Annotated in this window: 113 protein-coding genes and 1 pseudogene (2 of these 114 only partly in view); 52 read left to right on the top strand and 62 right to left on the bottom strand. The window is 64.0% G+C overall.

Annotation, left to right across the window (positions count from 1 at the left end; translation table 11 throughout):
• The 4 genes from SM755_RS11295 to hemB form a co-directional block, all read right to left on the bottom strand.
• On the bottom strand, window positions 1-495 hold the 5' portion of the coding sequence (locus SM755_RS11295) for a hypothetical protein (RefSeq protein ID WP_323172747.1). Its footprint begins 177 nt before the window's first position; only the first 495 of its 672 coding nucleotides appear in the window; the start codon lies at window positions 493-495; its stop codon lies beyond the left edge, outside the window.
• A gap of 60 nt (window positions 496-555) precedes the next feature.
• Window positions 556-1902 carry a glutamate-1-semialdehyde 2,1-aminomutase gene (locus SM755_RS11290; protein ID WP_323172746.1) on the bottom strand — a complete coding sequence of 449 codons (1347 nt, stop codon included), beginning with the start codon at window positions 1900-1902 and terminating at the stop codon, window positions 556-558.
• A 213-nt stretch (window positions 1903-2115) separates the two neighbouring features.
• The gene (locus tag SM755_RS11285; protein WP_323172745.1) at window positions 2116-3831 is read right to left on the bottom strand and encodes an ammonium transporter; all 1716 of its coding nucleotides are present in this window, start codon (window positions 3829-3831) and stop codon (window positions 2116-2118) included.
• 506 nt (window positions 3832-4337) lie between these two features.
• Complete coding sequence (gene hemB, locus SM755_RS11280; RefSeq protein ID WP_323172744.1) at window positions 4338-5342, bottom strand: porphobilinogen synthase; 1005 nt, start codon at window positions 5340-5342, stop codon at window positions 4338-4340.
• 113 nt (window positions 5343-5455) lie between these two features.
• Between hemB and SM755_RS11275 the strand changes: the two genes are divergently transcribed.
• On the top strand, window positions 5456-6982 hold the full coding sequence (locus SM755_RS11275) for a hypothetical protein (RefSeq protein ID WP_323172743.1): 1527 nt from the start codon (window positions 5456-5458) through the stop codon (window positions 6980-6982).
• Window positions 6983-7003: 21 nt separating this feature from the next.
• On the opposite strand, the pseudogene SM755_RS11270 reads toward SM755_RS11275, so the two are convergent.
• A pseudogene (locus SM755_RS11270) lies at window positions 7004-8142 on the bottom strand (asparaginase).
• Between the two features lie 311 nt (window positions 8143-8453).
• On the opposite strand from SM755_RS11270, the gene SM755_RS11265 reads away from it, so the two are divergent.
• From SM755_RS11265 to SM755_RS11250, 4 genes are all read left to right on the top strand, one after another.
• A complete protein-coding gene (locus SM755_RS11265) occupies window positions 8454-9629 on the top strand; it encodes an MFS transporter (protein ID WP_323172742.1) in 1176 nt (391 codons plus the stop codon).
• Between the two features lie 107 nt (window positions 9630-9736).
• Entirely contained in the window at window positions 9737-9889 is a 153-nt protein-coding gene (locus SM755_RS11260) for a hypothetical protein (RefSeq protein ID WP_006665313.1), read from the top strand.
• A gap of 81 nt (window positions 9890-9970) precedes the next feature.
• A complete protein-coding gene (locus SM755_RS11255; protein WP_323172741.1) occupies window positions 9971-10777 on the top strand; it encodes a helix-turn-helix domain-containing protein in 807 nt (268 codons plus the stop codon).
• A gap of 113 nt (window positions 10778-10890) precedes the next feature.
• Window positions 10891-11214 carry a ferredoxin family protein gene (locus tag SM755_RS11250; RefSeq protein WP_006665315.1) on the top strand — a complete coding sequence of 108 codons (324 nt, stop codon included), beginning with the start codon at window positions 10891-10893 and terminating at the stop codon, window positions 11212-11214.
• Between the two features lie 47 nt (window positions 11215-11261).
• Here the strand turns inward: SM755_RS11250 and SM755_RS11245 are convergent, their stop codons facing one another.
• Both SM755_RS11245 and SM755_RS11240 read right to left on the bottom strand, forming a co-directional pair.
• A complete protein-coding gene (locus SM755_RS11245) occupies window positions 11262-11426 on the bottom strand; it encodes a DUF6757 family protein (protein ID WP_006665316.1) in 165 nt (54 codons plus the stop codon).
• 59 nt (window positions 11427-11485) lie between these two features.
• Entirely contained in the window at window positions 11486-12286 is an 801-nt protein-coding gene (locus SM755_RS11240; protein WP_323172740.1) for a PHP domain-containing protein, read from the bottom strand.
• Window positions 12287-12438: 152 nt separating this feature from the next.
• On the opposite strand from SM755_RS11240, the gene SM755_RS11235 reads away from it, so the two are divergent.
• Complete coding sequence (locus SM755_RS11235) at window positions 12439-12726, top strand: DUF2795 domain-containing protein (RefSeq protein WP_323172739.1); 288 nt, start codon at window positions 12439-12441, stop codon at window positions 12724-12726.
• 163 nt (window positions 12727-12889) lie between these two features.
• Window positions 12890-13315, top strand: coding sequence for a universal stress protein (locus SM755_RS11230; RefSeq protein ID WP_323172738.1), 426 nt, complete (start codon window positions 12890-12892; stop codon window positions 13313-13315).
• A gap of 66 nt (window positions 13316-13381) precedes the next feature.
• Here the strand turns inward: SM755_RS11230 and SM755_RS11225 are convergent, their stop codons facing one another.
• Window positions 13382-14452 (bottom strand): potassium channel family protein, encoded by a 1071-nt coding sequence (locus tag SM755_RS11225; protein WP_323172737.1) that lies wholly within the window; start codon window positions 14450-14452, stop codon window positions 13382-13384.
• Between the two features lie 208 nt (window positions 14453-14660).
• The gene (locus tag SM755_RS11220) at window positions 14661-15221 is read right to left on the bottom strand and encodes a TATA-box-binding protein (RefSeq protein WP_005554970.1); all 561 of its coding nucleotides are present in this window, start codon (window positions 15219-15221) and stop codon (window positions 14661-14663) included.
• Window positions 15222-15389: 168 nt separating this feature from the next.
• On the opposite strand from SM755_RS11220, the gene SM755_RS11215 reads away from it, so the two are divergent.
• Window positions 15390-16460, top strand: a complete 1071-nt coding sequence (locus SM755_RS11215) for a TIGR01177 family methyltransferase (RefSeq protein WP_323172736.1) — start codon at window positions 15390-15392, stop codon at window positions 16458-16460.
• Window positions 16461-16902: 442 nt separating this feature from the next.
• On the opposite strand, the gene SM755_RS11210 is transcribed toward SM755_RS11215, so the two are convergent.
• From SM755_RS11210 to SM755_RS11200, 3 genes are all read right to left on the bottom strand, one after another.
• Window positions 16903-17340: an acyl-CoA thioesterase gene (locus SM755_RS11210; protein ID WP_323172735.1), complete on the bottom strand. Its 438-nt coding sequence runs from the start codon at window positions 17338-17340 to the stop codon at window positions 16903-16905.
• A gap of 194 nt (window positions 17341-17534) precedes the next feature.
• The gene (locus SM755_RS11205) at window positions 17535-18539 is read right to left on the bottom strand and encodes an AAA family ATPase (RefSeq protein WP_323172734.1); all 1005 of its coding nucleotides are present in this window, start codon (window positions 18537-18539) and stop codon (window positions 17535-17537) included.
• 39 nt (window positions 18540-18578) lie between these two features.
• The gene (locus SM755_RS11200; RefSeq protein ID WP_323172733.1) at window positions 18579-19691 is read right to left on the bottom strand and encodes a CARDB domain-containing protein; all 1113 of its coding nucleotides are present in this window, start codon (window positions 19689-19691) and stop codon (window positions 18579-18581) included.
• 162 nt (window positions 19692-19853) lie between these two features.
• Here SM755_RS11200 and rnz point away from each other — a divergent pair, with 162 nt between their 5' ends.
• Window positions 19854-20786, top strand: a complete 933-nt coding sequence (rnz, locus tag SM755_RS11195) for a ribonuclease Z (RefSeq protein WP_323172732.1) — start codon at window positions 19854-19856, stop codon at window positions 20784-20786.
• Between the two features lie 124 nt (window positions 20787-20910).
• The gene (locus tag SM755_RS11190) at window positions 20911-22884 is read left to right on the top strand and encodes a DUF460 domain-containing protein (RefSeq protein WP_323172731.1); all 1974 of its coding nucleotides are present in this window, start codon (window positions 20911-20913) and stop codon (window positions 22882-22884) included.
• 35 nt (window positions 22885-22919) lie between these two features.
• On the opposite strand, the gene SM755_RS11185 is transcribed toward SM755_RS11190, so the two are convergent.
• Window positions 22920-23132, bottom strand: a complete 213-nt coding sequence (locus tag SM755_RS11185) for a hypothetical protein (protein WP_323172730.1) — start codon at window positions 23130-23132, stop codon at window positions 22920-22922.
• A gap of 131 nt (window positions 23133-23263) precedes the next feature.
• Window positions 23264-23443, bottom strand: coding sequence for a hypothetical protein (locus SM755_RS11180; RefSeq protein ID WP_006827001.1), 180 nt, complete (start codon window positions 23441-23443; stop codon window positions 23264-23266).
• Window positions 23444-23558: 115 nt separating this feature from the next.
• On the opposite strand from SM755_RS11180, the gene eif1A reads away from it, so the two are divergent.
• On the top strand, window positions 23559-23849 hold the full coding sequence (gene eif1A / locus SM755_RS11175; protein ID WP_323172729.1) for a translation initiation factor eIF-1A: 291 nt from the start codon (window positions 23559-23561) through the stop codon (window positions 23847-23849).
• Between the two features lie 186 nt (window positions 23850-24035).
• Here eif1A and SM755_RS11170 read toward each other — a convergent pair whose 3' ends face one another.
• The 7 genes from SM755_RS11170 to SM755_RS11140 all read right to left on the bottom strand — a co-directional run bounded on the left by SM755_RS11170 (window position 24036) and on the right by SM755_RS11140 (window position 30446).
• Window positions 24036-24317 carry a hypothetical protein gene (locus tag SM755_RS11170; RefSeq protein ID WP_323172728.1) on the bottom strand — a complete coding sequence of 94 codons (282 nt, stop codon included), beginning with the start codon at window positions 24315-24317 and terminating at the stop codon, window positions 24036-24038.
• 595 nt (window positions 24318-24912) lie between these two features.
• Entirely contained in the window at window positions 24913-26025 is a 1113-nt protein-coding gene (locus SM755_RS11165; RefSeq protein WP_323172727.1) for an alanine--glyoxylate aminotransferase family protein, read from the bottom strand.
• A 176-nt stretch (window positions 26026-26201) separates the two neighbouring features.
• Window positions 26202-27260, bottom strand: a complete 1059-nt coding sequence (locus SM755_RS11160; RefSeq protein ID WP_323172726.1) for an EamA family transporter — start codon at window positions 27258-27260, stop codon at window positions 26202-26204.
• A gap of 176 nt (window positions 27261-27436) precedes the next feature.
• A complete protein-coding gene (locus SM755_RS11155; RefSeq protein WP_323172725.1) occupies window positions 27437-28018 on the bottom strand; it encodes a plastocyanin/azurin family copper-binding protein in 582 nt (193 codons plus the stop codon).
• A 396-nt stretch (window positions 28019-28414) separates the two neighbouring features.
• Complete coding sequence (locus tag SM755_RS11150) at window positions 28415-29509, bottom strand: aminopeptidase (protein WP_323172724.1); 1095 nt, start codon at window positions 29507-29509, stop codon at window positions 28415-28417.
• Window positions 29510-29572: 63 nt separating this feature from the next.
• Complete coding sequence (locus tag SM755_RS11145) at window positions 29573-29971, bottom strand: hypothetical protein (RefSeq protein WP_323172723.1); 399 nt, start codon at window positions 29969-29971, stop codon at window positions 29573-29575.
• Complete coding sequence (locus tag SM755_RS11140) at window positions 29961-30446, bottom strand: hypothetical protein (RefSeq protein ID WP_323172722.1); 486 nt, start codon at window positions 30444-30446, stop codon at window positions 29961-29963. The genes SM755_RS11145 and SM755_RS11140 overlap by 11 nt, the downstream gene beginning before the upstream one ends.
• Before the next feature lie 132 nt (window positions 30447-30578).
• On the opposite strand from SM755_RS11140, the gene SM755_RS11135 reads away from it, so the two are divergent.
• On the top strand, window positions 30579-31592 hold the full coding sequence (locus tag SM755_RS11135; protein ID WP_323172721.1) for a GntG family PLP-dependent aldolase: 1014 nt from the start codon (window positions 30579-30581) through the stop codon (window positions 31590-31592).
• A 38-nt stretch (window positions 31593-31630) separates the two neighbouring features.
• Here SM755_RS11135 and SM755_RS11130 read toward each other — a convergent pair whose 3' ends face one another.
• The 3 genes from SM755_RS11130 to speB form a co-directional block, all read right to left on the bottom strand.
• Window positions 31631-31756 (bottom strand): hypothetical protein, encoded by a 126-nt coding sequence (locus tag SM755_RS11130; RefSeq protein WP_006110933.1) that lies wholly within the window; start codon window positions 31754-31756, stop codon window positions 31631-31633.
• A gap of 69 nt (window positions 31757-31825) precedes the next feature.
• The gene (locus SM755_RS11125; protein ID WP_323172720.1) at window positions 31826-33010 is read right to left on the bottom strand and encodes a pyridoxal phosphate-dependent aminotransferase; all 1185 of its coding nucleotides are present in this window, start codon (window positions 33008-33010) and stop codon (window positions 31826-31828) included.
• 4 nt (window positions 33011-33014) lie between these two features.
• The gene (gene speB, locus SM755_RS11120; protein ID WP_323172719.1) at window positions 33015-34019 is read right to left on the bottom strand and encodes an agmatinase; all 1005 of its coding nucleotides are present in this window, start codon (window positions 34017-34019) and stop codon (window positions 33015-33017) included.
• Window positions 34020-34249: 230 nt separating this feature from the next.
• Between speB and SM755_RS11115 the strand changes: the two genes are divergently transcribed.
• On the top strand, window positions 34250-35293 hold the full coding sequence (locus SM755_RS11115; RefSeq protein WP_323172718.1) for an NrpR regulatory domain-containing protein: 1044 nt from the start codon (window positions 34250-34252) through the stop codon (window positions 35291-35293).
• Between the two features lie 106 nt (window positions 35294-35399).
• Here the strand turns inward: SM755_RS11115 and SM755_RS11110 are convergent, their stop codons facing one another.
• From SM755_RS11110 to SM755_RS11085, 6 genes are all read right to left on the bottom strand, one after another.
• Window positions 35400-36341 carry a nitrilase family protein gene (locus tag SM755_RS11110; protein WP_323172717.1) on the bottom strand — a complete coding sequence of 314 codons (942 nt, stop codon included), beginning with the start codon at window positions 36339-36341 and terminating at the stop codon, window positions 35400-35402.
• Window positions 36338-38323 carry an ABC transporter permease subunit gene (locus tag SM755_RS11105; protein ID WP_323172716.1) on the bottom strand — a complete coding sequence of 662 codons (1986 nt, stop codon included), beginning with the start codon at window positions 38321-38323 and terminating at the stop codon, window positions 36338-36340. The genes SM755_RS11110 and SM755_RS11105 overlap by 4 nt, the downstream gene beginning before the upstream one ends.
• A complete protein-coding gene (locus SM755_RS11100; RefSeq protein WP_323172715.1) occupies window positions 38324-39487 on the bottom strand; it encodes an ABC transporter ATP-binding protein in 1164 nt (387 codons plus the stop codon).
• A gap of 5 nt (window positions 39488-39492) precedes the next feature.
• Window positions 39493-40596 (bottom strand): substrate-binding domain-containing protein, encoded by a 1104-nt coding sequence (locus SM755_RS11095; RefSeq protein ID WP_323172714.1) that lies wholly within the window; start codon window positions 40594-40596, stop codon window positions 39493-39495.
• 211 nt (window positions 40597-40807) lie between these two features.
• The gene (locus tag SM755_RS11090) at window positions 40808-41815 is read right to left on the bottom strand and encodes an NrpR regulatory domain-containing protein (protein ID WP_323172713.1); all 1008 of its coding nucleotides are present in this window, start codon (window positions 41813-41815) and stop codon (window positions 40808-40810) included.
• A 6-nt stretch (window positions 41816-41821) separates the two neighbouring features.
• On the bottom strand, window positions 41822-43225 hold the full coding sequence (locus SM755_RS11085; protein ID WP_323172712.1) for an aspartate aminotransferase family protein: 1404 nt from the start codon (window positions 43223-43225) through the stop codon (window positions 41822-41824).
• Window positions 43226-43398: 173 nt separating this feature from the next.
• On the opposite strand from SM755_RS11085, the gene SM755_RS11080 reads away from it, so the two are divergent.
• Window positions 43399-44511, top strand: coding sequence for a class II histone deacetylase (locus tag SM755_RS11080; protein WP_323172711.1), 1113 nt, complete (start codon window positions 43399-43401; stop codon window positions 44509-44511).
• Window positions 44512-44868: 357 nt separating this feature from the next.
• On the opposite strand, the gene SM755_RS11075 is transcribed toward SM755_RS11080, so the two are convergent.
• Window positions 44869-45444, bottom strand: coding sequence for a metallophosphoesterase (locus SM755_RS11075; protein ID WP_323172710.1), 576 nt, complete (start codon window positions 45442-45444; stop codon window positions 44869-44871).
• 167 nt (window positions 45445-45611) lie between these two features.
• Between SM755_RS11075 and SM755_RS11070 the strand changes: the two genes are divergently transcribed.
• The gene (locus tag SM755_RS11070; protein ID WP_323172709.1) at window positions 45612-46556 is read left to right on the top strand and encodes a cation diffusion facilitator family transporter; all 945 of its coding nucleotides are present in this window, start codon (window positions 45612-45614) and stop codon (window positions 46554-46556) included.
• Window positions 46557-46564: 8 nt separating this feature from the next.
• Here SM755_RS11070 and SM755_RS11065 read toward each other — a convergent pair whose 3' ends face one another.
• A complete protein-coding gene (locus SM755_RS11065; protein WP_323172708.1) occupies window positions 46565-47194 on the bottom strand; it encodes a class I SAM-dependent methyltransferase in 630 nt (209 codons plus the stop codon).
• A 152-nt stretch (window positions 47195-47346) separates the two neighbouring features.
• On the opposite strand from SM755_RS11065, the gene SM755_RS11060 reads away from it, so the two are divergent.
• Window positions 47347-49548 carry an ATP-dependent DNA helicase gene (locus SM755_RS11060; RefSeq protein WP_323173220.1) on the top strand — a complete coding sequence of 734 codons (2202 nt, stop codon included), beginning with the start codon at window positions 47347-47349 and terminating at the stop codon, window positions 49546-49548.
• Between the two features lie 30 nt (window positions 49549-49578).
• Here SM755_RS11060 and SM755_RS11055 read toward each other — a convergent pair whose 3' ends face one another.
• The 6 genes from SM755_RS11055 to SM755_RS11030 form a co-directional block, all read right to left on the bottom strand.
• Complete coding sequence (locus SM755_RS11055; RefSeq protein ID WP_323172707.1) at window positions 49579-49947, bottom strand: hypothetical protein; 369 nt, start codon at window positions 49945-49947, stop codon at window positions 49579-49581.
• A gap of 68 nt (window positions 49948-50015) precedes the next feature.
• Window positions 50016-50357 (bottom strand): rhodanese-like domain-containing protein, encoded by a 342-nt coding sequence (locus SM755_RS11050; protein ID WP_323172706.1) that lies wholly within the window; start codon window positions 50355-50357, stop codon window positions 50016-50018.
• A gap of 18 nt (window positions 50358-50375) precedes the next feature.
• Window positions 50376-50669 (bottom strand): sulfurtransferase TusA family protein, encoded by a 294-nt coding sequence (locus tag SM755_RS11045; RefSeq protein ID WP_006665352.1) that lies wholly within the window; start codon window positions 50667-50669, stop codon window positions 50376-50378.
• Window positions 50670-50745: 76 nt separating this feature from the next.
• Entirely contained in the window at window positions 50746-51918 is a 1173-nt protein-coding gene (locus SM755_RS11040) for a YeeE/YedE family protein (RefSeq protein WP_323173219.1), read from the bottom strand.
• Between the two features lie 236 nt (window positions 51919-52154).
• Window positions 52155-52670, bottom strand: a complete 516-nt coding sequence (locus SM755_RS11035) for a 2'-5' RNA ligase family protein (protein WP_323172705.1) — start codon at window positions 52668-52670, stop codon at window positions 52155-52157.
• Window positions 52671-52809: 139 nt separating this feature from the next.
• Window positions 52810-52995 (bottom strand): hypothetical protein, encoded by a 186-nt coding sequence (locus SM755_RS11030; protein WP_006665355.1) that lies wholly within the window; start codon window positions 52993-52995, stop codon window positions 52810-52812.
• Window positions 52996-53309: 314 nt separating this feature from the next.
• Between SM755_RS11030 and SM755_RS11025 the strand changes: the two genes are divergently transcribed.
• The 12 genes from SM755_RS11025 (at window position 53310) to SM755_RS10970 (ending at window position 66220) form a co-directional block, all read left to right on the top strand.
• Window positions 53310-54389 carry a hypothetical protein gene (locus SM755_RS11025; RefSeq protein ID WP_323172704.1) on the top strand — a complete coding sequence of 360 codons (1080 nt, stop codon included), beginning with the start codon at window positions 53310-53312 and terminating at the stop codon, window positions 54387-54389.
• Window positions 54390-54775: 386 nt separating this feature from the next.
• Window positions 54776-56005, top strand: a complete 1230-nt coding sequence (locus tag SM755_RS11020; RefSeq protein WP_323172703.1) for an argininosuccinate synthase — start codon at window positions 54776-54778, stop codon at window positions 56003-56005.
• A 2-nt stretch (window positions 56006-56007) separates the two neighbouring features.
• Window positions 56008-57498, top strand: a complete 1491-nt coding sequence (argH, locus tag SM755_RS11015) for an argininosuccinate lyase (protein ID WP_323172702.1) — start codon at window positions 56008-56010, stop codon at window positions 57496-57498.
• A 195-nt stretch (window positions 57499-57693) separates the two neighbouring features.
• Window positions 57694-57858, top strand: a complete 165-nt coding sequence (gene lysW / locus SM755_RS11010; RefSeq protein WP_006110956.1) for a lysine biosynthesis protein LysW — start codon at window positions 57694-57696, stop codon at window positions 57856-57858.
• Complete coding sequence (gene lysX, locus SM755_RS11005; protein ID WP_323172701.1) at window positions 57855-58739, top strand: lysine biosynthesis protein LysX; 885 nt, start codon at window positions 57855-57857, stop codon at window positions 58737-58739. Before lysW ends, lysX begins: the two co-directional genes overlap by 4 nt.
• Complete coding sequence (gene argC / locus SM755_RS11000) at window positions 58739-59830, top strand: N-acetyl-gamma-glutamyl-phosphate reductase (protein ID WP_323172700.1); 1092 nt, start codon at window positions 58739-58741, stop codon at window positions 59828-59830. Before lysX ends, argC begins: the two co-directional genes overlap by 1 nt.
• Window position 59831: 1 nt before the next feature.
• Window positions 59832-60701, top strand: coding sequence for an acetylglutamate/acetylaminoadipate kinase (locus SM755_RS10995; protein WP_323172699.1), 870 nt, complete (start codon window positions 59832-59834; stop codon window positions 60699-60701).
• Window positions 60698-61846 (top strand): aminotransferase class III-fold pyridoxal phosphate-dependent enzyme, encoded by a 1149-nt coding sequence (locus SM755_RS10990; protein ID WP_323172698.1) that lies wholly within the window; start codon window positions 60698-60700, stop codon window positions 61844-61846. Before SM755_RS10995 ends, SM755_RS10990 begins: the two co-directional genes overlap by 4 nt.
• A complete protein-coding gene (locus SM755_RS10985) occupies window positions 61843-62949 on the top strand; it encodes a [LysW]-lysine hydrolase (RefSeq protein WP_323172697.1) in 1107 nt (368 codons plus the stop codon). The genes SM755_RS10990 and SM755_RS10985 overlap by 4 nt, the downstream gene beginning before the upstream one ends.
• Window positions 62949-63902: an ornithine carbamoyltransferase gene (gene argF, locus SM755_RS10980; RefSeq protein WP_323172696.1), complete on the top strand. Its 954-nt coding sequence runs from the start codon at window positions 62949-62951 to the stop codon at window positions 63900-63902. The genes SM755_RS10985 and argF overlap by 1 nt, the downstream gene beginning before the upstream one ends.
• Before the next feature lie 454 nt (window positions 63903-64356).
• Window positions 64357-65622, top strand: a complete 1266-nt coding sequence (gene thrC / locus SM755_RS10975; protein ID WP_323172695.1) for a threonine synthase — start codon at window positions 64357-64359, stop codon at window positions 65620-65622.
• A 112-nt stretch (window positions 65623-65734) separates the two neighbouring features.
• Window positions 65735-66220, top strand: a complete 486-nt coding sequence (locus SM755_RS10970) for a hypothetical protein (protein WP_323172694.1) — start codon at window positions 65735-65737, stop codon at window positions 66218-66220.
• An 11-nt stretch (window positions 66221-66231) separates the two neighbouring features.
• Here SM755_RS10970 and SM755_RS10965 read toward each other — a convergent pair whose 3' ends face one another.
• Together SM755_RS10965 and SM755_RS10960 are read right to left on the bottom strand one after the other, a co-directional pair.
• Window positions 66232-66966 (bottom strand): type 1 glutamine amidotransferase, encoded by a 735-nt coding sequence (locus SM755_RS10965; RefSeq protein ID WP_323172693.1) that lies wholly within the window; start codon window positions 66964-66966, stop codon window positions 66232-66234.
• A 191-nt stretch (window positions 66967-67157) separates the two neighbouring features.
• Complete coding sequence (locus SM755_RS10960) at window positions 67158-67613, bottom strand: hypothetical protein (protein WP_323172692.1); 456 nt, start codon at window positions 67611-67613, stop codon at window positions 67158-67160.
• A gap of 269 nt (window positions 67614-67882) precedes the next feature.
• Here SM755_RS10960 and SM755_RS10955 point away from each other — a divergent pair, with 269 nt between their 5' ends.
• Window positions 67883-68935 carry an A24 family peptidase C-terminal domain-containing protein gene (locus SM755_RS10955; protein ID WP_323172691.1) on the top strand — a complete coding sequence of 351 codons (1053 nt, stop codon included), beginning with the start codon at window positions 67883-67885 and terminating at the stop codon, window positions 68933-68935.
• A 12-nt stretch (window positions 68936-68947) separates the two neighbouring features.
• Here SM755_RS10955 and SM755_RS10950 read toward each other — a convergent pair whose 3' ends face one another.
• From SM755_RS10950 to SM755_RS10940, 3 genes are read right to left on the bottom strand one after another with little or no spacing between them, the layout of a single operon-like run.
• Window positions 68948-69220: a hypothetical protein gene (locus SM755_RS10950; RefSeq protein ID WP_323172690.1), complete on the bottom strand. Its 273-nt coding sequence runs from the start codon at window positions 69218-69220 to the stop codon at window positions 68948-68950.
• A 7-nt stretch (window positions 69221-69227) separates the two neighbouring features.
• Window positions 69228-69647: an HIT family protein gene (locus tag SM755_RS10945; protein WP_323172689.1), complete on the bottom strand. Its 420-nt coding sequence runs from the start codon at window positions 69645-69647 to the stop codon at window positions 69228-69230.
• A 46-nt stretch (window positions 69648-69693) separates the two neighbouring features.
• Window positions 69694-70410, bottom strand: coding sequence for a uracil-DNA glycosylase (locus tag SM755_RS10940; protein WP_323172688.1), 717 nt, complete (start codon window positions 70408-70410; stop codon window positions 69694-69696).
• A gap of 154 nt (window positions 70411-70564) precedes the next feature.
• On the opposite strand from SM755_RS10940, the gene SM755_RS10935 reads away from it, so the two are divergent.
• On the top strand, window positions 70565-70795 hold the full coding sequence (locus tag SM755_RS10935) for a hypothetical protein (protein ID WP_323172687.1): 231 nt from the start codon (window positions 70565-70567) through the stop codon (window positions 70793-70795).
• Window positions 70796-70887: 92 nt separating this feature from the next.
• Window positions 70888-74094, top strand: a complete 3207-nt coding sequence (gene ileS, locus SM755_RS10930) for an isoleucine--tRNA ligase (protein WP_323172686.1) — start codon at window positions 70888-70890, stop codon at window positions 74092-74094.
• Window positions 74095-74173: 79 nt separating this feature from the next.
• On the opposite strand, the gene SM755_RS10925 is transcribed toward ileS, so the two are convergent.
• Together SM755_RS10925 and SM755_RS10920 are read right to left on the bottom strand one after the other, a co-directional pair.
• Window positions 74174-75052, bottom strand: a complete 879-nt coding sequence (locus SM755_RS10925; RefSeq protein WP_323172685.1) for a ribose-phosphate diphosphokinase — start codon at window positions 75050-75052, stop codon at window positions 74174-74176.
• A 50-nt stretch (window positions 75053-75102) separates the two neighbouring features.
• Window positions 75103-75660 carry a hypothetical protein gene (locus SM755_RS10920; RefSeq protein ID WP_323172684.1) on the bottom strand — a complete coding sequence of 186 codons (558 nt, stop codon included), beginning with the start codon at window positions 75658-75660 and terminating at the stop codon, window positions 75103-75105.
• 171 nt (window positions 75661-75831) lie between these two features.
• On the opposite strand from SM755_RS10920, the gene SM755_RS10915 reads away from it, so the two are divergent.
• On the top strand, window positions 75832-76074 hold the full coding sequence (locus tag SM755_RS10915; RefSeq protein WP_323172683.1) for a PLDc N-terminal domain-containing protein: 243 nt from the start codon (window positions 75832-75834) through the stop codon (window positions 76072-76074).
• Here SM755_RS10915 and SM755_RS10910 read toward each other — a convergent pair.
• Entirely contained in the window at window positions 76071-77102 is a 1032-nt protein-coding gene (locus SM755_RS10910) for a hypothetical protein (protein ID WP_323172682.1), read from the bottom strand. The genes SM755_RS10915 and SM755_RS10910 overlap by 4 nt on opposite strands.
• Before the next feature lie 81 nt (window positions 77103-77183).
• Between SM755_RS10910 and glmM the strand changes: the two genes are divergently transcribed.
• Entirely contained in the window at window positions 77184-78548 is a 1365-nt protein-coding gene (glmM, locus tag SM755_RS10905) for a phosphoglucosamine mutase (protein WP_323172681.1), read from the top strand.
• A gap of 185 nt (window positions 78549-78733) precedes the next feature.
• Window positions 78734-80425 (top strand): hypothetical protein, encoded by a 1692-nt coding sequence (locus tag SM755_RS10900; protein WP_323172680.1) that lies wholly within the window; start codon window positions 78734-78736, stop codon window positions 80423-80425.
• 185 nt (window positions 80426-80610) lie between these two features.
• Here SM755_RS10900 and fer read toward each other — a convergent pair whose 3' ends face one another.
• Together fer and SM755_RS10890 are read right to left on the bottom strand one after the other, a co-directional pair.
• Window positions 80611-81000 (bottom strand): ferredoxin Fer, encoded by a 390-nt coding sequence (gene fer / locus SM755_RS10895; protein ID WP_006665383.1) that lies wholly within the window; start codon window positions 80998-81000, stop codon window positions 80611-80613.
• A gap of 552 nt (window positions 81001-81552) precedes the next feature.
• Window positions 81553-82776, bottom strand: a complete 1224-nt coding sequence (locus SM755_RS10890; protein ID WP_323172679.1) for an inorganic phosphate transporter — start codon at window positions 82774-82776, stop codon at window positions 81553-81555.
• A 274-nt stretch (window positions 82777-83050) separates the two neighbouring features.
• On the opposite strand from SM755_RS10890, the gene SM755_RS10885 reads away from it, so the two are divergent.
• The gene (locus SM755_RS10885) at window positions 83051-83578 is read left to right on the top strand and encodes a hypothetical protein (RefSeq protein WP_323172678.1); all 528 of its coding nucleotides are present in this window, start codon (window positions 83051-83053) and stop codon (window positions 83576-83578) included.
• 122 nt (window positions 83579-83700) lie between these two features.
• Here SM755_RS10885 and SM755_RS10880 read toward each other — a convergent pair whose 3' ends face one another.
• The 3 genes from SM755_RS10880 to SM755_RS10870 form a co-directional block, all read right to left on the bottom strand.
• A complete protein-coding gene (locus SM755_RS10880; protein ID WP_323172677.1) occupies window positions 83701-84126 on the bottom strand; it encodes a universal stress protein in 426 nt (141 codons plus the stop codon).
• A 193-nt stretch (window positions 84127-84319) separates the two neighbouring features.
• Window positions 84320-85483 (bottom strand): inorganic phosphate transporter, encoded by a 1164-nt coding sequence (locus tag SM755_RS10875; protein ID WP_323172676.1) that lies wholly within the window; start codon window positions 85481-85483, stop codon window positions 84320-84322.
• Window positions 85484-85629: 146 nt separating this feature from the next.
• Complete coding sequence (locus SM755_RS10870; protein ID WP_323172675.1) at window positions 85630-87534, bottom strand: SLC13 family permease; 1905 nt, start codon at window positions 87532-87534, stop codon at window positions 85630-85632.
• A 133-nt stretch (window positions 87535-87667) separates the two neighbouring features.
• Between SM755_RS10870 and hisA the strand changes: the two genes are divergently transcribed.
• Window positions 87668-88441, top strand: a complete 774-nt coding sequence (hisA, locus tag SM755_RS10865; RefSeq protein WP_323173218.1) for a 1-(5-phosphoribosyl)-5-[(5-phosphoribosylamino)methylideneamino]imidazole-4-carboxamide isomerase — start codon at window positions 87668-87670, stop codon at window positions 88439-88441.
• Between the two features lie 70 nt (window positions 88442-88511).
• Window positions 88512-89033, top strand: a complete 522-nt coding sequence (locus tag SM755_RS10860; RefSeq protein WP_323172674.1) for a GNAT family N-acetyltransferase — start codon at window positions 88512-88514, stop codon at window positions 89031-89033.
• A 9-nt stretch (window positions 89034-89042) separates the two neighbouring features.
• Here SM755_RS10860 and SM755_RS10855 read toward each other — a convergent pair whose 3' ends face one another.
• Together SM755_RS10855 and SM755_RS10850 are read right to left on the bottom strand one after the other, a co-directional pair.
• Complete coding sequence (locus tag SM755_RS10855) at window positions 89043-90569, bottom strand: TrkH family potassium uptake protein (RefSeq protein WP_323172673.1); 1527 nt, start codon at window positions 90567-90569, stop codon at window positions 89043-89045.
• A 186-nt stretch (window positions 90570-90755) separates the two neighbouring features.
• On the bottom strand, window positions 90756-91037 hold the full coding sequence (locus SM755_RS10850) for a hypothetical protein (RefSeq protein ID WP_006827063.1): 282 nt from the start codon (window positions 91035-91037) through the stop codon (window positions 90756-90758).
• Window positions 91038-91341: 304 nt separating this feature from the next.
• Between SM755_RS10850 and hisB the strand changes: the two genes are divergently transcribed.
• Entirely contained in the window at window positions 91342-91935 is a 594-nt protein-coding gene (gene hisB, locus SM755_RS10845; protein ID WP_323172672.1) for an imidazoleglycerol-phosphate dehydratase HisB, read from the top strand.
• Between the two features lie 39 nt (window positions 91936-91974).
• On the opposite strand, the gene SM755_RS10840 is transcribed toward hisB, so the two are convergent.
• Complete coding sequence (locus SM755_RS10840) at window positions 91975-92733, bottom strand: hypothetical protein (protein WP_323172671.1); 759 nt, start codon at window positions 92731-92733, stop codon at window positions 91975-91977.
• A gap of 196 nt (window positions 92734-92929) precedes the next feature.
• Between SM755_RS10840 and SM755_RS10835 the strand changes: the two genes are divergently transcribed.
• Both SM755_RS10835 and SM755_RS10830 read left to right on the top strand, forming a co-directional pair.
• On the top strand, window positions 92930-93433 hold the full coding sequence (locus SM755_RS10835) for a hypothetical protein (RefSeq protein ID WP_006110991.1): 504 nt from the start codon (window positions 92930-92932) through the stop codon (window positions 93431-93433).
• A gap of 77 nt (window positions 93434-93510) precedes the next feature.
• Window positions 93511-94125, top strand: coding sequence for a YigZ family protein (locus tag SM755_RS10830; RefSeq protein WP_323172670.1), 615 nt, complete (start codon window positions 93511-93513; stop codon window positions 94123-94125).
• A gap of 43 nt (window positions 94126-94168) precedes the next feature.
• Here SM755_RS10830 and SM755_RS10825 read toward each other — a convergent pair whose 3' ends face one another.
• Window positions 94169-95044, bottom strand: coding sequence for a hypothetical protein (locus SM755_RS10825; protein WP_323172669.1), 876 nt, complete (start codon window positions 95042-95044; stop codon window positions 94169-94171).
• A 50-nt stretch (window positions 95045-95094) separates the two neighbouring features.
• The gene (locus SM755_RS10820) at window positions 95095-95298 is read right to left on the bottom strand and encodes a hypothetical protein (protein ID WP_323172668.1); all 204 of its coding nucleotides are present in this window, start codon (window positions 95296-95298) and stop codon (window positions 95095-95097) included.
• 130 nt (window positions 95299-95428) lie between these two features.
• On the opposite strand from SM755_RS10820, the gene SM755_RS10815 reads away from it, so the two are divergent.
• The 4 genes from SM755_RS10815 (at window position 95429) to SM755_RS10800 (ending at window position 101149) form a co-directional block, all read left to right on the top strand.
• The gene (locus SM755_RS10815) at window positions 95429-96736 is read left to right on the top strand and encodes a dicarboxylate/amino acid:cation symporter (protein WP_323172667.1); all 1308 of its coding nucleotides are present in this window, start codon (window positions 95429-95431) and stop codon (window positions 96734-96736) included.
• Between the two features lie 256 nt (window positions 96737-96992).
• Window positions 96993-98360: an aminotransferase class III-fold pyridoxal phosphate-dependent enzyme gene (locus tag SM755_RS10810; RefSeq protein ID WP_323172666.1), complete on the top strand. Its 1368-nt coding sequence runs from the start codon at window positions 96993-96995 to the stop codon at window positions 98358-98360.
• A 184-nt stretch (window positions 98361-98544) separates the two neighbouring features.
• Entirely contained in the window at window positions 98545-100794 is a 2250-nt protein-coding gene (locus SM755_RS10805; protein WP_323172665.1) for a S9 family peptidase, read from the top strand.
• A 151-nt stretch (window positions 100795-100945) separates the two neighbouring features.
• A complete protein-coding gene (locus SM755_RS10800; protein WP_323172664.1) occupies window positions 100946-101149 on the top strand; it encodes a DUF2892 domain-containing protein in 204 nt (67 codons plus the stop codon).
• A 16-nt stretch (window positions 101150-101165) separates the two neighbouring features.
• Here the strand turns inward: SM755_RS10800 and SM755_RS10795 are convergent, their stop codons facing one another.
• Together SM755_RS10795 and upp are read right to left on the bottom strand one after the other, a co-directional pair.
• Window positions 101166-101567, bottom strand: coding sequence for a cupin domain-containing protein (locus SM755_RS10795; protein ID WP_323172663.1), 402 nt, complete (start codon window positions 101565-101567; stop codon window positions 101166-101168).
• A 50-nt stretch (window positions 101568-101617) separates the two neighbouring features.
• The gene (gene upp, locus SM755_RS10790; RefSeq protein ID WP_006827073.1) at window positions 101618-102295 is read right to left on the bottom strand and encodes a uracil phosphoribosyltransferase; all 678 of its coding nucleotides are present in this window, start codon (window positions 102293-102295) and stop codon (window positions 101618-101620) included.
• Between the two features lie 133 nt (window positions 102296-102428).
• On the opposite strand from upp, the gene SM755_RS10785 reads away from it, so the two are divergent.
• Together SM755_RS10785 and SM755_RS10780 are read left to right on the top strand one after the other, a co-directional pair.
• Window positions 102429-103151, top strand: coding sequence for a DUF5828 family protein (locus SM755_RS10785; RefSeq protein WP_323173217.1), 723 nt, complete (start codon window positions 102429-102431; stop codon window positions 103149-103151).
• An 82-nt stretch (window positions 103152-103233) separates the two neighbouring features.
• A complete protein-coding gene (locus tag SM755_RS10780) occupies window positions 103234-104421 on the top strand; it encodes an inorganic phosphate transporter (RefSeq protein ID WP_323172662.1) in 1188 nt (395 codons plus the stop codon).
• Between the two features lie 124 nt (window positions 104422-104545).
• Here the strand turns inward: SM755_RS10780 and SM755_RS10775 are convergent, their stop codons facing one another.
• On the bottom strand, window positions 104546-104731 hold the full coding sequence (locus SM755_RS10775; RefSeq protein ID WP_323172661.1) for a hypothetical protein: 186 nt from the start codon (window positions 104729-104731) through the stop codon (window positions 104546-104548).
• 261 nt (window positions 104732-104992) lie between these two features.
• On the opposite strand from SM755_RS10775, the gene SM755_RS10770 reads away from it, so the two are divergent.
• Entirely contained in the window at window positions 104993-105736 is a 744-nt protein-coding gene (locus tag SM755_RS10770; protein WP_323172660.1) for a hypothetical protein, read from the top strand.
• Between the two features lie 60 nt (window positions 105737-105796).
• Here the strand turns inward: SM755_RS10770 and SM755_RS10765 are convergent, their stop codons facing one another.
• Window positions 105797-107356: a hemolysin family protein gene (locus SM755_RS10765; RefSeq protein WP_323172659.1), complete on the bottom strand. Its 1560-nt coding sequence runs from the start codon at window positions 107354-107356 to the stop codon at window positions 105797-105799.
• A 112-nt stretch (window positions 107357-107468) separates the two neighbouring features.
• Between SM755_RS10765 and SM755_RS10760 the strand changes: the two genes are divergently transcribed.
• The 4 genes from SM755_RS10760 to SM755_RS10745 all read left to right on the top strand — a co-directional run bounded on the left by SM755_RS10760 (window position 107469) and on the right by SM755_RS10745 (window position 109499).
• The gene (locus tag SM755_RS10760; RefSeq protein ID WP_323172658.1) at window positions 107469-107774 is read left to right on the top strand and encodes a glutathione S-transferase N-terminal domain-containing protein; all 306 of its coding nucleotides are present in this window, start codon (window positions 107469-107471) and stop codon (window positions 107772-107774) included.
• Window positions 107774-108286, top strand: a complete 513-nt coding sequence (locus SM755_RS10755) for a redoxin domain-containing protein (RefSeq protein ID WP_323172657.1) — start codon at window positions 107774-107776, stop codon at window positions 108284-108286. The genes SM755_RS10760 and SM755_RS10755 overlap by 1 nt, the downstream gene beginning before the upstream one ends.
• A gap of 109 nt (window positions 108287-108395) precedes the next feature.
• Window positions 108396-108980, top strand: coding sequence for an L-threonylcarbamoyladenylate synthase (locus SM755_RS10750; protein ID WP_323172656.1), 585 nt, complete (start codon window positions 108396-108398; stop codon window positions 108978-108980).
• A 99-nt stretch (window positions 108981-109079) separates the two neighbouring features.
• A complete protein-coding gene (locus SM755_RS10745) occupies window positions 109080-109499 on the top strand; it encodes a DUF2391 domain-containing protein (RefSeq protein WP_323172655.1) in 420 nt (139 codons plus the stop codon).
• A 22-nt stretch (window positions 109500-109521) separates the two neighbouring features.
• Here the strand turns inward: SM755_RS10745 and SM755_RS10740 are convergent, their stop codons facing one another.
• Both SM755_RS10740 and SM755_RS10735 read right to left on the bottom strand, forming a co-directional pair.
• A complete protein-coding gene (locus SM755_RS10740) occupies window positions 109522-110205 on the bottom strand; it encodes a hypothetical protein (protein ID WP_006665413.1) in 684 nt (227 codons plus the stop codon).
• 100 nt (window positions 110206-110305) lie between these two features.
• Complete coding sequence (locus tag SM755_RS10735) at window positions 110306-110896, bottom strand: conditioned medium-induced protein 4 (protein ID WP_323172654.1); 591 nt, start codon at window positions 110894-110896, stop codon at window positions 110306-110308.
• 180 nt (window positions 110897-111076) lie between these two features.
• Here SM755_RS10735 and SM755_RS10730 point away from each other — a divergent pair, with 180 nt between their 5' ends.
• Window positions 111077-112717, top strand: the 5' portion of a protein-coding gene (locus tag SM755_RS10730) for a (Fe-S)-binding protein (protein WP_323172653.1). 612 nt of this gene lie beyond the right edge of the window; only the first 1641 of its 2253 coding nucleotides appear in the window; the start codon lies at window positions 111077-111079; its stop codon lies off the right edge, out of view.

Here is a 112717-nt window from a genome sequence, read left to right as displayed (position 1 = left end):
ACCGACGACGACCGTGCTCGCCAGCCCGATTGCAGCCGTGATCAGCCCCGGAATCGCGAGAACGTACGCGATGGCTGCGACGGCGGCTCCGAGGAGTGTCGCCACCAGCGAGCCCAGAACGAGGAGCCACCAGCCGGACCACCCCGGCGGCGTCCCGAAGTATCTGTGTCGCCGGGCCAGATAGACCACGCCCGCGACGGGGGCCCAGACGAGCGCGAAGAGCCCGTTGAGCCAGGGCCGGGGCCGCCAGTTGCCGCTCGCTTTCGGCCGCCGCCGAACGCGGCTCGCATCGCAGACGATCGCGACCGTAATTCCGATCGTGAGGACCGTATAGCCGGCGGTTCCGAGCAGGAACAGCACCTGATTGAGACCAGGAACCCCGAGTTCGAGGTCCTGTAGAACGCCGACGATACCGACCCCGGCGACGGGGGGAACGAGATACAGGAGGTGCTCCAGGATGCGCGCCCAGTCGCGGTCGGCTCGGGTCGTCGACACCTGCGATATCGAACCACGCCCCGCCCCATAACAGTTCGTCGTCGCGTCGCTGCGATCGACTTACAGCGCTTCCTTATACGCTTCGAGCGTGTCCTCGACGTCCGCCTCGATGTGCCCGTAGCTGACGAACTGACACTCGAACTGGTTCTGCGAGAGGAAGACGCCCTGCTCTTTCATCTGTCCCCAGAAGATGCGCCGCCAGCGGTCGGTCTCGGCGGCTTTCACGTCGCCCGCGTTCTTCGGACTGAACTCGTAGCGCGGGCAGTCGGGGTCCTGTCGGGAACCGGCCGGACACTGGCCGTCGAGTTCGTCTCGCCCCGGCCCTTCGCGGGTGAAGATGACTTTGAACATGCTGTCCGTGCCGGTGACGGTATAACTCGGGGCCTGGTCGGTGACGATGTCGGTGAGGCCGCTGCGAAGCTGTTCGCCCAGGTCGTTGACGTGTGCGTACACGTCGTTTTCGGCGGCGAACTGCAGCGTTTCGAGGCCGGCGGCCATCGTCACCGGGTGGCCGGAGAAGGTGCCGGCCTGGAAGACGTCGCCGGCGGGCGTGAAGTGCTCGATAATCTCGGCGCGGCCGCCGATCGCACCGACCGGGAAGCCGCCGCCGATGATCTTCCCGAAGGTGGTGAGATCTGGCGTGACGCCGAACTTACTCTGGGCACAGCCGAGGCCACCGACGCGGAAGCCGGTGATGACCTCGTCGAAGATGTGCAAGGCACCGTGCTCGGTCGTGATCTCGCGGACGAACTCGTGGTAGCCGTCTTCGGGGTAGACGATGCCGTGGTTGCCGAGGATCGGCTCGGTGAGAACGGCTGCGATGTCCTCGCCGTGTTCCTCGAAGACCTCGCGCATTGCGTCCTCGTCGTTGAACGGCACCGGGAGTGTGTGCTCGGCGAAGGCCTGCGGGATTCCCGCCGAAGAGGGAGCGCGGTCGTCGGCGTCGCCCTCGACAAGCGTCGACTCCTGGGCCCCGTGGTAGCCGCCCTGCATGACGACGATCTTGTTCCGGCCCGTATAGCCCCGCGCGAGTCGGACCGCAGAGGTCGTCGCCTCGGTTCCCGAGTTCACGAAGCGGATCTTCTCGACGCTCGGAACGTGGCGGACGACGAACTCGGCGAGGTCGACTTCGATTTCGGTGGGCGTGCCGTACATCGGGCCTTCGCTGGCTTTCTGCTGGATGCCGGCCTGGACGGATTCGGGGAGGTTGTGGCCGAGCAGCAGCGGGCCGAGACCCATGACCCAGTCGATGTAGCGGTTGCCGTCGGCGTCGATGACGTGGCCGCGGTCGCCTTTCTGGACGAAGAACGGATAGGGTTCGATCGCCGCACGAACGGCGGAGTTCACGCCGCCGGGCATCACGGAGAGCGCCCGGTCGTACAGCGCACGCGAGTTGTCGTCGGTCATGCGCGGGCCTAGGTAACGGAACGGCAAAGTAGTACCGAGGTTCGATTGACGGCTCCCGATTACGACGCCGTTGAACGATTGGTGAACGAAAACAGGCACCCCCGTGATGTCCTGGTCCCCGTGACATCTTGCCATCCGGAGACTGGCTGTCCGGTAGCCAGAGTGGTTCTGTCCTTCCCCCGAGTTCAGAACCAGGGCGTGTCGGTTGTCGGTTCAGACGGCGTCCGAACCGGTTTTGCCGGTGCGGATCTGGTAGGCGCTCTCGACGGGCGTCACGAAGATTTTCCCGTCGCCGGGTTCGCCGGTGTGTGCGCCTTCGCCGATCGCGTCGATGACGTCGTCGGCGGGGATGTCGGCGACGACGCACTCGATTTTGACCTTCTGGTGGAGGTCGACCGTGTACTCCTCGCCGCGCCACTGGCCCTTCTTTGCGGGCTGGGAGCCGCGACCGGAGACGTTGGTGACGGTCAGCGACGGTGCGCCCGCTTCGGCGAGCGCCTGTTTGACCTCGCCGAGGCGGTCGGGGCGGATGATCGCGGTGACCATCTTGATCTCGCCACCGTTTGGCTTGCCCCCGTCGGTCCGGATTTCTGGCTCAGCGTCGCCTGCACGCGCTGGGCTGCCGCCGTCGGTTCGAACGTCCGAGACGGTGCCGCTGCCGTCGGTGGCAACGTCCGGCTGGCCGAACTCGGGGTAGGTGTCGACGCCGTGTTCGGAGACGTCGAGGCCGTCGCGTTCGTGTTCGGGCGTGACGCGGGCCTGTCCGGCGGCTTTAAACACGAACCAGATCACGGCGGTCGCGGCGATCGTCCAGACGGCGATGATGGCGACGCCGGCGAACTGGGCGATGAACGCCTCGGTGCGGGTCGCGCCGAGATCCGCCATGTATCCCGACGTTGCGACGAGCGGGAACAGCAGCGTGCCGAGGACGCCCGCGGAGCCGTGAACGGGGAAGACCGCACAGACGTCGTCGATCTTCAGGTAGCCTTCGACGAATCCGAAGACGAGCGGGAGTTGCGCGCCGGCGAGACCGCCGACGAGGAACGCACCCCACCAGGTCGAGGCGTCCGGAATCGCGGTGATCCCGACCAGCCCGGCGAGCAGTCCGTTCGCAACGTATAGCGTGTCGACCTTCCCCGTCTTGAGCCACGCGACGAATCCCGCACCCATTGCGCCGCAGGCCATCGCGATCGTCGTCGTCATGGCGACGCGCCCGAGCTGCTCGCCGAGGAACGCGCCCTCCTCGGAGAAGATCGCCGACGTCCCGACGTTGAAGCCGTACCAGCCGAAGGCGAGGATCAACGTTCCGAGGACGGCGAACGTGAGTGAGTGACCGGGAATGACGTTTGCGGTGCCGTCACTGTTGTATCGGTCCATGCGCGGGCCGAGGATCCACGCGGCGGTGAGGCCGGCGATACCGCCCATGCCGTGGACGATCATCCCGCCTGCGAAGTCCGAGAACGGCGTGCCCGTGAGCGTCTCGATGTACCCGCCGGCCCAGGTGATCCCGGTGACGACCGGATAGATGACTGCGGCCAGCAGGAACGTGTAGGTGACGTACGCGCGGAGCTTCGCACGGCCGGCGACGGCTCCCGAGACGATGGTCGCCGCCGTCATCGCGAAGACGGCACCGTACAGCCAGTCGATCCACCCCGTCCCATCACCCGTGAACGCGGGCTCGAACCCTGCGCCGGCGACCGCGCTTTCGACGCCGATTCCGATGAGGAAAAACACCGTTACGCCGACGCTCCAGGTCAGCAAGTTCTTCGTCAACTGGTTTGCAACGTTCTTCGAGCGCACCTGCCCCGCCTCGAGCATGGCGAAGCCGGCGTGCATGAAGAAGATCAGGAACGTGACGACGAGAATCCACGTGTAGTTGATCGCCTCCATCAACGCACCGGGCTCGGTCTGGAGCACCATCGTCTCCATTATCCGCTCACCTCCACCTGCATACTACTATCCGGAATTTGTAGACATATGTCCACGCCCCATCCGATCGACTTCATGGTTATGTTCTTAATCACGTTTATCCTCGATGGACTGGCTCTATATAAGGATTAGCGTTGATACTTGTCCAAAAATCAGCGCATAATAGGAACAGCCGAACAAATCTAAAGGCAATTTAATGTGTATAAGGGTATTGGATTTTGTGCCTTTTTCGTTTCCCGGGTATCTATCCGGCGTTCGTGAACTCGAACTAACGGCGATCTGTAGCGTATCGTACCGAGGTGACGACAAAATGTGACACGACACCGCACGCGCGGCAGATGTTGCCGCCCGCTCGGCGAATGCGGACATCGGTTGGACGTTCGTCCGAATGGCGGTGTCTCACACTGGGTTTGCCGTCGACGCCCGTGCAGTACCGATCGAGTATCAGACCCAAATCCGACGATACGTCCGCAGCCGATGGAGTACCGGCCCGAAATGATCCCCGTTCAGCGCAGTTGTTCGGCGATGTCCTCGGCGAAGTAGGTAAGAATCAGATCCGCTCCGGCCCGCTTGATCGACAGCAGCGATTCGCGGGCGGTCTCCTCGAGATCGAGCCAGCCCTTCTCCGCCGCGGCGTGGAGCATCGCGTACTCCCCGGAGACGTTGTAGGCGGCAACCGGCTGCTCGAACTCGCGGCGAACGTCGGCGACGATGTCGAGGTACGGAAGCGCGGGTTTGACCAGTAGCACGTCCGCGCCCTGCTCGACGTCGAGTTCAACCTCGCGCATGGCTTCGCGGGCGTTGGCGGGGTCCATCTGGTAGTGGCGGCGGTCGCCGAAGGCAGGTGCCCCGTCGGCGGCGTCCCGAAACGGGCCGTAGAAGGCGCTTTCGTACTTCGCGGCGTAGCTCATGATCGGCACGTCGTCGAAGCCCTCGTCGTCGAGTTCATCTCGGATCGCGCCGACCATGCCGTCGGTCATGCTACTCGGCGCGACCATGTCTGCACCGGCCGCGGCGTGGGAGACGGCCGTTCGTCGGAGCGAGTCGAGTGTCGCGTCGTTGTCGACGGTCAACGACGGATCCTCGCGCGATCCAGTCTCGGTCTCACGGATACCGGGTTCGAGCGTTCCGCAGTGGCCGTGCTCGGTGTACTCGCACAGACACACGTCGGTGATGACGTAGGCGTCCGTCTCGGCGGTAATCCGTCGCGTCGCCTCCTGGACCACGCCGTCTTCGGCCCAGGCTCGCGTCCCCTTCGCATCCTTCGATTTCGGAATCCCGAACAGCATCACCGCCTCGACGCCGGTTTCGAGCACCTCCTCGACGCGAGCGACGCTGTCCTCGATCGGCACGCGCTCGTGGCCCGGCATCGACTCGATCGGCTGGCGCTCTTTCGTCGTCGCATCGACGAACACCGGCGCGATGAGATCCGTCGGCTCGAGGCTCGTCTCGCTGACGAGTTCGCGAACGCGATCCTGTCGCAGGCGTCGGGGGCGGTGAGTGAGATCCATATCGGCGCTAGTCACGGAACGGGCAAAAGCGGTGCGTTCGCGAGCGGTCCGGACGGTGAAAGACGGCTTTGAGCTATCCATATCTTTACGGCTATTCTCACGATAGTTGACGTATGTCCCGTTACCGCCGACGCTTCCTCCAGACACTCGCCGGTGGCAGCGTCCTGCTCGCCGGTTGCACTGAACTCGCCGCAGTCGGCGGTGATGCAGGTCGTTCGCCACCGCAGGGAGACGACACTTCCGATGGCAGTTCCGAGACGGACGAGTCCGACGAGCTAACCGAACAAGCCGACAGTAGAACCCTGGCAACGAACCCGACGGTCGTCGAGTTCGAGACGGCACCGCTAACTGCCGCGGTTACCGGTCGAGTGCGTACCGCTGACGGTCTCATGATGGCGCTCGATTTCGACGAGCCGGCAACCTCGTCGTCGCCGGCGACGCTCACGGCAATCATCGCGAATATGCGGTCCTATGAACAGACGTTCGAGCCGGATCGGCTGGTTGTTCTCGACGAGCCGGTAGCCAGTCGCTCGCCCGGTGACCGTGACGCGGTGTATCTCGCTCCAGCCGAAGCCCACCCACTCGCCGAAACGACGCCCGAGTACGACCGGGACGACGATGGCCGCTGGCGACTCACCAGCCCCAGCGGCGATTGGTTCCCCGAGACGATTACGCTCGAGGCCGACCAGCGCATCAGCGCTGAATACTACCTGCTCGGTCACCACCAGCCCGGAACACAACCCATCGAGGACCATCGCTATCGGTTCAATTACGGAGAGAACTCGTTCGAAATCGCCATTTGGCCGACTGAACAGCCGGGTCCGAACGGCGACTCGACGTTCGCCGGGACGACAGTCCCACCGCTTCCGGACCGAGACGACGTTCGATGGTTCCACGAGGCGACGCCCGAGACACCGGTATTTCTCGAGCCGAGTCGCGAGTTGGTCACGGCTCCGGCACGGATCGAGTTCAGCCTCGTCAATCACGCCCGCGAGCGACTGTCCGGAAATCCGTACCAGTGGCGGCTGTACAAGTTGGTTGACGGTGCGTGGCACCACATCGCGCCCTGGATGATTCCGCAACCGCTATCGCGGGTCACTCCGGGTGCTATCGACGACTCCGAACTCGTCGTCTACGCGGGTGAGCCGATCACGCACCAGGGTGAGCGGACGGTGGGCTTCCTCGGCGGTGGGCAGTATGCCTATACGGTCGGATATAGTGTCGACTCGGAAACTCACGCGGCACTCGTTGAACTCGATGCGCCCGATCTGCACGTCGATCCGGAGGCCGACGCGGTGGTCGACGATGCCCGCAGCGACGGGACGGAGCGGGTCGTCTGGCTGCCAAACTACGCGGACGCCCGTCGCCCGGCAACGGTTACCGTCAGTCGGGTCGGATCGCCGTCAGCCGGAGCAGCATCGACGGCCGACGCCCGCGTCATTTCTGAGCAGCTCCCCCGGCCGTCATTTCGAGCGTTTCGGAACTCACTGCCGCTGTTCGGGGACGATGTCGAACGAGTTCAGGTACGGACGGATCGCTCCACTGCGCTCCGCTGGTTCGACTTCGAAGCGGATACACCGCGCACGATCGCCTACGAGGGCGACCTGTTCGAAGCGACTGCATCGCTCGAGTCCACCTGAGAGACGAGCCAGTGTTGCGGCTCAATTGACCGACTCGATGCCGTCGAACGCGGCTGCGACCTGTTTTCGTAGCGCGTCCGTATTTGTTGTACTTGTATTTGTGTCCGCAGCTCCATCTGCATCCGTCTCCGCCGCCGACAGCACGAGTTCAGTTTTCACCCTGGCCTTCCACGGCGGAAGGTCGCCGCCGGAAATTGCACCGGCGTCGAGTAGCGTCCGCCCGCCGCCGGGGCCGCCGTACAGGCCGGCCGAACTCCCGGCGTGACAGCGGGAGGTGAGGACGACGGGGTAGCCGGCGTCGATCGCGGATTCGAGTGCGGCCCCGAGTTCGCCGGTCGCGTTGCCGAGTCCGGTGCCGGCGAGGACGAAGCCGTCGACGGTCCCGTCGTCGAGTGCGCGCTCGACCTGCGTGCCGTCGGCGCCCATCGCGTTCGTCCGAGTTCGACGCGCACGTCGGGGTCGATTCGCGCGCCGGTATCCGGAATCGCCGCGGCGTCGCTGTAGCTTCGCGGCTCGCGGAGCGTTCGCAGTCCGTTCGGCGTGCGCTCGGCGACCGGCCCCGCGGTGGGTGAGGCGAACGTTTCGAGCTTGCTCGTGTGGGATTTGCGGACCCAGCGGGCGGCGTGAACAGCGTCGTTGAACGCGAGATAGCTGCCGGATCGGAATCGGTCGTCGACGACCGTCTGAACGGCCGTGAGCAGATTTGCCGGACCGTCGGTGCCGGGCTGGTCGAACGGGCGCTGCGCGCCGGTGAACACGACCGGAACGTCGGCCGCCGAGACGAGGTCGAGGTAGTAGGCGGATTCGGCCATCGTGTCGGTGCCGTGGGTGACGACGACGCCGGTCACGCCGTCTTCTGCGGCGCGTTCGGCCGCATCGACGATCGCCGTCGCCTGCTCGGCGGTTATCTGGAATCCCGAGCGCTGACAGACCGTCTCGACGCTGACGGTCGCGTAGTCGGCCAGTTCGGGGACGCCGTCGACGAGTTCGTCGCCGGTACGGGTGGGCGTCTTTCCGCTCGTCTCGCTCTCGCCGGTGCTCGCGATGGTGCCGCCGGTGCTGAGGATTCTGACGTGCGGTCGGGTTTGTGACTGTGATTGTGATTTTACTTCTGACTGCGACCGTGACCGTGACCGCGACCGTGATCGTTCCGTCTCCATACCCCTCACCTCGCTCGCCATCGGGAAGGTTCTAGTCCAGCATGGGAGTGCCGTCGCGACGAACCACCCGTCTCACGTGGTGGGCGTCGTCACACCACTCCACGGCGGCGACTGCCGGGACCAGTATCCTCATCCGTACACGCCAGTGACGAACGGATGAACTCTCGGCGCGAGCGACCGGTCGGGACGCCGCGTTTCCGACCGCCGAGACACTACTCACCCCCGACGCGCTCGACAATGGCGACGACTCACCGACGACACGACCACGAGAGGCGACCGGCCGAATACGCGACGCGACGGCGAGATCACGAATGAGGCGCTGGCGGTACAGCGAAACCGTCCTCGCGCTGTCGACGCTCGCGTTCTTCGCGACGATGGTCGGCCGGCTGGCGATCAGCCCCGTCCTGCCGATGATCAAAGACGAGTTCGGCGTCTCGAACACGGTCGTCGGCATCGCGATGACGGGCATGTGGATGGCCTATTTCCTCTCGCAGTTCCCGAGCGGTATCTTCGCCGATCGGTATGGCGAGCGCCCGATCATCCTGATCGCCGTCGGCGGAACGGCGGTGACGAGTCTCTTCCTCGCGGTCGCCCCCGTTTTCGCCGTCTTTGTCTTCGGCACGGTCGCGCTCGGTGCCGTCGCCGGCCTCCACTACAGCGTCGCCACGACGTTGCTCACCCGGACCTACGACGAGATCGGGGCCGCGATCGGCATTCACAACAGCGGCGGTCCCGCCGCCGGACTCATCGCGCCGCCGATCGCCGGCTGGGTCGGCGTCACCTACGGCTGGCGGCCGGCCGTCGCCATCGCGGTTCCGGTCGCGATCCTGGTCTACGTGCTCTTCGCGCGATTCATCGAGCCGACCGCCCCCCGTCGACCCGACCAATCGATGCGCGACCGATTCGACCTCGGTGCCATGGCCGACCTCCTCTCGCGGCCGCAGATCGCGTTTCCGATCTGCCTCGCCATCGCCGCCGCGTTCGTCTGGCAGGCGACCTCCTCGTTTCTCCCCACGTTCCTCAGGCACCACCGGAACTACTCGACTGAACTCGCGAGCGTCGTCTTCGCCGGCTACTTCGTCGTCCAGGCGACGACGCAGGTCGGCGTCGGGGCGATTTCGGACCGCTACGGTCGCGATTTCGCCACGGCGGGCTGTATGCTCCTGGCGTCGGCCGGGTTCGCGCTGCTCGTCGTCGGTCCCGGCTTCACCGCCGTGGCCGTGGCCGTGCTCCTGATCGGCACCGGACTCGGTTGGGGGGCCGCCCTGCTGCCGCGGTTCATGGACGTGCTTTCGGACGCCGAACGCGGGGCCGGCTTCGGCCTCATCCGCACCGTCTACGGTTTCGTCGGCGCGCTCGGCTCGGTCGGCACCGGACTGGTAGCGGACCTCTTCAACTGGGGGGTTGCCTTCGGCGTGCTTGCGGGCCTGCTGGCGCTCGTGCTCTGTGCGCTCGTCGTCAACTGGGCGCTCTCGCTCGGATACTGACGCTGATGTCCGCCGCGTGTACGCTGTTGTTACGGCAGCAGTAACGACCGTCGTACTACTGCTAAAACGACAATCGGTTTATATTTCTTGCCGGCGAAACCCGCGTGATGACGGAATCAACGCGACAGAGAGGCGCAGCACGGTGTGAGGCCTGCGGCAAGGCACTCGCAGTCTGGGTAACCTCGACCCGCGAAATCTTCCCGATCGGCTCCGTCGACGGCTGTCCCTGCGGCGGGTCCTCGTTTCGGCTGCTCGGCTAACCGGATCGTTCTGCGGGCTCTTCTTGCGGACTCGTCCGCTGAAGGCCCGGGACTTTACTCGCTTCGAATCCTGTATCGCGTGTGTCCGCCGAGAAAGCCGAGGAAGCGATCAGCACGCTCGTTGAACTCGGGCTCACGGAGTACGAAGCGCGCTGTTTCGTCGCGCTCACGCGCCTTCCGAAAGGCACTGCCAAGGAGATCAGTCAGGTTGCAGACATCCCTCGATCGCGGGTATACGACACGATCGAACGACTCGATCGAAACGGATTGGTCGACGTTCAACAGACCGACCCCCGCGAGTACAAAGCCGTGTCCGTCGAAACGGCCTGTCGGCGGCTCCGAGAGGACTTCGATTCGCGGATCAGCGCCGCCGAGAACGCTCTCACGCAGGTCGAAGAGCCGGCGTCCCAGGAGGACGAGGGAATGTGGGCAATCTCCCAGCCCGAGCACGTCACCGATCGAATCGTCTCCTTCCTGGAGGAGGCCGCCGAGACGATCCACCTGGTCGTCGCCGACGCGTCGGTCGTCGACCGCCGAACTCGCAAGGGGCTGGTAGCGGCCGTCGATCGCGGCGTCGACGTTCACGTCGAGGTTCCAACTACGGACGACAGGGACGCCTTCGAGAGTTCGATTTCGACCGACGACATCGTCGTCGCGCCCGATCTGGAGACGACCGCTGCTGTCTACGACGAACGGCCGGGCCAACTCCTCGTCGTCGATGGTCGGTCGATAGTCGCAGTCGGGATCAAAGAGAGCGACCTTCCGGATGTCGTCCAGGAGACGGCGGTGTGGACCTACGGCAACGATCACGGCTTTGCGGCCTGGGTTCGAACGCTGCTCGACAACCGGCTCGAGCAGTACGCCGACGACCGGACGGATGGCGGATGAGGCCGAGCAAGAAATCCGAATCGTCAGTCCGGCGAACGGGCGGTCAACCGGTCACACCGCCGATACCGAGTCCGTGCTTTTAAGTACGCATCGGCCCTTTTCCTCTGCTAGCAATGGCCATCGATCCGCAGTTTCACGAAACCCGCGAGGAGGTCGACGACCACGAGGGCCACAGCGTCTGGGGTCCCGTCGACGAACCGGACGAACTCGGCATCCACGGGACACACGTCGCCGTCGACTTCGACCTCTGTATCGCCGACGGTGCCTGTCTCGAGGACTGTCCAGTCGATGTCTTCGAGTGGATCGACACGCCGGGTCATCCCGAAAGCGAGGAAAAAGCAGATCCCGCAAACGAGGCCCAGTGTATCGATTGTATGCTCTGCGTCGACGTCTGTCCGGTCGACGCGATCGATGTCGATGCCGGACGATCGGCCTGAATCGGCCACTACCAACCAGTCAACCAGTTAGACGCCTTCCCACGGCGTTACTCAGCGCGGTCCACGTCGACCTTCTCCTTTAAGTTCTCGAGGCCGTCGGCTTCGGCGAGTTCCTGTAACCGCTCGCGGAAGTGGTCCTCGCAGAGCCCGACTTTGAGGCCATCGGATTCGGCGGCGAAGGCGGCCTCGCGGTCACAGTAGTGGCAGTTCATACGGCTTCGTTGGAGACACGGAACATTGAACCCTCCGCTCCCGGCCAGGATTTACATTTTCACGCTGTCAGATTCAGCCGACTGAACTCGGCCTCGGAGAGCCCGGCGACGCCGAGCGTCTCTTCGTGGGCGTCGGTGCCGCCAGTCGCGAGGAGGTCGTACCGCTCGATGGCCCGCTCGACCGGCGTGCGATCCACCGATCGACCGTAGGGATACGCGAGTTCAACGGCGTCGAGTTCCGCGGCGTATTCCAGCGCGCCGTCCGGGTCGGGATAGCGAAGCGGGTGGGCGAGCGAGACGAGTTGTGCGGCGGCCGCGAGTATTCGGCGGCCCCCCTCGAACGACGGAACGTCGCGGGCGACGAAGCAGGGGCCGTCGTCGCCGATGAGGTGCTCGAAGGCGTCCTCGTAGTCGTAGTCGGTGTTCGGATTGGCGTCGACGGCGCGGGCGACGTGCGGGCGGCCGAAGCCGTCGGTGACGGTAACGTCGAGGTCGATATCGAGACGGTCTTCGACGCGGTCGACGATGGCCCGGCCGCGCTCGATGCGGTTCTCTTGGATACGAGCCGTCAGCGATTCGAGTTCAGCCGTGCGTTCGATACCGTAGGCTAAGAGATCGACGCGCTGGCCGCTTCCGTCGGTATCACCGGTCTCGTCGTCGAGTTCGACGCGGAGTTCGATGCCGTGGATGATGGTCACCCCGTCACGTTCCGAGAGGGGGGCATCGAACGGTTGGAGGCGGTCGTGATCCGTGACGGCGACGACCGAGACGTCCGCTCGACGGGCAGCCGCGGGGACGTCCGCCAGTTCGAGGCTGCCGTCGGAGCGGGTCGTGTGGACGTGCAGGTCGGCGTAGGGCATGGCTCATGCGAGCCGTCCCGGCGATAAAGACGTTTTCAGTGTCGGTTCGGTCGTGCGATGTCGACCCATTCTAGCTGTATTAGGTCTTGGGTGGCACTAGGAATCCATTATGGACAATGTTTATAATCATTGTTCACGGACAACTGGGTGTAATGCTTTCAAACGGCACCGCCGAGGTCATCAACGACCACGAGTACCCCGCGACGACCGAGGAACTGATCGAGGACTGTGGCGACCGCGTCCTCGAACTTCCGAACGGCTCCGAGACAGTCAGCGACGTACTCGCCCGCCTCGAGTCCGAAACCTTCGAATCGGCGGACGACGCTCATCTTGCCGTCTATTCGGCCATGAGCAACAAGGCCGTTGGCCGCGTCGGTTACAGCGACCGCGATCCGACGCCGGTCGGGAGTCCGTACTCGCCGGATGCCGTCTCGTTCTAGGGCTGCGGCACCCATCCGTTCGTTCGAGTTTTCGAAACCTTCGACAGCGCGTCCCTGATTCGGGCGACTGCAGTCTCTCCTCGTCCGGCCGATCGGCGTCTCGTCACCGGATTCGATCGCCGACGAACGGCAACGATTTAGCCACCGAGTGCTAACTAGACGCATGCCAGAACACGTCCTCGTTCCGATCGACCGGTCACAGCAATCCCGGTCGGCGCTCACGTTCGCCGTCGAGGAGTACCCGGACGCGACGATCACGCTCTTGCACGTCATCGACGTGGGTAACTTCTCCACGTACGGCACCGACGGAGCCATCTTCACGGACGAGTTCATCGATCAGCTCCGGGCGCACGGCACCGAACTGCTCGATGACGCCCGCAGCCAGGTTGCAGATCGCGACGTGACGATCGAGACCGAACTCGAGATCGGGACGCCGGCCCAGACGATTACCGAGTACATTTCGACGCACGATATCGACCACGTCGTCATGGGGAGCCACGGTCGACACGGCGTCAGCCGGGTGCTCCTCGGGAGCGTCGCCGAGACGGTGACGCGACGCTCGCCGGTCCCGGTGACGATCGTTCGGTGAGCCCGTTCCCGTTCCCGTTCGCGGCGGCGATCGGTCTCGAATATCTATCCCGATCGCCCCGTCCCATCACTTCGCCGGCGGCCACTCCCACGCATCGGCTCGAACGACGCCCAGTAGCTTTCGTCGACGCTCCGATAGCTCTTCGAGCGCGGCATCGAATTCCTCGTCGGAAACGGTCGGAACCCCCTCCTCGCGCAGCCGCTCGAGTTCGGGAGCGGGTGGCTCCTCCGCTGCGGGGTCGATAAATGCCGTGTCCAGCGTCTCGAGATAGCGATGGACGCTCGTGCGGGCGTCCTCGATCAGCGTCGGATTCGGCTGCTCTTCGTCGGGAATCCCGTGGCGAAAGAGCGTCAGCGAATCGTCCAGAATCGGGACGGCGACGGCGGAGGCCTGCGCGGCCTGGTCGCTGTGGTAGTAGTGCAAGATCGGGTAGGACTTGTGCTGCTCCGCAAGGAGGCTGAGTTGGGAGGCGAGCGATTCGAGCGGGAGATCGAGTCCGCTGAACGGGTTCTGCGCCTCGCTGGCTCGCCCACCATTCGGGTGGCGGCTGTCGATTTCGGAATCGTAATCGGAAGCGGCAGCGTCGCCGGTCCAACTCGTCCGCACGAACGCCTCGCTCCGCTCGCCCAGCCCGGTCACGTCGCTGGCGAACGCTCGTTTTTCCGAAACCGCACCGAGCACCGAGAGGACGTACGAGACGCCGAGCGTGACGAAGGCCATCCCCGTCGCCGTCGTGAACGAACTGACGAGTTCCCAGACTGAACTCGTCGGCGTGTAGTCGCCGTTCCCACTGGTGAACATCGTGTAGGCGACGTAGTAGAGCCGTCCGGCCCAGGTTGCGGGGTCGCCGGTCTGGCTGTCGACGAGGGCTGTCGTGCCGCCGGCAAAGAGGAGCGTCCAGCCGAGCCAGATGAGTCCGATCCACATCGCGAGGGTGAGCGCGAGGATGATCGGGCCGGCGAGGCTGAGCGCGCGGGGGTGGTCGCCGGTGGCACGTCGAAGGCCGTGCCAGACGCCGGTCGTGAGCCGACCGGACAGTGGGCCGGAACCCCCGTCGACCCAGAGCGTCGTCCAGAGTAAGTCGATGATGACGGCGGCCAGTACGATGATTCCGGCGAGGAGAAACGGCGGGTACATAGATTCGTCACACCACTACGAGATGGTGGACCGTCAACGATGGGCCAGCGACGGACGACAGCGGGCGATCGACAGTGAGGAGTGACAGAGTAAGGTGGAGTGATGAGACCGGTGAAAAACGAGGGATGGGCGACGAAACGAAAACGGGGGCGATAGCGGCAGCGTCGACACTCGAACCGTCGGCGTCGGAAACGAAAGTCGAGTCGCGTTACTCGAGCAGGCCGAGATCCTCGAGTCGGGAGACGATCTTGTCGACCGCGTGTTCGGCGTCTTTCGGCTTCTTGCCGCCGGTAATGACGAGCTTGCCCGAACCGAAAAGCAGTGCGACGACTTCGGGTTCATCGAGGCGGTAGACGAGACCGGGGAACTGCTCCGGTTCGTACTCGATGTTTTCGAGTCCTAGGCCGATTGCGATCGCGTTCAGGTTGAGGTTCCGTCCGAGGTCGGCCGAGGTGACGATGTTCTGGACGACGATCTCGGGGTCTTCGTTGACCTGAATCTGGAGTTCACGGAGCTTATCGAAGACGATACGAAGGCTCTCGTGGACGTCGTCGGTACTCTTTGCCCCGGTGCAGACGATCTTCCCCGAACGGAAGATCAGCGCTGCGGACTTCGGATTCTGCGTCCGGTAGACGAGCCCGGGAAACTGTTCTGGGTCGTAGTCGGCCCCCTCGAGGTCCATCGCGACGCTCTGGAGGTCGAGTTCCTGTCCGATGCCGGTCGACGCCACCACGTTTTCGATGTTGATGGTGTCCTTCGGATCCGTCATAAGTCGCTTAAAAAGACGTATTTAAGGTTTATAAAGCTTGGTACCGGCACCTGATATATCCGGTTCATTCAGTACGGGGCGGTCGTGACCGGTACTCGAGGCGAAGCCGACGCCGGCCGTGCCACTGAAAACGGTAGGCTCATACTCGGCCCGCGGTGACGACTCATCGTGTACTTCCTCGAGTTCGGCGGCGAGGACGACGCCTTTGCGGCCCGCGAGGCTCGTAGCGCCGCGAGCGACGTGCGACGGATCGCGCCCGGACTCGGTGTCGCGCGCGGCATCGCGTCCGAACGGGTCCGCGGACTGGCCTACACCCACCGCGCGAGCGAGTTACTGGGTCGAACCGACGCTGACCTCGAAAGCGCCCGCGCGCTGCTCGACGCGGCGACGCTCGATCGCGAGCCGCCGGGAACCGTCGCCGTCCGCGCGACGGACGTACACGGCTCGATCGGCATCAGCACTGCGCGCGCCGAACGTGAACTCGGGCAGGTATTGGTCGATCGCGGGTTCGACGTCGATCTCGACGACCCGGATCACCTCCTGCGAGCCGTGTTTTCGACCGCGTCCGCAGACGGGTCGACGGCGGGGGACGGTGACGGGGGGAAAGCGGCAGACTCAGACCGGAGCTCCGTCTGTGCCCTCGGTTGGCTCGCCGCCGAGAGCGTCCGCGACTTCGGCACTCGCGCCCCGACGGACAAGCCGTTCTTCCAGCCCGGCAGTATGGACCCGCTGCTCGCTCGCGCGGTCGCGAACATCGCCGGCGCGCGCCCCGGCCGCACTCTCTTGGATCCGATGTGTGGCACCGGCGGCGTCCTCGTGGAAGCCGGCCTCGTCGGCGCGGACGTGATCGGCACCGACGCGCAGGCGAAGATGGCCCAGGGCGCACGAGAGAACCTGACCGCCTTTCTCGATCGCGACGAGGCCTCGCCCATCGGCGTCGAGCGCGGCACCTGGCACGTCGGCCGCGGCGACGGCACGCGCCTGCCGCTCGCCGACGACGCCGTCGACAGCGTGATCTTCGACGCGCCCTACGGCCGCCAGTCGAAGATCGACACTCATCGACTCGAGGATCTCGTCGCCGGCGCGCTCGCCGAGGCCCGTCGCGTCGCCTCGCGGGCCGTCGTCGTCGCCGATCGATCCTGGGAGCAGGAAGCGCGGGACGCTGGCTGGGAACTCGAGGCGACTTTCGAGCGACGAGTTCACCGATCGTTGACGCGGTACGTGCTGGTGCTCCAATAGACTATCCAAATGCTCGCTGGGCGGCTATCGACACGACAGAAGCGGTGGCTCGTCGCCGGAGCCGTGCCCGTCATCTCCGGGGGTCCGATTATCGATGCTCTTCTCGCCGGCCGGCTTCCCGCACTCGAGCACCTTCTCACCGCTGGTGTGGTGACTATATCCTTTATGATATATCTCTGTTGGCCGTCGATCTCCGCCGACAATCGCGCGGCTGGGGTCACATTGCTTGTAGCCGGCCTCGGAATTGTGTGGGTGAGCAAGACCGGACTCGGAACGCGGCCAGGACGAAATGCGCTCGGTGGTGTCCTTCTCGTTCTCTACGGCGTGATGCTGCTCGTTCGTCCCGGGTTGTTCGAGCGCATAACCTCTTCTGAATCGTGATTGCCGTGGATTCGGGAGTCGCTCGTAGCCGAGCGTTTGGGCACGTGCAACGCCCCCTCCGTCAGTAATCCGCCGCGAGCGCTCGCTCGCGGAGTTGCTCGCCCTCGTCCGTTTCGACGCCGAGTTCAGGTACTGGGATGGGAGTCCCGTCGTCGTCGATCGCGACGAAGGTAAACGACGACTCGGTCGTCTTTTCTGTCTCGCCGGTTCGCGGATTCTCGCGCCAGGCCCGCAACGCGACGTGGACGCTCGTTCGCCCCGCATCGTAGACGTACGCTTCGACCAGCGCCGTGTCGCCGATCTGGACCGGCCGCTCGAACGAGAGACTGTCGACCCGCGCGGTGACGCAGGTTTCGCCGGCAAAGCGCATCGCCGCCATCCCGCCGACCTCGTCGAGCCACTTCATCAGATTACCGCCGTGGAGCGTGCCGTTGCTGTTTGCGTGGTTTGGCTGGACGGGAAAGCGATTCTGAATATGCGTTTCGCGAACCGTTGGCATACCGGCCCTTCGCCCGACGGGGTGAAGAAATTTGCTTCGATCGGCCGCCTCACGAGGCACCCTCGTCGCCCGGCGAGCACGAACTCGGGACGCGTTCGTTACGCTGTCGGCCATCATACGGACTGCTGTAAGTCATTTCCGGCGCAACCGCGCCCGTCCTGCGGTTAGCCGGTAAATCGTTACAGCAGACCGTATCAGGCGTCCCGCCCGAGTTCAGCCAGCAGGTGCGAGACGTGGATGCGATCGCTCGTGCCTTCGTGCATCTCGAACTCGATATCCGCGGCCAGGCGGTGTACCCGGGCCAGTTTCGCCCCTTGATAGCGCTTGCGTGCGAGTTCCAGAACGGAGTCGAGAACTTCCTCGCCGTCTAATCCCTCGTCGACGAGCAGGTCGTCCAGCGTCTTTCGCGCGTCGCTGAACTCGCCGGCTTCCGCGTCGTCGAGCATGGATTCGATCTCGTCGTCTAACCCGACTTCGCCGATCGTCTCGTAGGCCGCCTGCATCGTGAGTTCACCGTCGTCCTCGACGGTCGTCTGCGCCGCCAGAATGGCCTGCCGAAGGTTGCCGTCGGCGTAGCCGGCGACGAACTCGAGGCCGTCGTCGTCGTATTCGACGGCTTCGGCCTCGACGATACGTTCGAGGACGGTGACGATTTCGGCGGTCGTCGGCGAGCGAAAGGAGACGGGAAAACACCGCGACCGGATCGGCGGAATGAGCTTCGTCGGCTGGCGAGTCGCGACGATGAACTGCGTCGTTCGGTGGTGTTGTTCCATGATCCGGCGCAGGGCCTGCTGGAAGTCCTCGCGGACGTCCTCGGCGTTGTCGAGCAGGATCGTCTTGTACTCTCCCGAGACGGAGGCGTAGCTCGCGGATTCTTTGAGAACGCGATTGATCATGTCGCGTTTGGACATCGAGGAGCGGCCGACGAGGAACTGCGAGAATCGCGGGTCGTTCTTGATTTCGGTCTTTGTCCGACCGAAGAAGTCGGCGACGTTGATCTCGACCAGATCGTTGTCCGGGTCCGCATGCGCTTCGCGGGCGAGTGCGCGCGCCGCCGCAGTCTTACCGCTTCCGGGCGGCCCCTGCAACAGGAGGTTGATCGGCTCGTCGACGGCCCGCTCTAGGTACTCGCGGGCGTCGTCCTGTGGCAACTCGGCCAACTCGGGCGCGTACGTGTCGGTCCACAGCGGCGCGTCCATCGACGGGTGCTATGGTCGGAACGGGTAAGAATCGGTCGATTACTCCGCGTCAGTCGTCGGCCCGCCTGGTGTCGTTCCAATCGTGAACGTCGTCTCGATTCGATCGCCGTCCTCCTCGTACGGCGATGCCGATTCGGGTGTGTCGGGATCTCCCTCGTAGACGACGGCGGTGAGGTCGGTGTTCTCGTCGACAGAGACGTTTTCTGGGACCGAGATGCGGACCTCCTCGTGCTCGCCGGAGTCGAGTTCATCGCTCGTGGCGAGTATCTCGCCGCTGTCGTTTTCGACGGCGACGAATCCCTCGGCGGGCGTCGCGACATCGGTGATGATGCGGTCCGTGGTCGCGTTCGTCACCTCGATACCGGGATCGGTGTGGAACTCGAACTCGACGAGTTCGACTGTGCCGTCGCGGTTCGTTTGGACGCTGAGGGGGTGCTCGCCCGGCGGCGTGCCGCGGGTGTCGACCTCGAAGGTGAGTTCGGTTGTCTCGCCGCCGTCAAGATCGACGGACTGCCACTCGACGAGTTGGCCGTCGAGCCGAAGTTCGACGTTCTGTTGGGCGCGGATGTCGGTCGGATTCCGCACGGTGACGGTGACGTTCATCGTCTCGTTCGTCGTCGCGGTGTCCGGAACGTCGAGCGAGTCGATGACGAACGAATCGCCGAGCGCGTCGTCAGTCTCGTCTGCGGTGACCGTCGCGGTGGCGCTGACCGGATAGCCGGCGTCGAGATATGGACGGTCTTCCTCGCCGTCGCTCTCCCCGTAGGTGTACGTTTCGTCGTCGTCGGTATCCTGATGGACCGTCGCGGTGAGTCGCCCGAGCAGTTCGCGGTCGGCATCGTCGGCTAGTTCGACCGTGACGTTCTCGTGGGTGCCCGCTTCGAGCGGTTCGGAGACCGCGATCGATTCCGACCCGTCACTGTTGGCGGTAATGACGACGAACCCGCCGTCAGACAGGCTCACCTCGTCGATCGTGACCGCCGTTCCGTTGCCCTGTTGATCCGTGAACTCGATCGATGCCTCGGGGTCTTCCTCGATCCCGAAGAGGGTGGGTGCCTGCCCGACGACGATTCCGGCGGCCAGGACGATCATGATCGCGATCAGGATGGCGACGACGCGTTTGATAGTACCGAAAGTCGATCTCGAACTCATTGGGTTGGGGGTGGATAGCGACCGGGGATACGGACTCGAATGACGTAAAACGCGCCGTCCGTTCACGGGTTTCGAGTCACTTCGAACCGATCTGCGTCGGGTTGTCGCGCCGGGTCACGATTCGAAGCCGGTTTAGCCGCGGCCCGCCCAACACCCTACCAGATGCCACTACGCGTGACGTTTCTGGGGACGGCCGGCGCGATTCCGACGACCGAACGGAATCCGAGCAGTATCCACGTCTCCCGCAAGGGTGAGGAACTGCTGTTCGACGCCGGTGAGGGAACCCAGCGACAGATGATGCGCTTTGGAACCGGGTTTTCCGTCTCGCAGCTGTTCGTCACGCACCTCCACGGCGATCACGTCCTCGGAATTCCGGGACTCCTCCAGACGATGGCCTTCAACGACCGCGAAAAACCCCTGGCGATTCACACTCCTCACGGGACGCGCCGCCAGCTCAAGGGACTGGTCAACGCCCTCAACAATCGCCCCTCGTTTCCGGTGCGTATCAGTGAAGTCGGCGATGGCGACGTCGCCTACCGCGCCGACGAGTTCGAGATCCGAGCCTTCGGTACCGACCACGACACGAACTCGGTCGGCTACGCGCTCGTCGAGGACGACCGTAAAGGCCGCTTCGACCGCGAACGCGCCGAAGAACTGGGTGTCCCCGCCGGCCCGATGTTCTCGCGACTCCACGAGGGTGAGACGGTCGAACTCGAGGACGGCACCGTCGTCAAATCCGAGCAGGTCGTCGGCGAGCCCCGACCCGGTCGCACGATCGTCTACACGGGCGATACGCGTCCCACCGCGGCGACGGTCGAGGTCGCGGACGAGCCCGACCTGCTGATCCACGACGCCACGTTCGCCGCGGACCGCGCGGACCGCGCCGCCAAAACCGCCCACTCGACGGCGCGCCAGGCAGCCGAACTCGCGAGTCGCGCCGGTGCGGACCGACTCGCGCTCATGCACCTCTCCTCGCGTTACGCAGGCCATACCGGCGACCACCTCGCGGAGGCACGCGAGGTGTTCGACGGCGAGGTGTTCGTTCCCGCTGATGGAGATGAACTCGAGATTCCGTACCCAAACGCGCCCGAGTGACGACGGACCGTTCCGATACCCGCGAAAGAAACCCTCGACATCGCTCGCGGCGAGTGTTTCACTGGTTCTCAGCAGCGCTTACAGCCGCGCCGGATTTATACTCGACTCGCCCCTATCCCCCGTCGTGAGTACGCGAACGAGTGCGCTCGATGCAGTCGTCTTCGGGATCGACATCCAGAGCGGCGACGTGCGCGGCGACGCACCGTCGTACGCGCTGGTCGAGTTCGACGGCGAAACCGTCGCTCGGGACGTCGTTTCCCACCGCAAACTCAGGCGGCTGATCGACGACGAGGAGCCGGCGATCGTCGCGACGGACAACATGTACGAGCTGGCCGCCGACAAGGACCAGCTCATCCACCTGCTCGGCTCGTTGCCGACCGGGACGAAACTGGTGCAAGTGACGGGAGCCGAACAGCCCGAGCCGCTCTCTCGCGTTGCGAAACGCCACGGCATCCCCTACGGCAAGGAACCGATGAAAGAGGCCGAGGCCGCCGCCCGCCTCGCCGCCCACAACGTCGGCCACGAGGTCTCCGCCTTTACCGACACCACGACCGTCAAAGTCTCACGCGGCCGGTCGACCGGAAGCGGCGGCTGGAGCGAGGACCGCTACACCCGCCGCATCCACGGGGCCGTCAAGCGCCGCGCCCGCGAGGTCGAATCCGAACTCGAGGACGCGAACCTCGCCTACGAGACGGATATTCGCGAGGCCTACGGCGGCTATGCGAACGCCGTGTTCACTGTCGAGGCGCGACCGAGCGACATCCCCGTTTCCAGCGCCCGCTCTGGCGACGTCCGGGTCGAAATCGAGCGCGAGCGCCATGATGGGATCGAGTTCAGGCCACTGGCAAAGCGCCGGGATCACGTCATCGTCGGGATCGATCCGGGAACGACGACTGCGGTCGCCATCGTGGGACTGGAGGGTGAGGTGCTGGACGTCTGGAGTTCGCGCACGAGCGACACTGCCGACGTGATCGAGTGGATCGTCGAGCGCGGGCGACCGATCGTCGTCGCGGCGGACGTGACGCCGATGCCCGAAACGGTCGAGAAGTTTCGCCGGAGTTTCGACGCCGCGGGCTGGACGCCGGAGTCGGATCTGCCGATCGACGAGAAGCAACATCGAACGCGCGAGCAGCCCTACGACGACGATCACCAGCGCGACGCGATGGCGGCCGCCCTGTACGCCGCCGACGCCCACGAGGGCCAGTTCGAGCGCATCGCCGACAAACTCCCGCCGGGGATCGACCGCGGCGAAGTGATCGCCCGCGTCGTCGCCGGCGAGGAGAGCGTCGAAGCCGTCCTCGCGGATCTCGAAGACGACGACGGTGCGGACGAGGCGGCGACCGAGCACGAACCCCGTGAACTGACCGAGGACGAACGGCGGATCAAGGACCTAGAACGGCAGGTCGACCGCCTCCAGTCACACGTCGAAACGCTCGAAGGGCGGCTCGAAGAGCGCGAGGATCGCATCGACGAACTCGAGGACGAACTGAGCGGTGCGCGACGGACGGAACGCAAGGAAGTCCGCCAAAACCGCGAGGTGACACGACACCGCCGCAAAGCCGAGCGACTCGAGTACGAACGCGACGAGGCCCGTGACCGCGTCGACGAACTCGAGGATAAGGTCGAACGGATGAAAGCCCTCTGGAAACTCGATCACTCGAATTTCAGCGACGTGTCCGCCGAGAAAGAGGGGCTGGCTCCCGTCAAAGTCGTCGAGAAGTTCACCAAGGGAGCGATCCGCGAGGCCGACGACCAGTACGGCATCGCGATCGACGACGTGGTCTACCTCCGTGACGCGAGCGGTGCCGGGCGCTCGACGGCCGAACTCCTCGCCGAGTTCGAGCCGCGGGTAATCCTCAAAGACGGCGGGCTCTCGGAGGTCGCCGACGAGATCCTCTTCGACAACGAGATCCCCGTCGGTCCGGCGGGCGACGTGGCCATGCAGGAAGTCGATGAACTCGCCGTTGCGCGCGAGGAAGACATCGAGGCCGTGATCGACGACTGGCACGACCGGGCCCGCGAACGCCGGCGGGATCGGAAGGCGGCGATGGTGGATCAGCTCATCAGCGAACACCGTGCGGGCGACAACGAAGTCTAACGACCCGCGCTATCTGCACTGTTACGCTGAACTCGTTACTCGACGGATTCGACCGGTGAGAGTACCTGTGGCACGTCCTCGAGTTCGACTTCCTCGCTGAGATCGTCGACCTTGTTGACCGGACCGTTGATGAACAGGGCGCGGTTGATGAACGCGATGGCGACGAGCCCGAGCCCGATGATGGCAGCAGGGATCGGGGATGGAATAGGGGTTGCAAGGCCGAGAATCGCGCCGCTTCCGGGACTCACGCCGATCGCGAGCAAGATGAACTCGTAGTCCTAGAGTGTGTATCTCATACGAGTTCTAGGCGGTGTGACGACGAAACATTCGGAGAATGATATTTCCGTTCGAGCGGCCGACTTGGCGGTTAGCCGAGCGTTCAGAACATGCCGAACTGCTTGAGGACGCTCGAGACGAGGGATTTGACGACGAGTCCGAGCCCGGCGAGGACGAGCGCGATGCCGACGGCGACCATCCAATTTGCGTACGCGATCACACCGATTCCGGCGAGGAGAACGACGATGCCGACGATACCGAGCAATCCGAGATTTTTCAGCATGTGCTGGCTTGCACAGGCGAGCGAAATAAGCGGCGTGGTTCGGCGTCCGGGCGAGAACGGGTGACAGACGGCGAATCGATAAAGGGTTAAACCGTTCGAACCCGAATCGTGCTGCATGAGCGACGACGGCGAGGGCGGTCGGAAGAACCTCCGAATGCCTGACGAGGATGAGGTCTTTGCGACCGTCACGAATATGCTCGGCGCGAATCGAGTGACAGTACGCTGTGCAGACGGGGAAGAACGGACAGCACGGATTCCCGGGAAGATGCAAAAGCGGATCTGGATTCGTGAAGACGACGTCGTCCTCGTCGAACCCTGGGATTGGCAGGACGAGAAGGCGGACATCACCTGGCGCTACGAGAAGAGCGATGCGGATCAACTGCGACGGGAAGGCCACATTCAGTAATACAGCACCGAAAGGATCCTTTTCCTTTTCAAGTCGATACGTAGCCGTTACCGGTAGCTCTAGCACTGTCCCGTCGTACGCGAACGGGAGTTGAGCGTTCGTAACGACGCAGTAGGCGGTCGCACTGGCTATTCCGGTTCAGAAGAGACGCAACTGTACGACGACACTTGGATACAACTGAGGCGATTATCGGGTACTGACACGGATCTCGACGGTTCCGAACCCGGGTACGTCGAGTTCAGTCATGCGGCCGCGGAGTCGGCGGCCGAGTGCGGGAAGAGCACGGTGAAGCACGACGCTGGCGAGCGCGAGCCCGCCAACGAGTGTCATCGCGGAGACGGGGTAGCTCATGGCGACGAAGAGGGCGAACGTGCCGAGCATGAACACGAGGCTGCCGCCAATTGAGGTGGTTGCGGATGGTGGTTTCGGGCCGGTACCGCTCGGTCGCAAATGTGGATAGCGAATCATGGTCGTGTATCCGTCGCCGGAGAGGCGACTGGCTTCAGCATAACGTCCGTCTCCGCCGTATATAGTATTTCATATTCCTGGTAAGAATAGTCGAATGGTACCACACAACAATGATGGAAACATCTGTTATAGACTTTGAGAAGTAGTGTAATCTATACCATGGTATGGCGTATCTACTATATTGTTTTCTAATATGTCTTCCATCTGCTTTGTTCTCAGACGACCGTCTCAAGGATGGGGGTGACGACAAACCGGTGACCTACCGTGGGTCGAATACCGGGACCGAATCACTGCTGATGAAGTCGAAAATTGTGACGCGGCCCGCGCTACTGTGAACTCGAACTGCAGTGACGCCTCCGTGACTAGCTCTATGCGCCGACGCCGTTGAAGCGACGGCAGACTAAGACGGACCGGTCGTGCCGCTGTTGAATTATCCGGGACAACCGCCACGAACCGCACGAATCCGCGACCAGTGAGATGGGTTTCCACCTCTCAACAGAATCCGTACTGAATGCAACTGTACAGCGTGTGTCCTCGCTTCTCCTCGCGCCCAGCCGAAACCCAAACCGGTTGACCGATACCTACAAACTGTAGCTTACAGGCCGGCGGTGTCTTCGATCGCGTCGGTCAGCGTCCGAATGGACTCCACGTCGTGTTCGCCCATGTGGCCGATCCGGAACGTCTTCTCGCCGAGTGCAGATCCGTACCCGTTCGAGAAGACCATATCGTACTGTTCGGAGACGGCGTCGATGGTCTCGGCCACGTCGATCCCCTGCGTATTCTCGATGCAACTCACCGTCTGCGATTCGTAGCCGTCCTCGGGGAACATCCCGAAGTGCTCGCGGGCCCAGTCGCGCGTGTACTCGGCCATCTCCCGGTGGCGCTGGTCGCGGGCATCGTGGCCCTCGGAGAGCATGTGCTTCATCTGGGTGCGGTAGGCCAGCATGATCGGAATCGCCGGCGTGGAGTGGGTCTGGCCCTTCCGGTCGTAGTAATCGAGCGAGCGCTGGAAGCCGCCGTACCACGACGCCGAGTCGCTCTCGAGTTCGCGATCGTAGGCGTCGTCGCTGACGACGCAGACGCCCAGTCCCGGCGGCATGGCGAAGGCCTTCTGGACCGACGTGAAGATGACGTCGATGTTGTGCTCGTCGATGTCGACGTAGTCGCCGCCGAGCGACGAGACAGCGTCGACGATGAAGGACGTGTCCGGATACTCGGCGATGACGTCGCCGATCTCCTCGATCGGGTTGCGAACGCCGGTCGAGGACTCGTTCATCACGCAGGTGACGGCGTCGTACGCCGTATCGCTCGCTTCGAGCGTCTTGCGCACGTCCTCGGGTTTGACCGCCTGTCCCCACTCGTACTCGAGCGTGTCGACGTTCTTGCCGAGGCGTTCGGCGACGTTGGCCTGGCGCTCGCTGAAACTCCCGCAGGTCGTCACGAGCACGTTCTCGTCGACGAGGTTCAGGACTGAACTCTCCATGAACTCGGTGCCTGAACCGGTGAGGATGATGACGTCGTTGTCGGTGCCGAGGAACTTCTTCGTGTCCTCGACGATGGTCGTATAGAGGTCCGTCATTCGGTCCATTCGGTGGCCGAACATCGGCTCGCACATCGATTCGAGAACGTCGTCACGCACCTCGGTCGGGCCCGGAATGTACAACGTTTTGTCGGGATAGTCGTCTCTGTATTCGCGTTTCTCGGTCACGGAAACCACCTGAGTACGGCCTACTGCGTAGCGAGGCGGTATGGTACTTTTGATGGCGTCTTATTTCCCCGCTCGGTAGAAGTGCTGGTCTCCGATCTCAGGCTCGTCGATTGCTCACCTTGTCGATAGCCAACGCGCTCCGAAAGCCGCCGTGCGGTGGCGCTGATGGTCTTTCGTCAGTCCCCGTGCGGGGCAACGCGAGTCGAGTGGTCGCTCTCACTGAGGCCGAGTTCACGATCACGCAGGTAGGCGTTCCCGTCGACGACGATACTGTTATCGTCATCACCGTCATTGCCATCGGCATCGGCAAGCAGGGGGCGCTGGGGGCCGTATCCAACCAGCGGACCGCCGACGCGCCACAGCGTTTCGAGTTTGCAGAGCCCAAAGCCGGTGACGATCAGTGCGAATCCGAGGACGGTCGTCGCGGTGATCGCTTCGCCGAGGAGCGCCCAGCCGACGAGTGCGGCGATGACTGGCGTCGCGTAGTTGACGAGGCTGAGTTCGGTCGCGCCGACGCGATCGAGAAGCAGGAAGTACGCGAGAAAGCCGCCGGCCGTGGAGACGACGCCGAGGTAGAGGAGTGCGCTCAGGGTCGCCGACGGAAACGAGACTGTCGCGAGTTGCTCGCCGGGATGGAAGGTGCTCAAGCCGTGCAACAGGCCGGCACCGACGACCATCGCCCAGGCTTGTACCGAGATCGTCGGGAGCGTTTCCTCGAGTCGTTCGAACAGAACGGACCCGAGTGCAAACACTGTGGCCGCGATGAACAGCAGTGCGACGCCGAGGATCTGTCCGTCGAGGGAGCCGCCGGGAACGGCAATGACGACGATGCCGACGAGGCCGACGAGGAGACCGGCGACGGCGGGTGCGCGGAGTCGCTGATTCGGGAGCAAGAGGAGCGCAAGCGGCGGCGTAACGATCGGGGTGAGACTCAACACGATCGCGGAGACGGCACTCGAGACGTACGACTGTCCGAGAAACAGAAACGCGAAGTGCCCGCCGACGAGCAGGCCGCCGGAGACGGCGATAGCGAGCCAATCGGTTTTCGTCTCTGGTCGCCACTCGAGTTCGCGAACGACGACCAGGCCGGCAAAGAGCACGGCGGCGATATCGAAGCGAAGCGCAGCGAACAGGATCGGGGGAAGCGTCGTCAGTCCGATTTCGATCGCACTGAACGCGCTGCCCCAGGCGAATGCGAGGGCAACGAAGAGAACCCCGGTTCGATTGAGAATCATTTTCGAAAGAGAAGGGGCGGGACTACTTTTGTATTCGGATTTCGGCGTGTCAGTGTCTCTCGGTGCCAAATTCGCCGATATGTGGTATCACGAACCACGGTATCGACGCGCGTAGAGAGCGGTCGCTACGTAGCCGAGAGGCGTTAAAAGAATAGGGAATGAAAAGACGGCTAGCGTTACTCTTCGCTTTCGTTGCCGTTACCGGTACTCTCGTTACCGTTACCGGTGCTCTCGTTACCGTTGCCGGATTCGTCACCGTTGCCGCCGCTCGAAGGTTCTACCTGAATCGTACCGCGCATCGAGTCCTCGTGTGGCCGGCAGACGTACTCTTTCATCTCGCTCGTTACTTCGTCGATTTCGAGCGTCTGCGTCTCGCCTTGCTCGCCCATCGTATCGGTCGAGAGGTCGTTGACGGGTTCGTCGCTGTCGTCGACGATTTCCATATTGTGGTTCGCACCGTCGTCGTTCAGCCACGTGATCTCGTAGGACTGGCCCTCGTAGAGCACGATGGTCGGGTTAGTCTCGCCTTCGATCGGGCTCGGGGCGTCACCGTGCCAGCCACCGGTGTCGCCGGTGAACTCGATCGTTTCGACGTCTTCCCACTCGGCCGGGTCGACTTCGCCGCCGTTTTCGCCGCCGTTTTCGCCGCCGTTTTCTTCGTCCGTGTCGTCGCTGCAACCAGCGACAAGTGCGGTCGTAGCCGCGGCACCCGTGATCTTCATCGCAGTCCGCCGTGAAATCGGGTTGTTTCGACTCATCAACTGAGCGTTATAGACGGATACATAAAAATCACCATCTTCTTCCCCCACATTGTCATGCGATTTCACACCATGGTGCTGATCTGAAGTAATATCCTATTACTTGCCGAAACAGTCGAAAAATAGTATATTTATGCCGAAAATACGGTACTTTCTGAAATATTCACGCCCCATTCGGGTTATTCAAACCCGTCGCCAAATCCGGCCGCAGCAACCGAACAGGTTCGGCCGCGGGGAAAAGTCGGCAACATATATCATATCTTACTATGTCTGGGACGGTAAAGCAACCATCAACGTCGGTGGTCGAATCACTACCGACGGGCTCCGCTCGGGCCGCTTTGCGAGCGCTCACGTGAACCCGGCGATGAAACACGGTTCGACCCGTTCGTTCGGCGCCTACTTCTCGAAGCCGTCTTCGAACCGGAAGGTGCCGTCGCGCTGGACGACTTCGCCATCGACCTCGATGAACGAGTTCTCGCTCATGTCGACGATCATGTCGACGTGGGCGGCGCTGTCGTTTTGCTCGTTGCCCTCGCCGACGGTGTCGTCGTAGGCCCGTCCAACGGCCATGTGGACCGTATCGCCCATCTTCTCGTCGAAGAGCATGTTGTACGTGAACCGGTCGATATCTCGGTTCATGCCGATACCGAGTTCACCGAGTCGGCGCGAGCCCGCATCGGTGTTTAGCACTTCGGTCAGGATCTCTTCGTTTTTCGCCGCCGAGTGCGAGACGACTTCGCCCTCGCTGAACTCGAGATACACGTCGGTGATTTCCCGGCCCTGATGGTAGAGCGGCATATCGAACAGGACCTCGCCTTCGACGCTGTCGGGTTGTGGGGCGGTGAAGACCTCGCCCCCGGGGAGGTTGTGCTCGCCGTGGTCGTTGATCGTCGGGTTGCCGTCGACGGACATCGTTACGTCCGTCGTGTCGCCGCTGACGATGCGGACCTCGTCGGCGGGGTCGAGGATCTCGACCATGTTCGCCTGGTGGGCGCGCTGTTCGTCCCAGTCCTTGTTGACGGCATCCCAGACGAAGTTCTCGTAGCCCTCGGTGCTCATCTCGGCGAGCTGGGCGTTCGCGGGTGCGGGGTACTGGGTCAGACACCAGCGCGTCGAGAGTCGTTCCTCGAGAATCGGTCCGTGGGCTTGCTGATAGGCCGAGCTGATTTCGGGGTCGACGTCGCTCGTCTGGGTGACGTTGTCGCTCGCTCGGATGGCGATGTAGACGTCCGTGTTCTCGATGAGCGCGAGTTCGTGTTGGGGCGTTTCGAACTCGCCGTCGCTGGCGCGCAGGAACGCACGCTGTTGGCGCTTGCCGGTGCGCTGGCTCGTCGAGACCGGATTCGCTCCCTTCTCCCCGATGACTTCGTAGAGCGCGACGACGAGGTCTTCGGCGATCGGATGGGCGTCGATGATGACGTTGTCCCCTTCTTGGAGATCGACCGAATGATTCGCGATAATCTCGGCATGGTTTCGGATTCGCGGGTCCATACTGGAGATGTATTCGCAGTGTTGGGATACCATTTTCGAATCGAAAGCCTTCCCCGGTCCCACTTATCGACCTGCGTCGCCGTCTGCCAGGAAAATGCCGAGGTAGATCGCGGTCAGCGCGCAGACGATTCCCGCGGCGAACGAGAGGGTAAACGGCGAATCGAGTGTGTGCGTCCGCTCGTCGAATAGCCAGCCGCTGAACCCGACGATGAGCAGCGCTAGCGAGACAAGCCGGAGCACCGAGACGAGCTGGTGGCCACGGCGGCCACCATCGGTTCGCGATTGGGCGTCTGCGGGCGGCTGGCTGCGCCCGCTTTCACGTGCGCGTCGGGTTGATCGCCGCGTCGTGCGCTGATCGTCGTTTGGTTCGGTTTCGACTGCGGCTCTCTCTTTAGGGCCGGTTTCGAGTTCAGTCTCGTCCTCCCGTCTGTTCGCCCCGGTTCGAGTCGATTCAGATGGCATCGTCGGTCCCCGTCGTGTAGTTGGGCGCGATGTCCGGAGCCGACGAGCCGGCCGCGCCAGTCGCCGACTCAAGTGAACTCGATGCGCCCGTCATCCCCGGATCGGGTGCATCGACGAACGACCAGAGTTCGAGCAACGGCTCCGGCAGGACGAACGTCGCCGAGATGGTAACCCCGTTGGTCGGCTCCATCGCCCGTCTGAGCTTGCCGAGTTCAGCGAGCGAGAGACAGAGCGGAACGAGCGCGAACGCGAGGAGGTCGCCGAACCGATCGAGAACGCGCGAGACGTGGTGCCAGAAAGGGGATGCCGATCGGGATGGGGACGATGCGGACGCTGATGGTGAACTCGGTACCGACGACGGGGGGCCGCTCGGATCGCGACCGCCGTCCGCCCTGAACCGACTCGTCTCCGCCCCTTCGGCCGTTGCGGAGTACGAATCACCGTCGGTCGAACTGGAGCGAGATGCGGGGTCCATACGCTCACAACAAATGATGCGTAGTTGAACCCTTCGCTGTCGTAGATTGTGACATCTAGCTGCCGTGTGACAGTGATTCGACCGCACACGGGACATGACAGGGTATTTCTTCGGCAACGGGCTATCTCCGCCATGATCGATCTTCGCTCGGATACCGTAACGACACCCGACGATCGCATGCGCGATGCCGCTCAGTCGGCCGCCGTCGGCGACGACGTCTACCGCGAGGACCCCACCGTCGCCGAACTCGAAACGACCGTCGCCGACCGACTCGGCACCGAGTCGGCGCTTTATTTCCCCTCCGGGACGATGGCGAACCAGGTCGCCGTCAGAGTGCACACCGAGCGCGGCCAGGAAGTCCTGGCGGACCGCAAGAGCCACGTCGTCAAATACGAACTCGGCGGTCTCGCCGATCTCTCCGGCCTGCAGGTACGCATGCTCGACACCGACCGCGGCGCACCGACGCCCGAGCAGGTCGACGCCGGGTTCGTTGAGGAGGAACTCCACCGCCCGGGGACCGGCCTGCTCTGTCTCGAGAACACCCACAACGCGCGCGGCGGACTTGCGATCGACCCGTCAAAGATCGCCGCGGCGGCCGAGGCGGCCCACGACCGCGACGTTCCGGTGCACCTCGACGGCGCGCGCGTGTTCAACGCCGCGACGGCGCTCGATGTCCCCGTAACCGAGATTATCGATCCTGTCGATACCGTCATGATCTCGCTCTCGAAGGGCCTCGGCGCACCCGTCGGGTCCATGGTCGCCGGCCCCGAGTCGTTCGTCGAGGACGCTCGCCGCACTCGAAAACTGTTCGGCGGCGGCATGCGCCAGGCCGGAATCATCGCCGCTCCGGCGCTCCGTGCGCTGGAGAACGTCGACGGCCTCGAACGGGATCACAAGCACGCGCGCGTGCTCGCGGAGGGACTTACGGCTGTCGACGGCTTCGACGTGCAGGAACCGGAAACGAACATCGTGCTCGCAGACATCGCGGGCACTGGGCTCGAAACGGAGGGTGTCCTCAATCGACTCGAAGAACGAAACGTGCTGGCCACAGCGTTCGGCCCAACGACGATCCGGTTCTGTACGCACAGAGACGTCTCGCGGTCCGATATCGACGCAGTACTCGAGCGAATCGACGACGCGTTCTGAGCCACCGCCGATCACTGCCGTCGTCCGTTTGCTTTTACTTACCGCATTCCGTCACGGAACTCGAGTACTGTCCGCCGGAGCAGCAGGTACGAGAAGAGAATCAGCGATAACAAGATCACGACGATCGCGATGATGACCGGGTCGTCGGGGATGAACTCGAGCATACGCGCCGGATACAGTGTCAGTGCGCAAAATCGTTTCGACGTGGATCGGCTCGAATTCGGGATCGGCGACTACCACCAGCGGTTTTCGACCAATCGGTCGATCGCCTCCCGAATCGTCGCCTCGTTTCGCGAGAACGTAAACCGAATCCAGTCGGACGCCTCCTCGGCGTCGGTGTAGAAGCTACTCCCCGGCACGGCGGCGACGCCGGCCTCCCGGATCAGTCGATAACAGAACTCGATGTCGTCCTCGTCGGTCGGGTATCGCGTCAGGATGTAGTACGCGCCGTCGGGTTTGACGGGGTCGAGTCCCGCTTCCTGCAGGCCCTCGTAGAGCAGGTCGCGACGCCGCTCGTAGGAGTCGGCGAGTTCAGTGTAGTAGGAGTCGGGAAGCGACAGCGCCTCGACGCCGGCGCGCTGGAACGGCGTTGGCGCGCAGATACTCGTGTAGTCGTGGATCTTCCGGAGTTCTTTCGAGAGGTACTCGGGCGCGAGACAGAAGCCGACGCGCCAGCCGGTGACGCTGAACGTCTTCGACATGCCGGTACAGACGACGGTTCGGTCGGCGAGGTCGCCGACTTCGACGGGGCTGACGTAGTCGTCCGCGTAGACGATGTGCTCGTAGATCTCGTCGGTGAGGACGATGAGGTCGTGCTCGAAGACGATTTTCTCGATGCGCTCGAGTTCCTCGCGCGAAAACACCTTCCCGGTGGGATTCATCGGGGTATTGAGCACGAGGATGCGGGCGTCCGTGGCGGCCGCGGCGAGTTCGTCGATGTCGATGGTAAGGTCGTCGGTGATGTCGATCGGGACCGCGGTCGCGCCGGCGAACTGGCTCGCCGGAATGTAGCTCTCGTAGACGGGTTCGAAGTAGACGACTTCGTCGCCCGGGCCGGCGAGTGCGAGCATGGTCGACATGAGGGCCTCGCTGGTGCCGCTGGTGATCGTGACCTCGGTTTCGGGGTCGTACGAGATGCCCTTCCACTCGGCGTAGCGCTCGGCGACGGCCTCGCGGAGTTCGGGCAGGCCCCAGGTGATGGTGTACTGGCTGTCGGTTTCGATGGCCTCCTGGGCGGCGGCCTTGATTTCGGGGGGCGTCTCGTCCTCGTCGGGGATGCCCTGCGAGAGGTTGATTGCGCCGCGGTCGATCGCCTCTCTGGTCATCTCGCGGATCACGGACTCGGCGACGCCCGCCGTTCGGGCGCTGCCGACCGCGTCGGCCGTTTCAGTCGTTTCGGCGGGTGGGTCTCGTTCCATCGTCTCACTCCGCGAACTGGCGTTCGAGCAGCGTGACCAGCAGGTACGCGGCGAGTTTCTGGGTGCCCTCGTCGGTGTCGTACCGGGGTGCGACCTCCATCATATCGACGGCGCTGACCGCGTCGGTCGCACCGAGTACTTCCATCGTCTTGAGCGCCTGGTGGGCCGTCAGCCCACCCGGAACCGGCGTGCCAGTTCCCGGCGCGACGCTCGGGTCGACGCCGTCGATGTCGAAGGAGACGTACACCGCGTCGGTTCCCTCGGCCGCCGACGCGACCGCGTCCGCGATGACCGACGTGATACCCTGGTCCTCGATGTCGCGCATCGTGTAGAGATCGAGTCCGGTCTCCTCGGCGAACTCGAAGAACTCGGGTGACTCGTAGCCACGGATGCCGACCTGGCTGACGTTCTCGTAGTCGACGTACTCGGAGTCGGCGATCAGGGCCGTACTCGAGCCGTGGAAGTCGGTTCCGAAGACGGGACTCTCCGAGGTCGTATCGGTGTGTGCGTCGATCTGGACGAACCCGACGTTGTCGTAGTCCCGCCCCTCGGCGAAGCCCCGAACCGCGGGGAACGTACAGTAGTGATCGCCGCCGAGCATGACCGGAAACGTCTGGGACGCGACCGTCGCCATGTGCGCGGTGATGCTCTCGGCCGTCGTCTCGCTGTCCATCGGGAAGACCGGCACGTCACCGCAGTCCGCGACGGTGAGGTCGTCGAAGTTCACCTGCTTGCCGGTCTGCATGTTCGTTAATCCGCCCTTGTAGTCCGAGAGATACGCCCACCAGCCGCTGGCCCGTCGAATCGCCGTCGGGCCGTACCGGGTCCCGGGCCGGTTCGAGACCGCCCCGTCGTAGGGGACGCCGAGAACTGCCGCGTCGACGTCCGTCACGTCGTCGATGTTCCGCGCGTCTCCCTTGAGAAACGTCCCCAGTCCGGCGTAGGCCAGCTCGACGCCGGCACCGTCGACCGACTCCCGAAAGGCCGCTGCGGGATTGTAATCCGTCATCGGTCAGCCCCCGTTTCATGCGTCTCGATCGCGTTCCTGCCAGCGCGCTCGGCCGCCGTCTGCTGGCCGGTCGCTCGCAGCTGCGTCCGCGACAGTTTGGGTGTCATAATTTCACATCCCGGCAAGTAGTTGCCACCCTATCCGTTTCGCGACAGGGACAATAAGGTTACGCCATCGCCCAACCTAGTAACCCAAACCTTGGTGGTCACCCTCGCCCACTGTCTCTGTGAATGCCACCGGAACTCGACAGACGAACGTACGATCTCCTCCGACTCGTCGATCGCCACGGCCCGATCGGCAGCATCCAGCTCGTCGAGTTGATGCAGCTCCACGGCTACGACATCAAAGACCGCACGATCCGGCTCACGCTCTCCGATCTCGACGACCTCGGACTCACCGAAAAGGTCCCCGGCCAGGGTCGCCGACTGACCCAGCGCGGCCGCGACGAACTCGAACAGGGCGACGTGAGCAGCCGCCTCGAACAGATCCGCGCCCGAATCGCCGCGCTCACGAGTCGCGTGAGCTACGATCCCATCGAGGATACCGGCGCACTCGTCGCCTCGGCCGCCTCCCTCGAGTCCGACGCCATCGACGACGCACTCGAACTCGTTTCCCGCCTCGAATCGCTCCCGCTCGGTCCGATTCCCGTCGCTCTCGAGGACAGCGCACCCGGCGAACCCGGCGAGACGCGGTTGCTCGTCCCTTCCAGCATCACGCTCGACGGCGTCTTGCTCGCCCACGGCGTTAACGCCGACCTCACGACCGCGGGCATCCTTGAGTACGAACCCGTCCCCGTCGACGCCGAGTTCGGCGACGGCGACCGACAACTCCAGAGCGGCGGTCGGATCACGCGCTACGTCGACGTGATCAACGGCGAGGGGTCGTCGATCGACGTAATTTCGCTGCTGATCGAGGCCGGGCGCAGCGACGTATTGTGCCTGCTCGAAAGCGAGGGACCCGGGCTTCTCGTCGGCGACGGCCGACAGTTCCCGATCAACCGGTACGAGGAAGCCCGCGATCTCGCGGTCGCGAGTCGAGACGCGATCGGCGGCGTCCTCGACTTTCGCCGCCCGCGTGAACAGGACAAACTACCGAACGGCAGTTCGGCCTGGGCGTTCGGCTCGCTCACCTACGTCGGCGTCGGCGAACTCGTGCTCGCGGCGCTCAGCGAAGCCGGCCTGACCGACGAGTGGGACACGCTGTACGGCACGGTCGAACGGAACTCGTTCGAACCGGTCGCGGCGGTTGCGCCGACGGCGGCGCTCGACGATTAAGACTGGCGTCGCAGTTCGCGACGACAATTCGGCGAGAATGAGGATGAATTCCGGTGGCAACCAACCACGCCCGCTCGACCAGCGCGACGGCTGAACTCGCGTCGCGTTACTCGGTGTTCGCGCCCGTTCCCTGTTCGTCTCGCTGTCCCGTCTCGTAAATCGCCGGCCGTCGAGACGCAAGCACGTCGTCGTAGGCCGTCAGGTTCTTCTCCCGCGCTCGTTCGAGCCTGCACTCGGCGCTGAGTTCGTGCTCGCCGGTCGTCGGTGCCGGTCCCGCGAGAGGAACCCCGTCCGGGTCGAGAATAACGCTCTGTCCTTCGAAGGTGACGCCGCGTTCGGTGCCGGCGCGGTCCGCACACGCCATAAAGACGCGATTCGAGTTCGCGTGGGCGAGTGCCTGGTGGACGCCGACGGTCCAGCCGCCGGGCCGAGTCGGAGCGTCGTCCGGCGTCCCCGGGACCCAGTTGGTCGGCACGGCGACGAGATCGACGCCGGCGCGGGCCTGTGCGATCGTGAGCTCCGGAAACCAGAGGTCGTTACAGATCTGGACGCCGAGGCGGCCAAACGGCGTGTCGACGACCGCGAGGTCGGTTCCGGGGTCGAACCAGCGGTGTTCCGCGTTCCAGCGGTGGACTTTCCGGTACACGGCCTCGACGCCGGACGGCGAGACGACGAACGCGCTGTTGTAGTACGCGTCTCCGTCGGCTTCCGGCACGCCGCCGACGATCCAGGTGTCGGTGTCGGCGGCGACGTCGCTCCACGCTCGGGCCGTCTCGCCGTCGCGCGGTTCCGCCATCGACGCGACCTCCGTTTTCGACTCGAAGACGTACCCCGAGGTTACGAGTTCGGGGAAGACGATCAGGTCGGCGTCGGCGTGCTCGCGGACGAGTTCAACTGTGCGGTTGCGATTGCGGTCGACGGCACCGAACTCGGGGGTGAGTTGGACGGTGACGATTCGGGCGTCGGTGGCGGGGGGTGCAGTCGCGTCCGCCGCCTTCACATCTGCGTCCGTTTTTGCTCCCGCTCCCGAACTCGGTTCCGCCGTCACTCCCAGATCCCTCCGGAGAGCCTGTCAATAGCCGTCATCACGACGACCGTGAGGATGATGAAGACCACGCTGGCGGCCGCGATGGTCGGCGGATAGGAGTACCGAAGTTGGCTGAAGATTTCGATCGGGATCGTTTCCACGAGGGTCAGCGACAGCAGCCACGTGATGATGTACTCGTTCAGCGAGAGGATGAACGCGAACAGCGCACCCGAGATCACGTTCGCCCGAATCAGCGGGTACGTGATCGTCCGGATCGTCCGGAGCGAGGACGCGCCGAGGTTCATCGCGGCTTCCTCGTAGGTGCGGTCGATCTCGTCTAAGCCCTGCGAAACCAGGATGAACGGGAACGGCGCATAGAAGATCCCGTGGGCGATGATGATACCCAGATGCGTGCCGGCGAGCCCGAGTTCGAGGAAGAACACGAGGAACGCGACCCCGATGATGACCGGGGGAAGCAGAATGGGTAACACGCCGAGCGTCCCGTAGATCGTCCCCCATCCGTAGTCGAATCGATCGAGCGCGAACGCGAGTCCGCCGCCGATCGTCGTGCTCAGTAGCGCGGCGGCCCCGGCGATCGTGAGACTGTTGAGCAGCGCGGTTCGCCACGCCTCGGTCCCGAAGAACTCGGCGTACCACTGCAGGGAGAACCCGCCCGGCGGGAACGTGAGGAACTCTTCGGGCGTGAACGAGACCGCGATGATGATCGCGAGCGGGAGGGCAATGTACACCATCACCGCTGCGACGTACGTCCGGAACGCCACCCAGATAATGGATTCGCGCGTGTTCGCGTCGATTCGCGTGACAAGCGAGTCGAGTGCGGACCCAAGCCGGTTCCCTGCGGCGGTCAGTCCGACCGTCGTCGCCGCGGTTCCGAGTCCGCTCCGGAACCGGGTTAACGGTCCAGGGGCGGACGACCGTGCAGGCTGCGACCCGCCGTCCGTTGCTATCTCTTCGGTGCCGCCCAGGCTCGCCGTCGTCACGTTCGTCACGCGGATAAGTACCCAGAGGAACACCAGCACGACGACGATGAGCCCGATGCTCATCGCCGCGCCGAACGGATAGTTGCTCTCGCTCATGACCTGTTGCTCGATCAGCACCGGCAGCGTTCGCTGGGCGGAACTGCCGAGGAGCCGCGGCAGGACGTACGAGCCGAGCGCCAAGATAAAGACGAGCGCAGTACCGCTCATGACGCCGTTTTTCGACAGCGGCAGCGTCACTCGCCGGAACGTCTTTGCCGGCCCTGCGCCGAGGTTCTTCGACGCCTCGAGCAGTTCGCCGTCGAGGTTCCGCAGGCTGCTGTAGAGGGTGAGGATCATGAACGGCAGGAAGACGTAGACCATGCCGACGACCAACCCCCAGTAGCCCGGGTAGAACGACTGCGGTTCGTCGAGGAGTCCGAGCGCGACGCCGGCCGAACTCAGGACACCCCCCGAAGCCAGGATGACTTGCCAGGCGTAGGCTCGGATGACGTACGTCACCCACAGCGAGGAGATGATCGTAATGAGCAGCAGGCTCCGCAGCCACGGACGATCCATCCGCGCGAGATAGTACGCCATCGGATAGCCGAGCACGAGCGAGAACCCGGCCGTGACGAGCGCGAGTTCGATCGTCAGCCAGAGCTGCCCGAGGTACAGGTTGGGTTCGACGAACGGCCACGTCGACGTGAAGCCGACGTCAAGGAATCGGGCGTAGTTCTCGAGCGTGAACCCGATCTGGTATTGCCCGCCCGGAACGTTCTCCCAGAAGCTGAAGACGACCAGCATACACAGCGGGACGAAGAAGACGGCGACCAGCCAGAACAGCGGATACGACAGTACGTACCACTTCGCCCGCGATTTCAGGCCTGCACGGCCGGATTCGCCCGAACTGGACGGCGCTGCGGTGGATGCCTCTGTATCGCTCGCAGTAGTCGCTGCGTCGGTGGTGGTCGCAGCTCCGGTTCCAGTTTCGGTATCGGAGGAAGTGTCTGTACGATTCGTCATCTATTCCTCCACGAGACGGCAGTCAGCGGCTCCGATGGACACCGTCACCCGGTCCCCGGGGCCTCGTTCGTCCAGCCCGCTCCGTCGCACGACGACGAGTTCGCGACCGGCGTCGGTTTCGACGCGGAACTCGACGCTGCTGCCCAGGTGGCGTTTGAAGGTGATCTCGCCCTCGAAGACGGTTTCGGGTGCGGGCTGCGTGCCGCCGTCGGCGCTCGGGTTCGTACTCGAACTCGCGCTCGCGTTGGCGGTGGCGTTTGCGGCCGCATCCCCGTCCGCGCTCGATTCGGACGCCGCGGCGAACCGGAGCCGCTCAGGGCGCACGATGACCGAGACGTCGTCGTCGGTCGAAACGTCGTTCTGGGCCGTCGCCTGCACCGTCACGTCGGCGCAGTCGACGGTCGCGTAGCCGTCTTCTATCGCCGTTACCGAGCCGTCGAAGATGTTCGCCGTTCCGAGGAAGTCCGCGACGAATCGGGAATCGGGGTCGTTGTACACGTCCTCCGGCGGGCCGACCTGTTCGAATTTCCCGTCGTTCATGACGGCCAGCCGGTCCGACATCGTCAGCGCCTCTTCCTGGTTGTGCGTGACGAAGACGGTCGTGATGCCGATCTCCTGTTGGATACGGCGGAGTTCGACCTGCATCTGCTCGCGCAGTTGTTTGTCCAGGCTCGCCAGCGGCTCGTCTAACAGCAGCGCCTTCGGCCGCGGGGCGAGCGCCCGCGCCAGAGCGATTCGCTGTTGTTGCCCGCCCGACAGCTGATCCGGCGTTCGGTCGCCGACGCCGGGCAACTCGACGAGTTCGAGCATCTCCTCGACGCGCGCGTCGATCTCCTCGTCGGTGTACTCGCCCGCCGCCTCCATCCCGTAGGCGATGTTCTCGTGGATGGTCATGTGCGGAAACAGCGCGAAGTCCTGGAAGACCATCCCCGTGTCGCGCTCGTACGGCGGCGCATCGGTCACGTTCTCGCCGTCGATTCGAATGCTGCCGTCCGTCGGCGTTTCGAAGCCCGCGATCGTCCGAAGCGTCGTCGTCTTCCCGCAGCCGGAGGGCCCGACGAGCGTCACGAACTCGCCGCTCTCGATGTCGATGTCGACACCCTTGACCGCGAGGACGCCGCCCGGATACCGCTTTGTCACGCCCGCGAGTGAAATTCCACTCATACCGATTAGTTGATGATGAACTCTTCCCAGCGCTGATTGACCCAGTCCTCCTCCTCGACGTAAAGGTCGTAGTTCGGCGTGATCGCTTCGTCGGGACCCGGGCCGGCGATCTGTTCGTAGAGTTCGTCGTCGATTTCGGAGTGTTCGCGGTCGATCGTCGGACTCGTATAGAGGTTTTCGGCGAGTCGGTCCTGAACCGCGGGCTGGCTCGCGTAGTCGATGAACTGCCGGGCTTCCTCCGACAGATCGGTGCTCTCGAGGGTGACCCAGAGCCCGGAGTCCAGTACGGAACCCTCTTCGACGAAGTTCGACTGGACGGGTTCGCCCTCGTCCTGCAAGACGAGCGTGATGTCACTGTAGAGCATTCCAGCGGGCACCTCGCCATCAATGAGTCGCTGCTGGAAGTCCGCCTCGTTCTCGTACCACATGTTCGCCTGGCTGGTAACGCCTTGCAGTTCCTGAAACACCTCTTCGACGCCGTCGCGGTCCTGCAGGATCTCGGGGTCGTCGAACCGCAGTTCCGCGGTGATGTCGAGCAGGAACGAGTTCGACGCGTAGCCGAGCAGGCCGAGCGTATTCTCGTACTGATCGTCCCACAGCGCCTCCCAGCTATCGACCGGGTCCTCGATGACGTCCGTGTTCTGGACGAGGTTGATGTACCACGAGAGCGCGCCGATAGCCGGGATTCCGTCGTCGGCCTCCATAACGAGATCGTCGCTGATGTACTCCAGATTCTCGAAGTCGTCTTCACTCCAGAGGTGCCACAGATTGGAGTTTAGCCCCTTCAGCACCCCGGTCTGTGCCATGATGGCGACGTCGACCGGTGCCTGTCCGGCGCTGACGGCGTTTTCGTACTGCGTCAGCGCCTCTTCGGAGGTCGGCTGCGCCTCGGACTCGACCTCGATATCGTGTTCGTCCGAGAAGGCCGGGAACAGCTCTTCGTCCATGACCTCCTGAAACACGCCGCCGTAGACTGCAACCGTCAGCGTATCGTCGCCGCTATCGAGCATCCCTGTACAACCGGCAAGCCCACCGAGAGCTGCGACGCCTCCCACCGCCGCGCTCGTGCGAAGGAACTCCCGCCGCCCGTTCGTGTCTTGTGCTGGCATACTATTGCCACCTACCCACAGTATCCAGGCTATCCCTACATAAGTGTTCCCACAGCACGGTATGACGTACCAGTATTCTTTCGTCGGGAGAGCGATTGAATGAGATTACCGTAGTTATGAACTTCCGAAAGACAGATTCTGGAGCTATACGAATGTAATCTCTGGCTACTTTGAAACGTAGAACGGCGGTTTCGAGTTCGATTCCGATGGGTCACGACCACTCGTCGAGTTCAGCTCGCGACTGGACGCGGGCAAGCGTCGTCCATTCGGTCGCCAGGTCGGCTTCCACGCAGCGAGCGATGAGGCATTCGGACGCGCCGACGCAGGTGAGCGAGGCGAACGCCCAGCCCGGTTCGTCCCACGGGAACGGTCCCGGTTCGCGGGGCCGGCGAGCGTCGATGACGCCGCCCAGGCGGTCGCGGGTCGCCGCCGCGAGTTCGTGCGCGCGATCGTAATGTGCGAGCGGGAACTCGCGGTTGTCGGCGACCAGCAGGCCGGCCTCACCTTCGAGTGCGGCCCCGACCGATGTCCGTCGGGCCTCGATCAGCAACGATACCATGTCGACCGTCGCGCGCTCGTTCCCGATTACGTCGGTAAACCGTCGAATCGCCCCGCCGTGTGCCGTCGGATCGGGGTCCTCGTAGGGCACCGTCTCCGGATCGGGGTGATACTCGACGACGCCGGTCGTATCGAGGTCGCTGTCGATCCCCTCCGCGAGCAAGACGCCGTCGATCGTCACGCTCGAGGGCGTCGCGATTTCAATGTATTCGGCTCCGTTGCGCTCGCTGAACTCGAGGGACGCGACGACGGGTCCGAGCGGCGAGTCGTCGATCGCGGTGAGAAGATCGTCGACCTGCTCGTGCGCCGTTGCGGGAACGGTGACGGTGCCGACGACGACGGCCCCCTCGTCCGCGAGCGGATCGTAGGTGACGCGACTCGTCAGATCGGCGAGCCGTTCGCGGACCTGTTCGACCCGGCCGCTCACGCCGCCGCGCTCGAGTTCGGCGCGGCCGGCCGCGGTCAGTCGCCGTCCCTTCCCGCCGACCTTCTCGGTCAGGCCGTCTTCGTCGAGGTCGGCGAGCGTGAGCCGAACCGTTCGTTCGGTGAGCGAGTAGCCTCGCTCTCGGAGGTGCTCGGTGAGGTGGACGCTTCCGATCGGCTCGTGTGCGTCGAGCAGGCGAAGAATGTCGTACGTCCGCCGGTCCGGATCGCTCGTCATGCCTGACTACTGCTGTGCGGCGGATAAATGCGTGGCGAGATCCGCGAAGGCGTCGACGTGGGCGTCGATGTCGTCCCCCGTGTGCTGGACGCTGATCGTCCACTGCTGGGAAGCGTCGTGCGGGTGCGGGATGACGCCGCGATTGAGCATGCCGAACCAGTAGGCCTCGTGGAACTCCTCGTCGACGTGCTCCCAGTCGCGGAACGTCCGAATCCGCTCGTCGGTGAAGTACACCATGCCCTGCGAGCCCGCGGTCACGACGTGGCCCTCGAGACCGGCATCGTCGATGACGTCGCGATAGCCCGCGGCGAGTCGGTCGGCGAGTTCGGTCACGTGATCGTAGGCGTCGTCGGTCAGGATTTCTCGCAGCGTAACCCCGACCGCCCGGAGCGAGAGCGGGTTGCCGTTGTACGTACCGTAATGGGCGGCACCGGTGGCGACGCCCTCGTCCAGGTCCGCCGCGATCTGGGACATGAACTCGCGCCGGCCGCCGAAGGCACCGACCGGGTAGCCGCCGCCGATCGCCTTGGCGAGCGCGACCAGATCCGGCTGGACGCCGTAGTACTCGGCTCCGCCGCCGGGCGCGAGTTTGACGCCGGTTTTGACCTCGTCGAAGATCAACACCGCGTCGAACTCGTCGGCGAGTTCGCGCAGCCGTTGGAGGAAACCACCTTCCGGTTCGACGACGCCGAGATTGAAACAGGCCGGTTCGACGAGGATGCCGGCGACCTCGCCCTCGTGTGCGCGAAGCAGCCGCTCGACGCTGTCAGCGTCGTTGTACTGCCCGAGCAGGATATTCTCCGGCACCGATTCGGGGATTCCCTGCGATTCTTTGACCGGCGTCGGATCGACCGCCGGCCCGGCGCGGTCGACCGGCGGCATCTTGCTCACGAGCGCCGGATCGTGCGCGCCGTGGTAGGCTCCTTCCATCCGAATGATCTTCTCACGGCCGGTCGCCGCCCGCGCCAGGCGCATCGCGTGCATCACCGACTCGGTGCCACTGTTCGTAAACCGCACCTGCTCGATCGTCTCCCAGCGGTCGATCAGCGGCTGCGCCGCGAACTCGAGGAGGTCGCTCGGCCGCGTGTAGAGCGTTCCGTCGTCGATTTGCTCTTTCACAGCCGCAGAGAGCGTCGGGTGGGTGTGCCCGACGAGTTGGGTGCCGTTGTTCAACGCGAAATCGAGGTATTCGTTGCCGTCGACGTCGATGATGGACGTTCCTTCTGCCCACTGTGCGTGGACGGGATACGGCTCGTACGCCCGGAATGTGCTACAGACGCCGGCGGGAACGATCTCCCGTAGTTCGTCGGCCATCGCTTCCGAACTCGATGTCCGTTTCTGGTACTGATCGTACGCCTGTGCGAGTAGTTCGTCCGTCGACGTGGCGTGTGGCGAGTGGGTATCGGTCATCGAATCCCGGAAACACTCTTCCGGTTCTAGGATGTCTTGTAGCGGCCAATAATATATCTTTCTATCAATCTGGAGTCAATTCAGGGCGGCGGATCGTTCGCGACCCGTCTGACGGATCGATTCGACCTTCCGCAATGCACACATATACCACGATCGAGATTCCTGGGGTCTCTATGGTCTCTGGAACCGCCTTCTGGCACGACAGTTTCCTCGCGCACGAACCGCCCGCCGGCGAGGGGGAAGCCGAGTGGAGCGGTCGTCTCGCAGTAAAACAACCCCACCCGGACCGGCCCGAGCGCGTACGGAACGTTCGCCACATTCTGCGCCACGAGTTCGGCGACGAGATCGAGTGGAAATCGGCACCGCGCGCGACGGACGGCCAGCTCCATCGCGTCCACGAGCCGGCTCACGTCGATTCGATCGAAGCGTTCTGTGCCGCCGGCGGCGGACGGATCACCGGCGGGACCGGCGCGAACGAAGCGACCGCCCGGGCGGCCCGCCACGCCGCGGGGGCAGCGGCGGCCGCCGCCGAGCACGCCCTCGAACACGGGCTAGAAACCGTGCCCTACGCCTGCGTTCGGCCGAGCGGCCACCACGCCCAGCCGGCGCAGGTGGACGGGTTCTGCTTCTTCAACAACGCCGCCGTCGCGGTCGAACAGGTGCTCGCCGACGCGACCGTCGACCGGGTCGCCGTCCTCGACTGGGACGTTCACCACGGCAACGGCACGCAGGAGATTTTCTACGACCGCGCGGACGTTTTGACGATCAGCGTTCACAACGACCACGACTCGTGGAATCCCGATGCCCATCCGCAGCGCGGCACCGTGGACGAACACGGCGTCGGCCCGGGCGAAGGCTACAACCTGAACGTCCCGCTGCCGCCCGGAACCGGCGACGAGGGATACCGTGCGACGATGGATCGGCTCGTCACCCCCGTCCTCGACCAGTACGACCCCGACCTGCTCGTCGTCAGCGCGGGCGGCGACCCCGGCGTCGTCGATCCGCTCGGGCGCAACGTCGTGACGAAAGCCGGCTTCGAATCGCTCGGCAGGCGCGCTCGCGAACTCGCGGCGCGCACCGCCGACGGGCGACTCGTCGTCCTGCAGGAAGGCGGCTACCACCCGAGCCACCTCGGGTACGCCATGCTCGGTACGCTCGAGGGCGCGCTCGATCTCGAGTCAGCAGTTGCCGATCCGTTCCCGTGGCTCGACGAGGATTTCGACTCCGCAGCCGGAACGCTCGCCGAAATCACCGACTACTACGCCGACTGGTGGGACCTCGAGTGAGCGACCCGACGGAGACTAAAACTGATTTTTCACCTTGCGCTGACTATAATGTGTTTGCCACCGTTGGTCAAAATGCGCCTCGATAACCGGCCCACCGCGGTGGGAATCGGCCGGTGAACTCGAGGGCTGTCAGGTAGCATCCCCCCACATCCCCCCACATCCCCCCCCCATCCACCATCGCCATGCCCTGATCACCCCCAATCCCCCAATCCGATCACCCCCGATCATCCTCTCCCCTCCCGCTCGCCGCCCACCCACCGCAGCCGTCTCCGCTGTTCGCCACCCGCTGGCGTCCTCGTCTCTCCTCCACCTTTCGCCGCTTCGACTGCCCGCTCCTGCGGCAGTCGACTCATGTCTTCAGACGACGAACGACTCGACGAGTTCACCGGTCGGCTCGCGGATCTCGCCGGTGAGCGTGGGTTCGTCCGCGTCGCTGTCACTGTCGTCATCCGCCGTTTCGAGAACGGCGTACCCCGGCCGATTCCCGCGCGTCTGGGCGTAACTACCGGGATTCAACAGGAGACAATCGTCCGTCCGAACGACCGTCGGGCGGTGGGTGTGTCCCGAGACGACGACATCGGCGTCCCGCGAGCGGCCGAACATCGCTAATCCAGTCTCGCCGCCGTCGCGGCGGTGCGTAACCGCGAAGCGAACGCCACCCGCCTCAACAACGCGGGCCGTCGGCAACCGGTCGCGAACCGCTGCGCTGTCCGCGTTGCCGTGGACTGCAAACAGGACCGCACACTCATCCTGCAACGCATCGAGCGCCGCTGAACTCGTGAAATCGCCCGCGTGAATAACGACATCCGCGTTTCGGACCGCACGCAGCACGTCGCCGTCGAGTTCGTGTCCGTCGGCGCTGTGGGTGTCAGAGAGGACGGTAATCGTCGTCGCCGATGGGTCGGAGTCGAAGTCGGTGTTGGTGTCGGTCATGGCTTCGTCTACGACCGCCGTCCGTGGCATGGGTTTCGGTGTGGTGATGGTGGTAGTGTTGTTACTGCCGATGTCGTCGGTCCCGCATCGAGGATGGGCACTCAGCAGCCGCGACCCTGCCCGCGTCCGGCATACTTCTTTAGGAACCTGTCTCGATAGTGAACCCAATGGCCACCAGTACCGCCGTCGTCATCGCTGCGCTGTTTGCAAACGCTGCGATCGCAGTTCTCAAATTCGGCGGCTTCGTGCTCACCGGCAGCCCCGCGATGCTTTCGGAGACCTATCACTCGATCTCGGATACGGGCAATCAGGTCTTCCTGCTGATCGGTATCCGCTACGGCGCACAGGAGCCCACGCGAAGTCACCCGTTCGGCCACGGCAAGGCCCAGTTCTTCTACAGCTTCCTCGTGAGCGTCATGCTGTTTGGCATCGCCGGCTGGGAGAGCGCGACACACGGCTACAGCGCACTGCAAGCCGGCGAAGTCCACCGGGCGAACGAGCCGGTGACGCTGCTCGGCGCGACGTTCGATCCGATCTACGTCAACTACGCGGTGTTGCTCGGAGCCATCGCCTTCGAATCCTACGCGTTCTGGAAGGCCTACCAGGGAATTACCGCCCAGATGGACGAGTACGGCTGGGAGTCGTTCCGCGAGGCGTTCCGAAAGACCAGCGACGTGACGACGCTGACCGCACTCACCGAGGACGCCATCGCGCTCGCCGGTGCCGGCATCGCCCTCCTCGGCGTCTACCTCTCTCGAACGTACGAGAACCCGATCTACGACGCCGGCGCTGCGCTCGTTATCGGCATCCTGCTCATGGGATTCGCCATCGCTCTGGCCTGGCAGAACAAGCGCCTCCTCCTCGGCGAGAGCTTACCCGCCCCCGCCGAAAACGAACTCCGCGCCATCGTCGCCGACTGGGACGGCGTCACCGAACTCGTCGACTTCCGCACCGTCTACTTCGGCGCAGAGGAATTACTCGTCACCGCAGATGTCGCGTTCGAATCCGAACTCGATGCGGCGACGATCGACGAGCGGATCACCGCCATCGAACGGGCGCTGAAAGAGCACGACGACCAGATCCAGCGCGTCTACATCGAACCCGAAGCCTGAATTGGGACTTATGCACGCAAACTGCCGCCAGGACTGTCTTCCGACTCTCTACCGTCCGCTTCGATAGTGGCAACCACCCAGACCCAGTTCGCCTCGGTTTCGACAGTCAGCGGCTTGAAGCCGGCGTCGTGAACGAGCGAGCGAATCTCTCCCGACCGATAGTACTCGAAGTGCCTCTCGTCCCCCTCGCCAGGCATCGTCGGAGCGCGCTTGACTGCACAGAAAACGACGCCGCCGGGGCGGAGCACGCGATGGAACTCTTGCAGGGTCGCTGCCGCATCAGACCGGGGGATATGGAGAAAAGACGCAGAACTCCAGACACCGTCGAAGGATGCATCGGTGAAGGGCAACCGACGCATGTCGCCCCACACGAACGACGCTGTTGGCTCCCGGTCGCGCGCCGCTCGCAGGAACGCCGGCGTCAGATCGAGTCCGATCGCATTGTAGCCGGCGGATTCAAACGCCGAGATGTCCGAACCCGGTCCACAGCCGATATCCAGCAGTCGGTTTCCGTCCCCAGCCAGCGCGTCAAAGAACGGGCCCCCGTATTCAGCAGCGACCGACTCGGAACGGTACTTTTGAACGTAGGCGTCGGCGTCGGACTCGTACTCCTCGAGGGTGCGGACGACATCGTTCATACTGTAGCATCCGACTCATTCGCAACGGAGCTGATATATCCGTTGGGGTGACTGTCGGCCAGCGGAGATCGATGCTGTGACCGGCTAATCGAGACGAATCCTTTTATCGGAGCGGGAACCAATCACCTATCGTGTCCGAGACAGCCGGGTACATGCGCTTTTTCCCGTACGATCAGCCGTACGAGAACCAGCGCGAGGCGATGGACCGCATCCACAACGCGCTCACGCGCGGGCAAAACGTACTCTTTGAGGGCGCCTGCGGGACCGGCAAAACCCTCTCCTCGCTGGTCCCCGCTCTCGAGGTCGCCCGCGAACAGGACAAGACCGTCGTCATCACGACGAACGTCCACCAGCAGATGCGCCAGTTCGTCGCGGAAGCCCGCGCGATCACCCGCGAGGAGTCGATCCGCGCCGTCGTCTTCAAGGGCAAAGGCTCGATGTGTCACATCGATGTCGGCTACGAGGAGTGCCAGACGCTCCGGGACAACACCCGCGCCCTCGTCGACGCCGAACAGGACAAACAGCAACTCGAACGCCGCCAGCGCGAACTCCTCGAAGAGAGCCAGGACGGCGACGGCGGCGCGGCCGACGCCCGCAGCGCCGTCATGGACGAACTCGAGTCCATCGAGGACCGCCTCGACGACCTCGAAGACCAGAACGTTTGCGAGTACTACCGGAACAACCTGACCGAAGACACCGAGGAATTCTTCGGCTGGCTCTTCGAGGACGTTCGCACCCCGGACGAAATTTACGACTACGCAGAGCAGCGCCAGCTTTGCGGCTACGAACTCCTGAAGGAGGGCATCGAGGGCGTCGACCTCGTCGTCTGCAACTACCACCACCTGCTCGACGCCACGATCCGCGAGCAGTTCTTCCGCTGGCTCGGCCGCGATCCCGACGACGTGATCGCCGTCTTCGACGAAGCCCACAACGTCGAGGATGCCGCCCGCGAGCACGCCACCCGGACCTGCTCCGAACGCACGTTCGAGTCCGCGCTGGATGAACTCGCGGAGACGGACGATTCGCGCGCAGAGGACGCCGTGAACGCGCTCTCTGCCTTCCACCGGGCGCTCGTCGAAACCTACGAGGACTCCTTGGGCTTCGGCGAGAGCGCGGTGCAACGCGCCGCGGATACCGCGAGCGGCCGCGGGCCGCGAGCGCGCGAACGGATCGGCGAGAACTGGGAGGACGTCCCGATCGCCAACGAGGGCCGACGCGACGACCTCACACTCGAGTTCTTGCAGCGCTACTCGGGGAGGGGGATCGAGGCGGATCTCGAGGCGGCGATGAAACTTGGCCAGGAGTTAGACGAGGAGTACGAGGAGGCTTACCGCGAGGGCGAGACGGCGACGCGGACGGAGTGTCAGACGCTCCAGGCGGCGGCGTTCGTCAGCGCGTGGATGAACGAAGGGGCAAAGGAAGGTCTCTATCCGGTCGTCTCCGTCACCCGCGACGCGGGAACCGACGAGATTTACGGCCGCGCGGAGCTGTACTCCTGTCTGCCTCGACAGGTCACCGGCCAGTTGTTCGAGGAGGTGTCTGCGACCGTGCTGATGAGTGCAACGCTGCAGCCGTTCGACGTGACCGAGGACGTGCTGGGGCTGGAGAAGCCGGTGACGATGGCCTACGGACTGCAGTTTCCCGCGGACAACCGCCGGACCTACGCCGTCGAGACGCCACCGCTTTTCTCCTCGGACCGGGACGACCCGGCGGTCCAGGCGGATGTCACGGAGACGATCCACGACGCCGTTCGCATGACGCCCGGGAACACGCTTGCCTTTTTCCCGAACTACGGGGAAGCGAGTCGGTACGCCGAACGACTCGAAAACCGGTCAGAGAGGACTGTCTACCTCGATGAACCGGGCGTCGCGGTCGAGGATCTTCGACAAGAGTTCATCGCGGACGACGACGCCGTCCTCTGTACCTCGCTGTGGGGGACGCTCGCGGAGGGGGTGAGCTTCGACGGCGAGGATGCCCGAACCGTGCTCGTCGTCGGGGTTCCGTATCCGCACCTCGACGACCGGGCCGAGGCGGTCCAGGAGGCCTACGACGCGGCCTTCGAGGGTACCGAGACCGGCTGGCGCTACGCGGTCGAGATTCCGACCGTCCGCAAGACCAGACAGGCGCTCGGCCGGGTCATCCGCTCGCCCGAAGACATCGGCGTCCGCGCGCTCCTCGACCGGCGTTACTCGAAGCAGGCGAAGTCGGATCTCGGCAAGTACAGCGTCAACAGCACCTTTCCGCACGAACAACGACAGGACCTGCTCGATATCGGCTCGGACAAACTCAAGTTCGCGATGCGAAACTTCTACGGCGACCACGACTGCTACGGTGGCGACCCGCCGGCACCCTGATTCGGCACCCGATTTTGACGCCCGCCCTGCTCACTCGATCGTCACGTGCCCGACGCCGCCGATCAGCATCACGACGTGCGTTCCGCCGTCCTCGATCGACACCTCGAACGTCTCCTCGTCCGCCGTGATCGTCCGGGTGTCGACGATGCCGTTTTCTTCGTGATCCAGTCGAAATCCGATCCCCTCGCGTTCGAGATCCGAGCTCCCGTTCTCGCCGTCACCGAGCGGAAAAATCTCCTCTACCTCCACCGTGATTGCCAGTTCCGATCCCGCGTCGGCGCTGAACTCGACGATTTCGTCCTCGCCGATCGTCGTATCGACGCCACCGCCGGCGAGGAGTCCAGTACAGCCTGCAAACGGCACGGTTGCAGCGAGTGCCACGACAGAACGTCGGTTCATAGAACAGAGACACGATAGTAGCCACGAATAGTTTCTGGCCGAACTGCTGTGTCTTGTGCGTCGCCCTGTTATTGCGGCTTGGGGCTGGATTCGGACGCAGCCGACTCCCAGGCCTCGTAGCCGCCGTCCATACTCGCAACGGACTCTGCGTCGCCATACTCGTCGATGAGTCGAGCGGCCTGGATCGAGGTCTTACCGATGTAGCAGTAGACGATGACCTCGTCGGCCCAGTCGCGGTCGACGACCGTCTCCTCGAGTTCGTCGATCGTGACGTGTTCGGCACCGGGGAGATGGCCGTCGTCGTAGGCCGTGTCCTCGCGGACGTCGATCAGGTCGAGTTCATCGTCATCGTCATTGCCATCGTCGCCGATGCGGTCGCGGACCGTTTCGGGGGAGAGTTCGTCGATCATTGTCGTGTACAGGGTGGATTACCGTTTCCGGAGGTAGATCCGATAGGTTGCGTCGCCGCTTCGCCACACCTTCGCGTCGGCGTCGTCGCCGACGGCTCGGGGGACGTTTTCGGTGCAGGGGACGTGGTCCGTCTCCTGGACGAGGAGGTCGCCCGACTCGAGCTGCTGGAGGCCCTTCTTGGCCTCGACTTGCGGGTACGGACAGACTTCGCCCATCATGTCCTGGACGAGGTCGGCCTCCTCGAAGAGTTCGGTTGCGTCGTCGTCGCTCAGTTCGTCCGGGGTGTTCGTTACGTCGTCGATGGATGGCATGTGTCTGTGCGTGTTGATTCGGGGTCAGTAGTGGTTGGCGATCGATTCGGTCAGGTATCGGACCGGAGGTGGCGCATCAGATGGCACAGCCGACCTCGCGGTAGATCCAATGGGTCATCACGTAGACGCCGGCGACGATGCCGACCGCGGCGATGAACGAGTGGACCGACAGCTCGGCGATGCCCGAGTAGATGTTCCCGATGTTACAGCCGGGCGCGAGTCGGGAGCCGGCTCCCATGAGGACTCCGCCGACGACCGCGTTCGGGAGTCGCCGCCGCTTTGGCACGCGGACCGCGAAGTCTCCGCTCCAGACGGCGGCGAGAAACGCGCCGACGATGACGAACGCGATCATCACCATGTCGACGGTCACGTCGACGCCCTGGCCCTGGAAGAGCACGGAGCCCCAGTACTCGAACGCGTTCGCCTCGACGCCGACCTGCGAGAGCAGGTAGCCGGTCCAGCGGGCTTCGGGACCGGTCACGCCGACGATCGAGTGCTGGGTGAACCAGAGCACGGCGGCGGCGGTGATCCCGAGGGCGGCAGTGCGCGGGTCCCAGGGCTGCTTGCTCGCGGCGATCGGGGTTCGCCACGCGCGAGCGAGACCGCGCGCGTAGGTGGCCGTCCCGCGGGCGAACTGTCGTAACCCGATGACCGGCGCACGAAGTGCCCCGAGGTGCAACTGGGCCACGTCCGCGCGCTCGCCGAACTCGGCGGTCGTCGAGGCCCGTCCGACGAGGGTGGCGTACCCGAGCAGCGCGACGATTGCGACGCCGACGCCGAGCAGTCCCGCCGGGATCGACGTGACGGTAAACAGGCTGACGCCCTCGCCCACCGTCAGCGCCGCGAAGTACGTGCTATCGAGCGTCGGGAAGGCGACGGTAAACGCCGCGTAGCCGATACCCATACAGAGCAGCGTCAGCCAGAACTGTAGGTAGCCCTCACCGGCACGATAGAGCGTGCCGCTGGCACAGCCGCCGGCGTAGGTCATCCCGATTCCGAAGATGAAGCCGCCGACGAGTCCGGTGAGGCCCCACTGCGGCGTCCAGAACGTCTGATAGTACCCAAACTGGTAGGCGATCCCCCAGAAGACCATCGTGAGAAGCGTCGCAGCGAGAACGCCCTTCGTGACGCGGGAGTCCTTGTACGCGAAGAAGTCCCGAAAGGCGTTCACGAAGCAGAACCGCCCCTTCTGGAGGAACGCCCCCAGCGTGGTCCCGACGAGCGCTGCAACGAGTAGTGTCGAAAGCACCATCGAAAGGCAACGGCTCGCCGGCCTTAACTCGCGTCCAGCCGGATGACTATTCCCGCACTCCGGACGAACTCGAGTCGCCGAATTCGGCCGGTACCGATCGCTCTCGACGACGAACGTCGGGGACTGGTGTCTCTGTGACTACTAGCTACCAGCAGCATTTGCACCTATCGCGCACCGCCGATTGCGGGGACGAAATGCGATTACGACTACGACAATTACAACGACTACGACGACTACAACGACCGTGACGACAACGGCACGCGACTCGCCGGCACCTTCTCCGTGCCGTTCCAGAACTCGAGTTCAGTGACGGTCCAGGTGATCGGGTCGATTTCGCGGTCGGCCAGTCGCCGTGCGGTTGCGGTGTCGCCGTCGCGGGCGAGCGTGATGTGGGGGACGTAGTCGTCGCCTTCGAGGTCGTCGAGGGGATCGAACGTCTCGATGAATTCGGCGTGAATGGCCTCGAGACCGGGGCTGTCGACGCTGAGGTAGACGACGGGTGCGGAGCCGATCGGCGGGTCGTCGAAGTAGTCGATACCGGTTATCGTCGCGTCGACGGCGGCCGTGTTTTCGAGTGCGCGGTGAGTCTGGCGCTGGAGGTGGCCGAACTGCGCCTGCGTGGTATCGCCGAGCCGTTTGAGAAGACACGAGTGGGTCTGGCGGACGTGCTCGAAGGCGACGAGTTCGGGATGGAGGTCGGTAGCGAGTTTGCGGACGCGGCCGGGGACGGGGGCGATAACGCTGTACACGCGTCGAGTCGGGTAGTAATTGTGGCGGGGTGTGTTTGAGCGTTCTGTTCCGGTTCCCGTTCTCGCCTTGGTTATTTCTTGTTACGCGTGCGAGCGTGCAAATCGCACCACGTTCGCTGACTCGCCGATTCAGCGCCGCTTACAACTGGTCGAGCAGCCACAGGACGATCAGGCCGAGGATCGCGAGCATGAGCAGCGGCTGGAGCAATCCGACGATGGTGCCGACGATCGCCTGCATGACCTCGATGATGAGCAGGATGGCGACTAACACGAGGACGAGTTTCAGGAGGGTTTCGACCGCGAGTGAACCACGAGTGTCGGTCATAGGGAACTCTTTGTCAGGGAAATTGAAAAATACTCCGCTACTGGAGTCGGAAAGACCTATTTAGTCGGCCCCGGCAGTTGTACGTAATGGACGGGAAGGGGCTCCGAGCCCTGGTATGTGCACTCGTCGTCGTCTGGTGTACGGTTGCGGTGGGCTGGTCCATGTCGGGTGCTGTGGTGGCGACCGGCACGACGGCCGATCAGTCGCTCACGTCGACACAAGTGCCAGTGCACGAACAGGGTCAGGCTACGGGTCAGTTTGTGACTTCGTCACAGTCACAGTTACTGTTACAGTCACAACAACTACAGCCGCAGGTGCAAGACGACGCTCCGGCTGCGAGTTCACATCTCAATAACTCGACTGAGACCCGCATCAGCATCTTCCTCGAGGAGGATGGTTCTGCGACGGTCGAGGTTGACTATCGCTTCGAGGCGGGGTCGGATGACTGGAACGAACTCGAGTCGGACGTCGAGGACAATCCGGACGCGTATGCTGCACGCGAACAAGCGGATTGGGAACAAGACATCGAGGAGGCACAGAATAGGACGGACCGGGAGATGAACGTCTCGAACACCACGGTGACGACATCGACGAGTTCGGCGACGCCACAGGATCTCGGTCACGTCACGTTCACGTTCGAGTGGTCGTCGTTCGCCAATGTCGTGTTGAATCAGATCGAGGCGGGTGATGCGCTTGCGGGATGGTTTACACCCACCGAGGGGACGACGTTGCAGATAATCCCGCCGGACGGGTACGTGATCGAAGAGGCGGATCCGGAGCCGTCGGGGTCCTCGGAGGAGTCCGTTCTCTGGAACGGGGCCGAAACGGAATTTCTCGAGGACCAGCCGATGATCGTCATGACCGAGGATAGCGAGACTGCCAATACGTCGGACGGAGCGACTGAGGGGCCGTCGCTGTCGTGGCTGGTTATCGTCGCGACGCTCGTCGTATTGGCGGCGGTTGGCGTCGGTATCGGAGCCGCCGCGTGGTGGATTCGGCGTGGTCCCGGAAGCGGGAGCGGTTCCAGGTTCGGGTCCGGATCCAGTACTGACTCACAGTCCCGGCCACCGACAAACGGGGCGGCGGGAGCGCCGATGGAGGGGTCGTCGACCGCGGCTTCGGGGTCGTCTCCTCGCGGGAACGGTAACGGTAGTGATTCCGGATCGAACAGTCCACCGCCGGAACTCTTGAGCAACGAAGAGCGCGTGCTCAAACTCCTCGAGAGTTCCGGCGGGCGGATCAAGCAACAACAGGTCGTCTCCGAACTCGAGTGGACCGAAGCCAAGACGAGTCAGGTCGTCGGTGGGTTGCGAGAGGACGACGAGATCGACGTCTTCCGAATCGGGCGCGAAAACGTGCTGGCGTTGCCGGACGAAGTCGAGTCAGAACAGTAGTCGTAGGTAGTAGTTGGCGGCAATTTCGCTCCGTATTCTTGCGCTCGATCCCGCAAGCCACGGTCGCTTTTAACTTCGTGTGCAACCCGGTGCAACATTTGCCCGACACGAGGATTTAATAGGGTCAAGTCTCGTAGGAGGGTGCAATGACGCAGTCCGCCGGTCTTGCAACTGCGTTCGCTTCCTTCGTGACCGGCGGGACTGTCTCCCCGCGACCGCGACGACCGCGACCGGGCCTTTGAGCCCGTACTATCCCTTCCCCCACGTTCCATGCTGTTTCCCAAATTGATAGGTAATTCCTATTTCCCCGGTTAGCGTCCGCTCTATCTATAAATTACGTAACTTAAAGCAATGAATTTAAGTATATCCCTCGGTTCTGTTCGGATATGACACGCGTTGCACTCGCGTTCTCGGGTGGACTGGACACGACCGTCTGTGTCCCGTTGCTCGAAGAAGAGTACGGATACGACGAGGTCATCGGCGTCACCGTCGACGTCGGCCAGCCGGCCTCGGAGTTCGACGAAGCAGAAGAGACCGCAGAAGCGCTCGATCTAGATCACTACGTCGTCGACGCTAAAGACGAGTTCGCCGACCTCTGTTTCGACAGCGTTCGCGCGAACGCGACCTACCAGGGCTACCCGCTCGGGACGGCGCTCGCTCGCCCCGTCATCGCCGAGGCGATCCTGCAAGTCGCCGAAGAACAGGACTGTGACGGCATCGCTCACGGCTGTACGGGCAAAGGGAACGACCAGCTCCGGTTCGAAGCCGTCTGGCGCGACTCCGACCTCGAAGTCATCGCCCCCGTGCGCGAACTCGGACTCACGCGCGAGTGGGAACAGGAGTACGCCGACGACAAGGACCTCCCCGTCGAGGGCGGCAGCGGCGGCGACTGGTCGATCGACACCAACCTCTGGAGTCGCTCCGTCGAGGGCGACGAACTCGAGGACCCGAGCTACGTCCCGCCCACGGACATCTACGACTGGACGGACGAACCGTCCGGCGAGAGCGAGGAAATCGAGATCACCTTCGAGAAGGGCTACCCCGTCGCCGTCGACGGCGAGGAGTACGATTCCGTCTCGCTCATCGAGCACCTGAACGAACTCGCCGGCTCCTACGGCGTCGGCCGCACGGACTCGATGGAAGATCGCATGCTCGGGCTGAAAGTCCGCGAGAACTACGAGCATCCCGCCGCCACGACGCTGCTCAACGCCCACGAAGCCCTGGAGGGACTCGTGCTCACCCAGGAAGAACGCGAGTTCAAGCAGCTGATCGATCAGCGCTGGTCGAAGAAGGGCTACGAAGGGCTGGTCGACGCGCCGCTCGTCGGTGCGCTCGAGGGCTTCATCGCCCAGACCCAACAGCGCGTCACCGGCACCGTCACGGTGCGCTTCGAGGGCGGCACGGCTCGCCCGGTCGCTCGCGACAGCGAGTTCGCGGCCTACTCGGCCGAACACGCGTCCTTCGACACGGAAACGGTCGGCAAGATTACACAGGAGGACGCCACCGGCGTCGCGAAGTACCACGGTTTCCAGCGCCGGCTCGCGAACGCGGTGACCGATGACGCCGACACAGACGCCGAGACGGTCGAACTCGCCACTGACGGAGGCGAGGAGTAGACATGACCGAGGAGAGCGCTCGTGGCGGAGCCGACGGCGACGAGTCGGGCGTCGTCCGGCGAGACCGCTTCAGCGGCGGCCCCGCACGGAGTTTCCTCTCCTCGCTTGCGGCCGACGAACGGATCTTCGAGGCCGATCTCGAGGTCGATCGCGCACACACCCTCATGCTCGCGGAGCAGGAGATTATCGACGCGGAGACGGCGGGATCGATTCTGACCGCGCTCGATGCGATCGAAGTCGCCGGCCACGACTCGCTGCCCGACGGCGAGGACGTTCACGAGGCCATCGAGACGGCCGTCATCGAGCGCGTCGGTGCGGACGGCGGGAAGATGCACACCGCGCGCTCGCGCAACGACGAGGTCGCGACCTGCATCCGCTACCGCCTGCGCGAGGACGTGCTCGATGCGATCGAGACGACGCTTGCGCTCCGCAAGTCGCTCCTCGACGTTGCGGACGCGCACGCGGAAACGATCATGCCGGGATACACCCACCTGCAGCCGGCCCAGCCGACCACCGTCGCTCACTGGGCGCTCTCCTACGAGGGGACCGTCCGCCGCGACACCGAACGGCTACTCGAGGCCTACGCCCGGATCAACGAGTCCCCCCTCGGCGGCGCGGCCTTCGCGGGGACGACCTTCGACATCGACCGCGAGTTCACCGCGTCCCTGCTCGGATTCGACGGCGTGGTTGTGAACTCGATGGACGCCGCCTCGAGCCGGGATTTCCTGCTCGAGACGACGCAGGCGCTGTCGACCCATGCAACGACGCTGTCCGGCCTCGCGGAGGACCTGATCATCTTCGCGAACCGCGGTTTCGTTTCCCTCGCGGACGACTATTCCTCGACCTCGTCGATCATGCCCCAGAAGAAAAATCCCGACACGCTCGAACTCGTCCGCGCGGTCGCGGGTGACGCGGCCGGGAACGTTCAGGGGTTGATGACGACGCTGAAGGGACTGCCTCGCGCCTACAACCGCGACCTGCAGCGCGCGACGACCCACGCGTGGGAAGCTGTCGATGCAGTGGTCGAGGCGAGCGAGGTTGCAGCCGGGGCGGTCGCGACGGCCGAGTGGAACGCGGATGCCCTCGCAGCCGAGGCCGGTGCAGGCTTCTCGACGGCAACCGGGGTCGCCGACCTGCTCGCCGCGAACGGCCTGCCGTTCAGAACGGCTCACGAACTGGTCGCTACCGCTGCCGAAACTAGCGCGGAACACGGTTCCGCGGACTACGACGCGCTCGACGCTGCCGCCAAAGCCGTTCTCGGCGAACCGCTTGCGTCCTCCGTCGACCCCGATGCCGTCACCGACGCGCTCGACCCCGTCGAAAGCATCGCGAGCCGCGACTCACAGGGTGGACCGGCCCCCGAAGCGACGGCCCCACAGCTCGAATCGGGCCGCGATGCGCTCGGTGCTGACGAGTCGACCCACTCGGAGCTCGCCGGTGAACTCGAGACGGCACACACGGCGCTGCGCGAGGAGGTGAACGACTATGTCTGAGTCACCCCTGCCGTCGCCAGTTTCGCCTCCGCGACCGCCGTCCCCTTGAGGGGACAATATACACCATTTGTGACATACAAAAAAGAAATCGGTCGTGTTGTGGCTCTTTTCCACCGTTAGTGGCTATTGCGGAATTATAATTTAAATTATAGATTCGGTGGATTTAAGGTGGTATGGCTCCCAGGTGGGAATACAATGACAGAATGCGTCGAATGCGGGGCCGAAGTGTCCCTGCACGACACTCTGGAAGTCGGAGAGATCGTTGACTGTACGACCTGCGGAGCCGAACTGGAAGTCGTCGACACCGAGCCGCCAGTCCTCGAGCGAGCCCCCGAGCTCGAAGAGGACTGGGGTGAGTGACCTTGCAAATAGGAATCCTCTACTCCCGGATCCGCAAGGACGAGAAGCTCCTCCTCGCAGAGCTTCGCGAGCGCGACCACGAGATCACGAAGATCGATGTCCGCAAGCACGAGTTCACCGTCGGCGAGGTGCCCGACGCGTTCGCCGACCTCGATCTCGTCGTCGATCGCTGTCTCGCCACGAGTCGGAGCCTGTACGCCACGCAGTTCTTCGAGGCGTACGGGATTCCCGTGATCAACAGCCACGAGACGGCCGATATCTGTGCGGACAAGGCGAAGAACAGCCTCGCGCTCGAACGGGCGGGCGTGCCCACGCCCGAAACGAAAGTCGCCTTCACGAAGGAGACGGCGATGGAGGCCATCGAGGACTTCGGCTACCCCTGCGTCCTCAAGCCCGTCGTCGGCTCGTGGGGGCGCTTGATGGCCAAGATCGATTCGCCCGACGCCGCGGAGGCGATCTTAGAGCACAAAGCGACGCTCGGACACTACGAGCACAAGGTGTTCTACGTCCAGGAGTTCGTCGAGAAACCCGGCCGCGATATCCGCGTGCTCGCCATCGACGGCGAGCCGATCGCCGGGATGGTCCGCTCGTCGGACCACTGGATCACGAACGCCGCGAAGGGAGCGGAAACTGACGTCTTCGAACTCGATGAGGAGGCCGAGAACCTCGTCCAGACGGCCAGCGACGCCGTCGGCGGCGGGCTCCTCGGTGTCGACCTCATGGAAACCGGCGACTCCTACACCGTCCACGAGGTCAACCACACCGTCGAGTTCAAGGCGCTCAACGACGCCGTCGAGACCGACGTCGCCGGCACCGTCGTCGACTGGCTCGAGGAGAAGGCCGCCGAGAACGACATGCAAGAGGTCGAGGTGACCCTCTGATGGCGGTCGGTACCGACGCGGACGCGAACACAGCGAGCACAGACGAATCCGCCGAGACCGTCACCGCGACCGTCATCGGCGGCAGCGGGTTCACCGGCGGCGAACTCCTGCGGCTGCTCGCCGGCCATCCGAACGTTGAACTCGCGGAGGTCACCAGCCGGTCGAAAGCCGGCAAGAGCGTCGGCTCCGTGCACCCGCCGCTGCGGGGGGCGGACCTGCGCTTTACCGAGCCCGAGGATCTGGAGAGCGTCGACGTGCTGTTTGCCGCGACGCCACACGGCGTTTCGATGGGACAGGTAGACGAGTTCTTCGAGATCGCCGACACGGTCGTGGACCTTTCGGCGGATTTCCGCCTCGAGAGCGAGGAGCAGTACGACGAGTGGTACGACGGCCACGACGCGCCGGAGTATCTCGAGAAGGCCGAATACGCTCTGCCCGAGATCAACCGCGAGAACCTCGACGGGGCCGACCTCATTGCGGGCGGCGGCTGCAACGCTACCGCCACCATTCTCGGCCTGTATCCGCTGTTCGAGCACGACATTCTCGACGGCGGCGAGCAAGTCGTAGTCGACGTGAAGGTCGGCTCTTCCGAGGGCGGCGCGGGCGGCGGCGAAGCCTCCTCCCATCCGGAGCGCTCGGGCGTCGTTCGCCCTTACGCGCCGACGGGCCACCGCCACGAGGCCGAGATCGAGCAGTTCCTCGGTACCTCCGTGGCGTTCACCTGCCACGCCGTGGACATGGTTCGCGGCGCGAGCGCGACGAGTCACGTCTTCCCGAGTTCGCCCGTGTCGAAGGGCGACCTCTGGCAGGCCTACCGCGGCTGCTACGAGGACGAGCCGTTCGTCCGCATGGCCGCGGGTGGCTCCGGCGTCTACCGCTATCCCGAGCCGAAGTCGGTTGCGGGAACGAACGTCGCCGAGGTCGGCTTCGAACTCGATCCGTCGAACAAGCGCGTCGTCGTCTTCTCGGCGATCGACAACATGATGAAGGGTTCGGCCGGCCAGGCGGTCCACGCCGCCAACGTGGCGCTCGGCTTCGAGGAGACGGCCGGACTCGAGTTCACGGGACTACATCCCGTGGGGGCTCCCTAGTATGACCGTGGTTGTCAAAATCGGCGGCGCGCGCGCCGTCGACCCCGAAGGTGCACTCGCGGACGTCGCCTCCCTGGTTGACGAGGGTGAGGAGGTCGTCCTCACCCATGGCGGTTCGACGGCCGTCGACGAGACCTTAGAAGAACTCGGCGAGGAACCGACCTACGTCGAGACGCCCGGCGGCGTCGTCGGGCGGTTCACCGACGAGGAGACGATGGACGTCTTCAAGATGGTGATGCCCGGTAAGCTCAACACGGACCTCGTGGAGTCGCTCCAGAACGAGGGCGTGAACGCGGTCGGTCTCTCGGGCACCGACGGCAAGCTGCTAGAGGGCAAGCGCAAATCCGCCGTCCGCGTGAAAGAAGACGGCAAGAAGAAGATCAAGCGTGGCGACCACTCGGGGACGATCGACTCGGTCAACGCGGACCTGCTCGAGGCGGTCCTCGCGGGCGGCTACACGCCGGTCGTCTCCGTCCCCGTCCTCGGACGGGAAAAAGAGGGCGGCTACACCGCCGTCAACGCCGACGCCGACCGCGCCGCCGCTGCGATTGCGGGTGCTCTCGAGGCCGACCTGGTCGTGCTCACCGACGTGTCGGGAATCTACGAGGACCCCGACGACGAGTCGACGAAGATCGACTCGGCCGCGACGCCCGCCGAGTTCAGCGCGGTCAAAGACGCAGCGGAAGGCTTCATGACGAAGAAAGTCATGGCGGCCGAAGAGGCCCTGGAGGGAGGGGCCGCCTCGGTCACCGTCGCGTCGGCGAACGCGGACGAGCCGATTACGAGCGCGCTCGCGGGTGCGGGGACGACGCTCGAACCCGGCGCGCTCGCCGATGCGGACGAAACAGCGACGACGGAGGCCACACAATGAGCGGATTCGTTTTTTCCGAGAAACCGATTAGCATCGAATCCGGCGCGGGCGCGACGCTCACCGCCGAGAACGGCACCGAATACCTCGACTTCGGCGCGAGCTACGCCTGCACGCCGACCGGCCACTGTCATCCCGACGTGGTCGATGCGATCCAGGAGCAGGCCGCCGAGTTGCTGTACGTTCAGGGTTCGTACCCGGTCCAGTCGCGGACCGATCTCCACGAGAAACTGGGGGCGCTCGCCCCCGAGGGAATCGGAAACGTCTGGCTCTGTAACTCCGGCACCGAGGCCAACGAGGCCGCGCTGAAGTTCGCCCGGAGCGCGACCGACGGCACGAAGATCGTCGCAGCCAAGCGCGCCTTCCACGGCCGCACCGCCGGCACCCTGTCGGCGACCTGGAAACCAAAGTACAAGAAGCCCTTCGAGCCGCTGCTCGAGGACCAGGTCGAGTTCGTCACCTACGGCGACGCGGCCGAACTCGAGGACGCGGTCGACGACGAAACGGCGGCAGTGATCCTCGAACCCATCCAGGGCGAGGGTGGCATTCACCCCGCGCCGGCGGGCTATCTCGAGGCGGCCCGCGAGTGCACCGAGGCGACCGACACCGCGCTGATATTCGACGAAATTCAGACCGGGATCGGTCGCACCGGCGATCTCTGGGCCTGCGAAGGCTACGGCGTGACGCCCGATATCTTGACGACCGCGAAGGGAATCGCGAGCGGCCTGCCGATGGGGGCGACGCTCTGTCGGGACTGGGTCGCCGAGGCGGCGGGGCCGCACGGCTCGACGTTCTCCGGTAACCCCCTCGTTTCGGCTGCAGCGAACGCGACGCTCGACGTGGTCGTCGACGAGGATCTGCCGGGTAACGCCGCCGAAATCGGCGGCTACCTGCGGGACAAACTGACCGCGCTCGACGTACCGATTCGCGACGTTCGTGGCGAGGGGCTGATGATCGGCGTCGAAGTGAAGCGCGGAGCCAATCGGGTGCTGCGGGACCTCGCGCTCGAACACCAGGTGCTCGCGCTGCCGGCCGGCCGGAGCGTCGTCCGCCTGCTGCCGCCGCTGGTGCTCGAGGAGGAGCACGCGGATCAGGTCGTAACGGCGCTCGCGGACGTACTCGCTCCCAAAGCCGAATCGCAATCATGAGTACGACAATGACCGATCCCGACACGGTTTCGTTCGCGGACGCCCGCGAACTACTGGTCGACCTCGTTTCGATCCCCTCGCCGTCGGGTGAGGAACGCGACGCGGCGGAGCGCCTCGCCGCGTTCTTCGAGGCTCACGACCGCGAGGTCTGGATCGACGAGGTCGGCAACGTCCGCGCGCCGGCGGACGATTCGGTGCTGTTGACTTCCCACATCGATACCGTCCCTGGCGAAATTCCGGTCGAGATCGAATCGGCGGACGACGCGGACGAGGAAGAGGACATCGCCGATGACGGGACGGACGTTCTCTGGGGTCGCGGCAGCGTCGACGCGACCGGGCCGCTGGCCGCGATGGCCGCGGCCGCGGTCCGCACCGGCGTCTCGTTCGTCGGCGTCGTCGGCGAGGAGACGAACTCCCGCGGCGCGCGCCACCTGGTCGACGACCGCGAGGAACCGGACGCCGTCGTCAACGGCGAACCCAGCGGTGCGACGGGGATCACCCTCGGCTACCGCGGCTTCCTCTCGGGAACGTACGTCGCGACCAGCGAGTCCGGCCACACCTCCCGCCCCGAACCCAACGCGATCCAGCACGCGACGAACTGGTGGACGAGTGTCGAGGAAGCGTTCGAGCAAGACGAGTACCAGCCCGTCTTCGAGCGCGTGACGACCAAACCCGTCGCCATCGACGGCGGCATCACCGACGACGGCCTCTCCGTCGAAGCCACGCTCGACGTGCAACTGCGCGTGCCACCGACGCTCGACGTCGAGACGGTTCGCGAGACCGCCGAGGCACCGCTCGAGATCGGCACCGTCACCTGGGCCGACCCGATCCCGCCGGTGATGGAAAGTCCGCGCACCGAGGTCGCCCGCGCGTTCCGCGCGGCGATCCGGAAGGAAGACGGCGAGCCGCGGCTGCTGCGCAAGACCGGCACCAGCGACATGAACCTCTTCGCCGGCGCGTGGGACTGCCCGATGGCGACCTACGGCCCCGGCAACTCCGAACTCGATCACGCTCCCGACGAACGCCTCTCGCTCGCCGAGTTCGACCAGTCCGTCGCGGTGCTCACTCGCGTCGCGACGACGCTGACCGGAGGTGACGACTAATGTCTCCATCTCAATCCCAATCCCAGTCCCCGTCTCCGTCCGACCCGGAACCGCGGCACTTCCTCGAGATCGACGACGTCTCACACGAGGAGTTGCTCGAGATCCTCGATCTGGCAGCCGACCTCAAGCACGCACAGCAAACCGGCGAGCCACACGAAGCGCTCGACGGACAGACGCTCGGAATGATCTTCCAGAAGCCGAGCACGCGCACCCGCGTCTCCTTCGAGACGGGGATGACCCAACTCGGCGGCCACGCCATCTTTCTCGGTGCGGACGACATCCAACTGGGCCGCGGCGAACCGCTGAAGGATACCTCACGGACCCTCTCGCGGTACGTCGACGTCGTGATGGCGCGGCTGTTCAAACACGACAACGTCGAGGTGCTCGCGGCGAACTCGTCGGTGCCGATAGTCAACGGACTCACCGACGACGCCCACCCCTGCCAGACGCTCGCCGATCTGCTGACGATCCGCGAGCAGGAGGGAGGCTTCGACGACGTTTCCGTGGCCTGGATCGGCGACGGCAACAACGTCGGTCAGTCGTTCGTGATCGGTGCCGCGATGACCGACATGGACCTGACGGTGGCGACGCCCGAAGGTTATGGCATCGACGACAGCGTCATCGATCGTGCGCAGGAACTCGGCGGCGATCCGACGGTTACGAACGACCCCGTCGAGGCAGCCACTGACGCCGATATCATCTACACCGACGTCTGGATCAGTATGGGCCAGGAGGACGAACGCGACGTGCGCATGGAGGCCTTCGAGGGCTTCCAGGTCTGTTCGGACCTGCTCGAACACGCCCCCGGGGCGTCGGTCATGCACTGTCTGCCGGCCCACCGCGGCGAGGAAATCACCGACGAGGTCATCGAGAGCGACCGGTCGATCGTCTTCGATCAGGCCGAAAACCGTCTCCACGCCCAGAAGGCGTTACTCCAGTGGCTGCTCGATTGAAACCGACGCTGCCGCTCATCTCGTTCCGGTAAACCACCGTTTTCGTGAGTCAATATGCTGTTATTCTGCCCGCAAAAGAAGTCAATATATAGAACAATCTAGAACAGTTATGTATGTGTGCGTGATCTTCCCGAAGTGGCATGTCGTTCAGACTGCTGTTTGCCCTGTTCATCATGCTCCTGGGCCCTGCGGTGCTCGTGGGGCTCATCGTGATGTAGGACGGTGGAATCGCGAGCGAATCCGGGCACACCACACAGTCCCGATGACACACCACTCGGCTTTCCGGGACGCTTTTTGCGATCACACCCTGCAACGGGTGAGCGATCACACCGGCGCTCGTGGGAGCGAGCACGCGCGGATATGAAAACCGGGAAAACGGGAAAACGGGATGGGGGTATCTGCCGAATCCACGTGCTTTTTGCCGGTCGCTCCCCTCCCCGAGGACAGAACGATAATGAGTCTCAGTCTCTCTGCCGACCAACCGGCAGCACCCGCCGACGCCGACGACGGCGTCTGGCTCGAGTGCATCGAGTGCGGCGAGACGTTCGCCCCGTTCGCGGACATCCGCTACACCTGCGACGAGTGCGATAGCCTGCTCGAGGTTCGCTACGACGATCTGCCGACGTTCGAGGACTTCGCGGGCGAAGGCCAGGGCGTCTGGCGCTACGCCGACACCCTTCCGCTCGATGCGGGCGTCTCGATCCAGGAGGGTGCCACGCCGCTGTACGAAGTTCCCGATCTCGAGGACGATATCGGCGTCGAGGCGCTTCGGATCAAACACGAGGGGATGAACCCCACCGGCTCGTTCAAGGACCGCGGCATGACCGTCGGCGTCGCCGTCGCGACCGAACTCGGCGTCGACCGCCTCGCCTGCGCCTCGACCGGCAACACGAGCGCCGCGCTCGCCGCCTACGGCTCCCGCGGCGGCATGGAAACGCTCGTGCTCCTCCCCGCCGGCAAGGTCGCCGCCGGCAAGATCGCCCAGGCCAGCCTCCACGGTGCCCGAATTCTGGAGGTCGACGGCAACTTCGACGCCTGCCTCGACATCGTCCAGGAACTGGCCGGCCGGGGCGAGGCCTACCTGCTGAACTCGCTGAACCCCTTCCGACTCGAGGGCCAGAAGACGATCGGCCTCGAAATCCTGGAGGGCTTTCTCGCGGACTACGACACCGTCCCGGACCGAATCGTCCTCCCGGTCGGCAACGCCGGCAACACCGCCGCGCTGTACAAAGCCTTTCGTGAACTCGTGCAAGCGGGCGCGCTCTCCCGCGACGAGGTCCCGAAACTGGTCGGCGTGCAGGCCGAGGGCGCGGCCCCGATGGTCGAGGCCGTCGAGAACGGCGCGGACGAAGTTCGGCGCTGGGACGATGTCGAGACGCGCGCGACGGCGATCCGGATCGGCAACCCGGTCAACGCACCGAAGGCGTTGCCGGGCATTCGCGAAACCGGCGGCACCGCGATTTCGGTCACCGACGAGGAGATCACCGCGGCACAGCGCGACCTCGCCGGCGAAGGGATCGGCGTCGAACCGGCCTCTGCCGCATCCGTCGCGGGACTGCGAACGCTCCGCGCTGAGGGGATCGTCACCGAAGACGAACGCGTCGCCTGTCTGACGACGGGCCACCTGCTCAAAGACCCCGACGCGGCAGCCGCCGCGGGAAGCGAGCCAGAGTCGGTGCCGGCTGAAACGGCGGGCGTGCTCGAGCATCTCGAGCACTGACACTCGATCTGTACTCTCTCACCCTCTCATAGCCACACAATCTACAGTAGACGCGTCTGACGCCCGACTGACTGACCTTTTTCCGCGGGAGCGATGTACCGTCCGAGTTGCCATGTCCGTCGAGTATCGTCCCCCCGAACAGCCCGCCACCACCGCTATCGACCCCGACGAATACACTCGAAATCCCCGTTCAGCGATCGCAAACGACCCTCACGCCGGTCACGGGCCTCATCGGAAGTCATCATCGCTCTCGATACGCTCGTCCCCGAACGCGACACACCCGCTTCCCGCTCGAATCGAACGAGTTCACCTCCGCGCCCGGATCGCCGCACTCGAACGCGAACTGACGATCCGTGACCGCCAGCGCCGGGAGTTGATCACGCAGTACGAACGTGAACTCGAGGAACAACAGGATCACGACTGGGGTCAAAAGCAAGCCCAGAAGCAGCGTCACCGAGGCGAGGAGGATGACCGCTCCGGCCGGTCTGACCAGTCTGATTTCACGCAGGCACGCCAGTCGCGACAGACACGGACCGAACGCACGGGTCTACTTCAGCGAGTTCTCGATCGGTGGCACCAACACCGGCACTCGAAGTGAGTAATCCGGGCTCAGTCAGAGCGACCGGCTGATTCCGATTGTCCGTCTATCGTAGCCGCGGTCGTGTCGGCTGCGGTTTCGCGGACGAACTCGATGAAGTTCTCGAAGACGAGTTTCGCCTCGCAGGCGGCGGCGTAGTTCTCGTCGGTGATTTCGGCGAGGACGGCGTCGCGGCGGTCCGCGTCGAGGTCCTTACGGTGGACGAGTTCGCGGGCGGTCTTCGTATCGTACTCGGGGTGGAACTGGACGCCGAAGACCCGGCCCTTGCGGAAGCCGTGATTCGAGTACTCGTTTTCCGCGAGTGGCGTTGCGCCGGGCGGCAGTTCGGTAACCGCGTCGGCGTGGCTCGTAAAGGCCGTGAACGACTGGGTGATGCCGTCGAACAGCCGGGAGTTGCCGCGGTGGTCGATTTCGCTGTAGCCGACCTCGTAGGCACCCATGTCTTCGACGGTGCCCCCGAGCACGTCGGCCAGAAGCTGGTGGCCCCAACAGATGCCGAGTGCGGGAATCTCTCGTTCGAGGGCCTCGCTGACCCACTCTTTGGTGGCGTCGATCCACTCCTCGTCCCAGTAGACGGACGACCGCGAGCCGGTGACGACGAGCCCGTCGAACTCGTAGTGTGCGGGGAGCTCGCCGTCGGTGACATCGAACTCGGCCAGCGAGGCGTCGAGTTCGCGGCGGAAGTTTCGCGTCGTGTTCGCGTCCTCGTGGGCCGCGTTCAGGACGGCGATACGAACGTGACTCATGCTGTGTCGTGTAGTGGCCGCGCTGGACGGATATTCTTTCCGCCCGTCGCTCTCGGTGTGGTCTCGCCTGCCGAGTCCGGTGTCGTTTGTCGAGTCCGATTTTTATCAGACGACGCCTGTTACGTCCGATATCGCCTGTCGAGCGGTCGGCCGATACCGCGTGCAGTTTCGGCACCCGGCTCGGAGAGCGGTCAGTAATCGCTGAAGAATCCGAACTCTTCGCCGCTCCGATTGATGTACTCGGTTTCCAGTACGTCGCTGACGGTCCGTCCGAGGTCGTCGAGTTCTTCGTCGATACCTTGCCGTTCGCCTCGTTCGAGCGGGTCACCGGACGGCGGTGCCAGATCGGTGGGGACAGTCGGGGCTTGGTAGCCGACATCTTCCGTGGCCATGTTCCAATAAAAATCGAACTCGTCTATCAGCCCGCGGTCGCGCACGAGCCGGAACTCGTCGACCGTCATATACGTATCGTCACGCCACTCGTTGAAGCCGTCCTCCCACGCCCCTTCTTGGAGGAACGTCGCTAACGCTTCGTGCGGTGTGTTGTCTCCTGATCGATACTCCGGCTCGTCAACGGCATCGTAGTCGCCCGGATCCTGTGGTCTGTCGAGCGCTGGCGGGTCGGGAATGTCGACATCGAGTGACATACGTCATCGTTCGCTCGATAGTTGTTTGGTAGTTTCTATCACTGTTCTAGTCACTCTCAATTTCCAAGGCGCTCCGACTACTGCCCTGATTCGCGACTTCGCCGATATACGTCGGCTTACAGCGCCGTTTCCCGGTGGCGAGACGGCGACCGACGTACGCAGTCGCGCTGGGAGGCGCTGCAGCGAGTCTTCGAGTAAAGTTCACGACACTGTTCTCATCGTCGCCGGAGGCCGAAACCATAACGGTACCGCGCTTCCCAGCACCTGGTGTGTCACTCGCGTTCGTCTCCGCGACCGGGCCGGATCTCCTCCGGCTCCTCGCGCTTCCCGTCTTCGCCTGGACCGCCGTTCGGGATATCAAGACCAGGCGCGTTTCGAGTCACGTCTGGGTTCCGCTCTCGTTGCTCGGTGCGGGAACGCTTCTCTGGGAGGGAGTGCTCGCCTGGCACGCCGGCGGGACGGCCTGGATCCACGAGTTCATCGTTCCGGCGACGGTGAGTTTAGGGTTGGTCGTGCCGCTTGCGTATCTGTTCTGGTGGGCTGGCGGCTTCGGCGGTGCCGATGCGAAAGCATTGCTCGTTTTGGCGGTGGTGTTTCCGACGCAGCCGATCTACGTGATCGGCTCGTGGACGACGCCGACGGCACTGACGCCGATCGGAACGTTCTCGTTTACGATCCTGACGAACGCCGTCTTGGTCGCGCTCGCGATCCCGGTTCTCCTCGCGATTCGAAACGCCGCTGCGGGGCGGTTTACGTCGGTGATGGCGCTTGGCTGGCCGGTTTCCTGGGAGCGCCTGCCCGAGACGCACGGGCAGTTGCTCGAGGGACCGCCCGGGCGCTCGACGAGCGGCCTCGACCTCGATGCGCTGCGGATGTACCTGCGCTGGCGCGGCCTGACGCTCGCGGACGTTCGGGAGTCGCCTGAACGGTATCGAGATCCAGCGACGCTACCCGAGGAGCCGAATCCGCCGACTGACGGTGCCGTGGCGGCCGCCGTTCGAGCGGACGGCGGGGCTCCGACGGCGATTGCTGCGGCGGCGAATCGTGACTCCACCGAGGGATCGTCAGCAGGGAGCGACGATGCTGTGTCGACGACTGCAGCGGTCGACGATCCGTGGGGCGCTGAAGCCTTCCTCGACGATATCGAGGGCACGGCCTACGGGACCGCTCCCGAACAGTTGCGCGCCGGACTGGAGGCGGTCACGACGAACGAGACGGTCTGGATTTCGCCCGGAACGCCGTTTCTGGTGCCGATATTCGCCGGGCTTGTGATCGCACTCGGCTACGGCGACCTCCTCTTTGGCCTGCTCGGTCTCTTCTAGTCTTCTAACCTTCTAACTCCGGACGCTCTGTACGCGTTGAAACAGCGGAACGAGCGCGGTCCAGAAGACGACGAAGGCGGTACCCGTCCCGATGATCGCGAGCCAGAGAACCGGTACCTGGTTCCCGGCACCCGCTCCGCCGGCGGTGCCCGTTACCGCCGGTGGCCCGCCCACGAGAACGACGAACGTCCCCACGAACAGGCCGAGACAGACGAGGACGCTCCCGAGTTCGAGCGCTGCGGCGATGGGAAGCGAGCGAGCCGCGCCGACGAGTCTCTCGTACATCGAGGACTCACGCGCGTGACTCGATATCCGCCGCGATGTCGTCGAGTTCGTCGTCGGCGAGGTCGGGACGGTCGCCGGCGACGGCGTGGATGGGGCCGCCGCCGTCGCCCTCGAAGCGCGGGACGATGTGGCAGTGGACGTGCGGGACCTCCTGGCCGGCGGCCTCGCCGTTGTTGAACGCGACGGTCGTCGCGTCGGCATCGACGCTCTCCTCGACGGCGGGGACCATGCGGTGGATCGTCTCGTAGAGGTCTGCTGCGACGTCGTCGGGAACGTCGTCCAGCCGCTCGAACTCGTCCCTTGGGATCACGAGCGTGTGGCCGGGCGCGAGCGGGTTGGCGTCGAGAAAGGCGACGGTCGTGTCGTCCTCGTAGACGATTCGGGCGGGGATCTCTCCCTCGATGATCTGGGTGAAGATCGTGCTCATACGCCAGTGTGTGTCGCCTCGCGGTAAGAAGGTTACCGCTGTGGCGTCACTCGCGCGTCGAATTGTCCTGGTCGGATCGGCAGCACTCGTCGAGCGTCTCCCGGAGTGCGTCGAGGTACTCGTCCGGCTCGAAGCCGAGTCTGCCGATCCAGACGTCCTGATAGGAGGGGTGGAGGATCGGCACGAGCCAGGCGTCGAGGGGAGCACAGCGAAGCGGATCGAGGACGGTTTCGAGGAAGCCGTCGAGTTCACGATCGGCCGCTGCGAGGGCGGTTTTCGTCGCGTGTTTGCCGGTTGCGAGGACGACCGCGGGATCGACGGCGTCGATTTCGGCGATGAGGTGGGGGCGGCAGTTCGCGCGTTCCTCGGGGGTCGGCTCGCGGTTGGTCGAGGGGTCCTCGGGATCGGCGGGGAAGCACTTGACGGCGTTCGTGTAGTAGGCGTCGTCGCCGTAGCCGACGCGGTCGAGCATCCGGCGGATGCGCCGGCCGGAGTGGCGGGAGGTGTAGGCTTTGCCGGTCCAGTTGCCGCCGCGCCAGCGGTCGGCGTCGGGGTGGCCGTGGCCGGGGGCTTCGCCGACGACCAGGACGCTGGCGTCGAGGGAGCCGGTGCCCCACGAGATGCACTCGCGGCTCTCGCTGAGTGCTTGACAGCGCGTACAGTTCGCCTCGAAGACGTGTCGCGAGTCGGGGAACTCGGGGTCGTCCGAATTGGCGGCGTCCGGATCCGAACTCGAATTCGAATCAGGGTTGGCTGCTGGCACAGATGGGTGTACGTCTACAGGCGGTTAGCTCGGTTGGTTTGGATGCGTGGTTCACAGCGGTGATTTGGATGCTACCAATGGATGTGTCTCGTGGTGTGTTATATCGCTGCGTAAGTGAACAAATTTACCTTGGTGGCCTTTCTATGGGGGGTATATGGTTACGTTCAGCCTGGAATTACTCGCCGAAGTACTCCCGTTACTTCTCTATACCGTTATCGGTGGCCTACTGACCGTCGTCGGCGCTGCTGCAGAGTACGCGAGCCTGCAGCACTTCGGTTCCGGTGAGGCGACCGTTGCACTCTGGCTCGCCGCGATCGGCTGTGTGATGCTCTATGCGGGCATCTACGGAATCGGCTACCAGAAATTGTTTTCTCCGACCAACTGAGCGGAGAGTCGTCGTTCGACCGATCGATCACTGCGTCCAGTCACGCCTGCAGGACCGATTCCCCTTTAATGTCGGAGCGAATCACGTCACGTATGAGCCGGTTTGGCGAGGTCGACGACCAGTACGATCCCCACGCGCTCGAGCAACGGGTATTCGAGTACTGGGACGACGTCGACGCCTACGAACAAACGGTCGAGCACCGATCGGACGGTGAATCGTTCTTCTTCGTCGACGGCCCGCCGTACACGTCGGGCTCGGCGCACATGGGGACGACCTGGAACAAGTCCCTCAAGGACGTCTACCTTCGCTTCTTCCGAATGCAGGGGTACGACGTGACCGACCGCCCGGGCTATGACATGCACGGGCTTCCGATCGAGACGCGCGTCGAGGAGCAACTCGGCTTCGAGAACAAGAAGGACATCGAGGAGTACGGCGAGGAAAACTTCATCGAGGCCTGCAAGGAGTACGCCGACGAGCAACTCGAAGGCCTGCAGTCGGACTTCCAGGACTTCGGCGTCTGGATGGACTGGGAGGACCCCTACCGGACCGTCAGCCCCGAGTACATGGAGGCCGCCTGGTGGGGCTTCTCGAAGGCCGCCGAACGAGGGCTCGTCGAGAAGGGCCACCGCTCGATCTCGCAGTGCCCCCGGTGTGAGACCGCGATCGCGAACAACGAGGTCGAGTACGAGGACGTCGAGGACCCCTCGATCTACGTCAAATTCGACCTGCAGGACCGCGAGGGTTCGCTCGTTATCTGGACGACGACCCCGTGGACCATCCCGGCGAACACCTTCGTCGCGGTCGACGAGGAGGGCGACTACGTCGGCGTCCGCGCGGAGAAAGACGGCGAAGAAGAACTGCTGTACGTCGCCGACGCCAAACACGAGGATGTCCTGAAGGCGGGCCGGTACGACGACTACGAAGTCGTCGACGAACGCTCCGGCGAGGAGATGCTCGGCTGGGCCTACGACCATCCGCTCGCCGAGGAAGTCCCGGACCGCGTCGACGCCGAGGGAACCTACGAGGTCTACGCCGCCGATTACGTCGACACCCACGGCGACGGCACCGGTCTCGTCCACTCCGCGCCCGGCCACGGTGAAGAGGACTTCGAGCGCGGCCGCGAACTCGGCTTCCCGATCTTCTGTCCCGTCGGCGGCGACGGCGTCTACACCGAGGAAGCCGGCAAGTACGAAGGCGAGTTCGTCAAGGACGCCGACCCCGAGATCACGAGCGATCTCGAAGCGGCGGGTGCGTTGCTCGCCTCCGAGACCGTCACCCACAGCTACGGGCACTGCTGGCGCTGCGATACCGGCATCATCCAGATCGTCACCGACCAGTGGTTCATCACGATCACCGATGTCAAGGACGAGCTGTTGGACAACATCGAGGACAGCGAGTGGCACCCCGACTGGGCACGGGACAACCGCTTTCGCGACTTTGTCGAGGAGGCCCCCGACTGGAACGTCTCGCGCCAGCGCTACTGGGGCATTCCGCTGCCGGTCTGGACGCCCGAGGACCGCGACGATGACGAGGACATGATCGTCGTCGGCGACCGCGATGAACTCGTCGAGCGCGTCGACCAGGACATCGACGCCGCGACCGTCGACCTCCACAAGGACACGGTCGACGACCTCACGATCACCGAGGACGGCACCACCTACACCCGCGTGCCGGACGTCTTCGACGTCTGGCTCGACTCCTCGGTCGCCTCCTGGGGTACCCTGAACTACCCCTCGGACGACGGTCGCTTCGACGACCTCTGGCCCGCGGACTTCATTCTCGAAGCCCACGACCAGACGCGGGGCTGGTTCTGGTCACAGCTCGGCATGGGAACCGCCGCGCTCGGCGAGAGCCCCTACAAAGAGGTGCTCATGCACGGCCACGCGCTCATGCCCGACGGGCGAGCAATGTCCAAGTCAAAGGACATTCTGATCGATCCCCACGAGGCCATCGACCGCCACGGCCGGGACGTGATGCGCGCCTTCCTCCTCTCTAATAACCCGCAGGGCGAGGACATGCGCTTCTCCTGGGACGGCATGCAGACGATGGAAAACCACCTCCGCACGCTGTGGAACGTCTTCCGATTCCCGCTGCCGTACATGCGACTGGACGAGTTCGATCCGCAGGAGACGACCGTCGATGCTGTCGCGGATGATCTCGAACTCGTCGACGAGTGGGTCCTCGCCCGCCTGCAGTCGACGAAGCAGACGATGACCGACCACTTCGAGGACCGCCGGCAGGACAAGGCGATCGACGCCCTCATCGAGTTCATCGTCGAGGATGTCTCGCGGTTCTACGTCCAGGCGGTCCGCGAGCGCATGTGGGAGGAAGAAGACAGCGCCTCTAAGGAAGCCGCGTACGCGACGATCTACCGCGTCCTCCGCGAAACCGTTGCACTGCTGGCTCCCTACGCGCCGTTCATCAGTGAGACGATCTACGGCACGCTCACCAGCGACGCGGAGCACGACACCGTCCACATGTGCGACTGGCCCGCCGTCGACGAGGCGTTCGTCGACGAGCAACTCGAGGATGACGTGGCGTTCCTGCGCGCCATCGAGGAAGCCGGCGCGAACGCCCGCCAACAGGCCGGCCGCAAACTCCGCTGGCCCGTCCCACGCGTCGTCGTCGCCGCCGACGACCAGCGCGTCGTCGAGGCGGTCGAACGCCATACCGACCTGCTCGCCGAGCGCCTCAACGCCCGCGAGATCGAACTCGTCTCGCCCGAGGACCGCTGGGGCGAACTCAACTACAGCGCCGAGGCCGACATGAGCGAACTCGGCCCTGCCTTCGGCGACCGCGCCGGAGAGGTTATGAACGCGCTCAACGAGGCCCGGATCGACGACCCATCCCTCGAGGCGCTCGCGGCGGCCGTCGACGACGCCCTCGAGGCGGACGACGAACTCGAGGAATCGATGGTCTCGTTCGTCACCGAAACGCCCGAGGGTGTCGCCGGCACCGCCTTCGGCCTCAACGGCGACGACCGCGGCGTCGCCTACGTCGACGCCTCGCTCACCGACGACATCGAGAGCGAGGGCTACGCCCGCGAGGTTATCCGCCGGGTCCAGGAGATGCGAAAGGACCTCGACCTGGACGTGGAAGAACGGATCGCACTCGACCTCGAGATCGAAGACGACCGCGTCGCCGAACTCGTCGACGACCGCAAAGCCCTCATCCGCGAGGAGGTTCGTGCAGACGAACTCGGAACGGTCGAGGACGGCCACCGCAAGGAGTGGGATGTTGACGGCGTCTCCATGGAAATCGCGATCGAGTCGCTGGCGGCCGCTGAGGCGTCCGAGTAATCGCCGCCGTCGTCTCGTTGCCGACGCTGTTGTACCAGTTGTGTCGCCACTCTCCTACGGAACTCGCGAGAAACGCCTGCTACAGGTGCTCTGCGATCGCCGGTGCGACCGAGACGGTACTCTGCTGGCGCTCGATCGTATCCGTGCCGTAAATCGCCTCGACGCCGGCCCGCGAGAGCTTCGTGACAGCGTTACTGGCAAGGAGCGGATGAACGCACGTGACGAAGACCCGATCGACGCCGCGGTCCTGCAGGACGCCGACGGCCTCGCTCATCGTCGACCCCGTCGCGATGATGTCATCTGTGACGACGACGTCCCGGTCGGTCACGTCCACGTCGCTCGGCGAAATCTCGACCTCGGTGCCGGAGTGACGCACCTTCTCGAAGTAGTCGATCTCGCCCTCGCCGTAGGTATCACGGACCGTCTCGGCGAGTTCAACTGCGCCGGCGTCGGGCGAGAGGAACACGGGATCGGCGAGGTTCTCGGGAAGCGGTTCGGCCAGCCGACCGGCGGCGTCGACGGCGGTCGCCGTCGGCTCGAAGAACTCGCAGACGGCCTCTTCGTGGGGAGTGACCGTGAGGACGCGATCGGTCCCGCTCGAGATGGCGCGAGCGACGGCGCGAGCGGAGACCGGGTGGCCGGGTTCGAACGCCTCGTCCTGTCTGGCATAGCCCATGTAGGGGAGGACGGTGACGACGTCCGAGACGCCGGCTTCGCGGGCGGCGTCCTGAAGCTGGAGCAGTTCGAGGTGGGTGTCGCTCGAGACGGTCGAGCCGACGACGACGGCGCGATCGGCGGTAACGGCGTCGTCGGTGGCGACGGCATCGTCGATACCGGGGACGGCGGCGAGCAGTTCGCCGTCCGGGAATCGGTCGTACTCGGCGGTGACGAGCGGTTCCTCGAGTTCGCGTGCAAGCGCCGCGGCGAGCGCCTGCGACGCGGATCCGCTGATTATCATACTCGAACCCATTGGGTGTGGCGTAAACCAGTTTTCGTTCTGCGGCCCGCTCACTCGCTCGCGCCCTCGTCGAACGACGCGTCGCCGTCGCCGCAGGGGCCGCTGCTCGTGTCGGCGTGGGTCGTCAGCGCGCCGCTGCGGTTGATCGTCACGAGCAGGTTGAGACAGTCGGGATCGTTCCACGACGCCGCCGTGTCCTGTACCGGCTCGCCGTCGTCCAGTCGCAGGATGACGCGGAACTCGCCCGCCTCCTGCGGCCAGCCCTGCTCGAGCGTTGCGCCCGCGCCGGCGTCGAGTTCGTGCGTCGACCAGTGTTCGATGTCGCCGTCGAACTCGACGATGACGTTGATCGTGTGCGCGTCGTTGTCGAGGTTTTCGACGTCGACGTTGCCGAGCAGCGTTCCCGACGCGCCGCCCGCGCCGTCGGAATCCGAACTCGAGTCGGTTCCGTTTCCGTTTTCGTTCCCGTCGCCATCGCTCTCGCCGCCGTCCGAGTTCGAGTCCGCATCCGGGTCGCCCTCGTCCGCGCTACTCGAACAGCCGGCGATCGTTCCCGTCAGTGCCGTTCCCCCAAGCGCCAGTAGTCGGCGCCGCGGTAGGTCGCTCATGAGGGTATTGGAGACAGTCACGGATAGTTAACCTTCCGTTCGTCGTATCCGATCCTGGTATTCCTACGAAAGAGCAGTCGCTCCAAAACGGCGCTTTCAACGTATCTTTGGCCTCGATTAAACAAGACGAATCCACAACATATTTTATAAATTAGTCAAACAAGGAGAACGATGCCCTTCGATATCGTCCTCCAGTCCGGCGGTGCCGGTTTCCTCGGCCTGATTGCGCTCCTGTTCTTGGCACTGCAGATCGGTATCATCATCTGGACGTACACGGATGCACAGTCTAACAGTTCACATCCTGCCTTCCTCTGGGCGATCGTCGTCTTCTTCGCGCCCTTCCTCGGCCTCGTCCTGTACGTCCTGCTCGGACGGGATCGGATGGGGCCGGGACGGGGGCCCTCGGGAATCTAACGCTCCGTACTTGACTCCACCGTCGAAGCGGGAACTGCAAGCCCCGTCACATCCGTCACACCGAGGGACCGTCGCCGCCACGAGTTCTCCTCGTCAGTGCCCTCGGTCGTCACGAGAATCGTCCCCTGTTCCGTGACCGCGTAGATCGGTCCCGTCGATTCGGAACCGGAATCCGAACTCGTCTCCGTCGATCCATCCGATTGTTCGCGTTCGGCGGTCGATCCGGTCCCGTATCCGATGTCGACGATCGGTTCGTCGGGTGTCTCGATCGCCGTCCAGTCGTCATCCGTGAACGCGTAGACTGCGCCCCTCGAGTTCGTGTCGTTCACGGTGGCGCTGTTCGAGCCGTCCGCGCTCGAAATCGCGTGCGCTCGGGCGAGTCGGCCCCGCTCCGTCCGTGGATCGGCGGTGACCGTCTCGAACGGTTCCTCGCGAATTGCCATCCACCCGTTCCCGAGTTTGTAGAGGCCGTCCGCGGTCGCCGCAAGCGGAATTCCGGCCGCGGAGACGTCGCGGACATCCGAGAGGCCGGCGTGTTCGAGTTCGCCGTCGGCGGGCCGGAATCGGTAGACGCCGTCGTCCGTTGCGACGAGGTCGCGGTCGATCGCACGAACCGATGTGATCGCGTCGGCGCTGCAGCGGTGCCAGTCCGTTCCGTCGTTCCGGTTTCGGAGATCCCGGTAGCCGAGTTCGCCGTCGGGTCCGGCCGCGAGGAGCGTCGACCTGGTCGCGCCAACGGCAACGGCGGGACCGAAGCCGGTGTTTTCGAGCGCGAAATCGTCACGGTTCGCAGCGTCAGTGTCGCGATTGGCCGCGGTCTCCTCGCGAATATCCTCGTCCGTCGCGATCACAACGCGGCCGTCGGCGACTGTCGCGATGTCCCGCGCGTTACAGCGCGCACAAAGGCTGAACTCGCCGACCGTGTCGCCGGCGACCCGCACGCGAACGACGCCGATCGAACTCGTGACGTAGAGTCGGGTTGCCCCGTCACGGGTGCCGTAGACGCGTTTTTCCTCGATCGAATCCATACGTGAGGATTGGCGGCACAGCCCGAAAGCGTTCCGTCTGCTCCGCAACCCCTTTGAGGTGGCCGGTCGGACTAGCGACCGATGGAAGTCTTCGGATCGAGTGGGAAACGTGGCGTCGCCAACGAGGAGTTGACGCCCGCGTTCGTCCTCCGTGTCGCGAAGGCGGCGGGGACGGCCTGGCAGGTGGACCGGGTCGCCATCGCACGCGATACGCGCTACACTGGACGGATGCTGGCCGATGCTGCAGCCAGCGGGCTGGCAAGTACCGGAACCGATGTCGACCGCCTCGGGATCGTCCCGACGCCGGGTGCACAGGGCTATGCGGAACGGATGGACGTTCCCGTCATCGTCATCACGGCCTCGCACAACCCGCCGCAGTACAACGGCATCAAACTCGTCGGTCGCGACGGCGTCGAACTCGCCGTCTCGGACCTCGAAACGATCGAGGACACCCTGCTGTCCGGCGAGTTCGCCGTCGCGCCGTGGGACGAAACGGGCCGGGTCCGCGAGATCGACACCGCCAGACGCGACTACGTCGCGGATCTCCTTGCGGCCGCCGACCGCGAGACGATCGCCGACGCCGACCTGACGGTCGCTCTCGACCCCGGTCACGGCGCGGGTGCGCTGACCAGCCCCGAGTTCTTCCGCGAACTCGGCTGTCGCGTCATCACTGTCAACAGTCAGCCCGACGGCCACTTCCCCGGGCGAGACCCCGAACCGGTTCCCGACAACCTCGGCGATCTGGGACGGCTCGTCCGGACGAGCGACGCCGACGTCGGTATCGCCCACGACGGCGACGCCGACCGGGCTATCTTCTTCGACGAGAGCGGCGCGTTCGTCTCCGGCGATGCCGCCCTCGCCGCCCTCGCCGCCGCGGAACTCGACCCCGGCGAAACGACCGTCTCGGCGGTCAACGTCTCCCAGCGACTCGTCGACGTCGTCACCGAGATCGGGGCCGATCTCGAACTCACGCCGATCGGATCGACGAACATCATCACGCGCATCGAAGAACTCGAGGCCAACGGCGAGCACGTCCCAATCGCCGGCGAGGGCAACGGCGGGATCTTCTTCCCCGACTACCGACTCTCGCGCGACGGCGCGTACACGGCCGCGCGATTCCTCGAACTCGTCGCCGAACGGCCGGTCAGCGACCTCGTCGGCCCCTACGACGGCTACGCCAACGTCCGGCGCAACATCGAGTACGAGTCGACCGCCGAACGCGACGCCATGCTCGATGCCGCCGCGAACCACGCCCAGTCCGCCGACGCCGAACTCAACACCCGCGACGGCTACCGCCTCGACCACGGCGACGCCTGGGTGCTCGCCCGCCCCTCCGGAACCGAACCCCTCGTGCGCATCTACGCCGAGGCCCGCGACGGCGAGCGCGCGACCGAACTCGCGAACGGAATGTACGAGACGCTATCAGAAGCCAAGGCGACTATCTGAGCGGTCAATTGCACTTCTTCGTCAAACAATCGTTCACAGTGAGTCGTTTCGAGCGCCGCCACACCGTGCGTTCGATACGTCGCCGTCGAAACTACTGATTACCGCTGATTCGCTCGCATTACCCGTCCGTAATTACCGACAACGGTGGACGGCGTTTATGGCCGGTGTCGTTTCACGCTCGCCGTATGGTTGACAGTACCGAACGGCCGTCTACAGACGAGCAACCGACCGAACCGGACACGGAATTCGATTCTGACTCCGACTCCAATTCCAACACGAACAGCAATTTCGACTCCGACTCCGGACCCGATCACGATCACGACCACGAGCGCAATCGCGATCAGCACACGACTGACGCGGCGACCCGAGTTCAGCGCTCCGCTCGTCCCCGCCGCCCCGTCCTTCAGTCCCTTGCCGGCACCGGCCTCGCCGCCATGATGGGCATCGCTCCGGTTGCCGCCAGCGAGACAGCATCGGATCAGCCTGCGGAGGACGGCGACACCGGAACGGATGGGACCGCCGAACCCGAACTCGTCGCCGACCTCGAACCGCCCGCACTTCCGGAAAACCTCGCCCTCGACGACTCGGGAACGGTCTATCTCAGCCTGGCCGTTACTGGCGAACTGCTCGCCGTCGATCCCGACGGGAATCAAGAGTCGGTCGCCCAGTTCGATGTCGGCGAGGAGGGAGCGCTGCTCGGCATCGTCGCCGTCGACGGAACGATCTACGCGCTGGTGAACTCGGGCGAGTCGGAAACGCACGGTGTCTGGACCGTCGACATCGCCAGCGGAGACACCGAACGCATGGCCGAACTGCCGGCCGAGGAGACGGCACCGAACGGCATCACCGTCGATCCCTACACCGAGGACGGCTTCCTCGTCACCGACCACTTGGGCGGGGCGATCTGGCGGGTGACGCCGGATGGCGCGACGGTCTGGGTCGACGACGAGGTCCTCGACCCGGACCCCGAAGCCGAGGCCGGCGTCGGTGCCGACGGGATCGCGATCAATCCCGACGGCGATGTCTACGTCGACAACCTCGATTACGGTCGGCTCGTCCGAGTTCCCGTCTCCGAGGACGGCAGCCCCGGTGAACTCGGCCTAGTCGCCGAGGAGGACTCGCTGGTCGGCGCTGACGGCATGACCTTCGACAGCCAGGGCCGACTCTACGTCGCCGTCAATGCGAGAGATGCGATCGTCCGCGTCGAACTCGGTTCAGAGATGGACGATAGCGAGTCAATAGCGACCGAGGACGGTGGGCCGATGGAGACCGATGACAACGAATCGATGGCGGGCCAGGAGAGCGAATCGATGGAGAACGAGTCGGTAGAGAACGAGTCGACGGAGAGAGAAGATAACGAGTCGATGGAGACGGAAGGCGGACCGACGGAAGCCGAGGACAACGAATCGGTCGCGGCTGACTCGACCGGATCGATGGCAACCGAATCGGCATCGGAGCAGGTCGGCTCACCGTCGATCGAGACGCTTGCCGAAGGCGGACTCCTCGATTTCCCCGCTGACGTTGCGTTCGGACGGACCGATGCCGACGAAACGTTCCTCTATGCCTGCAACTTCGCAATCGGGCGGTTTGAGGCCGAAGAAGAGACCGCAGAGCCGAGTCTCGTTCGGCTCGATGTCGGCGCAACCGGCGCATTCTTCGAACCGAACGAGTTCGTCGCGGCTGGTGAGACCGCAGACGATGAGACAGCTAGCGAGTCGGACGATGATACTGGGATGGAAGACGCGGCTGATGACGGTGAGACGGATGCTCGAAACGATGGGAGTAACGGGACCAGTGTGAACAATGGGAATGGGAACGGAACCGGAAACGGAAACGGAAACGGGACCGGGAATAACGGGGATACCGAAGACTACTGACGACAGTTTCAGCACCGTCCTCGCTGATGGACGGGCAGCAGTGAACTCGCCGTTGCACAAGAGGGTGCGCGATAGAACGCACCCGAATACGGCGGCGACGAATCGATCGAGCGGCGTCTGCGTTGAGTTCGATAGAGAAGCAGCTACTAATTCGTGAGAACGGCAACCGCAAAGGGGTGAACCGATCAGATGACGCGGTTCTGCAGGTAGTCGAGGTGTTTTGCGTTGTAGACGATTTTGACCTCATCGGTCTCGGCGGAGCCGATGCAAGTCAGACGGACGTTCTTGTCTTCGACCTCCTCGTCGGAGAGAATCTGCTGCATGTCCATCTGGATTTCCCCCTCCTTGACGATGGCAGCACAGTTCGCACAGGCACCAGCACGGCACGAGAAGGGCCAGTCGTAGCCCTGAGCCTCAGCCGCTTCGAGGATGTATTCGCCCTCGTTCACCTCGAGGGTGCCGTAATCCTCTTCGTCGAGCCCGGCGTCTGCTGCCTGGCCAAAGAGGTCGTCATCATCCATGTCCCAGCCCTGGTCGTCCAGCACTTCGTAGTTGAGGTATTCTACCGTGGGCATCAACCGGCGGTTCGAGTCCCGCACTGGTATAGCTTGCTGTTCGGTTTTCAATGGTTTTTGAACCAGAATTTGGCGTTCGTCTGAAACTGATCGCTGAACTCGAGGGAGAAGACGGCCGGTACGCGACTCAAAGCGGCACCAGGACGAAGAAGCCGTAGGGCAGTCCGAGGGATGCTGAGGGGCTGATAATCCAGAAAGAGACAAGGCGTGCGATCGTTGGCCGAACGAGGTCGTCTGCGTCGACTATTTCTGCGGGATCTTCCTCGCCGATTTTGGGCACTTCGTTCGGGTATCCTGTGTTACTGTGCCCGTTGTGAACTCGAGTTCTTCGTCGCCGTGGCCGTTTTGCCGACACTGGTTCCAACTGCTGGTTCCCAGGAGACACCTACAGACGAGCCACCGATAGTGAAGCCGACGGAGAGACGACGAGAGTTCCGAGTCGCAAGATCGCAGAGAGCATGACCCCATAGACACGAAAGTCGGAAAAATCCGTTTCGAAGTATTGAGTGACTGCCAACGTGGCTGAGAGCTACCGAACGCCCGCTAACGAGTTCAAAATCCGAATATCGGCACGAATCTGAACGTGAGATAGGCACCGACTGTCGAGATGATCGGGACGACGTTTTGCATGAGGATGACGCGAGCAGTCGTCGATGGGTCGAACAGGTCGGAGGCGGCGGGGATGTCTTCGGGGTTTTCCTCGCCGATTTTCGGAGGTGTTTCGCCGGCTTCTTCGGCGGTGAGTGCCCCGATCGACACTCGTGTTTCTTCACCGGCTCTGACGCCGGAGAGCGTCGTTGTTCGGGTCGCACGTCCCCAGCCGAGGCCGATAATGCTCATCGTTGCCACGACGACGAAGCTGGCGGGAATGCCGATCCAGGAGAGGCCGGTGACGATGGTCGAACTGATGACGGCGACGATGATCGCTGCTGTCAGCGGCAGGTTCGTGATGTCGTTGCCGAGCGTATCGAGCGTGCGGCGCGCAATCGTAAAACAGCCGATCGCGACGGCACCCGAGCCGATCACGATCAACGCGGTCATATCGATCGGAACGGCGGTCGAGCCGATTGCGAGTTCAGTTCCGGAGTCGGAAACGGTTCCGTAGATCGGGGCGATTGCGTTCGCGATGTTGCTCGTTCCGGACGAAAAGCCCATGAGGCAGCCGATGGCGACGACGACGAACGCACCGGTGATCTCGCGGCGGTTCGTGCTGTCGCCGACCTGGAGTCGAGGGAGTGTTCCGCTCCGGTCGATGGTGATCATTTCGCGACCCTCGCGGTTCGTTTCGATTGCAACCCATTCGTTGATTCTCGGGTAGAAGTACCGGCCGACGACGCCGGCGACCCAGAAGCCGGTAATCGGCGCAACGACCCACCAGATGACGATTTCGCCGAGAACGTCCAAGGCGAGTTCTCCGGTTGCGAGGCCGAGTGCGGCGATAGCGCCGACCGCGGTCATCGAGGTGGAGGCGGGGACGCCGGCGTAGTTGCCGAGAAAGAGCGCGCCGCCGATGAAAAAGAGGACGGCGACGTTCGAGCGCATCGTAAACACGCCGGTGTCGTGGACGAGGTCGTTACCGAGGGTGTGGACGACCTGCGGACCGATCGTGATTGCGCCGAGGAAGAAGAATACGGCCATCAACCCGGCGGCCAGTACCTTCGTGATGACGTTCGCGCCGACGGCGGGGCCGAATGCGGGGCCGGTCGTCGCCCCGCCGATGTTGTATCCGACGAAGATTGCGACGAGAATTCCCACGATAAGCAGTACTTCCGTCACGTGTGGGAGTCACGCGATCCGACCCTAAAAACGCGCCTATTCCGGTCGGCTCCGACGAGGGTGGACAGCCATTTTTGCGACGGCTGGTGCGTTTCTCATCAACGCGGAGCGGTGAGACCCAAAGCGTTTCACCGAATCGGATCCTGTATTACAATAGCATGTTGCCACGCGTATCATCGACTCGGTGGGAAGGCGTTCGGCGGAGTGAATGGCTGTTGTCGTGGTCGCAGGCGCGACTGCTCGTGACTGGTGCGGATTCGGATATCGTCTTTCAATGAGACCGGCACGTATCGACGCGATCGTCGACCTCGCGTACGGCGCGTTGATCCTCCTCTCGATCGTCTTGATTGCGACACTCGACATACAGATTGGGCTGGTGTTCGGATTGGGCGTGTTCGCCTCGTACGTACTCCACGTCGTTTGGAAGATGGCCCGGTTCGATCCGGACTGGATGACGACGGCCGTGCAGGAGTCCGTCGAGCAGACTGTTGGGGAGACCGTCGAAGAACGGGTCGAACAGACGGTTGAAGAGACCGTCGGCGAGACGGTCGAGCAGACTGTCGGAGAAACGGTCGAAAAACGTGTCGGGGATACCGTCGAGGAGACGGTCGAACAAACTGTCGAGGAACAGGTCGGACAGACGGTCGAGGATACCGTCGAACAAACGGTTGGCGAACAACTCGAGCAGGTCCAGTCACAGGTCGAATCGGTGGACGAACGCATCGACCGCCGCCCTCGAGAGGATCAGGTCGAGGAACTCATCGAAGAGTCGACCGAAGCGGACGACGACACCGAGAACTGAGACGGGTTGCTGTCGGTCAGTACCGGCGCAGTAGGTGGGTTGTGGGTGCGCCGAAGAAATAGGGGCGCCGGAAAATCGGAACAGCAGACCGTATGACTGTTCGGCGAACCGTCGATGCCATCTTATCGCACGACAACGACCGGAACCGGAGATCTGTTGACGACCTTTTTGGCGACGTTGCCGACGTAGAGGTACTCCGAGACCGAACCGCCGTGACTGCCGACGACGACGGTCTCGTAGTCACCCGCGCGGTCGATGATCGCGCGAACGGGGTGCCCGAGTTCGACGACGGTATCGAGTTCAGCGTCACTATCGGCGGCGGCGACGATCTCTCGGGCGCGGTCAAATACCGCGTGGGCGTGTTCCTGTGCCGCTTCCTCGAGGTCGTCGGCGAGCGCGAGCCCCGTTGCCTCGCCCCACATCGGCGACGGCTCTCCAACGACGGTCAGGACGGTGATGTCGGCGTCTGGGTAGGCTTCGAGGGCGTACTCGAGGGCGTGTTCGCTCATTTCGGAGCCGTCCATGGGGACGAGAAGCCGGGAGATCATACCGTTGCTACGAGCGTTGCGGAAATAAACGGGAGGGGGTGATGGCGTCAGAGTCGGTAGGAGCGGTAGGGGGTGGTGAACGCGGTGAGTGCGGTCGGGTAGTGAGGGTGATGCGGATGGTGGAGGCAGTGGGGACGGTGAGTGCGGGGGAACAGTAGGGACGGCAAAGAGAATGGGCCAGGAGAGACGACCATCAGACGAACGGGACGGCAACGAAGAAGCCGTACGCCAGAAGCGTCGACATCGCCGGCCCGATGATCCACATCGAGATGTACTTCATCACGGCTCGCGGGTTGAACAGGCTCCCTGCATCAAGAACCTCGTCGGGTTCGGCCTCCCCGATCTTCGTGACCGGGGTATCCGGTTCCGCTTTTAGTGCGCCAGTCGCGAGTTCCGCGTCGGATTCGCCGCGAATCGCCTCGCGAGCTGTGACGGGTCGGGTCGCTCGTCCCCAGCCCAGGCCGACGATCGTCATCACCGACGCCATCACGAGACTGATCGGGATGCCGGCCCACGAGAGCGCGGTCGTGATCGTCGAGGCGGTGAGCATGACGACCAGGGCGGCCAACAGCGGGATGTCGCTGAGTTCGCTGCCGACGGATTCCATCGTTCGCCGAGCGATGGTGAAGCCGCCGAACCCGATCGCCACCGTCGCGATGATGATGGCGGGATTCCGATCGAGCGTTCCGCTGCTGACGAGCGGTGCAACGGCGTTCGGGACGTTGCTCGCGCCCGCGCTGAAGGCCATGTAGCAGCCGATGACGAGGACGACGCACGTCCCGACGAGTTCCTGAATCGTCGTGTTCGGTCCGAGCGTCGGTTTCGGAACCGAGCCGCCGCGATCGAGGGCGAGCAACGGCCCCTCGGAGGCCCGAATCTCGAATCGGCGGTTGAGTTCCGGGTAGATGTACCGACCGACGGTCGCGCCGATCCAGAACCCGATGATCGGGGTGACGACCCACCACGAGACGATCCTGCCGATTTCCGCGTAGTTGACCGTGTCCGTCGCCAGCCCCAACCCGGCGATCGCGCCGACGGTTACCATCGATGTCGGGACGGGAACGCCGAAGACGTTTGCGATGAGGATTCCCAGCCCGATGAAAAAGAGGACGGCGACGCCGGCGGCGAGCGAGATCTCGATCGTGATGATCCCCTCGCTCAGCGTGTCCATCACGTTTCGGCCGACGGTCCAGCCGCCGAGGAAGACGAAAATCGTCATCAGCCCGGCTGCGGTGACCTTTCGGAGCAGTCCGGCTCCGACGGCGGGTCCCCACGCGATCCCCGTCGACGACCCACCGATGTTGAATCCGACGAATATTGAGGCGACGATCCCAACCAGGAGCACGGTTTCCACCATCGGTTGGTACTATCGGTCTCTCCATGAAATACGTATTGGGACGACGGATTACTCAGTTGAGGTATGTGACACGGAACAACACGACACATAGCAACCGACAGTCGTTCGCTGGTCTGATCCGGTCCTGATAAAATATTGATGGTTCATCACACCCCCCAGAAAAACGCGATTCCAAGGACGGTGACGACCGACAGAATCAGCTGTAGCGGCGCACCGACGCGGAAGTAGTCGCCGAACCGGTAGCCGCCGGGACCGTAGACGAATAGGTTCGTCTGGTAGCCGATGGGGCCGAGGAAGGCCGTACTCGCTGCGAACGTGACCGCCAGCACGAACGCGAACGGGTTCGACCCGATGCCGGCCGCCGCCGCCGCTGCGACAGGGAGAAGCAAGACGACGCTCGCGTTGTTACTGATCACCTCCGTAATGAGCCCCGTCACGATGTAGAACAGCCACAACACGACGAGCGTCGGCAAAAAGTCCGCCGTCGAGACGACGAGCGACGCGAGATAGGCCGCCGAACCCGTTTGCTCGAGTGCGATTCCGAGCGGGATCACGCCCGCGAGCAGGAAGATGATATCCCACTCGACCGCGTCGTACAGTTCGTTCGGTTCGAGCACGCCGGTCACGACCATCGCCACGACGCCTGCAAGCGCCGCGATCAAGATCGGATAGAACTCGAGCGTCGCGACCGCAACGACGCCGATCATGATCGCAACCGCGATCGGCGCTTTGTCGGTGCGGTAGTCGGGCTGGGGCGGTTCGCGGGCGACGATCATATCCCCCCGCCGTGCGAGCCGATCCAGCGTCTCCGGCGGAGCCTGGACGAGCAACGTGTCACCGATGTCGAGGCGTTTGCCAACGATGCGTTCGCTGACGAGTTCACCGCGGCTCCGCAGGCCGAGGACGGCGGCGTTGAACTCGTCGCGGAACGCCTCGGGGTCGAGACGGTCGCCGACGAGGCGGGAGTCGAGCGAGATAACGAGTTCGGTGAGGATGCCCGCGTCGGCATCGGTCGAGAGGCCGGCCACGGACTGCGGGCGGGCGACGGGTTCGACGCCGGGGATGTCCGCGAGTTCGGTGATCGCGTCGCGGTTCGTTCGGACGACGAGGATGTCGCCTTCGGTGAGCGGGAGGTCCTGGCGGGGAGCGACTGCGCGGCCGGGAGTGGAGTCGGAGTCGGCACCGGCTTCGCGGTCGCGGTCGCGACTACGATTGCGAACCACCTGGACGATGTCGATGTCGGGACCGAGAATCTCGGTCGCGTCGCCGACGGTACCGTCGACCAGGGGGGAGCCGGGGACGACTGCCACGTCCGCGACGTAGTCGCTTACGGCGTACTCCGCCAGATAGTCCGCCCGCGGCGGGACGCGCTCCGGCAGGAGGTAGTGGCTGACAAAGATCAGGTACAGTCCGCCCACGAGGGCGACGATGAGTCCGAGTCGGGTGAACTCGAACATCGAGAAGCGGTGGAGTTCGGGGTACGTGGTTCCGAGTCGGGCGCTGATGTCGCTTGCGAGGATGTTCGTGGAGGTGCCGATGAGGGTGAGCATGCCGCCGACCTGCGAGGCGTACGACAGCGGGATAAGGAGTTTCGAGGGCGACGTGTTCCCGCGGTTGGCAACGTCGGTGACGACGGGGACGAGCAACGCGACGACGGGGGTGTTGTTCAGCACGCCTGAGACGGGGCTGGTTGCGGCGACCGTCGCGAACAACTGCTTTCGGACGCTCGTTCCCGCGAACGCGGCCATGCGGCGGCCGAGTTCCTGCACGATGCCGGTCCGACTGATCCCGCCGCTCAGGATCAACATCGCGAGGACGGTGATCGTCGCTTCGTTCGCGAACCCGGAGATGCCGGTTGCGGGATCGATCCCGGTCCACGGTTCGAGGACGACCAGGATGACGATCAGCAGGATCGCGGTGACGTCGACGGGGAGCCGTTCGGTGAGAAAGAAGACGAGTGCGAGGACGACGACCCCGAAGACGACGATCATATCCGTCGTCAACTGGGGCTGGGTCGCCGTCTCCTGTATGAGCGAGGCACTCGCCGCCATGGGTATCGGAGACCACACCGGGCGAAGATGTAATCTCTCTGCACGGACGCTGAACAGTGTTCGATCGATGGTCGTCGACTCGGCATCCTTCCAAACCGTCGCCTTTACTCGGGTCGGCCGCACGCACACACATATGACCGGGACGGAGACCGATACGGCGACGAGCGAGACCACTGACGAGTTCGAGACGTTCGAGGTCATTCCGGCCGTCGACATCCAGAACGGCGAGGTCGTCCAGCTCGTCCAGGGTGAGCGCGGAACGGAACGGACCTACGGCGAGCCGGTCGCGGCCGCGCGGCGCTGGATCGACGCCGGTGCGGAGTCGCTCCACCTCGTCGATCTCGACGGCGCGTTCGAGGGCGAACGAGCGAACGCTGCGGCCATTGACGCCGTCATCGATACCGTCGGCGTGCCGACGCAACTCGGCGGCGGCATCCGTACCGCCGCCGACGCGCGAGCCCTTCTCGACCGCGGTGTCGACCGCGTCATTCTCGGCACCGCGGCCGTCGACAACCCCGACATCGTCGCCGAAATCAGCGAGACCCACCCCGACAGCGTCGTCGTCAGCCTCGACGCGAAAGATGGCGAGGTCGTCGTCGAAGGCTGGACCGAAGGGGCTGGCATCTCCCCGGTCGAAGCCGCCGAACGCTACGCCGACCTCGGTGCCGCCGCGATCCTCTTTACCAACGTCGACGTCGAAGGCCAACTCGAGGGCGTCGCGACCGAGCCCGTTCGTGAACTCGTCGAGGCGACCGACGTGCCGGTGATCGCAAGCGGCGGCGTCGCGACCCTCGAAGATGTCCGTGAACTCGAGGCGGCCGGCGCGGCTGCGGTCGTGGTCGGAAGCGCGCTCTACGAAGGCAAGTTTACGCTCGCGGAGGCCCAAACTGCCGTGGATCGTTCGTAACCCCCGAAACCTGCTATTTATTCTCACACCACCGAAAGAGTCGTCTTGATTCCGCGAGAGGGGGCGGTCGATGCCACCATCACCGTCACCGCCACCGTCATCGTCGCCATCCGCGTCGACGCCAGCAACCGTTCGCGATCTCACTCCCGACGACGCTCCCGCGCTAACTGCCCTCTACGAGGAGTACGAGTGGTGGGACGACCGCGACGAAGCCGCCGTTCGGGACGCCCTCGCCGAGACGGCGGTCGCCGTCGGCGTCGAAGCGGACGGACGACTCGTCGCCGCGGCGCGGGTGCTGACCGATCACACGTACTACGCGACCGTCTACGACGTTATCGTCGCTGCTGACTATCGTGGCGAGGGGATCGGCGAGACGCTCATGCGCGCCGTCGTCAACCACCCGGACCTGCAGTCGGTCGCCGGCCTCTCGTTGCTCTGTCGGCGCGGACTGGTTCCCTACTACGAGACGGTCGGTTTCGAACTGTTCGATCCCGAACTGGAAATTCCCGAAGGCGGCGTCGAGGAACTGGTCCGGATGACCTATACCCATCCTGACGACGAACACGGAGACGCGGACGAAAACCGAGACTGACCGCGCCGCTCAGGATCGCCAGTACGACGGCAACAACAGCACGAGCACCGGCACGATTTCGATCCGGCCGATCCACATCATGACGATCATCACCGCGCGCGAAACCGGCGAGAACCCCGCGTAGTTCTCCATCGGTCCGGCGAGTTCAAACGCGGGGCCGATGTTCAGGAAGATCGAGGCCGCCGCACCGAGCGCGGCGAACTCGCTGACGTTGGTGGCAGCCCGGACGGCGTCGACGACGAGGAACACCGTCAGCCCGAAGAAAATGACGAGCACGAGCAGGACGTAGCCGATGATGTCGTTGACCGTCTCTTCGTCGACGACCCCGTCGCTGACGCGGAGCGGTCGGATCGCGTCCGGATGCACCGCGGTGAAGAGGTTGCGACGGAACGCCTTGAGGACGACCAGCCAGCGCAGGGACTTGATCGAACAGGTCGTGCTCCCGGCCATGCCGCCGAGGAACATACACAGGAACAGGACGTGCTTTGCGCCGGCCGTCCAGTGGTTGAAATCGGTGCTTGCGTAGCCGGTCGTCGTCACCATGGAGACGACGTTGAACAGGCCGTGGCGGATCGTCTGCTCGATGCGCAACTCGATGGCCGGATCGACGGCGAGGACGCCGATGACGATCGCACCGAAGACACCGAGCGTTCCGAGATAGAATTTGAGTTCTTCGGACTGCAACGGCCGCTCGAACTCGCCTTGCGTGATATAGTACAGCAACACGAAGTTGGTCGAGCCGACGATCATGACGGGAATGAGCGTCCACTGGACGATCGGACTGAAAGCGGCGATGCTGTTACTTTCGGGCGAGAATCCGGCCGTGGAGACGCTCGTGAGCGCGTGTGCGATCGCGTTGAACAGCGTCATCTGCGGTGCGAGGCCGACGAGATTGAGCGCGTAGAGGGCGACGATCGTGACGAGCGTGAGGCCGACGTACAGCCCCCAGATGAGTCGTGCGGTCTCGGAGATGTGCGGGCGGAGTTTGCGCACGTTTCGCGTCTGCGTTTCGGTTTCCATCAACTGCGCACCGCCGACCATCAGGTGCGAGAGCAGACCGATGGCGACGATCAAAATCCCGAGTCCGCCGAGCCACTGGAGGAGCTGTCGCCACAGCAGGATCGACCGGGCCTGGTTGTCGAAATCCCACTCGGTCATGACGGTCGCTCCCGTCGTCGTCAGCCCGCTCATGCTCTCGAAGAACGCATTGAGCGGTCCGTAGATGCCGGCAAACGAGGATTCGCCGCCAGACGCTGTGCCGGTGAATAGAAACGGAATCGTGCCGATAAGGGCCACGCTGAGCCAGGTGAACGCGACCATCAGAAACGACTCTCGCTGGCCGAGTTCACGCTCGTCGCGCAGTTGTTCGAGCGCGAAGCCGACCGCGATGGTGATGGCGATGGCGACCAAAAACGGTCGCAGGTCGGTGCCGTCGATCACGGCGAGGGCGAGCGGGGCTGCGAGGGGGACGGCAAGCCATCGAAGCACCGTTCCGGTGAGGCTACAACTCGAGCGCCAGTCGACGCGAATCTGCATTCAGTAGGAAACGCTGCGAGAGGGACGGTCATAATCCGTTCGGAAGAGACCAGCAGGAGACCCCTGCCATGCCCAGCAGGTGTGCTCCGATGACCGCTGTCGTTCGGGAATTATAATCCGGTTAGATCGGCGACTGATCCGACGATGTATCGGGTCTGCAATCGATCAATCTGTGCGCCAGATAGGTCACGACTGGTTGTAATCACGCCCGATGTAGAGTGCGAGGACGTTGAGTCCCAGCAGGGCGAGAAAGACGAGCGTGATCCGGGGATTGCCGAGTCCCTGCGTCAACAGCGGCAGATGGACGAACGGCAGGGCGACGGCGACCCAGAACGACAGAAACTGCGTCGATCCCTTGAGCGAGTGGATGAATCGACTGCGCGCCGGATCGCTGTTTTGGTTCGACTCCGACCCTGCTGGAGATAGGGAGTCGTTCGACAGTGGGGAGGGGCTGGGGGAGTTGGACATTGTGACGGGTCACCTCTTCGTAGTAACGACATTCACTCAGGATAGCATATAACCGTCAGACGGTTGGTCTCGTTTCGGTCCGTTTCACGCCCGTAATGATGGTAATACTACCCTTCGAAACATCTTTAGAACTGCGTAAAAATTTTACAAGCGCCTCTAAATCTGTCTCACGATATTTGTCATGACATGTGGAACGGTCCGTTATAGCCGCTCCATTCTCCGTCGCGGATCGCTCGTGGCCGCTGCATACTCTCCGTCGCAACCGAGCGCAATCCCCTTGTACCGAGAACGCAACCATTTCGACATGAGCGAGCGACGCGCGACCGTCACACGAGACACGGCCGAAACGACGATCGAATGCACGGTGTCCGTCGACGGCAACGGCACAGCCACGGTCGAGACCGGCGTCGGCTTCTTCGATCACATGCTGACGGCCTTTGCCCGCCACGGCCTCTTCGATCTCGAACTCGAATGCGACGGCGACCTCGATATCGACGATCACCACACGGTCGAGGACGTGGCAATCGTCCTCGGGACGGCGTTTGATGAGGCACTCGACGATCGGGCGGGCATCGTCAGATACGCCGACCGGCGCGTCCCACTCGACGAAGCCGTCGCGTCGACCGTCGTCGACGTGAGCGGTCGCCCCCGATTCTACTTCGACGGCGAGTTCTCCCAGGCGGCGATCGGCGAGTTCACCAGCGACATGGCGCGTCACTTCGCGGAATCGCTGGCGATGAATGCGGGACTGACGCTGCACGCTGGCGTTCGCGGCGAGAACGCCCACCACGAGGTCGAGGCGCTGTTCAAGGCGCTGGCGCGCGCGCTCGACGACGCGACGCGGCTCGATGACCGACGCGAGGGAACCCCGAGTACGAAGGGCACGTTGACCGACTAAGTGCAACTAAATGCAGCGCGAGGCCCCATCACCGACGAACTACGACGACGGGCGGTGCAACTCCCCGCCGCGCTCGACGAACTCGTCGCGTTCGAGTGCGTGTTCGATGATCGCCTCGGCCTCCTCGGCTTCGAGATCGTAGGCCCCGGCCGCCAGCGATTCGACGGCCTCGCGGCCCATCGGGAACTCGCGGTTGCGAAGCAAGCGGATGACCTTGGTGTAGGCTCGCGGCGATGTTGGGGCCGCTCGCGTCGATTCGGATCGGGCGGGCGGCTCGGCTTCGGTTCCGGCTGGATTCGATTCCTGGGCTGGTTCTGCCGACGCTTCGTCCGTCTCGCCAGTCGCATCTCCGGAACCCGATGTCTCCTCTGACGGCTCGTCGAACGTAATCTCGTTTCCCGTTTCGAAGCGCCCTGCCGGTGGTGCGTCCGATTCTGCGTCCGAATCTGTCTCCGAGTTCGAATCCGAATCTGAACCCGAATCCGAGTTCACCGCGCCTTCCGAACTCGTACTCTCTGGAGGAGTTCTCTGCGTACTCGAATCGTCGCACCCAGTCCCGTCAGTAGCCGGGGCCTCAGCCGTTTCGGTGTCGCTGTGTGACCGGTGTGAGTCGGTGACGGTGTCGCTTCGGAGCCGCTCGAGAAGCGGTTCGAGAACGGTTCCAAGACGGCGTTTGCAGTCCGGACAGAGACTCACGCGGCGTTGTTCGGCCTCCGTCGGATCGAGTTCAGCTGGAATGACCTCGTAGGTGCCGGCAGCATCGCTGGCACAGAAGTCACAGTGGTTGAGCGCGCGCATAGAATACCGTCTCGTTCGAAGTGGTAAAAACGTCCGTCAGACACAGGGTGGCGCGGCGGTCGAGTTTGCTGAACGGTGTCGACCGCTCTGCGTCGTGGCGGTATCGACACATCACGTCACCGCGACTGCTGAACTCGTTGTGACCGAGCGTCAATCACCGACCATTATACCTGGGCACGCGTATACCCACCAACGAATGTTCGACGAGATAATGGGGAAGTTCGAGGGGTCCCCGAGCCAGCAAGCAGTTATTCGACTCCTGTTAGAGCGTGGCTTTTCGGTCAACGACGACGGTCGCGTCGTTTCGGGCGGGATCGAGATCCCGAACACCGGTATCGCTCGCGAGATCGATGTCGATCGCCGCGTCGTCGACTCGACGACGAACGCGATCCTCGACGATCCCGAACTCCGGCGGATCTTCCAGAACATCTCGCAGGTGCCGAGCCTGATGGATCTCGCACCCGTGCTCGATCTGACGGTGCTGTCGATCGCCGTCGACAACGCGGAGCAAAAGGGGATCGTCGCCGCGGTGACGGGGACGCTCGCCGAAAACGACATCTCGATTCGCCAGACGATCAGTGAGGATCCCGAGTTCACCGACGAGCCGCGGCTGTACCTGATTACGGACGAGGACGTTTCGGGCGCGGCGATCACAGAGCTTCGCGACCTCGAGTTCGTGCGGAAGATCGAGTTACAGTGAACAGACAGTGAGCGATCCGAGCGACTGTGCGGGGTGGGGGTGGGGGTGGGGGTGGGGATGGGGATGGGGATGAAATCGTGAACGACACCTACACAACGATCGCCGAGGCCGCGACCGCCGAGTTCGTCGTCCAGGGCTCGGAGTTCATCGGCCACGCGCGCCCGGTCGAGTCCGTCGCGGACGCCGAGGCGTTCGTCGACGCGATCCGCGAAGAGTACGCCGACGCGACGCACAACGTCCCCGCCTACCGGGTTCGCGCGGACGCCGACGGCGACTTCCTCCGGGAGTACTCGAGCGACGACGGCGAACCCTCGAGTTCGGCTGGCAAGCCGGCGCTCAACGTCCTCGCGCAGCGCGAGATCGAGAACTGCGCGGTCGTCGTGACGCGGTACTACGGCGGGACGAACCTCGGCGTCGGCGGCCTCGTCCGGGCATACTCCCGCGCGGTGAAAGACGCCGTCGACGCGGCGGGGGTCATCGAGGAGCGCCCGCACGAACGCGTCTCGATCACTGTAGAGTACGACGATTCGGGCACCGTCCGCGGCATCATCGAAAGCGAGGGCTACGAGTTCGACGCGGACTACCAGGCCGAGGTTTCCTTCGTCGTTCGCGTCCCGGTCGCGGCGGCCGACGCCTTCCGGGATCGGATTCGAAGTGCGACGAGCGGGCGGGCTGAACTCGAGTCGGCGTAAGGGTACGGGTACAGCGCTTCGAAGCGGGACGATGTTCTTCGGCTTAGGGCAGTGTCGTCGTTCGATCCGAGAGCCGCCGTTCGACCGTCGCGATGATCGCCTCCGGCGTGTCGAGGGACTCGCGGTCGAGACGCACGTCGAACAGCCCGCGATCGAAGACGAGTTCGTCGTCGCGCAGGCGGACGTGATCGATCTCGTCCCAGGGGACGAATCTGCTGGTGTAGGGTCGCTGTTTGACGAGGCCGTTCTCGTAGAGCCGGATCTCGGGGTCCGTTCCGGTCTCGCCGATGCGGAATCGGCCCTCGATGAACCCGCCGACGAGCCAGCAGAGTCCGAGCGTCCCCCAGCCGAGCGCGGTGAGCCAGTTCCCGCCGGCCGCGTTGAGGACACCAAGCGCCGGCCAGGCGACGAGCAAAAGCGCGTCTATCTTTGGCGTGCGTGGCGGGTGCCAGCGACACGCCGCGATCGGACGGCCGTGCGCTCTGTCGGCGGCGTACCGCGTCTCGGCGACACCCTGCAGCACGTATCCAGCGACGAGGAGCGCGCTCGTCGACGCGGCGGCCACGAGTCCGAGTTCGGTATCGACCGGACCCAGCACCGAGGCGAGGCCGACGAGCCCGAACGGTACTATAGGAAAGAACGGCGCGGCTCGCTGAACTCGGCCGCGGCCCAGTCGGGCCAGGAGGTCGGGGAAACGCTGGTGGACGGCGATACCGAGACCGATCCCGACGACAAGTCCGACGAGGGTCACACCGGCGAGGACAGCGGTGTCGCCGTTCAGTGCCGTTGCACCCGTCAACGCCACCGCTGCGAAGACGACGCCGATGTAGCCCGCGAGAATGCGTCGCTCCATCGCAGCAGAGACGGATGCCGTGGCAGTACCGCCGTCGGCTCTCTTTGCGGATGAACGACCGTTCATACGCTTTCGTACGTGAATCGAGGGTTTATGTGTACCGGAGCTGACCAGTCTCAGACCTCGCCGGCGATGGCTGCGGAGCGGTCGGCGGTACCCGTCGTGGTCCCGCGCGATCGGTTCCGATTCGTGAGGCCGACGAGCATCGCCAACCCGAGTCCGCGCAGCGACAGGGTGATTCCGAAACTCGTCAGTGACAGGTTGATACCGGCGACGGCGAGCACTCCCTCGAGAATCAACAGCGGGATCTCGGGCACCATCAGCAGAATTGAAAGAACTACATGAATTCTCTCCCGCATGTAAAATCATAAGGCATGTGCGCTCTGTACTTCGGAAGTATTATCACCTGATTTCAAGAGCCTACCACATGAGAGTATGACTGGTGCGTTTATGTCATTGTGGAGACGGTATCGGTCTATTCCCATTGTTTACCGGATCGCGATAGCGTTCGTTCTCGGCGCTCTCGTCGGGTTGGCCGTCGGTCGGCCGGCAATGGAACTCCAGCCGATCGGTGACTTGTTCGTCCGATTACTCGAGATGATCATCGTTCCGATCATCATTTTCACGTTGTTGATGGCGACGCGGGAACTGTCCCCGAAAAATCTGGGTCGCATCGGCGGACAGGTCGTGCTCCTGTATCTCGCCACGACTGCCGTTGCCATCGGAATGGGCCTTGGCGTTAGTAACCTCATCGACCCCGGGACGGGGATGACCTTAGAGCAGACGGACGTCCAAGCTGGACAGACGCCGTCGCTGACGGATCAGGTGTTCAATATCGTTCCCGAGAACCCCATCACTGCGATGGCAGAGGGGAACATCCTCGCGATCATCTTCTTCACCCTCGTCTTTGGTCTCGGAATGACGATGGTTCGAGCGGAAGTCGAACCCGACTCGGCCGTCCGGAACGGCATCGACACGATCTTCGACGTGGTTGATGCCGGCGCAGAGGTTATGTTCAAAATCGTCTGGGGAGTCATGGAGTTCGGTGTCCTCGGCGTATTTGCGCTGATGGCGGCGCTGTTCGGCGAAGTTGGTGCCCAAGCTGTTGGAGCGTATTTCTCCCTCTCGATGACGCTCGCGATCGCCATCGGACTTCAGATCACGCTGGTCTACCTCCTGGTCATTATTCGAGGTGCGGTTGGCGTTTCACCCGTCGCCTTCCTTCGCGGCATCAAGGAGGCGCTTATTACGGCACTCAGTATTCGGTCGTCCACTGCGACGCTCCCCATCTCGATGTCGGACGCCGACGAGAATCTCCAGATCAAAGAGCGCGTATACGGTTTCTCGCTCCCGCTGGGAGCCACGATCAACATGGACGGCACGGCGATGTACCTCGGCATCGTCGCCATCTTCGCTGCGAACATCGCCGGTGCTTCACTCACACTAATCGAACAACTTACCATTCTGCTGACCGCGCTCCTTATGAGCATCGGCACTGCGGGCGTTCCCAGCGCGAGTCTGGTCATGATGACCGCGGTGTTGACTCAAGTCGGGCTTCCACTCGAAGTGATCGGGATGATCGCGGGTATCGATCCGCTGCTTGACCGCCTCCGGACGATGAACAACATCGCCGGCGATATGGCGGTAACGACGGTCGTTGCAAAGTGGAACGATGCAATCGACCTCACATCCGGCGTGTGGGCTGACGCCCCCGCCGAGTTCAGTGAGGAAACCGTTAGCGCGACGAACGACGACTGAACACCCCTAAATTCCGATAAATGATACACGGTGCGCGGAAGATCACGACCGGAATCGCGGATCCACGCGACAGACACAGCCCTGAAACCGTACGACATCACCCATCTGAGATCACATCTCTGTGCAACTCGAGTGGGGAAATTGGGGTTGGATTGGTTCGGACGGACCCAATCGTCCGCTCCTCGCTTCGACCCGATCGCTACAAACCGGGATCGGCCTCCGCGGTCGGAACGGTGCCGTTATCGGGGTGGGCACTATGACCGATTCCGATCGTACGGAATCCGACGATGTCAATCCTGTGGAGGGCGTGAAAGGCGATTTTTCGACGAACACGGACCGAATGGAACCGATCGTTGACCGCGCACGCGAGATAATCCCTGGCGGTGCACAGACCGGGTTGCGGGCACAGGCGTACGACACGGGGGATGTCGCCTTCGAGTCGGCGTCGGGTGCCACGCTGACGACCGTCGCCGGTGAGCAGTACACCGACTACCACCTCGGATTCGGCCCGATCATCCTCGGCCACGCTCACGAGGATGTCGACACGGCGGCCCGAGCGGCTATCGACGACGGCGTCTTGTACGGTGCGGGCACAACACCGCTGGAGGTCGAGGTTGCTGAACGCCTCGTCGACCTCGTACCCAGCGTCGAGATGGTGAACTTCTGCAACAGCGGCAGTGAAGCCACTTATCACGCGATCCGACTCGCGCGAGCCGCCACCGGTAACGAGAAGGTGCTAAAATTCGAGGGCTGTTACCATGGCTGGCACGACTACGTCGACATCAGCGTCTATCCACCCGCCGACCGCATCGGCGAGCGTTATCCCGAGTCCGACGGTATGCTCCCGGCAGCCGTCGAGAACACGCTTGTCGCTCCGTTCAACGATCCCGACGCCGTCGAGGAGATCGTTCGCGACCACAGCGATGACCTCGCGGCGGTCATCCTCGAGCCCGTTCCCCACTCCGTCGGCTGTCTCCACCCGCGAACGGAGTTCCTCGAGACGCTGCGCGAGGTGACCGAAGTCCATGGCGTTCCGTTGATCTTCGACGAGGTCATCAGCGGCTTCCGTCACTCGCCACACGGCGTTCAGGGCGAGGTCAACGTTACCCCCGATCTCACTTGCGTCGCGAAGGCCTTGGGCAACGGGTATCCCGTGGCAGCCGTCGGTGGCCGAGCAGATCTACTCGCCCAGGCGGGCGGTGACAACGAGTCCGGCGTTGTTATCAGCGGGACGTATTCGGGCAGTCTTCCGGGACTGGCCGCTGCACGCGAGACTATCGACACCATCGTCGCCGAGGACGTTCAGGCGTCCCTGACCGACCTCGGTGACCGCTATCGCAACGGACTGGCCGACCTACTCGAGGACCACGGGGTCGACGGTCGGGTTGTCGGCCACCGGAGCATTTTCAGCGTTCAATTCGGCGTGCGTGGCGAACCCCGTACCTACGAGGACGTTCTCGGACTCGACGAGGAGCGGTTCCACGCGTTCGCGGCGGGCATGCGAGAGCGCGGCCACTTCTTCACGCCGAACCCGTACAAGCGCCACCACCTCTCGGCCGCTCACGACGAGACCCACCTCGAGTCTTATCTCGAGGCTGCCGATACGGTGCTCGCTGAACTCTGATTCGGCTTCTGAACCAGAGACGTGTCCCAGGGGACGGCACGCTCAACTGTCTTCTCGATCACGCTCCGTGTGAACCTCTTATTTCCAGCGTTGATGCCACCGCCAACCTCCCTCTCTTCGACTTCTTCCTGTACGACGTACCGGAACGCGAACACCTTTTACGTTCCTCCCGGAGACAGCGTACATGAATGCCATTACCGCAGCCGATTACTACGATTTGCGGCAGGTTTCGGAACCCCGACTCTCGCCGGACGACGAACGGGTGGCGTTCGTCCGTCGAACGCCGACGGACGACAGATCCCACGAAGCGACGATTTTCGTCGTCCCGGTCGGCGGCGACGAACCGACCCAGTTCACCATCAGCGAGGGCGTCGATAGCCAGCCCCGCTTTAGCCCCGACGGCGACCGCCTCGCGTTCGTCAGCACCCGCGGCGAGGCCGACGACCGACAGCACCTCTGGGTCGCCCCCACGACGGGCGGCGAGGCCCGCCAACTCACGTCCGTCGTCGGCGGCGTCACTGAACTCGAGTGGAGTCCCGACGGCTCGCGGCTGCTCTTCTCTCAACGCGTCACCGCCGACGACCGCGCGGAAGGCCGCGACCTCGCGGTCGATCCCGACTACGAACCCGCGGAGCCGGACCCGCGCGTGATCGACCGCATGGTCTACCGCGCCGACACCGAGTACGCGGACGGCCGACGAAGCCACGCGTACGTCCTGGACGTCGAGACGGCGCTCGAACGCGACGCCGATCCTCGGGAGGCGGGGACCGGCGACGCCATCGAGCGCCTCACCGACGGCGACGAGGACCACATCAGCCCGACCTGGGGCGACGACGCCACGATCTACTACGCGGTCAAAACCGCCGCCGAGGGCGTCCACCCCGACGACTCGCTCCGCTACGACCTGTACGAGCACGACCTCGACACCGACGAGGCGGCGGCCTTTACGCAGACGACGGGCTGGGCCACTGAACTCGCGGCGACGGCGGACGGCCTGGTTGCGTTCGAGTTCACTCCGGAAGAACGGTCCTCGATGCGCCAGACGGAGGTTCGCATCCACGACCGGGAGACGGGGACGGAGACGACGCCGACGGCGTCGCTCGATCGGACGATCGGTCACCGCTGTGATTTCGCGTGGGCACCGGACGGCGAGTCGCTGTATTTCACGACGCCGGAGACGGGATCGCGGGTGCTCTGGTCGGTCGCCGTCGGCGCGGGGATGGGAGCCGGTGCTGATGACGGGACGAGTGACGAGGTCGGCAGCGAGGAGCCGACGCGCGTCTACGGCGAGGGCGTTACGGTCGCGGACTTCTCGGTCGGCGAGAACGCGGTGGCCCTCGTCCAGAGTGAGTGGGATCATCCCGGCGACGTGTTCGTCACGACGCGAAGCGGCACCGAGACCCACCGGCTGACGCGCGTCAACGGCGATCTGCTCGCGGACCGGGCGGTGCGCCAGCCCGAAGAGGTCTGGTTCGAGGGCGGTGCCGTCGCCGATGGTGGTGCTGGTGTCGGTGCCGGTGCGGAGGGAGGGACGGATGACGGCGTTAAGGGCGGCAATGACGGGGACGACGGCGACGAAACGGAGACGCAAATCCAGGGCTGGCTCCTGACGCCGCCAGAGTTCGACGCCGACGCCGCGGGCGGGCCGGACGAGACGTATCCGCTCGTCGTCGAGATTCACGGCGGCCCGCACGCCCAGTGGACGACTGCGGGGACGATGTGGCACGAGTTCCAGACACTCGCGGCGCAGGGCTACGTCGTCTTCTGGTGTAACCCGCGGGGCTCGACGGGGTACGGAGAGGCGCACGCGACGGCGATCGACCGCGACTGGGGCGACGTTACCCTCGCGGACGTGCTCTCGGGCGTGGAGACGGTTTGCGAGCGCGAGTTCGTCGACGAAGACGAGACCTTCGTCACCGGGGGGAGCTTCGGCGGGTTCATGACCGCGTGGACGGTCACCCGGACCGACCGCTTCCGGGCGGCGGTTTCCCAGCGCGGCGTCTACGACCTCACCGGTTTCTACGGCTCGACGGACGCGTTCAAACTGATCGAGGGCGATTTCGACGCGACGCCCTGGGACGAACCCGACTTCCTCTGGGAGAACTCGCCAGCGGCACACGTCGCCGAGGTCGAGACGCCGACGCTGGTGCTCCACTCCGATCGCGACTACCGCACGCCGGCCAACACCGCCGAACTGTTCTACCTCGGTCTGCAGAAACACGGCGTCGACACCCGGATGGTCCGCTACCCGCGTGAGGGACACGAACTCTCGCGGTCCGGAGAGCCCGGTCACGTCGTGGATCGCCTCGAACGTCTCGTTCGCTGGTTCGACGGCTACGCCGACTCGCGCGAGGCTCTGCCGGCGCTCGAGCGCGAGCGCGGTGCGGGTCTGTCCGGCGGGCTAGACGAGTCGGACGAGTCGGACGAGGAGTGACGGATGACGAGCGACGAACGATAAACGACGAGCGACGAACGGCGGATGTCGCCACCCTCGCTGTCCGGCGATCGATCATCGATCCGCCCTGATCGCCGACCGCGCGTTCACAGGGGCTACTCCTACAAGTCGGGCACGCGTTCGATCGGGTATGGACAGAAACGTCGGCGGCGTCGATCGCTTCCTTCGCGGTACGCTCGGGCTCGCCCTTCTGCTCATCGGGTACCGAAATCGGAAGCAAACGGCCGGCACGCTCGCGTTCATCGCCGGGAGCGACCTCCTCGCGACGGCCGTCATCCAACGGTGTCCGATAAACGCCCTTCTCGGGGTCGATACCTGCGGGAGCAGCGAGTGACCGACCGTCCGTCCGTTCACTCGTCCCGGTTGAACTCGTCCGGGCTGTCCGGATCGTACTGCACCGCGTCGTCAGCGGCCGGCGGCGCACCGATCGCCATCACTTCGATCGCTTCGTCCGCGCGGGCCGGGTTGTAGGCTCGGTGCGGGGACGCAGGCTGAGCCGTGAACGTCGCCCCCGTGGGAACCCTGAACTCGCCGTCGGGCGTTTCGACGTGAAGCGGCCCCGAGAGAACGACGAACGCCTCCTCCTGTCGCTCGTGGTAGTGATACGCAAGCGGCAGCTGTTCGCCGGGCTCCGCCGAGAAGTGATTGATCGCCACGTTTTCCAACCCGGCCGCCTCACTCACCCGCCGGCAGTCGCAGGGCCGATCCCCGACCGCGTCGAGTTCGTCCGGATCGACGACGCTGTAGGACATGGCTGACCCGTTACCGGCGAGGCGCAAAAGTGTCGCGGTCCGTGCGCCGATCAGGTCGTCCGGAACGCCCGGTCGCCAGCGTCGCCAAGCCCCGGGATGATGAAGCCGTCGTCGTCGAGTCGGTCGTCGATCGAGACCGTCAACAGGTCGGTCTCGGGGAACTCGTCGTCGACGCGCAGGAGGCCCTCGGGCGCGGAGACCGCAGAGAGCACGATCAGGTTCTCCGGATCGGACGAGTTCTCGACGACGTGATCGAGGACGGTGCACATCGTGGAGCCGGTGGCGAGCATCGGATCGGCGATGATGACCGTGTCGTCCTCGGTGATCTCGGGGAGTTTGACGTAGTCGACGGTGATCGGGAACGAGCCGTCCTCCGCGCGGCCGGCTTCCTCGTTGCGACTGGCGCTGATGACGCCCTGTCGGGCGCGGGGGAACGCCTTCAGGAGTCCCTCGACGAACGGCGTCGCCGCGCGCAGGACGTTGATGATCACGACGTCGTCGAGGCCGCGGACCCGTTCGCCCATCGTGGTCTCGAGGGGCGTCTCGATCTCGACGTACTCGGTTTCCATGCGGCCGTCGATGATCTCGTAGCCGCAGATGCGGCCGAGTTTGACGAGGCCCTTGCGGAAACTGACCTGTTCGGTTTCGACGTCTCGAAGCTGCGAGAGCGTGTGTTTCGCGAGCGCGTGCGTCACGAGATACGCGTCATCCCGGTCTTCGATTGGCATACTCGTATGGCCACCCGCGGGGTAGTTCACAGTGTCGATCACCGGCGACGATGTCGCGTACACGCCCTTGCAAGGGGCTGACACGCAGCGGAGAAGTTTATGCCGGTCCATCTCCTACTACCCGCTCACTCGAATGGAAGAGAGCATTTCGGGATTCAAAGTTCGCGGCGACTGGGGCGACGTCGTCGAACACGGCGAACGCATTACCCGGGCGCTGCGCGACGAAGGTGTCCACGATCCCGCACACGACTACGGCGCACACTTCGCTCGCGCCTTCGAAGAGTGGGACGAGTGGCGACCCAAGGCACACGAGACGCTCGACGCCGACGTCAGCGAGAAGACCGCAGACCAGGCGAGCGTCGAGGAGGGAACGGGCGAACAAGCCGGCAAAGACCCCGACGAAGACATCAAAACTGCCGGAGAGAAACTTACGACCTCCTACGAGCAACTCGAAGAGGACGACCCTGAAGCCGCCGTCGACAACTGGAAGGAATCGATCGACTATGTCGCCCGCGCAGCCGACTCCGCCGGCCGCAAGGCCCTCCGCCGCGTCGAAGACACCGTCTACCAGAACGTGATGACCCAACTCGCACCGTACTACTTCGACAACGAACTCATCAGCGCCAACGTCCAGCAGTCCGCCCGCAACGGCGACAACGGCGACCAGTTCGTCTTCGAGGTCAACGTCAACGACGACGGTCTGAAAGATGCCGTCTCCGATCGCCTCGCTGAACTCGACGACGAAGTCGATCGCTGGCACGTCGAAGTCGAAAAGGACACCGACGCGGCCGAAGCGATCGAGGGAGCGGAGCCGCCGCCGGAGGTCGACGATCAGTCGAAGTTCACGACGAACTAACACGAACTTACAGTTTTGAACAGCACTCGACACTCGTCGGTCGGCACACACTTGTAGGGTCCGCGAATAGAATCCCCCGTAGATGGTCGAACCCGCGACGGTTGCGACGTTTCTGGTAGCCGCCCTCGCTAGCCTCTTTATGGCCTGGGCGATCGGTGCCGGCTCGAGCGGCTCGACGCCGTTCGCTCCCGCCGTCGGTGCCAACGCGATTTCGGTAATGCGAGCCGGTTTCTTCGTCGGCCTCCTCGGGTTCACCGGCGCTGTCGTCCAGGGGGCAAACGTCTCCGAAGCCGTCGGCAGGGAACTCATCGGTGGCGTCATCCTCTCGCCGAGCGCCGCAACGATCGCCCTGATCATCGCCGCCGGACTGGTCGCCATCGGCGTCTTCGCCGGCTACCCCATCGCCACTGCCTTCACCGTCACCGGTGCCGTCGTCGGCGTCGGCCTGGCGATGGGCGGCGACCCTGCGTGGCCGAAATACGTCGAAATAGCCACGCTCTGGGTCCTCACGCCGTTCGTCGGCGGCGGTCTCGCCTACGGTATCGCCCGACTCCTCCGGAGCGAACCAATCGCAGAACCCTCCCTGATCGTCGGCCTCGCCGCCTTCGTCGGCCTCCTCATAGCCAACATCGAGTTCGCCTTTCTCGACCCCGACAGCACCGGCGGCGCATCTATCGCACAGGCTGCAAGCGACTGGGCACCCGGTCCTGAACTCGTCGGTGTGCTTGCCGTGACGGGACTCGTGGCGCTGCTGTGGGGTGGAATCGTCGCCGCCGATCTGCGCAGCAGCGTCGAACGCGGTGAACGACATTTCCTGCTCGTTCTCGGGGCGCTCGTCGCATTCTCGGCTGGCGGCAGTCAGGTCGGGCTGGCAATCGGGCCGCTGATTCCGCTCTCAGAAGACGTCGGTCTCCCGCTTCTCGCGTTGCTTCTGGGCGGTGGTGTCGGCCTCCTCATCGGATCGTGGACCGGTGCGCCGCGAATGATCAAAGCTATTTCACAAGATTACTCCTCGCTCGGTCCACGACGGTCGATCGCCGCGCTCATTCCGTCGTTCATGATCGCACAGACGGCAGTATTGTTCGGCATTCCCGTCTCCTTCAACGAGATCATCGTCAGTGCGATCATCGGCAGCGGCTACGCCGCAAGTGGCAGCGGCGTCAGCGCCCGGAAGATGGGATATACCGTCCTCGCGTGGGTGCTCTCGCTCGCCGGTTCGATTATCGTTTCCTTCGTCGGCTACACGGCTCTCTCGGCAGTGCTTCTGTGACTATTCTCTGGAACGCTTGCCAGTTGGTCGTGATCCATCAGTTCCCATGCACCAGCACGGGCAACGGGGCCATTCGCGAGTAGCCGCGTTCCCGGTCAGTCGTCCGCCGTTACTCCCTTCTCGATCACGCGTCTGCCGTCACCATCCACTTCAGCATCTGTGGAAAGAGTACGAGTTCAAACGCAGCGAGCCCCAACACGAGCAACCGGGTCATCCCCTCCAGGTACGAAATCGCGACGAACGCAAGAATTGCGGCGCTGCTTAGTCCCATTCCATAGCGATACACGGGATTTTTGAGTATGTTACTCATACGATGAGTTCTTCAATTGAGACGTATATCTGTTGTCGTCTGCACGCAGTGCCAGCAACGAACGCTGTCTGATGCTCATCCCCGTCTTCTGTAGTAACTACTGCAACGATTCACACCGGTCGCAGACCCGTCGTGCGATCGGGTGTGCAGTGACCCGCAGCGGCTACGATCGCTGCACTCGCTTTGCCGTGCTGAATCCGGCTTTCCAGCCCGGATGAGGAATATCGAACGGTCTTTACACGATCAGCGACGAGTTCACCCATGGAGGATGCGAACGTGAACGCGGCGGCACCGTCCGGAGACGAGTCGGAGCCGATCCGGTGGCGGCGTGACGCATCGACCTCGCGGACGGTGTGGGCGCTGTGGTCGCTCGGCGTCGGGACGTTCTTCGCGGCGATTTCTATCGTCGCCTTCTGGCGGGTGTACGATCTGGCTCTGCAGCTCGGTCTCGGTGGCATCGTCCTTGCGGCTGGGGCCGGAATCATCGCAACGGTGCTCGCGTTTGCGCTGACCGAAAATACGGAACAGCGCCTGCAGCGGCTTACGTCGAGGCTTCCGGTCTCGTCACCGTCAGGGCGCGGTCTCGAGCGGGCGACGGATGCGGCTCTCGGAACGATTGCGATGATGGCGATCATCGTCTCGCTGATGGTCGCCGGACGCGTCGTCTCGCAGAACGGGCTGCTCGGCGGTATCGGTGCCGGTCCGTTTACCGGCCTGGCGGCGATAACGATCCCGCTTGCGCTTCTCGCGCTCGTTCTCGCGTCGTTTCTTCGCTCCGTGGGCGCTTTCGACCGCGAGGAGGGGGCGATCTATCTGTACGATCCCGAGCAGGCGGTCGATCTCGACGTGATCGAGGCCGTCTCGATTCGTCAGGTCGGTAGTGTGGCGGTGCTGACACTGACGTACATCGAGCGGGATGGCACGTACGTTGCTGGCCCGCGGCGGCTCGTCGTGCCGCCGGCGGTTGCTGTTGCCGTTCAGGATGTCGTCGAATCGAACCGATAACGGAGTCGGTAGTGTACAGCCGCCCGCAATTAGTGTGGCAGTCCAGACCGCAATCGATTCTTAGCGCGCCCGCTCGTTTCCGTCAGTAGCGGGTGTGCCAGTGTCAGTGTCAGTGTCTGTGCGCCGAGTTCCGTTCTGTTCGTTCTCTCCGGTACCGTCACCGGCGGATCCGGACCCGTTCTGGTCGCGTTCACCCGTCTCGGCTTCGGGCTGCGTCTCGGCATCGAGTTCAGCCTCGTCGACATCGGCCTCGTACGTTTCGAGTTTTCGCAGTCGCGCCTTCATGATTCGGGTGTTCTCGACGGTCTCGACCGTGATTCGGACGCCGTCGTAGGTGATCTCTTCACCCTCTTCGACGAGTCGGCCGGCACGATTGAAGATGAAGCCGGCGATCGTTTCGAACTCCTCGCCTTCGGGAAGGTCGATGTCCAGTGATTCGTTGACGTCCTCGATGTTGACCTCCCCGCGGACCATCACGGTCCGGTCGTCGAGTTCTTCGATCGGCAAGTCCTCGCCGCCCTCGAGGATTTCGCCGATGATCTCCTCGACCATGTCCTCCATCGTGACGAGGCCTTCGGTCGTCCCGAACTCGTCGATGACGATGGCCATGTGCATCCGGTTTTCACGCATTTCGGTCAGGAGTTCGTCGACGTTTTTGGATTCAGGAACGTGCAGCGTCGGCTGGATGAGGTCGCCGAGTTCGAGTTTCTCGGTTTCGGTTTCGCCGTAGTTGAGATCTCGGACGAGGTTGCGGATGTGGACGACGCCTTGGACGTTATCGAGGCTGCCTTCGTAGACGGGGACGCGGGCGTGGCCGCTCTGGATACAGGTTTCGATAGCTTCGTCGATACTGGCGTCTTTCGGCACCGCCGTCATGTCGAGTCGCGGGGTCATCACCTCCTTGACGATGGTGTTGTTAAAGCGGAAGATCCGCTGGAGCATCTCGTGTTCTTCTTCCTCCAAGACGCCCTCGCGCTCGCCGGATTCGATCATTTCCTGGATCTCGTCACGGGTGACGTAGGGCGACTCGATCGCACCGGTTGTCGAGCCCGTGAGTCGGTTGATCTGTCGCGTGAGATAGTCGAAGAGGACGATGAGCGGATAGAGGAAATACTCCGTCGCCTTGAGCGGCTTCGCGATGCGGATCGACCACGATTCGGTGTGTTCGACCGCGTAGGACTTCGGCACGCTCTCGCCGAACAGGAGGACGATCGCGGTCACGCCGAAGGTCGACAGCACGACCGGTGTCAACCCGGATTCGAAGTAGAGGCCGAGGAGTGCGGTCGTGATCGAGGACATCGCAATATTGACGAGGTTGTTGCCAACCAGAATCGTCACGAGCAGCCGGTGCGGATCGGATTTCAGTTGCTCGACGAGTTTCGCGCCCTCGATATTGTCTTCGACCATCCCCTCGAGCCGGTGTCTGGGCAGGTTGAACATCGCGATCTCCGAGGACGAGAAAAACCCCGAGAGGGCGATCAGAGCGGCTATTGTGAGCACGCCGAGGACGGCGATCGTCGACTGCCCGACCTCGAGCCCCACCATCGGTACCGTGTAGAGAGGGGTACCGATGCCGGTACCGACCTCGACACCGACCTCGGAAAGCGAAACCAACGCCATTGGTGTACAGCGTTATCACCGGATCGGTTAACCGTTTACCATTTGACCACGTTTCCCACCCCGTTTGTCCGCTGACGACACGTTTACCCGCTTGTTCCACGAACCAATCGCCATGAGTCACGCGACCGATTCGCCAATTACGTTCTACCGCCTGCACGGGTGTCCGTACTGTGAACGCGTTGCTCGACTCCTCGACGAGTTCGATCTCGACTACCACTCCCGGTTCGTCGAACCGCTGCACTCGAAACGCGACGTCGTCAAGCGCGTCGCCGGCGTTCGCTCGGTCCCGGTCGTCGTCGACGAGACGACCGGCGTGACGATGGCCGAGAGCGCGAACATCGTCGACTACCTGGAGTCGACCTACGGCGACGGGGCGGACACCGGCGCATCGGCCGCAACCGCCGGAGGTGCCGACTGATGCCCGAGTTCGATGTCGTCGATCTCGGTCCCGCCAACCATCCCGAACCGGGCGATGACGCGCCCGAGTTCACCCGCCCGCTCGTCTCCGACGAGTTCTGGGCGGACCGGACGCTCTCCGAACTCGTCGGAGACGATGGACAGACGATCCTCGTCTTCACGCCGATGATCGGCTCGTTCGCGGCCACGTACGTCTGGAACGAACTCCTCGAGCGCAACTGGGACGAGCGCGCCGACCGCGTCGTCGGCGTGACGGCCTCGACGCCATACGCGATTTCGGACTTTCTCGCCGACAACGACCTACCCTTTGCCATCTTCGCGGACCCGGCGAACGATGTGGCGGCGGCCTACGGTATCGCTCACGACTTAGACGGAATGGAAGGCCTCAACGAACCACGTCTCGCCGTCTTCGCCGTCGACGACGACCTGACGGTCACCGACGCCTGGGTTGCCTCCGACTGGCCCGAGTTCCCCGACTACGACGACCTCGAAGCGCGGTTTGACCTCGCGTAGATACAGACCGTCCCACACCGATTTCCGATTCCCGATTTCCGGTTCCCGCTTCACCACCGGAACGCGGTACCCTTTTTGCCGCGACGACGCGAGTATCCGACATCGACACATGTCCGACATCGATCGCGCCGCGGACGCCATCCGCGACGGCGAACTCGTCGTCTACCCCACCGAAACCGTCTACGGCCTCGGCGCGGACGCACTCGACTCCGACGCCGTCGACCGCGTCTTCGACGCGAAGGGGCGGGACCGCTCGAAACCGATCTCGCTCGCCGCCCCGTCGGTTCCGGCCGCACTCCAGTACGTCCGCGCGACCGAGCGCGAGCGCCGATTCATGGCAACCTTCCTCCCCGGCCCCGTGACGGTCCTCTGTCGAGCCCGCGAGCCGGTCCCCGAGGTGCTGACGGCGGGCCGCGACCGCGTCGGCATCCGCGTTCCCGATCACCCGACCGCACTCGCGCTGTGCGAGCGCGCCGAGACGCCGATCACCGCGACGAGCGCGAACGTCAGCGGCCGCGGCAGCGTTCGTCGTCTCGATGAACTCGATCCCGAACTCCGCGAGGCGACTGCAGCCACGCTCGACGGCGGCGAAACGCCCGGTACGGAGAGTTCAGTTGTCGATCCGTCGAGCGAGACGATTCACCGGCGCGGCGCGCTGGCGGACGACATCGAAACCTGGTTCGAGACGCATTGAGCGGACCGTCGCGACCGGACTTGCGTCGTGCCGGTCCGAACGGCTGGCTATCGGCGAGGTGTAGCCTGCTTTTTTGGTACCGCCGTCCGATGGACGGCTATGAGATATCGATTTCGACCGGCCGACTCCGCCCAGCAGATCGTCGGCGGCTTTCTGCTCGCCGGGCCGTTCGTCGTTACCGAGGAGGTGTGGACACTTGCTAAGAGCATGAGTTGGGTCCAGACAATACTGACCGTTATCGTCGTCTGTAGCATCGGGTACGGGGCGCTCTATCAGGCGGATACGAAGCGTGATCCGGACCGCGAGGCGACCGTTGTCGGTATCCCGGTCCGGTTTCTCTCCCTGATGTGTGTAGCGTTCGGCTCGGTCGCGATCCTCGCGTTCCTGTTCGATGCCCCGGATACGTTTCTCGACTCGACGGACTCGACGACTGAAGTGGTTGCGACGACGTTCAAAGCGGTGAGCGTCGGGGCGATCTTCAGCGTCGTCGGCGCGGCGACGGCGGACACGCTGTTTTAGACCGAGCCACGCATCGCCTGCGCTACCCAAATCCCAGCAACGACCGCAGCGTCCGCGTCCGCACGCCACACTCCGAGGTGAACTCGCAGGACTCACACTTCGAGCGGTTGTCCGTCCGCGCCGGCGGGCCGTCCAACTCCCGAACCGTCCGCAGCGCGCGCCGATACCGGGCCTTCCGGCGCGTCGTCATCGTCACCGACCGAACCACGCCGTAGGCCGGATACTCGATCCACACCCGTTCGACCGGCGTCTGGTGCTCCCAGGCGAGCGCCTTCGCCGCCGCGACGGCGTGTACCGACCGAGACTCCCAGACCCCCTGCTCCGGCGGCGAGCCGGTCGCGACCAACACCGGCTCCAGCGGGTCAACGAGCACTTTGTGAACGCGGCCGCGACAGTCCCGTCCACTCACGATCACATCCCGTTCGTGCGGCTCACAGAGCCGCTGCCAATCGCCGTCGGCCGCGAGTTCATCGCGCGTCTCGGCTAGCGTCCGGCGGTACGCCGCCGGCGGCCGTGCGATCGGTTCGGATTCGAGTTCGGTTACGGACGCATCAAGCAGGTGCTCGTACCGGGTTGCGAGGTCGCGAATCGCCTCGACCGCCGGCGGGGGGTCGCGGTCGGTTTCACGAGTACGGGCGTAGTAGCACTTTCGCGGGCAGTAGGCGGCGGTTCGGAGATCACTGAACGTGACGGGAGGACGGGTCACGACCGGTTTGGGCGCGGCTTCCTATAAAAATTGTAGCAGCCGATTGCAGTGGGGAAGATCCCTCACCCGGCGGATTCCGCGGTCAGATGGACGGACCCGCTTAGAAGTCGACGTCCGTCTCCATTCCCTCGGTCGCGTCTTCGAGGCCGTCCTCGCGGACGTCGGTCGCCATCTGCGCCGAGAGGTCGGCGTCGGCGAGGATGCTGTCGAACTCCTCGCGGTAGCGGTCGTTAGCCGCACGAGACTCGTCTTTGGCCGCGGCGACGCGGCGGAAGCGTCGGATATCGGCTGCCGTAACGCCGTACTCCTCGGCGAGCGTTTCGTCGTCTTCCTCGCGGTCGCGGATCGCGACGAGGTCGACTTCGTCGGCGTCGTCCTCGCCGACGAGATGCAGCGCCATGCGGGCCTCGAAGACCGTTTCGGCGTCGCTTCCGAGGTCGGCCGCGATGGTCGCGTCGTCCCGTCCGTCGTAGAATCCGTTCGCGACCGCGATCAACTCCTCGTCTTCGAGGGGCGTTTCGAACTCGTATCGCTCGCGCAACTGTGTGACGACGCTCTCGAGGCGCTCGTCGTCGGACCGTTCGTCCCGTTCGAGCGAGCCGCGGGTGTTTTCTTGGGATTCGGTGATGGTCTCTTCGCCGTCGGTAACGTCGGTGAAGATGTCCCGGAGTTCTTCGGTTTTGTCGTTCATGGGTGGACACTCCCGAGGGCAGTCTATTTAAGGCTGTTGCCAGATGGCAGTGGGCGCAAATCTAACATCGACAACGATTATAAACTTGAAAACTCGACTACTATTTCCGCAAGACGGCGGAGAGATCGCCTGTCGTGCGGTGTGGCAAGAATTAAGTCACGCCCCACCCCGTGGTTGAACATGAACACCATAGCACAGGCGGCCGAAGGACGGGAGACCTACCTGGGGATCAGCGACGTTGGCTACGTCCTGTTCTATCTCCTCGTGGCGATCGCCGTCACCGTTTTCGCCTACGGCGTCTATCAGCGCATCCGACGGTACACGCGGGGTGACGACGATCCCTTCGATCGCGTCTCCGACCTGTCGAACCGCGTCGTGAGTAGCGCCAAGATCGTGCTCTCGAACGAGAAACAGTTCAACAGGGACCTCTACGGCGGATTGATGCACTCGTTTATTCTCTGGGGATTCCTGACGCTGTTCATCGCGACATCGATCATCGTCGTCGAACAGTACGGCACCGAGATATTCCTCGGAATCGTCTTCTGGGAGGGCGACTTCTATCTGGCCTACCAGTTCATCGTCGACGCGATGGGACTGCTGTTCGTCGTCGGCATCGGGATGGCGCTTTACCGGCGCTACTGGGTCCGGAATCACCGTCTCTGGGGCCGTCACACCTCGAACGAGGACGACATTTTCATCTGGACGCTGTTCGGCCTCGGCCTCGGCGGCTTCCTCCTCGAGGGCGCGCGGATCTACGTGACCGGTATGCCGGACCACGAAATCGTGAGCTTCGTCGGCTACGGCATCGCGATGGTCCTGCAGGCGATCGACCTGCCGACCAGCGGCGCTGCGCTCGAACCGGCGACCTACGCCGCCGGCGACTACTTCGGCGCGAACGCCGAGACGCTCCACTGGGCGTTCTGGTGGAGCCACTCGCTGCTTGCCCTCTTTTTCATCGCGTGGATTCCCTACGCCAAGCCGTTCCACATGCTCTCGTCGTTCGCGAACGTCATCACGCGCGACGAGAAGTCCGGTACGCGCCTGCCGAACGTCCCGTCGGACTTAGACGCGACGAACGCCGAGTCCATCGACGACTTCACCTGGAAGGAAATCCTGGATCAGGACGCCTGTACCAAGTGCGGTCGCTGTTCGTCGGTCTGTCCCGCCAAGGCCTCCGACCGCCCGCTCGACCCGCGAAACGTCATCCTCGACCTGAAGAAATACCGCGAAGAACTCGACGCCGGCGGCGAGGAGAAACCGATCATCGCCGACGGGGGTGCCGCGAGCGCAGCAGGGGGCACGTCGTCGGACGGGCCGTCCGACGGAAGTACGAGCGTCATCAACACGGAGACGATGGAATCCTGTATGGCCTGTATGGCCTGCATGGACGCCTGTCCGGTTGAAATCGAGCACCTCCAGTCCTTCACCCGACTCAATCGCCAGATGACCGACCAGGGCGACGTGTCCTCGTCCATGCAGGACGTCTTCCAGAACGTCATGCAGGACGGCAACACCTTCGGCGACAGCCCCCGCAACCGCGCCGACTGGACCGACGACCTCGAGTTCGACGTTACCGACGCCCGCGAGGAGGAAGTCGACTACCTCTGGTACGTCGGCGACTACCCGAGCTACGACGAGCGCAACAAGCAGGTCGCCCGCTCGCTGGCGACCATCTTGCAGGAAGCCGACGTGAGCTTCGGCATCCTCTTCGAGGACGAGAAGTACGACGGCAACGACATCCGCCGCGTCGGCGAGGAGTTCCTCTACGTCGAACTCGCCGGCCACCACGTCGAGACCTGGGCAGACTGCGAGTTCGACAAA

This window comes from Natrialba sp. PRR66, assembly GCF_034808065.1.
GTDB lineage: Archaea > Halobacteriota > Halobacteria > Halobacteriales > Natrialbaceae > Natrialba > Natrialba aegyptia.
The sequence above is the reverse complement of the archived record's forward strand: the minus strand, read 5'-3'. Positions and strand labels throughout refer to the sequence as shown.

Coding starts and splice junctions, on each gene's coding strand:
- SM755_RS11290 (WP_323172746.1), bottom strand. CDS start 1,902: ATGACCGACGACAACTCGCGTGCGCTGTACGACCGGGCGCTCTCCGTG.
- SM755_RS11285 (WP_323172745.1), bottom strand. CDS start 3,831: ATGGAGACGATGGTGCTCCAGACCGAGCCCGGTGCGTTGATGGAGGCG.
- hemB (WP_323172744.1), bottom strand. CDS start 5,342: ATGGATCTCACTCACCGCCCCCGACGCCTGCGACAGGATCGCGTTCGC.
- SM755_RS11275 (WP_323172743.1), top strand. CDS start 5,456: ATGTCCCGTTACCGCCGACGCTTCCTCCAGACACTCGCCGGTGGCAGC.
- SM755_RS11265 (WP_323172742.1), top strand. CDS start 8,454: ATGAGGCGCTGGCGGTACAGCGAAACCGTCCTCGCGCTGTCGACGCTC.
- SM755_RS11260 (WP_006665313.1), top strand. CDS start 9,737: ATGACGGAATCAACGCGACAGAGAGGCGCAGCACGGTGTGAGGCCTGC.
- SM755_RS11250 (WP_006665315.1), top strand. CDS start 10,891: ATGGCCATCGATCCGCAGTTTCACGAAACCCGCGAGGAGGTCGACGAC.
- SM755_RS11245 (WP_006665316.1), bottom strand. CDS start 11,426: ATGAACTGCCACTACTGTGACCGCGAGGCCGCCTTCGCCGCCGAATCC.
- SM755_RS11240 (WP_323172740.1), bottom strand. CDS start 12,286: ATGCCCTACGCCGACCTGCACGTCCACACGACCCGCTCCGACGGCAGC.
- SM755_RS11235 (WP_323172739.1), top strand. CDS start 12,439: ATGCTTTCAAACGGCACCGCCGAGGTCATCAACGACCACGAGTACCCC.
- SM755_RS11230 (WP_323172738.1), top strand. CDS start 12,890: ATGCCAGAACACGTCCTCGTTCCGATCGACCGGTCACAGCAATCCCGG.
- SM755_RS11225 (WP_323172737.1), bottom strand. CDS start 14,452: ATGTACCCGCCGTTTCTCCTCGCCGGAATCATCGTACTGGCCGCCGTC.
- SM755_RS11220 (WP_005554970.1), bottom strand. CDS start 15,221: ATGACGGATCCGAAGGACACCATCAACATCGAAAACGTGGTGGCGTCG.
- SM755_RS11210 (WP_323172735.1), bottom strand. CDS start 17,340: ATGCCAACGGTTCGCGAAACGCATATTCAGAATCGCTTTCCCGTCCAG.
- SM755_RS11205 (WP_323172734.1), bottom strand. CDS start 18,539: ATGGACGCGCCGCTGTGGACCGACACGTACGCGCCCGAGTTGGCCGAG.
- SM755_RS11200 (WP_323172733.1), bottom strand. CDS start 19,691: ATGAGTTCGAGATCGACTTTCGGTACTATCAAACGCGTCGTCGCCATC.
- rnz (WP_323172732.1), top strand. CDS start 19,854: ATGCCACTACGCGTGACGTTTCTGGGGACGGCCGGCGCGATTCCGACG.
- SM755_RS11180 (WP_006827001.1), bottom strand. CDS start 23,443: ATGCTGAAAAATCTCGGATTGCTCGGTATCGTCGGCATCGTCGTTCTC.
- eif1A (WP_323172729.1), top strand. CDS start 23,559: ATGAGCGACGACGGCGAGGGCGGTCGGAAGAACCTCCGAATGCCTGAC.
- SM755_RS11170 (WP_323172728.1), bottom strand. CDS start 24,317: ATGATTCGCTATCCACATTTGCGACCGAGCGGTACCGGCCCGAAACCA.
- SM755_RS11160 (WP_323172726.1), bottom strand. CDS start 27,260: ATGATTCTCAATCGAACCGGGGTTCTCTTCGTTGCCCTCGCATTCGCC.
- SM755_RS11155 (WP_323172725.1), bottom strand. CDS start 28,018: ATGAGTCGAAACAACCCGATTTCACGGCGGACTGCGATGAAGATCACG.
- SM755_RS11150 (WP_323172724.1), bottom strand. CDS start 29,509: ATGGACCCGCGAATCCGAAACCATGCCGAGATTATCGCGAATCATTCG.
- SM755_RS11145 (WP_323172723.1), bottom strand. CDS start 29,971: ATGCCATCTGAATCGACTCGAACCGGGGCGAACAGACGGGAGGACGAG.
- SM755_RS11140 (WP_323172722.1), bottom strand. CDS start 30,446: ATGGACCCCGCATCTCGCTCCAGTTCGACCGACGGTGATTCGTACTCC.
- SM755_RS11135 (WP_323172721.1), top strand. CDS start 30,579: ATGATCGATCTTCGCTCGGATACCGTAACGACACCCGACGATCGCATG.
- SM755_RS11130 (WP_006110933.1), bottom strand. CDS start 31,756: ATGCTCGAGTTCATCCCCGACGACCCGGTCATCATCGCGATCGTCGTG.
- SM755_RS11125 (WP_323172720.1), bottom strand. CDS start 33,010: ATGGAACGAGACCCACCCGCCGAAACGACTGAAACGGCCGACGCGGTC.
- speB (WP_323172719.1), bottom strand. CDS start 34,019: ATGACGGATTACAATCCCGCAGCGGCCTTTCGGGAGTCGGTCGACGGT.
- SM755_RS11115 (WP_323172718.1), top strand. CDS start 34,250: ATGCCACCGGAACTCGACAGACGAACGTACGATCTCCTCCGACTCGTC.
- SM755_RS11105 (WP_323172716.1), bottom strand. CDS start 38,323: ATGACGAATCGTACAGACACTTCCTCCGATACCGAAACTGGAACCGGA.
- SM755_RS11100 (WP_323172715.1), bottom strand. CDS start 39,487: ATGAGTGGAATTTCACTCGCGGGCGTGACAAAGCGGTATCCGGGCGGC.
- SM755_RS11095 (WP_323172714.1), bottom strand. CDS start 40,596: ATGCCAGCACAAGACACGAACGGGCGGCGGGAGTTCCTTCGCACGAGC.
- SM755_RS11090 (WP_323172713.1), bottom strand. CDS start 41,815: ATGACGAGCGATCCGGACCGGCGGACGTACGACATTCTTCGCCTGCTC.
- SM755_RS11085 (WP_323172712.1), bottom strand. CDS start 43,225: ATGACCGATACCCACTCGCCACACGCCACGTCGACGGACGAACTACTC.
- SM755_RS11080 (WP_323172711.1), top strand. CDS start 43,399: ATGGTCTCTGGAACCGCCTTCTGGCACGACAGTTTCCTCGCGCACGAA.
- SM755_RS11075 (WP_323172710.1), bottom strand. CDS start 45,444: ATGACCGACACCAACACCGACTTCGACTCCGACCCATCGGCGACGACG.
- SM755_RS11070 (WP_323172709.1), top strand. CDS start 45,612: ATGGCCACCAGTACCGCCGTCGTCATCGCTGCGCTGTTTGCAAACGCT.
- SM755_RS11065 (WP_323172708.1), bottom strand. CDS start 47,194: ATGAACGATGTCGTCCGCACCCTCGAGGAGTACGAGTCCGACGCCGAC.
- SM755_RS11060 (WP_323173220.1), top strand. CDS start 47,347: ATGCGCTTTTTCCCGTACGATCAGCCGTACGAGAACCAGCGCGAGGCG.
- SM755_RS11055 (WP_323172707.1), bottom strand. CDS start 49,947: ATGAACCGACGTTCTGTCGTGGCACTCGCTGCAACCGTGCCGTTTGCA.
- SM755_RS11050 (WP_323172706.1), bottom strand. CDS start 50,357: ATGATCGACGAACTCTCCCCCGAAACGGTCCGCGACCGCATCGGCGAC.
- SM755_RS11045 (WP_006665352.1), bottom strand. CDS start 50,669: ATGCCATCCATCGACGACGTAACGAACACCCCGGACGAACTGAGCGAC.
- SM755_RS11030 (WP_006665355.1), bottom strand. CDS start 52,995: ATGACCGACACTCGTGGTTCACTCGCGGTCGAAACCCTCCTGAAACTC.
- SM755_RS11020 (WP_323172703.1), top strand. CDS start 54,776: ATGACACGCGTTGCACTCGCGTTCTCGGGTGGACTGGACACGACCGTC.
- argH (WP_323172702.1), top strand. CDS start 56,008: ATGACCGAGGAGAGCGCTCGTGGCGGAGCCGACGGCGACGAGTCGGGC.
- lysW (WP_006110956.1), top strand. CDS start 57,694: ATGACAGAATGCGTCGAATGCGGGGCCGAAGTGTCCCTGCACGACACT.
- argC (WP_323172700.1), top strand. CDS start 58,739: ATGGCGGTCGGTACCGACGCGGACGCGAACACAGCGAGCACAGACGAA.
- SM755_RS10995 (WP_323172699.1), top strand. CDS start 59,832: ATGACCGTGGTTGTCAAAATCGGCGGCGCGCGCGCCGTCGACCCCGAA.
- SM755_RS10990 (WP_323172698.1), top strand. CDS start 60,698: ATGAGCGGATTCGTTTTTTCCGAGAAACCGATTAGCATCGAATCCGGC.
- SM755_RS10985 (WP_323172697.1), top strand. CDS start 61,843: ATGAGTACGACAATGACCGATCCCGACACGGTTTCGTTCGCGGACGCC.
- argF (WP_323172696.1), top strand. CDS start 62,949: ATGTCTCCATCTCAATCCCAATCCCAGTCCCCGTCTCCGTCCGACCCG.
- thrC (WP_323172695.1), top strand. CDS start 64,357: ATGAGTCTCAGTCTCTCTGCCGACCAACCGGCAGCACCCGCCGACGCC.
- SM755_RS10970 (WP_323172694.1), top strand. CDS start 65,735: ATGTCCGTCGAGTATCGTCCCCCCGAACAGCCCGCCACCACCGCTATC.
- SM755_RS10965 (WP_323172693.1), bottom strand. CDS start 66,966: ATGAGTCACGTTCGTATCGCCGTCCTGAACGCGGCCCACGAGGACGCG.
- SM755_RS10960 (WP_323172692.1), bottom strand. CDS start 67,613: ATGTCACTCGATGTCGACATTCCCGACCCGCCAGCGCTCGACAGACCA.
- SM755_RS10950 (WP_323172690.1), bottom strand. CDS start 69,220: ATGTACGAGAGACTCGTCGGCGCGGCTCGCTCGCTTCCCATCGCCGCA.
- SM755_RS10945 (WP_323172689.1), bottom strand. CDS start 69,647: ATGAGCACGATCTTCACCCAGATCATCGAGGGAGAGATCCCCGCCCGA.
- SM755_RS10935 (WP_323172687.1), top strand. CDS start 70,565: ATGGTTACGTTCAGCCTGGAATTACTCGCCGAAGTACTCCCGTTACTT.
- ileS (WP_323172686.1), top strand. CDS start 70,888: ATGAGCCGGTTTGGCGAGGTCGACGACCAGTACGATCCCCACGCGCTC.
- SM755_RS10925 (WP_323172685.1), bottom strand. CDS start 75,052: ATGATAATCAGCGGATCCGCGTCGCAGGCGCTCGCCGCGGCGCTTGCA.
- SM755_RS10920 (WP_323172684.1), bottom strand. CDS start 75,660: ATGAGCGACCTACCGCGGCGCCGACTACTGGCGCTTGGGGGAACGGCA.
- SM755_RS10915 (WP_323172683.1), top strand. CDS start 75,832: ATGCCCTTCGATATCGTCCTCCAGTCCGGCGGTGCCGGTTTCCTCGGC.
- SM755_RS10910 (WP_323172682.1), bottom strand. CDS start 77,102: ATGGATTCGATCGAGGAAAAACGCGTCTACGGCACCCGTGACGGGGCA.
- glmM (WP_323172681.1), top strand. CDS start 77,184: ATGGAAGTCTTCGGATCGAGTGGGAAACGTGGCGTCGCCAACGAGGAG.
- SM755_RS10900 (WP_323172680.1), top strand. CDS start 78,734: ATGGTTGACAGTACCGAACGGCCGTCTACAGACGAGCAACCGACCGAA.
- fer (WP_006665383.1), bottom strand. CDS start 81,000: ATGCCCACGGTAGAATACCTCAACTACGAAGTGCTGGACGACCAGGGC.
- SM755_RS10885 (WP_323172678.1), top strand. CDS start 83,051: ATGAGACCGGCACGTATCGACGCGATCGTCGACCTCGCGTACGGCGCG.
- SM755_RS10880 (WP_323172677.1), bottom strand. CDS start 84,126: ATGATCTCCCGGCTTCTCGTCCCCATGGACGGCTCCGAAATGAGCGAA.
- SM755_RS10875 (WP_323172676.1), bottom strand. CDS start 85,483: ATGGTGGAAACCGTGCTCCTGGTTGGGATCGTCGCCTCAATATTCGTC.
- SM755_RS10870 (WP_323172675.1), bottom strand. CDS start 87,534: ATGGCGGCGAGTGCCTCGCTCATACAGGAGACGGCGACCCAGCCCCAG.
- hisA (WP_323173218.1), top strand. CDS start 87,668: ATGACCGGGACGGAGACCGATACGGCGACGAGCGAGACCACTGACGAG.
- SM755_RS10860 (WP_323172674.1), top strand. CDS start 88,512: ATGCCACCATCACCGTCACCGCCACCGTCATCGTCGCCATCCGCGTCG.
- SM755_RS10855 (WP_323172673.1), bottom strand. CDS start 90,569: ATGCAGATTCGCGTCGACTGGCGCTCGAGTTGTAGCCTCACCGGAACG.
- SM755_RS10850 (WP_006827063.1), bottom strand. CDS start 91,037: ATGTCCAACTCCCCCAGCCCCTCCCCACTGTCGAACGACTCCCTATCT.
- hisB (WP_323172672.1), top strand. CDS start 91,342: ATGAGCGAGCGACGCGCGACCGTCACACGAGACACGGCCGAAACGACG.
- SM755_RS10840 (WP_323172671.1), bottom strand. CDS start 92,733: ATGCGCGCGCTCAACCACTGTGACTTCTGTGCCAGCGATGCTGCCGGC.
- SM755_RS10835 (WP_006110991.1), top strand. CDS start 92,930: ATGTTCGACGAGATAATGGGGAAGTTCGAGGGGTCCCCGAGCCAGCAA.
- SM755_RS10825 (WP_323172669.1), bottom strand. CDS start 95,044: ATGAACGGTCGTTCATCCGCAAAGAGAGCCGACGGCGGTACTGCCACG.
- SM755_RS10820 (WP_323172668.1), bottom strand. CDS start 95,298: ATGGTGCCCGAGATCCCGCTGTTGATTCTCGAGGGAGTGCTCGCCGTC.
- SM755_RS10815 (WP_323172667.1), top strand. CDS start 95,429: ATGTCATTGTGGAGACGGTATCGGTCTATTCCCATTGTTTACCGGATC.
- SM755_RS10810 (WP_323172666.1), top strand. CDS start 96,993: ATGACCGATTCCGATCGTACGGAATCCGACGATGTCAATCCTGTGGAG.
- SM755_RS10805 (WP_323172665.1), top strand. CDS start 98,545: ATGAATGCCATTACCGCAGCCGATTACTACGATTTGCGGCAGGTTTCG.
- SM755_RS10800 (WP_323172664.1), top strand. CDS start 100,946: ATGGACAGAAACGTCGGCGGCGTCGATCGCTTCCTTCGCGGTACGCTC.
- SM755_RS10795 (WP_323172663.1), bottom strand. CDS start 101,567: ATGTCCTACAGCGTCGTCGATCCGGACGAACTCGACGCGGTCGGGGAT.
- upp (WP_006827073.1), bottom strand. CDS start 102,295: ATGCCAATCGAAGACCGGGATGACGCGTATCTCGTGACGCACGCGCTC.
- SM755_RS10785 (WP_323173217.1), top strand. CDS start 102,429: ATGGAAGAGAGCATTTCGGGATTCAAAGTTCGCGGCGACTGGGGCGAC.
- SM755_RS10780 (WP_323172662.1), top strand. CDS start 103,234: ATGGTCGAACCCGCGACGGTTGCGACGTTTCTGGTAGCCGCCCTCGCT.
- SM755_RS10775 (WP_323172661.1), bottom strand. CDS start 104,731: ATGAGTAACATACTCAAAAATCCCGTGTATCGCTATGGAATGGGACTA.
- SM755_RS10770 (WP_323172660.1), top strand. CDS start 104,993: ATGGAGGATGCGAACGTGAACGCGGCGGCACCGTCCGGAGACGAGTCG.
- SM755_RS10765 (WP_323172659.1), bottom strand. CDS start 107,356: ATGGCGTTGGTTTCGCTTTCCGAGGTCGGTGTCGAGGTCGGTACCGGC.
- SM755_RS10760 (WP_323172658.1), top strand. CDS start 107,469: ATGAGTCACGCGACCGATTCGCCAATTACGTTCTACCGCCTGCACGGG.
- SM755_RS10755 (WP_323172657.1), top strand. CDS start 107,774: ATGCCCGAGTTCGATGTCGTCGATCTCGGTCCCGCCAACCATCCCGAA.
- SM755_RS10750 (WP_323172656.1), top strand. CDS start 108,396: ATGTCCGACATCGATCGCGCCGCGGACGCCATCCGCGACGGCGAACTC.
- SM755_RS10745 (WP_323172655.1), top strand. CDS start 109,080: ATGAGATATCGATTTCGACCGGCCGACTCCGCCCAGCAGATCGTCGGC.
- SM755_RS10735 (WP_323172654.1), bottom strand. CDS start 110,896: ATGAACGACAAAACCGAAGAACTCCGGGACATCTTCACCGACGTTACC.